We start from the raw sequence: 113,471 nt of genomic DNA on the forward strand, positions 1-113,471 counted from the left end.
GCACACGTTCGACGAGGACCGGCTGGTCTGGCGGTACGACGTGGGCGGCTACGCGTGGGACAACTCGGAGCTGTCGCCGGACCTGTGGCTCTGGTATGCGTTCCTGCGGTCCGGCCGGGCTGACATCTTCCGGTTCGCCGAGGCGATGACGCGACACACTGGTGAGGTCGACGTCTACCACCTCGGGCAATGGGCCGGCCTGGGTACGCGCCACGGCGTACAGCACTGGGCCGACAGCGCCAAGCAGCAGCGGATCAGTACGGCGATCTACCGGCGCTTCTACTACTACCTGACCGCAGACGAGCGTACGGGCGATCTGCTGTCCGAGCTGGTGGACTCCGACCGGACGTTCCTCGTGCTGGACCCACTGCGGAAGATCCGCACCGAGCCGTACACACCGGATCCGCATGCACTCGCTATCGGGCTCGGGACGGACTGGAGTGGTCTGGCTGCCGCGTGGCTCACCGAATGGGAGCGGCAGGGTCCTCAAGCTGCTACCGCGAAGGCCAAGCTGCTGGGGACCATGGAGACCATCGCGGCGATGCCCAACGGCTTCGTGACCGGCGGCGGGCTCTACGACCTCGACACCGGTCGCTTTGCGCCCGTGACGGAGAAGACGGTCAGTGTGTCGCACCTGAGTGCGATGTTCGGCCAGGTGGAGATCTGCGCCGAGCTGATCGACCTGGTCGACATGCCGGCGTTCGAGACCGCCTGGCTGCAGTACTGCCGCCTCTACAACGCCACGCGTGCCGAGCAGACAGCTGAGTGCGGCGCGTACTTCGGCAATCTGATCCTCCGGCAGGGCCATGCCCGGTTGACGGCGTACGCCGCCGTACGCCTCAACCGCAACGACCTGGCCGCCCGAGCCTGGAAGGAGTTCTACACCGGCGACGGGTACGCACCGAACCTGCCGTGGACAGCCGACGACGTTTCATCCACGTTGAACCCGACAAAGGCCGCCAAGTGGGTGTCCACCAACACGACAGCGCTGTACGGCCTGGCCGCCATCCAGACCCTGGCCTTGGTCGGCGACCAGATCGTGAACCCCTAGGCTTTCAGCAGGGTCTCGGCTAGTTCGGCCGGGCGGGTGAAGCAGGCCTCGTGGCTGCCGGGTGCCGGGACGGGCGCGACGCCGAGCCGCTCGGCGAATCGGTTCCAGCCGTATTCGCCGGGCGGCAAGGCGATGTCGTCCTCACCGAGCAGATAGACGACCGGTACGCCGAGGGTGTCCAGGTCGAGAGGTGCGACGGGCTGGGTGAAGTACTGCATCGGCTGGGGTAGAAGCAGGCTGTGCACCGTCCGCTGCACGTCCTCCGGCGCGTCCGGCAGGAAGGCTGCTTGCCATACCTCGAAGGGCATCGCGACCGAGTTGTTGCCGGAGGCAGCGGCCTGTCCGTCGAACAACGCCTGGTACTGCGGCGGCACCTCGTCGTACAGGCTCCTGCCTTCGGCCGGTACGAACGCGCTCCAGAACACCAACTTCCGAAGGCGCGGCGCCAACCGGGGCGCGGCGCCGGCGATGACGTATCCACCCCAGCTGTGCCCGACCAGCGTGACGTCGTGCAGGTCTTCACCTTCGACGAGGTCGACCACCGAGTCGATCACGTCCTCGAGCGTGTATGGCGTCGGGTCGGCACCGTCGCTCAGCCCGGGAAGCGTGGGAGTCAGCACCCGGTTCCCCGCGGCTCGAAGGTGCTCGGCGACAGGCCGCCAGGCCCACCCGCCATGCCACGCACCGGTGATGAGGACGAACGTTCCAGCCATGGCGATCTCCTTCGCGGCCTTGAATGGCTCGAATCGTGCCACTTGCTACGACGCCCGTCAATAATCTGACACACTTATCCTGGAGTGCGCCCCTCGGAAACGCCAAGGGGCCCTGGGGATGACCCCGGGCCCCTTGGTGAAAGCTCAGCCGACCTCGGGGCAGACGGCTGAGTGCGGTGCGTACTCACCCGCGCGAGAGGACGGGCCGGTTGCTACGGAACACGCCGTCGGGATCGGTCCGCCGCTTGACCTCGCGGAGGCGGGCGAGCGCGCCGGGCGAGAAGGCCCGGCCCGGGTCGTCGTCGGCGCCCAGGAAGGTGAACATCGTTCGTCCGGTGGTGTGCCCGCCGAGGGCCGTGCGGACCTCGGCGAAGCATTCCTGGATCGCCGCTTCGACCTCAGGGGCAACGGGCACGCCGAGGCAGAAGAACTGGTACGGCTCGAGCACGGCTCCGGCCGGGCCTTCGGCTGCGCTCGCCCGCGCCAGCGCGCCACCGAGGTGCCGAACCTGCACGACCGCGAGCGGCGCTGTGCTGCCGGCGCCGACGACGGCCAGCAGCCGATCGATCGCCACGTCGTCGAAATCGCGCAGGAGGCCCGAGGTCTCGCTGACGGGCATCGGGTCGACCGGCTCGGCCGCGATCGAGCCGAGCTCGGCCAGCGGGACTGTCCCGAGTGTGTTGAGCCAGCGCGCCGGGAGTTCGAGGCACGGTTCGAGCAGGGCCAGCGCCTCCTCGGCGGACCCGAGGTAGCTGACGTCGATGGAGACGAACGCCCCGCCCCGCAGCGGCTCGGGAATCTCGTCCAGCGCCGGGAACCGGAACAGCTGGGCCCAGAGCGTGAGCGCGTCCGGCGCGGTGGCCGAGACTGCACGGAACGCCTTGAGCACCGGCCGGGCCATTTCGATCGGCCACAACAGCCGGCCGCCGAAGACGTGCGGCGCGGGGTGCAGACGCAGCTCCATCGCGGTCACGATGCCGAAGTCGCCGCCGCCTCCGCACAACGCCCAGAACAGTTCAGGGTCGCTGCTCGCCGTGACGCGGCGGAGCTCGCCGGCGGCGTCGACCAGTTCGACCGCGACGACGCTGTGCGCGGCGAGGCCATACGCACGTCCGAACCAGCTGAGCCCGCCACCGAGGCAGAAACCGACCACCGACGGATCGGGGCTGCTGCCGACCAGCCCGGTCAGGCCGAGTTCCGAAGTGACTGCCAGCAATTCGCCCCACTTCACCCCGGCACCTACCCGGGCGATGCGTTGCTCGGTGTCGATGGTGATCTCGCGCAGCGCCCTGGTCCGAAGCAGGACGGTGTCGTCGAGTGCGGTCGTGGCGCCGTGCCCGACCGGCTGGGCGCTGATCGCGACACCGTGCCGGGCCGCCCACCGGGCCGCTGCGACGACGTCTTCGGTCTCGCCGACGGTGAGCACCGCACGAGGTCGCTGGTCGACCGAGAGGATCCAGCCGCGGCTGTGCTCCTCCCAGCCGGGATCGCCGGGCACGAGCACCTGGCCGGGCAGCATCGCCGTGAGCTCATCCAATGCCTCGTTGTCGACGGCCGGGTAGGTCAGGTCGTGTGTCATCGAAGGTTCCTTTCGTTTCGGGTGGGAGATCAGCAGCTGACGGCGGGGTTCCACGGCGCGAACACGCCCGCCGGGTTGGCGTCGTACAACCAGACGTGCAGGTCGTAGTGGATCGGCATGCCCGGCTCGTGGCCGAGCATCGGGCCGTCGAACGGCTGACCCCACAGCGACGGGCGGTCGTCGTCGGTGCCGAGGTTCTGGTCCGCGTCGGCCTGGAACCACTCGGCTCCGAGCAGTCGGTAGCCGCCGCCGGAGGTCGGCAGGTAGAGCAGGATGGCCGGCTTGGTCGCGTCGAGCGGGGCCATGGCACGGGCCGGGTTGAGGAAGTGCACGCCCATGCCGCCGGCCGGCGACTCGGTGCACTCGGAGACCGGGACGAACCCGTCGGCGAGGGCGAGCCGGACGTCCTCGTACGGCCGCAGGTCTCTGCGCAGGGCGGCGAGCGCCGCACCGGCTCCGTCGCGGGAGTGCAGTTCAGCCGCCGTACGAATGCCGTCATCGTCGTGTGCCGCGGCGGGGCCGGCGCTGCCGGTGACCAGGGCCGCGACGGCGGTCGCGATGAGGGCGGTGGTGCGGCGGGCGCTGCGGGTGCGAAACATCGGAGTCCTCCAGGGGATGTGTGCTGGTTTGCCTGACATGGGAAACAGTGCTGGTTCGTTCTGACCGGCCGCTGATCGCGCCGCGCGCTGCACTTACCGCCCACTTACCGTCGATGTACCGCGGGGCTTCCCGGCGCTGTTAGCCTCATGAGGTGGTGGGGGAGGTTCATGAGGTGGTGGGGGACATTCGTTTCACGGTGCTCGGCCGTGTCGCGCTGTTCGTCGACGGCATCGAGATCCCGGTGCGTGGGCGGCGCGAGCGAGCCGTTCTCGCGATGCTGCTCGCCGCGCGGCGCCGTGTCCTGTCCGTCGATCGGATCAGCGACGGCCTGTGGCGCGGCGACCCTCCAGAGACGGCGACGGGTTCCCTGCAGGTCGCCGTCTCCCGCCTGCGTGCCCTCATCGAGCCCGACCGCACACCGCGCGCTTCGCCTCGTCTCCTCGTGAGCTCTGGCCCCGGCTACGCGCTGGTGGTTCCTCCGGAGACCGTCGATGCCGAACGGTTCGCCGCTCTGGTGGACGAGATCCACGGCGCGCTCGCCGCGGGCGAACCCGAGCAGGCCTGGAGGTTGTGTGAGCAGGCGGACGGCTTGTGGGCCGGTACGCCGTACGCCGACATCGTCGACGCCGAGCTCGTCCGCGCCGAGGTCGCCCGGCTGGAGGATCTGCGGGCGTGCTCGCTGGAGCTGAAGGCTGAGGTGCAGCTGGCCTTGGGGCGGCACGCACTCGTCACCGGCGAACTGGAGGCGCTGGTCTCGACCCACCCTTTTCGCGAGCGCATCTGGGAGCTCTACGCGCTCGCGCTCTACCGGTCGGGGCGGCAGGGTGACGCGCTGGCGGCGCTGCGCCGGGCGCGTGAGGTACTCGTCGAATCGCTTGGCATCGACCCGTCGCCGGCCTTGCAGCAGCTCGAGGCGCAAGTGCTCGCGCAGTCACCGCAACTCGCCGTACGTCCGGCCGCGCGGGTGCCAACCGACCGAGGCGCCGTGACATCGTCCCTGGTCCCGGTTCCGGCAGATCTTGGGACGGATCAGCGCAGGACCACCGAGCTCATCGGGCGCGACGATGTCGTGACGGTTCTCCAAGCCGCGATCCATCGGGTGCGCGCCTCTCGCCACGGCGAGACCCTGCTGGTCAGCGGTGAGGCCGGTATCGGCAAGACCCGGGTCGTTACGGAGTTCGCGGAGTCGTCGGTCGCGGCACATGGCGCCCGCGTCCTCTGGGGTCGCTGCCACGAGGCGGACGTCTCCCCCGCGTATTGGCCTTGGGTCCCCGTCGTCCGCGCCCTCGCCGGCAGCAATCCGCCGCCGGAGGTCGCAGAGCTGCTCGCACCTGGCGCCGCCGGACACGGCTCCAGCGATGCGAGGTCCGCCGCACTGCGCACGTACGACGCCGTGTCGCGTCTGCTCGCCAGTGCGGCCCGGGAGACACCGCTGGTGGTCGTTCTCGAGGACATCCACTGGGCGGACGTGTCGTCGCTGCAACTGCTCGCGTTCGCCGCCGAGGCACTCCAGTCAGCGCCCGTGATGCTGATCGCCTCCCTGCGCTCAGGGGATTCGCTGAGCACACCACTGCAGGCCTGCCTCGCTTCGCTCGGGCGGTTGTCCGCCGTTCGCATCCCGCTGCACGGGCTCGGGGTGGACCACGTGCGCGATCTGGTCGGGTGCATCACCGATGGTTCGGTCGACGAGGAACTCGCCGCTGTCGTCGCGCGGCGCACGGACGGCAACCCATTCTTCGTCATGGAACTCGTCCGCCTCCTCAGCGCCGAGCGGCGGCTCGACGTGGCAGGTGCCCGTCAGGTCGCTGTGCCACACGGCGTACAGGACGTCCTGCGGCTGCGGCTGGCACGGCTCGGGGACGACGTACGCCGGCTGCTCACCATCGCTGCGATCACCGGTCGCGAGTTCGACCTGGATCTCCTCGCCGACGTGTCCGGCGCCGACGTCGAGGATGTGCTCGACCTGCTGGAGGAGGCGGTCGCCGCGCACGCGGTCGAGGACGGCGACATGCCAGGGCGATACCGGTTCACTCATGCTTTGGTGCGCGAGACCCTGTACGGCTCGGTGTCGCTGACCCGCCGCGGCCGGCTTCACGCCGCGACCGCCGTGGCGCTCGAGTCTCGACTCGCCGACGATCCGGACCTCGTCGCCGAGGTCGCTCACCACTTCGCGCTGGGCGCGGCGCTCCGCCCGGAGCTCGCCGAACGGGCCGTTCGTCACGCGATTGCCGCGGCACGCCTCGCGGAGGGACGTGGCGCCCTCGACGAGGCGCTCGCGCACTGGGAGCAGGCTCTCTCTGCGGACGCGCTGGCGCCGGCGGACGATGCCCGCCGCCGCTATGACGTGCTGCTCGGGCTGGGCCGCGCCAGCTACCGCCGCGGCGACATCCGCGGCTCGCGAGCGGCGCTGGACAACGCCGTCGAGGTTGCTCGCGTGCTCGGTGACATGTCCCTGGTTGCCGAGGCTGCGACGAGCTTCCGCGGCGCCGGGGTGTGGCACTGGCGTGAGTTCGGCACCAGTGACCCGGCGATGGTCGCCGTCCTCGAGGACTGCCTGACGACGCTGCGGTCGGGGCCGTTGAACGCCCGGGTTCTGGCCAGCCTGGCGATGGAACTCACGTACGAGTGGCGGTCGGAGGAGGCTGACGCGATCGGGCAACGCGCGGTGGAGGCGGCCCGCGCGGTCGGCGATCCCGACCTGCTCGCGGACGTCGTCTTACTGCGAACGATGGCGCTGTGGGGCAGACCAGGCGCCGCGGAGGAACGCATCGCGCTCGCCGAGGAAGTGCTGACCCTGCCGCTGTCGCACGAGCAAGAGCTCTACACCCGTTTCGGCGCGGCCGCCGCACACCTGCAGCGCGGCGACACGGTCCAAGCCGAACGGCAGGTCACACGGTGCACCGAGCTGGCGCGGCGGCTGCGGCACACCGGCGCCGACGTACCGATCGCTTGGTGGCGATACCACCGCGCATTGTCAGCCGGCGACGAGGCCGCGCGCCGGCTCGGCGAAGAGGCACTCGAACGGCACCGGCGCAGTTCCGTCGTCGCCATCACCGATATGGTGCCGATGGCGGAGCTGCGCCTCGGCGGTCCGGGAACGCCCGTCGACGACAGTCAGCTCGAAACGGCACGCACCCATGCGAACCCGGCGTACCGGGCATTCATCGCTCATGCTCTCGCCGAGTCCGGGCGCGCCGAAGAAGGAGTCGCCATCCTCGGTCCACCGGTGCCCGAGGGCGCTTGGGACTACGCCTCCGTCGTCGGTGACTGCCTGCGCGTCGACACGCTTGCCACGGCCGGACGTACCGACGATCTCCCCGCGGCACTCGCGCGGATCGAACCGTGGGGCCACGAGTTCGCCATCTACGGTTCGACGGACTGCATCGGCTCGATCGCCTACTTCATCGGGCGTGGCCACGAGGCGCTCGGCCATCTGCAGGCAGCCCGGGTTGCGTATTCGCAAGCGGTCGACCGTAACCGGGCCGCCGGCATCAAGCCGTGGCTGCGCCGCGCCGAACAACGCCTGGCAAGCCTCAACACACCCCTGTCCGACCCCTCCTGACCAGGCCCTGACGAAGGCTGCCGCGAGTACTCACAGCTTGATGACCGTTACCTGACCAGCACACAGCCTGACGAGATCATCGGGGTCGCTCGTCAGGGCGGTCACGGGCTTGGGCGCCGCGAGGGCTGTCGCGCACAGCATGGCGTCGATCGCATGCTTGTGACCGTGCAACCCGGCATCGCTCAGCAGCCCTATAGCTGTGCGGGCAATCGACTCGGTGACCGGCTCGACCGCGATTCGTGACAAGGTCCACTCCAGAGCGGGCTTCCTGATCCGTGGATGAACCACCTCGGCAAGCGTTGCCGCGCTGGTGACGACCCGCATGTCTTCATCGCGAGCGAGAGCCAGCCACTCCATCACCTCGCGGTCGCGGAGCACAGCTCTGGCGAGCCCTTCGGAGTCGAGAATCACGCTGCCGCCTGGCGTGGCGGCCGATGGGGTCATGCAGCGCTCGTCCCCGAGCCGTGCTGCTCCTCACGGGCCCGCTGAAGCTGTTCCCGCTTGGCCTGGATCGCTTCCGAGGAGATCGGGCCGTGCTCGGCCTCGCCGGCCGCGATGAGCTCGTTGAGGTTGTCCCGCTCAACCTGGCGCGCGACCGCCGCCGCGACATAGGCGGACAGGCCGGACGGCCCGCTGCGCGCTCGCGCAGCCTCTGCGATCTCTCGTGGCATCGTGATCGAGTACTTACCGGTGTTCTCGCTCATGCTCCAAATCCTACCATCGATCCTCCCCGCCCTAGGCGCTCATGCGAAGAGGCCGGCGCACCCCAGTGGTGGGTGCACCGGCCTCTTTCGGCACAAGCGGACAGTCAGCCGACCTCGGCCGATCAGGCGTTCGCTGCTTCCATGATTTCGTCGGAGACGTCGAAGTTGGCGTAGACGTTCTGGACGTCGTCGCTGTCCTCGAGTGCGTCGATCAGCCGGAAGATCTTGCCCGCGCCGTCCGCGTCGAGCTCGACCGTCATCGACGGCACGAACTGGACATCGGCCGACTCGTAGTCGATGCCGGCGTCCTGCAGCGCGCTCCGGGCCGGGACCAGGTCGGTGGCCTCGGTGACGACCTCCCAGGACTCGCCCAGGTCGTTCACCTCCTCGGCCCCGGCCTCCAGCACCGCCTCCATCACGTCGTCCTCGGACAGCGACTTCCCGTCCTGCTCCTTGGCGACGACGATGACGCCCTTGCGGTTGAACATGTAGGCGACCGAGTTCGGGTCCGCGAGGGAGCCGCCGTTGCGGGACATCGCCGTACGGACGTCGGCGGCCGCGCGGTTGCGGTTGTCGGTCAGGCACTCGACCAGCATCGCGACGCCGTTCGGGCCGTAGCCCTCGTACATGATCGTCTGGTACTCGGCGCCGCCGGCTTCCGCACCGGAGCCGCGCTTGACCGCGCGGTCGATGTTGTCGTTCGGCACCGACGACTTCTTCGCCTTCTGGATGGCGTCGTACAGGGTCGGGTTCCCGCCAGGGTCGCCACCGCCCATCCGGGCGGCCACCTCGATGTTCTTGATCAGCTTCGCGAAGAGCTTGCCGCGCTTCGCGTCGATGACGGCCTTCTTGTGCTTCGTGGTGGCCCACTTGGAGTGGCCTGACATGGCGAACCCAACCCTTCGTGCTCCTGCGACTGACTCAGAGGCTGCGGACCAGCTCGGCGAAATAGCCGTGCAGCCTGGCGTCCCCGGTCATCTCCGGATGGAACGACGTGGCCAGCAGCCGATCGTGGCGAACCGCGACGATCCTACCCGCGGCGGGGCCCGAGCTCACTGTCGACAGTACCTCGACATCCCGGCCGACGCGCTCCACCCACGGTGCCCGGATGAACACGGCGTGGTACGGCGTGTTGAACGCGGCAAACTCAAGGTCCGCCTCGAACGAGTCCACCTGCCGCCCGAACGCGTTCCGCCGTACGGTCACATCCAGGCCGCCGAGCGTCTCCTGACCCTCGATCCCGCCGGTGATCTCGTTCGCCAGCATGATCATCCCGGCACAGGTACCGAACACCGGCATCCCGTCCGCGATCCGCTTCTGCAGCGGCTCGAACAGCTCGAACGCCCGGGCCAGCTTGTCCATCGTGGTCGACTCACCACCCGGCAGCACCAGTGCGTCCACCTGCTCCAGCTCCGAGCGACGCCGTACCGGCCGCGCCTCCACGCCCACTTGACCCAGCATGGCCAGATGCTCGCGCACGTTGCCTTGCAGTGCGAACACACCGATGACGGTCACAGACTCACCTTTCGTTGCCAGTCGAGCGTCACCTCGATGCGGCCTTCGTCGAAGACCGCGGGGAGGTCGTGCAGGTGCAGGAGCGCCAGTACGTCGTCCAGTAGCGGCTCACCGGGGGCGACGTTGGCGGTGTCGGGGTGCCAGACCTTCAGCTCGAGCATGCCGAAGTCGACGGCGTGCCAGACGTCGGTGTCGGTGAAGAACACGAGGCCCTTCGGAGCCGCTGCCGCCTCGAGCGCCTGCCTGGCCGCGTGGTGGTCCGACGTGTAGCGGACCACCACGAAACCCTGGCCTTCGAGCTCGTTGAGTACGGCGTCCAGCCGGTCCGGATCGGTGGTCGCCGGCCAGGCGGTGGCCTCGGCGTTCAGGTCCACAACCGCCTCGCCGATCAGCAGCGGCACCAGCGCGGCCGCATCCATCGTCGGCGCGTCCTCCTGGACGGCCTCGGTCAACGCGACCGTGATGGCGGCGTGGTCGGCGTACCCGGACCGCACCAGGACGCGGGCCAGACCCCGCAGCTCCCGGGCGGTCCGCTCGTCCACGGACTGCAGGCTGTTGGTCACCAGCCGCGCTCGGCGAGCCGGTGCGGCTGCGGGATCTCGTCGACGTTGATACCGACCATCGCCTCGCCCAGGCCGCGGGAGACCTTGGCCAGCACGTCCGGGTCGTCGTAGAAGGTGGTCGCCTTGACGATCGCCTCGGCGCGCTGAGCCGGGTTGCCGGACTTGAAGATGCCGGAGCCGACGAACACACCCTCGGCGCCGAGCTGCATCATCATCGCGGCGTCGGCTGGGGTGGCGATACCGCCGGCGGTGAACAGCACCACCGGGAGCTTGCCGGCCTGCGCGACCTCCTTGACCAGCTCGTACGGCGCCTGCAGCTCCTTGGCGGCAACGTACAACTCATCCGCGGGGAGGCTTTGCAGCTTGCGGATCTCCTGCCGGATCTGGCGCATGTGGGTGGTCGCGTTGGAGACGTCACCGGTGCCGGCCTCGCCCTTGGAGCGGATCATCGCCGCACCCTCGGTGATCCGGCGCAGCGCCTCGCCCAGGTTGGTCGCGCCGCACACGAACGGCACGGTGAACGCCCACTTGTCGATGTGGTTGGCGTAGTCGGCCGGCGTCAGTACCTCCGACTCGTCGATGTAGTCCACGCCGAGGGCCTGCAGCACCTGCGCCTCGACGAAGTGACCGATCCGGGCCTTCGCCATCACCGGGATCGAGACGGCGCTGATGATGCCGTCGATCATGTCCGGGTCGCTCATCCGGGAGACGCCGCCCTGGGCCCGGATGTCAGCCGGGACCCGCTCCAGCGCCATCACCGCAACGGCGCCGGCGTCCTCGGCGATCTTGGCCTGCTCCGGGGTGACCACGTCCATGATCACGCCGCCCTTGAGCATCTCCGCCATGCCGCGCTTGACCTTCGACGTACCGGTCTGCGGGGTCTGGTTGTCCGTCACTGCTGTCCTCCTGGTCGTGGGGCTCGCTTACCAGGGTAGGTCGCCGGCGGCACCTCGTGTCAGTCCACCTTGGATCAAGTGGACTGAGCCAGTGCAGTGCCGAGACGGGCGACCACCAACCGGAGGGTCGCGGGTGGTGCGGTGAAGGGGATCCTGATGTGCCGGCGGTCGGTGCCGTCCGGCGTGAAGAGGTCGCCTGCTCCCAGCAGGAGGCCCTGCTCACGAGCCGCGTCCAGCACTCGCCGCGCCCTGGTCTCGGTCAGCTCCAGCCACAGCGTCATGCCGCCGGTGGGCGTGGACCACGCCACACCGTCGAGCGTCTTCAGCCCAGTCTCCAACGCTTGCAGGTTGGCCCGTAGCCGGGTCCTTCTGCGGCTGATGACCTTATCGAGTCTGTGGACGATCGCCTGCGCCAGGAGGTCGTCCAGTGCGCTCGGCGACGCCACGCTGAGCTGTGCGGCGGTGTTGATGCGTCTCCGGAGTTGCTTGCCGGTCCGGACCCAGCCGACCCGCAGTCCGCCCCACACTGTCTTGCTCAGTGATCCGACACTGACCGTACGCGGGTAGCGACTCAGCGGCTCGGCTTGCTCGCCACTCGCCAACCAGAGTGGTCGCATGGTCTCGTCGCTGATCAGTGCGGCGCCGTACCTGCGCGCGATCTCCACTACGGCCGTACGGCGCTCAGGCGGAAGACTCAGGCCCGTCGGGTTGTGGTTGTCCGCCTGCAGGTAGATGACCTTGGGGCGGTGACGTCTGCAGAGGTGCGTGAGTTGGTCGGTGTCCCAGACACCTGCGGGCCAGCCGGCGACGTCCAGGCGATGCTTTCTCAGTAGGTCGAAGGCGGCCGGGTAGGTGGGCGTTTCGGTGATGGCTACGCCTGGTCCGAGGTCTAGGCCGGCCAGCGCGGCGTTGAGTCCGGCTGCTGCTCCTACGGTCAGGGTTAGCTGGTCTGGCTCGGTTGGCACGCCTTCAGTGGTGAGTCTGGCCGCAAGCGCCGTACGTAGCTCCAGTGAGCCGCCTGGCGGTGGGCCGTCGCCGCCCATGGCGTGCGGGAGGCCTTCCTGGACGATCTGCGCGGCGACCTCGGCTACGTCGTGCGGCGCTGCCGTCGTAGCGAAGCGGAGGTCGAGCAGGGGCTGGTCTCCCGCTGTCACTGTCGACGCCGGCGCAATGGGGTCGAGCAGCCGGTCCAGCGGCCGGACCACGGTCCCGGAGCCGCGTTTGGTCTCCAGTACGCCGTCCGCCCTCAGCTGATCCAACGCGCGTACGACGGTCACGCGACTCACCCCAAGCCGCTCCGCCAACACCCGCTCCGACGGCAACCGCGACCCGATCGACAAATCCCCGCGCTCGATCCGCCGCAACACTAGAGCCTCAACCTGCTCGGTCTTGCTCCCATCCACCGGATCAAGATCCCCCACCCGCCACATAAGTCCAGTCTGACACAGGTGGCCTGATCCTCACCCGGCCAGCCACTGAAGCCACCGTGCCGGTCCACCCCTGCCACTGAAGCCACCGTGTCCCCGTGAGTGAAGCCAGCGTGCGACTGAAGGGAGCTTGTCGCCGGAAAGCGCGGCGGTTCCGGCGACAATCTCCTCACACTCGAAGAGCTTGTCTGCGGCGCCGACAGTCGAGGCAAAGAATGTCGGTGCGGGGTGTGAGGATGCGGGGTATGGACGAGCGGTGGGCGATCGCGCCGGAGGAGGGTGGCGGGGCGGTGCTCGTCGCCCTGCGGCCGGACGGTCGGCCTGCCGGCTCCGTGTTGCACGAGCCCGACCTGGCCGCGGCGGTGGCTTCGCGTCCACAGGTGACGAGATGGGTGTGGCGATCGACGGCTGAGATCTACCCGCGGCTGCTGGCGAACGGCGTACGAGTAGAGCGCTGCTACGACATCGAAAACAGCGAGGGCCTCTTACTCGGGCACGAGGGCCGCTTAGGCGAACCACGCTCGGCAGCAGCCGCGTGGGCGCGTCTGAACGGTCAGCCCGTGCCACCAGACCCGCCGCTGCGTGCCGTCGTACCGGGTGAGCAGTCCTCGTTGTTTGAGATCCAGGCCGAGCCAGTGCCATTTGAGGGTTTGCTTCAGGTGTACGCCGACCAGCTCCAACGGCATGGTGATACGGAGCACCCGGACCGCATGCGGTTGCTCACGGCATCGGAATCGTCGGGGATGCTGATCGCCGCCGAGATGGACCGCGCCGGGTTGCCGTGGAGCGAGTCGACGCATCGCGGGGTGCTGACAGAGCTGCTCGGCGAACGCTTCGGCGGTACCGGCGAGCCGCGACGGCTGACCGAGCTCGCAGACGAGGTCTCCGCTGCCTTCGGCCGACGGGTGCGACCGGACTTGCCGGCCGACGTGTTGAAGGCGTTCAAGCAGGCCGGCTACCAGCTGAAGTCGACGCGCCGGTGGGAGCTCGAGACCATCGACCACCCGGCCGTCGCGCCATTGATCGAGTACAAGAAGCTCTACCGCATCTACACCGCGAACGGCTGGACGTGGCTCCACGACTGGGTCCACGACGGCCGCTTCCGCCCCGGCTTCGTCCCCGGCGGCACGGTCTCGGGCCGCTGGATCACCAACGGCGGTGGCGGTCTCCAGATCCCCAAGGTCATCCGCCGAGCCGTCGTAGCCGACCCCGGCTGGCGCCTGGTCGTTGCCGACGCCTCCCAACTCGAGCCGCGCATCCTCGCCGCCATCTCCCGCGACCCCGCCCTGATGGAAGTCGCCAGCGACCCCGGCGACCTCTACAAAGCCGTGTCAGACAAGGCATTCTCCGGCGACCGAGCCATGGCCAAACTCGCCGTACTAGGAGCCATCTACGGCCAAACCTCCGGCGACGGCCTCAAGAACCTCGCCATGCTCCGTAAACGCTTCCCTCAAGCAGTCCAGTACGTCGACGACGCCGCCCGAGCCGGCGAAGAAGGCCGCCTGGTCCGCACCTGGCTAGGCCGAACCTGCCCACCCGCCGGCACTCCACTGGACGCAGCATTGCTGGAAGGCCCCGGCGCGGATGATCTGCAGGTCGACGCCCGCCACGCCAGAGCCCGAGGCCGCTTCACCCGAAACTTCGTAGTCCAAGGCTCCGCCGCCGACTGGGCCCTCCTCATGCTCGCAGCCCTCCGCCAATCCCTGGCAGGCATGAAAGCAGAACTAGTCTTCTTCCAACACGACGAGGTCATCGTCCACTCCCCCACCGAAGAAACAGACAAGGTAGCCGCCGCCATCCAATCCGCCAGCGACATTGCCGGGCACCTAACCTTCGGCCCCACCCCCACCAACTTCTCCTTCACCACAGCCACGGTGGAGACATACGCCGACGCCAAGTAGCGAATCACCATTCTTCGGCGTTCACCGATTGGCGGCCAGCACTGCCGCGAGGCCCTCTTGGAGATCCTTGACGAAATACTCGGGAACCTCCAGCGACGGGAAATGTCCCCCGGCTTCGGGCAACCTCCATCGGACGATCTGCCGGTACCGCTCCTGCGCCCAGGGGCGCGGACACTTCTCGACGTCGCGGGGATACATAGTGAGTGCTGACGGGACGTCGACCCGAAGTTCGGGATCGAGCGAGTTGTGGCTTTCGTAGTAAATGCGGGCCGCCGATGCGCCGCTCCGCGTCAGCCAGTACAGGGTCACGTCGTCGAGAACGCGGTCTCTGGAAATCCTCTCGAACGGGCTGTCTTCGGTATCTGACCACTCGGCGAACTTGTCGAGGATCCAGGCAAGAAGCCCGACCGGTGAGTCGACGAGCGAGTAGCCGATGGTCTGCGGTCGGGTCGCCTGCTGCTTCGCGTACGCCGCGCGGTGGCGCCAGAAATGGTGGGTTTCCTCGGTCCACTTGCGCTCGACCGCCGTCAGCCCGGCCGTTGTCAACCCCGGCGGTGCCTCCGCGAACGTTGTGTGGATGCCGAGAATGTGCGCCGGGAACCTGCCGGCGAGAACCGTGGTGATATTGCCTCCCCAATCTCCGCCGTGGGCTGCGAACTTGCTGTAGCCGAGCCTTCCCATCAGTTCCACCCAGGCGGCCGCGATCTTTTCGGTTCCCCAGCCGGTGGTGGCCGGCTTGTCGCTGTAACCGAAGCCAGGTAGCGAGGGAACCACGACGTGGAACGCCGGCGCGTCTGCATTTCTCGGATCTGCCAGCTCGTCTACTACATCGATGAATCGAGCAACGCTGTCTGGCCAGCCGTGCGTCAAGAGCAGAGGAGTCGCATCTGCGCGCGGGGATCGGCGGTGCAGGAAGTGGATTCCCAGATCATCAATGGTCGTACGGAACTGGCCGATTCGGTTGAGGCGCTCTTCGAACGACCGCCAGTTGTACCCGGTGCGCCAGTAGTTCACGACCTCGACGAGGTCGGCGAGAGGAACGCCCTGGTCCCATCGGCGAGGGTCGGGCTCGGCGCGATAGACCGTCTCGGCCTCCGGTAGCCGCGCCGCGGCAAGTCGCGCGCGCAGATCGTCGAGTTCAGCGTCGGTTGCGTGGGCTTCAAATGCTTGCACGTCGCTGGTTGGACGGGTCATGAGACCTCCAGGCCATCGCGGAACCGGCTAAGACGGTTCTAGCCTGCCATGGCTTCAGGCCGGCGCGCAACCGGCTAAGGTGGTTCCATGCCTGCTAGGTTTCCTGACTTCCGCCTCGGTAACGTGCTGGCGACCAGCTTCACGGGGACTCTGTCGGAGCGTCATGGCGACGCTGTGGAGCGCATGCCCACGCCGCAGCGACTCGTCGACTGGCTGGCAGTGAGCGGCCTCGCCGTGGACTCCTGCACCACCGCCCAACTCGAACTCGCTCGCGACCTGAGGGAGTCGATTCATGCCGCCGCGACAGCCGCCGCGATCCAGGACGCTCTCCCTGCAGCTGCTGTCCAAGTCATCAACGACCGCAGCGCTCAGGGTCGGGCCGCGGCCATCCTGACGCCCGAGGGCAAGCGGCAATGGCGACTCAGCTCAGCTTCCCGCGTAGAGGACGCCCTCAGCGTGATCGCCGCCGACGCGATCAGCATCATCGCCGGCGAACGCGACGGAAAACTGGCCTTGTGCGCATCCCCCACCTGCCAAGCCGCGTTCTTCGACACCAGCCAAAGCCGCACCCGCAAATGGTGCGACATGAACACCTGCGGAAACCGCCAAAAAAAGGCCCGCTACAACGCCAACCACCCCAAAACCCCCAGCCCAACCAACTGATCGCTACCTCGGCACATCCAATGGCCCCACGTTGGGTGCACCCCAACTGACCCAACTGGCGGCTCCCCGGGAGCATATTGCAAATCCCACAGTCGATCCTCGAACGCAGCCCAGCTCCCCGCGCCGAGCGGAGAGAATCCCAACTTCGGACTCAAAGTCGCGGTCCGCTACAGCAGCCGACTCGGGAGATTGTATGGCGAGAAGTCGGAGGTTTCGTAGGCGGTTATTTCGGCGATCAGCCCCTGTTCTATGCGGAAGATGTCTAGGCCGAAGGGAGTGAAGGTTGTTGCGCCTCGGGGGCGGAGGTAGGTGGCTAAGGTCGGTTGGCGGTTGACGCTGGTGATGAGGAAGCGCCAGGTGCCTCGGTAGGCGTCGCCGGATGGGGTGAGGTTGGCGGTTAGGGAGCGGAGGCAGTCCGCCAGGCCCCGGAACCAGAAGGGGTATGGGGGCATGGTGATGCGGATGTCTTCGTGCATCAAGGCGGCCAGGGCGGCGGGGTCGGCTGCGTCCCAGGCGGCGATGTACTTCTGCAGCAACAAAAGCTCGGCAGCGGAAGAGTCTGTCGCGGACCATTCGGTTCGGTGGGGTGGGAGGTGTTCGCGGAGGATGGGGCGGGCTCGCTGGAGGGCTGAGTTGACGGCGGCGACCGACAGCTCCAGCACCGAGGCCGTTTCCGCAGCAGACCAGCCGAGGACGTCGCGGAAGATGAGGACCGCGCGTTGGCGCGGTGACAGGTGCTGGATCGCGATCAAGAACGCGAGCTCGATGGTTTCCCGCCGGATCACCAAAGAGTCTGGTTCCTCGGCGCGATCCAGGAGTACGTCGGGAAACGGCTGTAGCCAAGGCACATCGTCACGAGGTGGTCGCGCCGAAGACGGATACGATGCGGGCTCCAATGCATAAGGCAGCATGCGACGCTGGCGAGTGGTGTCGATGCAGGCATTCGTGGCGATGCGGTAAAGCCAAGCACGCAAAGACGACCGGCCTTCGAAGGAGTCGCGGCGGCGCCAAGCACGGAGGAAGGTCTCCTGCACCATCTCCTCGGCGTCGTCGTACGAGCCGAGCATCCGGTAGCAATGCACCCGCAACTCGTGCCGATACGTCTCCAGAGACTCAGCCGAGAACGTCACGAACCGTCCTCCAGTTCGATCGTCGCCGGCATCGACGCGTGCCCGGCCAACCGGAACCATCGCACCAGGCGCCGCCGGCGCAGATCGCGCGTCGACACCACGATGTCGTTGTGGAAGCGCCGCGCCAGCTGGACCCGCCGCATCGCAAGCGACAACTCGCCGGCCCAAGGCTCGACAGGGCAACCGGTCGCGTTGATCGCGCGAGTCAACACCGACTCCCGCTGCTCACGTTCGTCCAACGACGCCGTACGCGCGCGATGCGCCGCGTCGAGCAACAACAGCGACGAGGCCGGATCGAGGATCCCAGTCCCCGCGAGCTCCGCGACCAAAGCGGACCGCCGGGCCAACTCGGTCTCCAGCGAGGCGCGCGCGATCTCAACCCGATGGTGCAGGCGATCCAGCCGTCCAGCGGTCCAACTCGCATAGGCGCCCAGCAGAAGCAGTACGCCAACCGCCAGCAGTATCGAGGTGACTTTCACAAGACGGGCGGTAGGTCGATGCGGAAGCTGCAGCCGCCGTCGACGTTGCTAACGGCAATGGTTCCGTCGTGGGATTCGACGACGCCTCGGGTGATGGCGAGTCCCAGACCACCGCCGCCGTCCGATGGGGTGCGTTGGGCGTCGCCGCGCCAGCCGATGTCGAAGACGCGGTCGAGGTCTTCGGCCGGGATGCCACCACAGCCGTCGGTCACCGCGAGCTGGACCCGCCCGTCCGACTCGCGGCCGGCGGTCAGCGTGACCGTTCCACCGGATGACGTGTGCCGGATCGCGTTGCCGACCAGATTCGTCACCGCACGCGTCAGTTCATCCGGATTGCCTTGTACGGCGAGACGATCGTCGTCGGCCGGCGTCGACAACATCAGCCGGACACCCTCCGACCGAGCGTGCTCGGCGTTCTCACCCGCCACGTCCTCCGCCAGCTCGCGCAGACTCACCGCGGACCGCCGCCGCGGCGGTGGCGCCGCCGACAACCGCGACAACTCGAACAAGTCGTCCACGAGCCCGGTCATCCGGTCGACCGTCGCCCGCATCTGCCGCAGCGCACCCGGTACGTCGTCCACCACGCCGTCCTCGAGTCCCTCCGACAATGCCCGCAATCCGGCGAGCGGCGTACGTAGGTCGTGGGACATGAAGGCGACCAACTCGCGACGGCTTGCTTCCAGCGCGCGCTCGCGCGAGTGAGACGCGGCCAGCTTCTTCCGCGTCATCTCCAGCTCGTCGGCCAACGCGGCCAGCTCAGCCGGCACCGAACCGCTCGTCGCGACCGGCGCCTCGTACGACGTACCGAGCTGGCGCAGCTGCCGGCCCACATCACGTGAGCCGGCGGAGAACCAGTGCCCGATCAGCACCGCCATCCCCAACCCGAGCAGGGCCGCGAACGCGAGCGTCCACAGCACCACCCACGAGTCGTGCGACGAGATGAACATCGCCCGCACACTCTGCAGTACGGCGGCCAGCGCGGCAGCCATCGGCGCCAGCGCCGCGACGATCATCGTCGTACGCAAGGACCGGCGCCGGAACTGCCAGATGATCGCACCGCCGATCGCCGCCACCACCAAGGTCCACACGGTGGTCAGCGCGAGGATCGTGGCGGTGTCCCGATTCATCTCAGCTCACGTCGCCGACGAATCTGTAGCCCTTGCGCGGCACCGTCAGTACCAGCTTCGGATCCGACGGGTCGGCCTCGAGCTTCTCCCGCAGCCGCCGGATGTGGACGGTCACGGTCTGGGAGTCGCCGAAGTCCCAGCCCCAGACGCGCTGCATCAGCTCGGCCTTCGAGTACGCCTTGCCGGCGTGCGAGACCAGGTACACCAGCAGGTCGAACTCGCGATGGGTCAGCTTGACCTCGGCGCCGTTGAGGTACGCGATCCGCGCACCGGTGTCGATCACGACCGGTCCCGCGCTCAGCTTGGTCGGCGTCAGGTCCTGCCCGGCCAGCCGCTCCTCGCGGCGCAGCATTGCCGCCACCCGCAGCGTCAGCTCCCGCGGGCTGAACGGCTTGATCACGTAGTCGTCGGCGCCGACCTCCAGCCCGACCACCCGGTCCTCCTCCTCACCCCGCGCGGACAGCATGATCACCGCGGCGCCGTTGTCGGCCGCGCGCATCCGGCGCAGCACCTCCAGCCCGGAGAACCCGGGAAGCATCACATCCAGGATCACGACCGACGGTTTCCACTGCGGCCAGAGCTCGACTGCCGCCGGCCCGTCCGCCACGACGCGAGCGTCGTAGCCGGCCCTGTTCAGGTACGCCGAAACGACGTTGGACACGGTCGGGTCGTCATCCACCACGAGTACACGAGTAGCCACGGCTGAAGCCTAGTGCGCGCCCGAGCCACCCCGGCAGCCGGTCACTCCGACCGTAAGTGATCCGTAGCCGCCGTCTAACTCGCGGCGGATTCCGGGCCCGGCTCATCCAGCGGTCGGCGGGATCAACGATCACTGTCAGGGTCGGCCTCATGACTCAGAAGGTAAGTCGCGTGCCGAACGGTCCGGCCCGCGTCTCACATTACGAGAGTTCATTCACTGACTTACTAGACAATTAGGGTCGGCATCATGCCGACCCTCGAGGACATTCGCCAGGCCGCCGAGCAGCTGCGCGGGCGGATCCACCGCACCCCGATCCTGACCTCGACCGCGCTGAACGAGCGGTTCGGCGGCGAGCTCGTGCTGAAGGCCGAGCTGTTCCAGAAGACCGGCAGCTTCAAGGTCCGCGGCCTGCTCACCAAGCTGCTGCGTCTCAGCGATGAAGAGCGCCAACGCGGCGTCATCACCGTCTCCGCCGGCAACGCTGCCGGCGCACTCGCCTGGGCCGCCCGAGACGCCGGCGTACCGGCCACCGTCGTGATGGCGACCACCGCCGTACCGGCCAAGATCGAGGCAGCTCGCGGGTACGGCGCGACCGTCGAACTCGTCGAGGGCGATTTGATCGCGCAGTACGAGCGGATCCGCGACGAACGGAAGCTCACCGGCGTTCACCCCTTCGACGATGAAGACGTGATCACCGGCCACGGCAGCCTCGGCCTGGAGCTGCTCGAGGACCGACCCGACATCGACACCGTCCTGGTCCCGATGGGCGGTGGTGGACTGATCTCCGGTGTCGCGCTCGCGGTCAAGCTGGTCAAGCCGGAGATCCGCGTCATCGGCATCGAACCCGAGCAGGCGGACGTGATCAGCCGAAGCCTCGATGCCGGTGAGCCTCAGAAGCTCCCGACGGCCCGTTCCATCGCCGACGGCCTGGCCGCGCCTGTCTGCGGCACGCGCAACTTCCCGCTGATCCAGCAGTACGTCGACCACGTCGTACGCGTGAGTGAAGACGCGCTGCTCGAAGCGACCAGGCTGGTGATGTCACGGACCAAGCTGGCGCTCGAACCGGCCGCGGCCGCGCCCTTCGCCGCGCTGCTCGAGGGCAGCATTCAGCTCGACGGCATCACCGCATCGATCGTCAGCGGCGGCAACCTGGACGTGTCGAAGCTCAAGCTCTAGCCGGCAGCAAGGCGTCGGACTTCACACCGTCACTCGGGTCGTCGATCACGTCACCTTGGCGGACCGGGTCGTTCTCCGGCAGCAAGATGTCGCGCGACACCACCAGCATCAGCCACAGCGTCCCAGCCATCCGCAGTACGACGGAGAGCCAGTAGATCCGGTCCGGTAGCTCCGGATTGCCGGGCGCGAGGAACTGGGCCAGATGCATCCAGACGAGCATCCAGTAGAAGCATTCGCAGGCCTGCCAGATCAGCCAGTCCCTCAACCGCGGCCGAGCCAGCGTGACCAGCGGCAGCAACCACAGCACGTACTGCGGTGAGTACACCTTGTTGATCAGCAGGAACGCCGCCACGACGAGGAACGCGAGCTGGGCGAACCGTGGCGGCCGGGGGGCCATCAGCCCGAGGATCGCGATCGACAGACACAACCCGCCGAAGATGACGAGGTTCAGCTGATTGACGTCGGCGACTTCGTGGTTGGCCAGCTTCAGCACGTACCAGATCGAGCCGTAGTCGCTCTCCCGCTGGTCGTTGAACGTCCAGAACGACATCCACTCGTTCTTCGCGAGCAGGTAGATCGGAGCGTTCACCACGCCCCACGCGACGATCGCGGCGACCAGCGCCTGGAACCACGGCCACAGCTTCCGGCCGCGAAGGCAGACGATCAGCAGCGGGCCGAGCAGCAGGAACGGATAGAACTTGGCCGCCGTCCCGAGCCCGAGCAGGACGCCGAACCAGATCGGTCTCCCCCGCGACCAGGCGTACATCGCACCGGCTGTGAGGGCGACCGCGAACAGGTCCCAGTTGATCGTCGAGGTCAACGCCAGCGCCGGTGCGGCAGCGACGTACAAGGCATCCAACGGCTGCCCACGCGCCGCTCCGGGGCGGGACGCGACTCCGCGCGCGGTGGCGACGGTCAGGCCGACGATGACCAGCGCACAGAGGAACAACAGCACGACGTTGACGACGAAGAACACACCGGCGGTGTCGCGTTTCTGCTCGACGGTGATGTCCTTCTTCGGGTCGCCGGTGATCACCCAGGTGATCTGGGCCGCGACCTCCATGAAACCGCCGGTCAGCACCGGGTACTCGAGCACCGGATAGTTGCCGGTGTCCAGGAACGGCCGGTTACCCTCGGCGAATCCGCGCTCCTGGTACAGGAACCCGATGTCGGAGTAGCACAGCGCCTTGAACGGCCGCCAGCTCTGCCGGTCCCAGCCGGCCTCCATACAGGGCGCCTTCTGCAGGACCCCGAGCGCCATGGTGATCGTGCACACGGCGAGCGCGATCCGCAGCGGCGTCCACCACGACGAGCTGAGCCGGGCGAACCGCCCCGACGGCCCACCGAGCCCCACGGTCAGCCCAGCGACGGACGGATCGGCCTCCGACGGCGTCTGCCGGTCCTGCGCGTCCTGGCTACGTGGTCCGGTCACGGTGGACATCGTCTCCTATCCGCTCGCCCAACGACCAGGGAAGGTTACCCACCCTGCCCCAACCGCCAGCGCATCCCCACCCCGCGCGCCGTCAACTGACAGCACGCGGCAGGCTCAGCCCGGCGGGGGCGGGGGTCCTGAGCTTTGCCGGGCCTGCAGCTTCGGTGTCGAGTAGAGGTGGGCAGCCGGTTCGGCGCCCTCCAGCAGCTCGAACAGCCGGGTCGCGACCGCGGCGCCGTACCCGACGACGTCATGGCTCATCGCGGTCAGCGAAGGATGTGTGATCCGGCAGAACGCCGAGTCGTCCCAGGCGATCAGCGTCACGTCCTCCGGACACCGCACACCAAGGTTGCCGAGCGTCGACAGACCGGCGATCGCCATCAGGTCATTGTCGTAGATGATCGCGGTCGGCGGCCGTCCGGACGACATCAACCGACGCGTAGCCTCCGCACCCTGGTCACCGGAGAAGTCGGTGTGGACGACCTCAGCGGACAGCCCGGTACGACGGGTCGCGGCGGCGAAGGCTTGGTCGCGGATCCAGACGTGCCCGTGATACGGCGGGCCGGCCACCCGCGCGACGTGCTTGTGCCCGAGCGCGGCGACGTGATCGACCGCTTCGCCCATCGCCGTCGTACTGTCCGTCCAGACACAGGTCATCCCGTCGGCCAGCGACGGATCGCCGACCAGAACGGTCGGCAGCTCGAGCTCCTTCAGCAGTGGAATGCGCGGGTCGGCCGCCTTGACGTCGACCACGACCACGCCGTCCACCCGCTTTTCCCGGGCCCATTTCCGGTACGCCGCGAGTTCTTCCTCCGTGCCCGGGACGGTCCGCAGCGCAAGCGTGTAGGACCGTTCGCTGAGAACGCCTTCCAGCCCACCCACGAAGGCCATGTAGAACGGCTCCTCGCTGAGCGTCTGGGCGGACCGGGCCAGGATCAGCCCGAACGTCTCACTGCGCGCGACCGACAGCTGCCGGGCCACCGGGTTGGGCACCCAGTTCAGCTCCTCGGCGACCCTGAGCACGCGGGCCCGGGTCTCCTCCGACACGCCAGGCTGGCCGTTCAGCGCGTACGAGACGGCACCCTTCGACACCCCGGCCCGGCGGGCAATCTCGCGGATCGTCACCCGTGCCATCAGCACCTCCCCTCAGGTCACGGTCCAGAAACTTACCCGACTTTCGGTCTTGTCGTTACTGAACCGGTCCAGTACTCTCCCGATCACCGCAACTGAACCGGTCCAGTCAAAAGCTAGTGCATTTCCGCCCGTTCGCCCATCCCCCTTCTTTTTCGACCGGAGGAACGCGTCATGCCCAAGCACCGCGCGCCCCGCTATGCCTTCACTGCCCTGCTCACCGCCGTCGCCCTGGTGACCGCCGGCTGTGGCAGCTCCCCGAACGCCACCAAGCCGGCCGCCGGCGAAAGCCGCATCACCGTGTTCAGCGGCGCCACCGGCACCGTCGCGGAGAACTTCAACCCGTTCTCGAGTACGGCGATCCAGGCGTCGCGCGGGATGATCTACGAGACGCTCTTCTACTACAACCTGATGTCGTCCGACGGCCCGAAGCCGATGCTCGCCACCGCCTACAAGTGGAATGCGAACGGCACCGAGCTGACCGTCACCACCCGCGAAGGGGTGAAGTGGTCGGACGGCCAGCCGTTCAGCGCGGCCGATGTCGCCTTCACCTTCAACATGATCGCGAAGACGCCGAGCATCAACACCACCGGCCTGGCCGCGACCGCGAAGGCGACCGGCCCGAACACCGCGGTGCTCACCTTCAAGCAGACGAGCTTCATCTCCGAGGCGAACGTGCTCGGCAACACCGCGATCGTGCCCGAGCACCTCTGGAAGTCGAAGGACCCGGCGACCGACATCAACCACGACCCCGTCGGCACCGGGCCGTACACGGTCGCCCGCTTCACGCCGGAGAGCTTCGAGATGAAGAAGAACCCGGCGTACTGGAACACCGGCAAACCCAAGATCGACAAGGTCAGCTTCATCACGCTCGCCAGCGCGGACGCGGCGACCAGTGCCCTGGTGAAGGGCGAGGTCGACTGGATGAGCGCCTTCCTGCCGAGCATCGACCAGCTGCTGAAGGGCAACAAGGACCTGTCCTGGGTCAACACCCCGGCGCTCACCACCAGCCTGTTCGCCTGCTCCAACGCCGCGCTCGGCTGCAAGGGCCCGCAGACCGATGTCGCCGTACGGCAGGCGATCTACGCCGCACTGGACCGGGAGCAGCTGAACAAGCTTGCCTTTAGCAACGTTGCGGGTGTCGCCTCGCCGACGCTGCTGGTGCCCGGCCGCGACGACGACTGGATGACGCCGAAGGTCGAGAAGACGGTGCCGCAGCAGCCTGACACCACGAAGGCCGACTCCATCCTCACGCAGGCCGGCTGGGTGAAGGGCTCCGACGGCATCTACGCCAAGGACGGCCAGCGGCTGACCATGACCATCCAGGTGGTGTCCGGCTGGAGCGACTACATCTCGGCGATCGACGCGATGACGCAGCAGCTGCGCAAGGCCGGGATGGAGATCAAGTCGACCCAGATCTCGCCGAACGAGTGGAACACCCGCGAGACCAAGGGCAACTACCAGCTCTCGATGAACTCGCTCGGCCTCGGCCCGTCCACCGACCCGTACTTCACCTACGAGGGTAAGTACTGGTCGAAGAACACCGCGAAGGTCGGCGCATCGGCCGGCGCCAACCCGTCCCGGTACGCGAACCCGGCCGTGGACGCCGCCATCGCGGCCGCCTCCAAGACCAACGACGAGACGGTGAAGAAGCAGCAGTACGCGATCATCCAGGAGAACATCGCGCGCGACCTGCCCTACATCCCGATCGTGCTGAACTCCACCCTGACCGAGTTCAACACCAGCCGGGCCACCGGTTGGCCGACCAAGGACAACCTGTACTCGTTCCCGGCCACCTGGAAGGCGTGGGACAGCGGGATCGTGGTCCAGAACCTCACCCCGGTGAAGTAGATGACGTACTACCTGCGCAAGCTGGGGTTCTACGTCGTGGCGCTGTGGGCCGCCTTGACGCTGAACTTCTTCCTGCCCCGCTGGATGCCCGGCGACCCGGTCGACCTGATGATCGCGAAGCTGGCGGCGAAGGGGCCGGTGTCGCCGGAGATCAGGCACAGCCTGGAACTCCTGCTCGGGACCGACTCCAGCCGCCCGATCTTCCTGCAGTACGTCGACTACCTGAACAACGTCGCCCACGGTGACCTCGGCGTCTCGGTCACCTACTTCCCGCAGACCGTCTCGACCACGCTGGCCGACACGTTGCCGTGGACCATCGCGCTGATGGGGATCGCCACCATCATCTCGTTCGCCATCGGCATCTTGCTCGGCCAGCTGGCCGGCTGGAAGCGCGGCTCCTGGCTGGACAACCTGATCCCGGTGACCACGATGTTCCAGGCGGTGCCGTACTTCTGGCTCGCCCTGGTGCTGTTGTACCTGCTGTCCAGCGTCGCGCAGATCTTCCCGACCGGTGGCGGGTACGACGTCAACACCGTCGTACCCGGGTTCAACCTGCCGTTCCTGCGCAGCGCCGTGTACTACGGAACGCTGCCGGCGCTGACGATCGTGCTGTCGTCGATCGCCGGCTGGATGCTCGGCATGCGGAACATGATGGTGTCGACGCTGTCCGAGGACTACATCGTCACCGCCGAGGCGAAGGGACTGACCCGGCGCCGGATCATGACGACGTACGCCGCCCGGAACGCCGTACTGCCGTCGCTGGCAGGATTCGCGATCACGCTCGGATTCGTGGTGTCCGGGTCGATCATCACCGAGCAGGTGTTCTCCTACCCGGGCATCGGCATGACGCTGATGTCCGCCGTCCAGAACAGCGACTACGCACTGATGCAGGGTGTCTTCCTCGTCATCACCATCTCGGTGCTCGGCGCGAACCTGCTCGTCGACCTGCTGTACGCCGTCATCGACCCGCGCACCCGTGCGCGGGCCTGAGAGGAGTGTCCAGTGGCCGCACTGACTGACCCGGCCGTCGTGGTCGAGTCCGCCGTACGGGAGAAACGCCGCCGCCGGTTGTCGCCCAAACTGGTGGTGGGCCTGGTGATCTGTGGCGGGATCACGCTGTTCGGCATCGTCGGGCCGTTCTTCGTCGGCGATCCGCAGAAGGTCGACAACATCGGGCTGACCCCGCCGGGTTCCGGGCACCTGCTCGGTACGACGCAGACCGGGCAGGACGTGTTCGCGCAGCTGGCCTATGCCACCCGCGGCTCGTTGCTGATCGGGCTGACCGTCGGCCTGGCTGCGCTCGCACTGGCCGCGATCTTCGGGGTGATCGGGGCGTACGCCGGCGGCTGGGTCGACGAGGCGTTCTCGTTGTTCAGCAACGTGATGCTGGTGCTGCCCGGGTTGCCGTTGATGATCGTCATCTCGAGCTACGTGCAGAACAAGGGGGTCTGGCTCGTCGCGGGTGTACTCGCGTTGACCAGCTGGGCCGGTTGTGCGCGCGTACTGAGGGCGGTGACCCTGAGCGTGCGGAACCGTGACTACGTCGCCGCGGCTCGGGTGTCGGGTGAGCGGACCTGGCGGATCCTGTGTGTCGAGATCCTGCCCAACCTGGTGCCGATCCTGGTCTCGTTGTTCGTCTTCTCCGTCATCGGCGCGATCCTCGGCGAGGCAGGCCTGGCCTTCATCGGTCTGGGCGCGAGCAACTCCTGGACCTGGGGAACCATGCTGTTCTGGGCCGGCAACGGTCTCGCGCTGCGGCTCGGCGCACTGTGGTGGTTCGTGCCGCCGGGCGTGCTGATCACCTTGTTCGGCGCGGGTCTGGCCATGATCAACTTCTCCATCGACGAGATCGTCAACCCGAAGCTGCGCGACCAGACCCGCCGGACCCGGCGCGGCTGGAAGGCTTCGAAGGAGCAGATCGCGGTCGCCGAGGAGGCGACGAAATGAGCGACGTACTCACGGTGACCGACTTCAGCGTCGACTACCTCGGCGAGCAGACCGTGCACGCGGTCCGCAACGTCGACCTCACCCTCGGCCGCGGCGAGATCCTCGGCCTGGCCGGCGAGAGCGGCTGCGGCAAGACAACCCTTGCCTACGGCATCAATCGGCTGCTGAAACCGCCCGCGGTGATCACCTCGGGGAAGGCGGTGTTGCACTCCCGCGAAGGGACCGACATCGACCTGGGCTCGCTGACCGGTGAGGAGCTGCGGGCGTTCCGCTGGGACCGCGTCTCGATGGTGTTCCAGGGTGCGATGAACTCGCTCAACCCGGTGATCTCCATCCGGGCCCAGCTCGAGGACATCTTCAGCACGCATCGGCCGGCGATGAGCAAAGCCGATCGCCGTACCCGCTGTGGTGAGTTGCTCGAACGGGTCGGCGTCGACCGGAACCGGCTCAAGTCCTATCCGCACGAGCTGTCCGGCGGGATGCGGCAGCGGGTGATGATCGCGATGGCGATGGCGCTCGAGCCGCAGATCATGATCATGGACGAGCCGACCACCGCGCTGGACGTGGTCGTGCAGCGGGAGATCCTGCTGGAGATCACCCGGCTGCGCGACGAGCTCGGATTCGCGGTGCTGTTCATCACCCACGACCTGCCGCTGCTGCTGGAGATCAGCGACCGGATCGCGGTGATGCGCGCCGGCGAGCTCGTCGAACTCGCGCCGGCCGCGCAGCTCTACAACTCACCACAGCACGCTTACACGAAGCTGTTGCTCGGGTCTTTCCCGAGCCTGACCGGAGAGCGAGCAGCCGGATGAGCAGACTTGAGTTCCGTGAGGTGTCGAAGGTCTACCGGATCAGAGGGCGTGGCGGTCGTCTGACGGCGGTGGACAAAGTCAGCTTCACGCTCGAGGCCGGCAAGACGATCGCGCTGGTCGGTCAGAGCGGCAGCGGGAAGTCGACCATCGCCAAGTTGCTGCTGCAGTTGGAGCGGCCGAGCAGTGGTTCGATCCTGCTGAACGGTGAGCCGGTCCGGCGCCGCGGGTTGCGGGCGTATCGCCGTACGGTGCAGATGGTCTTCCAGGATCCGTTCGCGTCGTTGAACCCGTATCACTCGATCGCGCATCACCTGGAACGGCCTTTGAAACTGCATGGGAAGAGCGCCACCGAGGCGGCCGTGCACGAGTTGCTGGAGCGGGTGCAGCTGACTCCTGCCGCGGCCATTGCCCGGCGGCGTCCGCATGAACTGTCCGGCGGGCAGCGGCAGCGCGTCGCGATCGCGCGGGCGCTCGCTCCCGGGCCGGGCATCCTGATCGCCGACGAACCGGTCTCGATGCTGGACGTGTCGATCCGGCTCGGCGTCCTCAACCTGCTCTCGGACCTGCAACGCGAGGAGAACCTCGGCGTCCTCTACATCACCCACGACCTGGCCACGGCACGCCATTTCTCCGACGAGATCATGGTCATGCGCCACGGCCAGATCGTCGAACGCGGGCCGTCGGACCAGGTGATCCTCGACCCGCAGCACGACTACACGAAGCTGCTCCTCCAGGCCTCACCCAACCCGGAGAAGCACTTCAGCCGTTCGTGAGCTCGATCCGTTCGAGCCAGCTGGTCAGGATCTCTTCCAGTACGGCGGTCTGGTCCGGCGTGAGGTCCTCGAGCAGCCGGCGCTCGTTCGCCATGTGGGCGGCGTACGCCTGGTCGATCAGCCGCAGCCCGGCCGGCGTCAGCCGCACCACCCTGCCGCGGCCATCGGCGTCACTGCGGCGGCGATCGACCAGCCCGGCCTGCTCGAGCCGGTCCACCCGCTTGGTCACGGCGCCGGTCGTGACCATTGTGTGCAGCGCGATCTCCCCCGGTGCACGCTCGTACGGCGAACCGGCCCGGCGCAGGGCGGCGAGTACGTCGAACTCACCTTCGGTCAAGCCGTACTTCGCGTAGAACAGGGTCAGCTCGGCGGTCAGGTGGTTCGCGACCCGATGCAGCCGGCCGATCACGCCCACCGGACTGACGTCGATGTCCGGCCGCTCGGCCCGCCACTCCGCCTGGATCTTCGCCACGTGATCTTCGGACACATCTCGCACTATATCTTCCCGGGAAGATATAGTGTCTTCCATGGAAAGTACCTTCCGCTGGGTCCTCCTCGCCGCGATCGCTCCGGTCGCTTGGGGGACGAACTACTTCGTCACCCACGAGTACCTGCCGGCCGGTTATCCCCTCTCCCCTGGCCATGGCGCTGTTCGCCTGGGCCCCCCTCGCCGAACGGCCGACCGTCTCGGTCCTGATCGGTGCCGCTACCGGCATCACCGGCGTCTGCCTGATGCTCGGCGCCGGCACCTCGGCCGTCGACCTCCGCGGCGTGGTCGCCTCCCTCGCCGCGATGACGATGTCCTCCTGTGGCTACGTCCTCGCCAAGAAGTGGGGCCGCGCCGACGGCCCGCTCGCCACCACCTCCTGGCAACTCATCGCCGGCGGTCTGGTCCTCATCCCCTTCGCCCTCGTCTTCGAGGGCGCACCGCCACCCCTAGACCTCCCAGCCCTGGCCGGCTTCACCTACGTAGGCCTGATCGCCACCGCCCTAGCCTTCACCGCCTGGTTCACCGCCCTCCGCCACCTCCCCGCCGCCACCGTAGGCCTGATAGGCCTCCTCAACCCCGTCACCGGCGTCCTCCTAGGCCTAACCCTCTCCGCCGACACCCTCACCCTCCAGCAACTGGCAGGCCTATCCCTGGTCCTCCTCGGCATCACCCTGAGCCGCCCCCGCCGTACAAGCACATCTCAGTCGACCGTCGATCAGGCCGCACCCGTCGGCAGCAAATCGCTGCCTGCCCGAAGCCCAGCCGTGCCCTGTGGAAACGTCACCGGCGAGAGCCGTGGTGTCCAGCAGTCTTGTCATAGAGAGAGGGAGGTGTTTGCCATGTCGGAGCCGACGTCAGCGCCTGACGCGATCGAGCACGCCGACGCCTCCTTCTGGCGTGGTCGGGACCTCGAAGAGATCGTGGGCAGCACCGGGCCGCTCAGCGAGGACGAGTCGTTCGAGATCCCGGATCTGACCGACGACGAATGGGACCGATTCGTCCGGGCGATCCACGAGTGACGCGCGGCACCGTCCTGCTCGACACCAACGTCTTCACCGCCTGGTTGAAGCCTCGTTCGGCGCTGGTGCCGCTCTACGGCAAGCATGTCTTCGGCCGTCGGGTCGCGATCTCCCAGCAAACCGTGGCCGAGGCCCGATACGGCGCTGTGGTGGCGGGCTGGGGAGACAAGCGGTTGGACACCCTCGAGCGGTTGATCCATCCCAGTGCAACGCTCCCCGGGGACGATGAGACGGCGTGGGCCTACGTCCGGCTGCGCGCCAAGTGCCGTCAGATCGGGCACCCGCTCCACCCGAAGCAGCATCTGGGTGATTTGTGGATTGCCGCAGCGGCTATTCGCTGGCAGCTGCCGCTGGTCGCCCACGACGCCGTGTACGTCGGCTGCCCCGGCATCGAGCTGCTCACCGAGCTCCCGCTGTAGCCACGTATCCGTTCCAGCACCTGTCGGCGCAGCCTCTGCGTTAGGTTCGGGGTATGGGTGGCGACGGGATGTCGGTGGGGGCGGCTCGGCGGGTGGCGTTGGCGGCGCAGGGGTTTGCGGAGGGGCGGCCGGCGGGGCGGGTTGATGTGCGGCATGTCCGGCGGGCCATCGAGCGGGTCGGGGTGTTGCAGGTTGACTCGGTGAATGTGTTGTGCCGGTCGCATTACTTGCCGTTGTTCGCGCGGCTGGGGGCGTACTCGCGTACGACGCTCGATCGGATGTGCTGGGGCCGGGACCGGGAGCTGTTCGAGTACTTCTGGGGACACAAGGCGGCTCTGCTCCCGTTGAAGACCTACCCGCTGTTGCGCTGGCGGATGCGGATCGTCGAGCGTCAGGACTGGAACGGCGAGCTGGATCCGGAACTCTCGACGCCGTGGTCGGTGGTCGAGGGGATGCGCCGGCTGACCAAAGAGCGGCCAGGGCTCGTCGACGACGTACTCGCGAAAGTCACCCAGAGCGGGCCGCTGACCGCCTCCGAGGCAAGCCCCGATGGCGTACGGCGCAAGCGGTCCGACCCGCACCCGGATCCGACCACCGGCTCGATGTGGAACTGGCAGGACGCCAAGATCGCGATCGAGTACCTGTTCAGCTCGGGCCGGGTCACCATCGCGAGCCGGCGCAACTTCGAGCGCTTGTACGACCTCACCGAACGGGTTCTGCCGAACCATCAGACCGAGCGCGACGCCGACGAGGCGCGGCGGGAGCTGGTCCGGATCGCCGCTCGCGGACTCGGCGTCGCCACCGCGCGCGAGCTGTGCGGCGCCGGCGGCGGGACCGGCCACTTTCCGTTGCCCACGGCAACCGCCAAGAAGGTCATCGGCGAACTGGTGGACGCCGGCGACCTCATCCCGGTCCGCGTCGACGGCGTACCACAGCAGAGCTACCTCTGGAAGGACGCCGAGGAGCGACCGGTCGATGCGCGCGCCTTGCTGTCACCGTTCGACACGCTGATCTGGAACCGCGACCGGACTCACCGCCTGTTCGACTTCTTCTACCGCATCAGCATCTACACGCCGGCCGCCCAGCGGGTGCACGGCTACTACGTGCTGCCGTTCCTGCTCGGTGACCGCCTCGTCGCTCGAGTCGACCTGAAGGCCGACCGGCAAAACTCCACGCTGCTCGTGCCGACGGTCACCGCCGAACCCGGCGCACCCGACTTCGTCGAACCGCTCAGGGCCGAACTCGAGCTGATGGCCCGTTGGCTTGAGCTCGACCGAGTGCACGTGACGGCGAAGGGCAAGCTGGGCCGCGCCCTGCAGGTGGGAGCTCCCTGAGGGAACCCCCACCTGTCTACGGTCTCAGGACGAGCTGACCGAGTAGGAGTTGCTGGTGAAGTTCAGGCCGCCGGACGACGACGTGATCTCGAAGCCGAACTGGACTTCGCCGACGGTCGCGTCGCCCATCCAGCCTTGACCGCGGATCCAGTTCAGGACCGCCTTGATGTCCACGGATCCCGAGTTGGTGTTGGAGGTACGGATGAAGGAGAAGACCGCGTTCGAGCCGTTGCTGCCGCGGTAGACGTCCCACGTGTGGCCGCCGACCGTGGCGGTCGTCTGCCTGCTGCCGATCGGCCCGACCGCGCCCTGCTTGTTGGCCCAGAGCATGATCTCGTACGCGTTGTTGTCGGCCCAGATGTCGTACGTCGTCGCGTACGCGCCGCTGCCGGGCCTGGAGACGTTGAAGTTGCTGGTCAGGCTGCCGAGGGCGCTGACCCGCTTGCCGATGTTGCGGGCGGAGTGCGGGTACGACTTCACGCCGCCGGTGTTCGGGTGGTCGGCCCAGACTCCCCAGTTGCTGTAGGAGTTGGCCCAGATCGTCTGCGGCCCGGCACCGCTACCCCAGACGTCGTTGCGAACCGTGTAGCCGCCGTTCGACCAGGTACCCCACTTGTCCGACGACGACCACACCGCCGCCTCAGCGGGAGCCGCGGTCACCAGGGCCGCGGCGAGTACCGTCACCAGTGCAGTTGCTGCCTTCCACCATCTTGTCATTGCCGTTCCTCTCATCCTTGGGCGTTGAGATGACGCAGGGGCTTGACACAGGGGATTCCTCGACTCGACGCTGTTGCCTCCGAGTCGAAGCGCTTCGACTGTTGTAGAACAGGAACATCAACCAGGGACAGGAGCCCACGATGGTCACGATCGCGGACGTCGCCCGGCATGCCGGGGTCGCGGCCAGCACGGTCTCCTACGTGCTCAGCGGGAAGCGGTCCATTTCCTCCGACACCCGCGATCGGGTGCAGCGCAGCGTCCGCGCGCTCGGCTACCGGCCGAACGCCAGCGCCCGCGCTCTCGCCAGCCAGCGCTCCAATGTGCTCGCGCTGGTCATTCCGCTGCGCACCGGCATGCACGTCCCGGTGATGATGCAGTTCGCCGCCGCGGTCGTGACCACGGCCCGCCGGTTCGATCACGACGTATTGCTGCTGACCGCCGACGAAGGGCCGGACGGCTTGGAGCGGGTGGCGCAGAGCTCGCTGGTCGACGCGCTGGTCGTGATGGACGTCGAACTGCACGACAAGCGAGTGCCGGTGCTGCGCGAGCTGCCGATGCCTTCGGTGCTGATCGGCTACCCAGCCGATGCCGACGGGCTGACCTGCATCGACCTGGATTTCGTTGCCGCGGGCGCCCATTGCGTCGACCACCTCGCCGATCTCGGCCACCGCTCGCTCGCCTTGCTCGGTACGCCGTCCGCCGTCTACGAGCGGCAGACCGGCTTCGCCCAGCGCACCTTGACCGGCTTCGCGGAGGCCGCCGAGCGTCGCGGGCTGCTCGGGGTCGAAACGCCTTGCGAGCACACGTTCGACGCGATCCTGCACACCGTCGAGCAGTTGCTGCACGACCACCCCGGCATCACCGGGTTGGTGGTCCAGAACGAGCCGATCATCGGCCCGCTCCTCGACGTACTGCGGCGGCTCGGGCGGCGCGTGCCGGAAGACATGTCGCTGATGGCGATCTGTGCCGACGACGTGGCCGAGCGGCAGGTGCCGCAGCTGTCGTCCGTCACCATCCCGGCAGAGCGGATCGGCCAGCAGGCGGTCGAGTCGCTGATCACCAAACTCGAGGGCGCGGACGTTCCCGAGCTGACTCTTCTGCCGCCCAAGCTCACCGCCCGCGCCAGCACCTGCGAGGCCCCTCACCGCGACCTCACCACCGCATAACCACCGGCCGGCACCGCCACCGAGGCATCCACGGTCGAGCCCGAAATCAGCTCAACCCCATCAGCCGGTACGACGACCTCCGCGTCACCGTGGTTGAGCAGGAAGGTCCACGTGGTGTCGCCGGTACGGCGTCGTACGGTCTCCACCGCCGAGGACGTAAGGCCGAGCACGCGGGCTGCCGTCTCGTCATCCAGCTCCGTCGACACGTACCACGCCCTACCGGCACCAACGGAACGACGGGTGATGGCGGGCTTCCCGTCCAGGACTCCGCCCGCGTACCGATCGACCACCTCGGCCGCGACCGCATGGACGTCCTCGCTCCACAGTCGTCCCCGGCCGCCTGACGTCAACTCGATCGGGTCGTCGAGGGGATGAAACTCGTCCACTCGCACGCCGAGCAGCTCGGTGAAGGCGCCCGGATACCCGCCGAGCCGCACCCGGACGTCGGGATCGACGATCCCACTGAAGTACCCGACGACGAGCTGTCCGCCACCTTCGACGTACGCCGAAAGGGACGCAGCCGCCTCGTCGCTGATCAAATACAACGACGGCACCACAACTGTCTTGTACGACGACAGCTCCGCACCAGGCTGGGCAAAGTCGACGGTCACGCCGGCACGCCAGAAATGCCGATGGGCGGCCTGCGCCGCGGCCAGGTAATCCAGCGACGACGAAGGCAGATGTGTCCCCTGCATCGCCCACCAGGACTCGACATCCCACAGAATGGCGACGTCGGCGACAACCTTGCTGTCGGCAACTTCAGCCAACCGCGGCAGCACCGATCCCAGCTCGGCGACCTCCCGAAATATGCGGGAATCCGCACCGGCATGCGGAACCATCGCCGAGTGGTACATTTCCGCGCCACCCTGCGACGCCCGCCACTGGAAGGACAGCGCTCCGGCCGATCCGCGTGCGATATGTGACAGGCTGTGCCGCGCCATCCGCCCACGCTCCTTGGCGTGCAGGCGACGCCCGTCGTTCAGCGTCCCGGCCGCTTGCTCCATGAGCAACCACGGCTTGCCGCCGGCCCACGACCGGGCGAGATCGGCACCGAAGGCGGTCTGCTCCTCGGCGCCGAGGTCGGCTCGGCTCGGATAGTGGTCGATGGCAACCACATCGACCTCCGCGGCCCATTGGGCATGGTTGACCGGCACCCAGCCGCCGAAGACAAAGTTCGTGGTGATCGGCAACGAACTGTGCTCGCGGAGTTCCGCCTTTTGTTCCAGATAGGCCGCCAGCAATTCGTCCGACCAGAACCGCCGATAGTCCAGGAACTGCGTGGGATTCACCAGGTACTGTGTCTGCCGCGGCGGCTGCACGTCCTCCCAATCCGCATATCCCTGACTCCAGAACGCGGTCGTCCAAGCGTCGTTGAGCCGCTGCAGAGACCCATATCGCTGCTGCAGCCAAACCCGAAATCGCGAAGCTGCCAAAGGGCAGTAACAGGTTGTCCCGTATTCGTTGTGCACATGCCACATCGCCAGCGCCGGATGATCGCCGTACCGCTCAGCCAACGCTCGAGCGATCCCGCGCGCGGCCTCGCGATAGGCAGGCGCACAAGCGCAGTACGTGTCCCTGCTGCCATGAGTCAGACGTACGCCGTCAGCCGTCACCGGCAGCGCCTCCGGGTGCAGCCGGCTGAACCACGGCGGCGGTGAGGCGGTCGGCGTCGCCAAGTCCACGCTCACACCACCGTTATGCAACATCTCCAGGACCTGATCGAGCCAGTCGAACTCATAAACGCCCGGCGATGGTTCGAGACTCGACCACGAGAAGACGCCGACGGTCACCAGGTTGACGCCGGCCTGACGCATCAGGTCGACGTCCTCCTTCCACACCACCGGATCCCACTGCTCCGGGTTGTAGTCACCGCCGTACCAAAGCCGGGTCATGCGGGCTCTCCGTAGGGGATGCCGAAGCCGTTGGTGGAGATGTAGACGCGGCCGTATACGCGCGGGTCGCCAGTGATCGCCTCACCGGTGGACGCGTACTGATGCCGGTCGTCGTTCACCCGCACCCACGATTCACCGCTGTCGTCGGACCGGAAGATCCCGCGCACCCCGCCGACCTTGCCGGACGTGTAGACCGCCATCTCGCTGCAACCCGGCCTCGCCTTGCCGAACCCGACCGTGTACGCCTCCTGGATCGTTGTCACGGGCAAGAACGTTAGCCCGCCGTCCACCGACCGATACAGCCCACCCGCACCGGCCGCCAGCCAGCAGTGCCCGGCTCGATTCAGCACGGTCTCCAGCTTCCCCGCACCTGTCGGCAACCCGGCAGCAGTCGGTGAGAAGGCGACACCACCGTTCGTGCTGGAGTACGCCGTACCGGTCGCCGGATCGAACGCATAGAACAGCCGAGAGTCCGCCCGATCGCCAACGACGGCGGCCGTCGCCGGTAGACCAGTCACAGCGGTCCACGTCGTCCCGCGGTCCCGGGAGTAGTGCGGCACCACATCGCCCGGCGTCCACAGCAGAGTCCGAGCATCCGCGCTTACCGTAATCCGCCCTGTCTGTGCCATCCCGGCCGGCTCACCCAGGAACGGCTGCCACGAGACGCCGGCATCAGTCGAGTAAGCGCCGCGCTCGCCCGCCGCGGCATTGGCCAGCCGTACGACGAAGCCAGACGACAACGCCGCGTAGTCCAGACTCGGCGACGTCCCGCTGACCGGGTTCGACGCCTGCCCATCCGGCGGTACGACGTCCAGCCGCGCGTGCCGGTACACCCCGATGTCGCCCAGCGCACTGATCAACGGCGGTCCCCACGGCGGGCTGATCAGATCGAGTACGGCGGTCTCCTCCAACCCCTGCGCACGGACCGACCAGTGCGTACTGCGACCCGCCTCGGCCTCGGTGACGTCGTCAGTGCCGAAGATCGTCGCACCGGTGACATAGAGGACCTTGTCCGAGTCGAACGGGTCGATGGAGATGTCGCCGATCATCCAGCCCAGCTTGGGCGTGCCATGGAAGTTCAAGTACGGCGCTCCGGAGGTGTCCAGCACGATGCGTTCGCCGATCGAATGCCAGGTCTGGCCACCGTCTGTCGACCGGAAGATGTCGTCCACCGGACCCCAGCGGCTCATCGTCGAAACCATGACGGTGCCCGGGCGGCGTGGGTCGGTCGCGAGGCCGCCGTACCCGAAGCCGGCTTCACCGCCGGTGTTCGGGCGGAGTGGGGTGATGTCGGTCCACGTCCCCGTCGCCGTGTCGAGCTTGTGGACGGCACCGTCGTACATCTCGTACGGTCCGGGGCGGTCGCCGTACGTCACGTAGATGTTGCCGTCGGCTCCTAATTCGCCGTGGTGGGGCAACAATCCGGTCGGTTGCCCGGCGATCGGCGACCAGGTCTCGCCGGCGTCCGTACTGCGGTAGAGCGGAGCAGCCGGGTCGGTCACGCCGGCGTAGATCGTTGCGTTGCGTGGGTCGAAGAAGACGAAACCGACGCCGATGCCTGGGGTGCCGGTTGCTGGGAAGCTGTCGACTCGGCTCCAGGTCTGGCCGCGGTCGGTGCTGCGCCAGAGGCCTTGGTTGCGGGTGCCGAGGAGGAGGACTCGGCCGTCGCGGGGGTTGACGACCAGGCGTTCGCCCATCGAGCGGCCTGGTTCGTTGCCGCCGAGTTTGAACGGGAGGTCGGTGCGCTGGAAGGTGCGGCCCTGGTCGGTGGAGCGCAGGATCGCGCCGTTGATGGGCGACCAGTCGTTGGTATAGGTGCCGACGGCAAGGTACAGCCGGTCGGGATCCGCCGGATCCAGCGCGAGACTCTCCACGCCGGTCCAGTTCCATTCGTCCCAGCCAACCCAATGCAGCAGCTGCACCCACCGCTGAGTCCGGTTGTCGAACCGCGCCGCACCTCCGATGTCCGTGCGCGCGTACACAAGTCCACGCTTGTAAGGGTGGTGGATGATGCCGGTGACGAACCCGCCACCGACGATCTCCACATTTCTCCAGCGATAGCTGGTTGTTGCCGAGGCAGGTCTCGTGGTTGCGGCGGCGAGCGCCGTACCGGTGCCGAGGGCAAGGAATTGACGGCGGCCTAGGTTCATCGTGATCAGCCCTTGACTGCGCCGATGATGACGCCCTTGGTGAAGTGGCGCTGGATGAAGGGGTAGACGAGCAGGACCGGGACGATCGCGATCACCACGATCGCCATCTTGATCGCGAGACCCGGCGCGGCTTGCAGGCCCAGGCCGACGTTGGTCGCGACCCCGCCGGCGCCGGTCGGCAGCGGTTGCTGCTGGACGATGTAGGTCCGAAGCACCATTTGCAGCGGCCACTTGTTGTTGTCGTTGATGTACAGCAGCGCGTTGAAGAACGCGTTCCAGTAGCCGACCGCGTAGAACAGCCCGACGACCGCGACCACGGCCTTGGACAACGGCAGCACGATCCGGCGCAGGATCGCGAACTCGCCCGCGCCGTCGATCCGCGCGCTGTCGATGAGCTCACTCGGGATCCCCATGAAGAACGACCGCATGACGATCAGGTTGAACGCCGATATCGCCGCCGGCAGGATCAGCGACGCGTAGTGGTCGATCAGACCGAGCGAGTTGACCACCAGGTAGCTCGGGATGATGCCCGGCCCGAACAGGAAGGTCAGCAGTACGACGAACAGCAGCGGCCGGTGGAACAGCGACCCTGGCCGGGACAGCCCGTACGCCGCGAGCACGGTGATCCCGAGGCTGAACGCGGTACCGATGGCGGTGATCGCCACGCTGATCATCAACGCCCGGGTCACCACACCACCCGACAGCAACTGCACATACGCCGCCGCTGTCAGCTCCCGCGGTACGACGACCAGCCCGCCGGCCCGAGTCACGGCTTCCGTCGTCGACAGGCTAGTCACGACCACGACGTACAACGGGAACGCGACCGCGAGCGCGATCAGCGCCAGCACCACCGGCTTACCCAGCCGACCGACAGCGGTCGGTTCTTCCTCCCAGACAGCTCGTGCACTCATGACTTGGAATACACCCCCTGCTCGCCCACCATGTGGGCGAATCGGTTGGCCGCCAGGACGAGGACGAGGCCGACGACTCCCTTGAACAGTCCGGCGGCCGCGCCGTACCCGAAGTCGCCGACGAGCAGGCCCTGGTAGTAGACGTAGGTGTCGAGCACCTCCGAGGCGCCGCCGCCGACCGCGCTGCGTTGCAGGATGAACTGCTCGAATCCAACTGTCAGCGCGTCGCCGAGCCGCAGGATCAGCAGCAGGACGATCACCGGCCGCAGGCCTGGCAGCGTGATGTGCCAGAGCCGGCGCCACCGGTTCGCTCCGTCGGCTGCGGCGGCCTCGTAGAGCCCCGGGTTGATGGTCGACAATGCGGCGAGGAACACGATCATTCCCCAGCCGGCGTCCTTCCAGACCGATTGCGCGGTCACCAGCAGAATGAACGTGTCCGGCTTCGTCATCAGGTCGACCGCCTGGTGACCGTGCTGGCGCAGGGTCTGCGAGAGCAGGCCGGCTCCGCCGATCATCTGCTGGAACAGCGACACGACCAGCACCCAGGAGAAGAAGTGCGGCAGGTACACCACACCCTGGATGAGGTTGCGCACCTTCGACGACAGGACGCTGTTCAGCAGCAGGGCCAGCGCGATCGGGATCGGGAAGAAGAACACCAGCTGGACGGCGGTGATCGACAGGGTGTTCGCGACCGCCCTCCAGAACCCCGGCTCGGAGAACATTCGGCTGAAGTTGGCGAACCCGATGAAGTCGCTCCCGCGGATCCCGGCGTACGGCGAATAGTCCTGGAAGGCGATCACGTTTCCCAGCGTCGGGAAGTAGTGGAAGACGCCGAGCAGCACCACCACCGGCAGCACCATCACCAGCAACGGCCAGTCCCGCCGCAACCGATGCCGGAATCCCGCCCCGCCACGCTTTCGCCGCCGGCCGGGCCGAACCGCTTCGGGTGTGCGTTCCGCCTTCACCGGAGGCTTAACGACCGTTGTCACTGAGCACCTTCGCGTAGAAGTCGCGGCCTTCGTTGCCGCCGTTGTCCTGCCACTGCTTGACAGCGGTCTTCAGCTCGCTGACCGGCTTGCGGCCGCGGTAGATGTCCTGCAGAGCGTCATCGAACGGCTGGTTCAGCGCCGCCATCTTCGCCGGCTGCTCGACCCGGATCCCGTCGAACAGGTTCTTCTCCCGGACCTTCGCGGACGCGTTCTGCCAGGCGCTCATCGACTGGACATAGCCCGGGTACTCGCTCTCGGTGATCGCCGTCGGACGGCCACCGAGGAAGATGTACGTCTGCGAGACCTCCTTCTGTCCCAGGGCGGTGAGCTTCGGAGCACCGGACGGCTGCTTCGTGTAGTGCTTGCCCTCGACCCCGTAGTTGTAGAGCACGTACTCCTCGGTCCCGAACGGCGCCGCCGTGTAGTTCATGACGCCGAGCAGCTCTTTCACACGCTCCTCGCCGACCCCCTTCTTCACGAAGGTGAAGATGCCGGCCGGCTCGCCACCCCACGTGATCGGCGTACCGCCGTCGTACGCGAACGGCATTACCGGCTGCGGGTTGAACTTCGGGTTGACCGTCTGCTGCCGCTGCAGCGACTCGTGCCAGCCACCCGGCCCGTTCTGCCGGATCAGGAACTTGCCGCCCTCGAACAGCGCGTTCTCGTCCGCGCCGGCGTTCGCGACCACCTCCGGGTGCACGTACCCCGACTGGAACAGCTTCCGGACGAACGCCACCGCCTCCTCGAACTCCGGCGTCTCGATCTTGTTGACCAGCTTGCCGCTGGGGTCCTTGATCCAGCCGCCCGGCACCCTGAACGCCCGGTGGATCTCGTCGGCGACCGAGCCGAACGCCCACCGGCCCGCCTTCGCGTCGGTCAGTTGCTTGCCCAGTGCCAGCAGGTCGTCGGCGTTCTTCGGCGGCTCCGCGCCGAGCTGGTCGAGGATGTCCTTGCGGTACATCATCATCCAGGGGAAGCCGTCCGACGGGAACGGCACGGCCTTCAGCTGCGAGTTCCAGACGCCGTACGCCCAGGCCCGGGTCGGCAGGTTCGCCAGCATCGGGTACGCCGACACCTTGTCGCCGGCCAGATGCGGCGTGAGGTCCTCGAACAGCTTGTCCGCGGCCTGGCTGAACCGGGTCAGGCTGGAGATGTTCCAGCCCGGGATGCAGAGCAGCTCCGGAATGTTGCCGGCCGCAAGGATCGGTCCGAGCTTGTCCCCGTAGTCGTTGCCGTTCAGGATGTTGAACTTGACCGGCGCGCCGATCCGTTCGTTGTTCGCCTCGAAGTACGAATTGCCGGCCAGCGGCGGGATAGGGCTCCACAGCGGCGTCATCGCCGACACTTCCTTGCCGCTCGGCACCATCTTCTCCGGCACGGCCCGCTTCAGTTCGGCCGGGTAATGCGTGTAACCCGGCGAGGCGCCGTTCTCGCCGGGCAGGTCCGGCTTGACCGACTCGTACGGGGTGTACTTCGGCAGCAGCCCGGACAGCTTGTCCTCGGTCTCGGCCCGGCCGCTGGTCGACGAGCCGGACTTGCCGTCCGAACAACCGGTCAGCGTGACACCGCCGGTGGCCGCGGCGGCGCCCGCGCCGAGCAGGGAGATGAACGTCCGGCGGCTGGTGCCGCCGCCCACTGGTCCAGTCACGATCGATCCCTTACGATTAGTTGGGCTAGTAGCCAAACAAATTAGCTCAGACGATTCCGGACGACAAGGTGTAGAACTGAGCCACAGCCTGAACGAGCCGAACGGGACGGACCTTGATCACACAGACCGCGGACCACACGGACATCCGCGCCACCAACCTGGCCGCCGTGCTGGGTTTCCTGCGTCGTGAGGCGCCGTGCTCGCGGGCCGCGATCGCGTCCGGGACCGGGCTGAACAAGGCGACCGTGACCAGCATCGTGGGGGATCTGCTCGACCGGCGGCTGGTCCGCGAGACCCAGCAGACCCAGAACCACGTCGGCCGCCCCGCGACCCTGCTCGTCCTGGACGGATCGGCGTACGCCGCCATCGGGCTGGAAGTGAGCGCGCGAGGGTTGACCGCCCTCGCCTACGACACCGCAGGTGAGCAGGTACTGCGTTGGCACCGCGCCGGACCGGGTGTCGACGCCGGGCCGGCGAAGACGGTCGCTGCGCTGGCGACTCTGGCGCGGCGAGCCATCACGACGGTGCAGTCGTCAGGCCGCCGGGTGCTGGGCATCACGGTTGGTGTGCCGGGGTTGGTGAACCGGGACGGTTGCGTCGTACTGGCTGCCGGCCTGGGGTGGCGGGACGTGTCGCTGCGGACGGAGCTGACGGCGTCGATCGGCCGGCCGGACATCCCGGTGACGGTCGAGAACGACGCGACGCTGGCAGTGCTGGCGGAGCATCTCTACGGTCCACTGGCCGACTGCGAGAACCTCATCCACCTGACCGGCGACACCGGGGTCGGCGCCGGCATCATCGTCGACGGTCGACCGCTGCGCGGACATCTCGGCTACGTCGGCGAGATCGGCCACCTGCGTCTCGTGCCCGACGGTCCCGTCTGCGGCTGCGGCCAGCGCGGTTGTCTCGAAGCACTGGCGAGTCTGCCCGCCATCCTGTCCCGCGTCGACGGCCTGGACGACTCAGATCCGCAGGTCCAGCTCGAGCACCTCATCCGCCGAGCCGATGCCGGCGAGGCCGCCGTCACCAAGGTCCTGGCGGAAGCCGGTATGCACCTCGGCCACGGCGTCGCGGCCCTGGTCAACATCCTCAACCCGGCGCAGATCGTCCTCGGCGGCTCGTACGCCCTGCTCTCCGTCCACCTCATCCCGAGCATCACCAAGGCCCTCGAAGAAGCCGCCATCGCCCCGGAGGCCGGCGGCTGCACCGTCACCGCGTCAACCTTCCCCAACACCGCCACTCCCCTAGGCGCCACCGCCCAGGCCCTCACCCCCCTCACCCAAGGCCACCTGCCGGTCCTCTGACCGGGCGTTCAAGCCTTTCTTGACCGAGGAAAGCGCGTGCCTGAGGTCTTGACCTGGTCTCGCGGGGATGCAACCCTCTGAACACTCCGTCGTACCAAGGTCACTGGCCGAGACGGATTTTTTCGCCCAGACCGTCGAAGCGCTTCGATCAACAGCCGTTCGGCGCTCGTTCGAAGCGCTTCGACACCAGCCGCAGCGGAGTCGATCGACGATGAGTACTGCAGCACCGAATCCACCGTTCCGCGACCCGGCCCGGCCGCTGGGCGAACGGCTCGACGATCTGCTCGGCCGGCTGACGACCGGCGAGAAGCTGGCCCTGCTGCATCAGCACCAGGCCCCTGTCCCCCGCCTCGGCCTGGACTCCTTCCGCACCGGCACCGAGGCCCTGCACGGCGTCGCCTGGCTCGGCCCGGCGACCGTGTTCCCGCAAGCCATCGGCCTCGCCACCAGCTGGAACCCCGACCTCGTCCGCGCCGTCGGTTCCGCGGTCGGCGACGAAGTCCGGGTGTTCCATCAGAAGGACCCGGCCGGCGTCGGCCTCAACGTCTGGGCGCCGGTCGTCAACCCGCTCCGCGACCCGCGCTGGGGACGCAACGAGGAGGGGTACGCCGAAGACCCCTGGCTGACCGGCGTGATCGCGACCGCCTACGGGCACGGCCTGACCGGCGACCACCCGTACCTGCTGAAGACCGCGCCGACCCTCAAGCATTTCCTTGCCTACAACAACGAAACCGACCGCTGCATCACCTCCAGCAACCTGCCGCCGCGGGTCCTGCACGACTACGAACTGCCCGCCTTCCGCGCGCCGATCGAAGCCGGTGCGGCTGTCGCGGTCATGCCGTCGTACAACCTGGTGAACGGACGGCCTGCCCACCTCAGCCCACTCATCAACGACGCCCTGCGTGCGTGGACCACCGACGACCTGCTCGTGGTCAGTGACGCCTACGCGCCGGCCAATCTGTTCGGCCTGCAGGCCTACTACCCCGACGGCCCCACCGCGTATGCCGCCGCGCTCAAGGCCGGCGTCGACAGCTTCACCCAGGACGGCACCAACACGGGCCCGTCGATCCAGCACCTCAGCGATGCCATCGACCGCGGCCTGCTCACCGGCGACGACATCGACACCGCGGTTCGCCACGTACTCGCGGTCCGCTTCCGTCTCGGCGAGTTCGAGCCAGAGGAGCTCGACCCTTACCGGTCCCTCGAGCCCGACCTGGTCAACTCCCCCGCCCACCGCCAGCTCGCCCAGGACGCGGCCCGTCAGTCCATCGTGCTGCTCAAGAACGAAAACCAGGTCCTTCCGCTCTCTGCGGTCAAGCGCATCGCAGTGGTCGGCCCGCTCGCGAACAACCTCTTCGAGGACTGGTATGCCGGGACGCTCCCCTACCAGCTCACCGCATTCGCCGGCATCGTCGAACGGCTGGGTGACGAACGCGTCGAGTACTGCGAGGGCGTCGACCGCATCCGGCTCCGCGTCGCCGGCTCGACGTCGTACCTCTCCATCGGCGCGGACACCGTGCTGCGGGCAGAGCCGGAAGCCGGCGAGTTCGATCTGCTCGACTGGGGTGGCGACGCTTGGGCGTTGCGCTCGGTTCGTACCGGCCGGCACCTGAACGTCACCGACGAGGGCGAACTCGTCGCTGACCAGCCTGGTCCGAACGGCTGGGAGGTCAAGCAGACCTTCCGCCTGATCGAGACGGCCGGCAAGCTCAACGTGCTGCATCTGCACAGCGGCCGATACGTCCACGTCGATGCGACCGGTGCGGTCACGCTGGCCGAGGAAGCCACCGCCTTCGAACTCGAGGTCGTCGTCGACGGCGCCGCCAGCGCGGCCGAGGTCGCGGCCCGCGCCGACACCGCGATCGTTGTCGTCGGCAATCACCCGCTCGTGAACGGCCGGGAGACCGAGGACCGCGCCGAGCTCGAACTGCCGGACGCCCAGGACCGTCTGATCCGCGCCGTGCACGCGGCGAACGCCCGTACGGTCCTGGTGATCAGCAGCAGCTATCCGTTCGCGATCCGCTGGGCCGAGCAGCACCTGCCCGCGATCCTCTGGTCGGCGCACGGCGGCCAGGAATACGGCCGGGCCCTCGCCGACGTCCTCTTCGGCGACGCCGACCCTGCCGGACGCCTGACCCAGACCTGGTACGAGAGCGCCGCCGATCTCCCCGACCTGCTCGACTACGACATCATCGCGACCGACGCGACGTACCTCTATTACCGCGGTACGCCGCTCTACCCCTTCGGCCACGGCCTCAGCTACACCACCTTCACGTACGGCGATCTCCAGGTCAGCACCGTGGACGACGAGATCCGCGTCGCCTTCACAGTCACGAACGCCGGCACCCGCGCGGGCGTCGAGGTCGCGCAGCTCTACACCCGTCAGCAGCAATCGCGGGTCAAACAGCCGCTACGGCAACTCCGTGGCTTCCAGCGACTGGAGCTCCTTCCCGGTGAGAGTGCCGAAGTCGAGCTCACCATCACCGACTTCAGCTTCTGGGACGTGACGCAAGACCGCCGCGTCGTGGAGAACGCGCGGCACAGCATCATGGTCGGCCGCTCCAGCACCGACATCCACCTCGCCATGACCGTCGACATCGCCGGCGAGCACATCCCGCCGCGGTCTATCGCCGAGCTCACCGCGACCAGCTTCGACGAGTACTGCGGGATCACCTTGATCGATGACGCCGTCGTCTCCCGCGAACCGCAAGCCTGGCTGGCTTTCGACGCCGTCGTGCTGGACGCGCCCACGTCGTACCAGGTCGGTGTCTCGAGCCCGGAGGGGGCGACGGTCGAGTTGCGGCTGGACGATCCGTTGCGGGGTGAGCTGCTCGACACGATTCAGGTCCCGCCAACGGAGCGCCGTACATCGATCACCGGTGAGATCGCGCCGGTCGACGGGACCCACACGCTCTACGTGGTCTTCTCCGCCGCGGGCGTTGTGCTGGACATGTAGGTCGCGTCCGCGCGGACGAGGACCGGGAGACTGTCGAATCCGTGCGTCTGCGTCACCCAACCCGGTCCACTCAACGTCGAGCCGCTGAGCAGGTCGGTCCAGGTGCCGGCGGGGAGGTAGAAGGAGACTGAGCCGTCGACGCTCATCACGGGCGCGACCAGGATGTCCGGGCCGAGCATGTATTGCCGGTCCAGATACGCAGCCGCCGGATCCTCCGGGAACTCCAGGATCATCGGCCGCATCATCGGCACCCCCTCGCGATGCGCCTCCTCCGCGACCTGCACCAGATACGGCATCAACGACAGCTTCAGCTTGGTGAACTTCCGCAGTACGTCGACCGCCTCCTCGTCGAAGGCCCAGGGAACCCGGTACGACGACGAGCCGTGCAGCCGCGAATGCGACGACAGCAGGCCGAACGGCACCCACCGCTTGAAGATCGCCGGGTCCGGCTTCCCCTCGAAGCCGCCGATGTCGTGACTCCAGTAGCCGAAGCCCGATGCGGCCAGCGACAGTCCGCCGCGCAGTGACTCCGCCATCGCCTCGAACGTCGACTCGCAGTCGCCACCCCAGTGCACCGGGAACTGCTGCCCACCGGCCGTCGCCGACCGCGCGTACAGCACTGCCTCGCCCTCGCCACGGTTCTCCTCCAGCAGGCTGAAGACGGCCGCGTTGTACAGCTGCGGGTAGTAGTTGTGCATGCGTTCCGGGTCGGAGCCGTCGTACCAGACGACGTCCTCGGTCGGGATGCGCTCGCCGAAGTCGGTCTTGAAGCAGTCGACACCCAGGTCGATCAGGGCCTGCAGCTTGGAGCGGTACCAGGCCGTCGCGTCGGGGTTGGTGAAGTCGACGATCGCCATCCCGGCCTGCCACATGTCCCACTGCCAGACCGAGCCGTCGGTGCGCTTGAGCAGGTAGCCCAGCTCACGGCCCTCCTCGAAGAGGACCGAGCGCTGGGCGATGTACGGGTTGATCCACAGGCTGATGCGCAGGCCGCGATCCTTCAGGCGCTGCAGCATGCCTGCCGGGTCCGGGAAGGCGACCGGGTCCCAGACGAAGTCGCACCAATGGAACTGCCGCATCCAGAAGCAGTCGAAGTGGAAGACGCTCAGCGGAAGGTCGCGCTCGGCCATCCCATCGACGAACGCGCTGGTCGTCTCCTCGGTGTAGTCGGTGGTGAACGACGTCGACAGCCAGAGGCCCATCGACCACTCCGGGACGCGGGCAGGCCGGCCGGTCAGTCCGGTGTAGCGGCGGAGCACGTCCTTCGGGGCCGGGCCGCCGATGACGTAATACGTCAGCTCCTGACCTTCGACGCTGAACTGGTTGCGCGACGTCACCTCGGAGCCGAGCTCGAACGACACCTTGGCCGGGCTGTCGACGAAGACGCCGTACCCCTTGCTGCTCAGGTAGAACGGCACGTTCTTGTACGCCTGCTCGCTGGAGGTGCCGCCGTCCGCGTTCCAGCTGTCGACGACCTGGCCGTTCTTCACCAGCGGCCCGAAGCGCTCGCCGAGCCCGTAGATCGTCTCGCCGACTCCGAGCGCGAGCTGCTCGTGCACGTAGGTGCGACCGTCCTGGTCGGTGATGAACCCGACGCTCCGGGCGTCCGAGTTCGTCAGCGCCCGCCCGTCCTGTTCGAACCGGACGCTCCAGGGCCCGTCGAGGCTGATGATCGCGGTCAGCTCGCCCGACGTCAGCCGGGCCTCCACCGCATCCACCTCGACCTTCACCGGATGTTCGTCGTACGTGTTCAGCTGGTACGACGGACGCGCGGGAAGGCCACCCAGGTGGTGCGCGATCCGTACGCCGATCACCCCGGGAGCGGGTGACGTGAACCGGATCGTGAACACCGGCTGGTTGAGCGTGTCGCCGCGTCGCTCGATCCGCTTGGCCGGCGCGAACACGGTGAGCTCCCGCTCCCCCGCCTCCACACTCTCGACCTCGGCCGGTCTCAGCCGTGCCAGCCCGGATCGCAGCTGCCAAAACCCGTCACTGAATTTCACCGCAGCTGCCTCTCTACCCAGAGCGTTCCGTCGAAGCGCTTCGACGAGTCTACCCGCGGAGAGCGCGGCTCATGCGTCGGGCACCTCGCGGGGACGCGACGCGCGGCTCTCGGCCGAGGCCTTGATCGTCGCCAGGCTCTCCTCGAGCTCCTTCTCGATGTCCGGGCCACCGGTGTGTTCGGTGTAGAGCCGGACCGTGAGCAACGAGGTGCCGTCGGCAACGAAGTCGACGTCCAGCTCACCGTGGTAGTCGCGGGTCCCACCCGTGCCCCAGCGCAGTTTGTGGCCGTGCTGGACGACCTCGATCCAGGCCTTCCCGTGGATCGGCGGCCCGCCCTCCGGTTGCAGGTCGACCGTGACCTGCTCGACCCCGGTCTCCCCCGGCTCACCGAGCTGGTACGGCTCGCTCGGCGGCGGTCCCTCGTGCAACCGGTGGGCGTGCTCGACCTGCGGCAGGTACTCCGGCAGCCGCTCGACATCGGAGAGGTAGTCGAACAACACGTTCGACGCCACATCCACCGTGCTCGACGCCTCGTAGTAGCCCATCAACCCCACCTCCTGTCGGCAAGCCGGTACCCGCCGCCCACAGTCTGGAATCCGGTGGAGGGTCGTGGGCGCGGCGGTCAGGATGGACGGATGGAGCTCTCGATCGTGCTGGGATTCCTGGTCGCCGTGTTCCTCGTGAGCATCGTGCCCGGGCCGGACATGCTGTTCATCGTGGCGAACGCCGCCGTCGGCGGCCGGCGGGCCGGCGTGGTCGCGGCGGCGGGGATGTCGACCGGGCTGGCGGTGCACACGGTGGCGGCCGCGCTGGGACTAGGTGCGCTGATCCAGGCCGCGCCTCAGGTCCTGAACGGCGTACGCATCGCCGGCGCGGCCTTCCTGCTCTACCTCGCCTACCTCACCTGGCGAGCGAGCCGGCAGGAGGTCGGCTCGGTCGAGCCCGACGTCGAGCTTCCGCGCCGGACGCTGCGGAGGACCTACTTGCTGGCGACGCTGACGAACCTGGCCAATCCGAAGGTGATCCTGTTCTTCCTTGCGTTCGTGCCACAGTTCCTCAGCACCGGAGCCGGGAGCTGGCCGGTGACCGTTCAACTGCTCGTGCTGGGCGCGATCTTCATCGCAGTCGGCTTCCCGGTCGACGCCTCCGCGGGCCTGCTGGCCGGCAGCCTGACCAGCAAGTTCCTCGGCGCGGGCGGCAAGGTCCGCCGACGCCTCGAACGCGTCAGCGCCGGGGTCTTCGCCGCACTTGCCGCCCGCCTGGCGACAGACGTTCGCTAGACAGTCAGGACGAGCTTGCCGCGGTTCGTGCCGGAGCGGAGCCGGTCGAGCGTCACCGGCTCGGCGCCGGACGGATTCTCACATGCTGGACTGCCCGGGCTGGTGCTGCTGGGGGTTGTGGGGTCAAGCTGGGAGGGACCTCGGGTGGCATCTGGGTCGCCACCCTTCCACCGAACGACGGAGGCTGGTCCGATGAAGGCGGCGGCGGGCGACACAGTCATAGTCGAGGGCACCCACGTACAGGCACACCGGCGACAGGGCGAGATCGTCGAGGTCCACGATCCCAACGGCGCTCCGCCGTACCTGGTCCACTGGACCGACACCGACACCGAATCGCTGTTCTTCCCCGGCCCGGACGCGCACATCGTCCATTCCGAGTGAGCCGTCAGAACAGCCAAAAACCCGTCACCGCGGTCGGAGCCACGCCGAGGACCATCCACGGTGAGAGCAGCGAGCGCTGGAAGATCGCCAGGACGCCGGCGACGGTCAGCAGGCCGATGACGCCCGACATGATCCAGAGCCCGACGCCCTTGCCGTGATCGTTCTCGGCGATCCCGAGGCTGTACACCGCCAGCGACACTGCGGGCACAGAGCCCACATGGATCAGGATCACCGAAGCAACCCAGCGCTGAACGGTCTCGATCTTCACAGCTCTCCAGATGCGTCGGTGACTCACGCCTGACGCTACCGGCAAACCAGTTGCCTGGCTGTGGTCCCGGCCACCAAGATGCATGACCATGACTCGTCCAGTTGCACTTGTCACAGGCGTCGGCCGCACGGTCGGCATCGGCGCCGGCATCGCCCGCCAGCTCGCGGCCTCAGGGTGGGACATCGCGTTCACCTACTGGACGGCGTACGACGAACGGATGCGGTGGGGCGTGGAGTCAGGGGCTGCCCAGGAGATCACCGAGGAGCTGCGGGGACTCGGCGCGGCGGCGGTGCCGATCGAGGCCGATCTGGTCGACACCGCGGCGCCCGAGCGGATCTTCGACCAGGCGGAGAGGGCGCTGGGCAACGTCACCGCGCTGGTGATGTGCCACTGCGAGTCCGTCGACTCCAGCATCCTCGACACCACCGTCGAGAGCTTCGACCGGCATTTCGCCGTGAACGCCCGGGCGATCTGGCTGCTGATCCGCGAGTTCGGCCGTCGCTTCACCGGCGAGCCCGGGACCGGCCGGATCATCGCACTCACCAGCGATCACACCGTCCACAACCTCCCGTACGGCGCGAGCAAGGGCGCGCTGGACCGGATCACGCAGGCCGCAGCGCACGAACTCGCCCACCTGGGCATCACTGCCAACGTGATCAACCCAGGCCCGGTCGACACCGGCTGGATGACCGAGGAGATCCGTGCCAGTGGGATCCGTCAGACCCCACTGGGCCGCCTCGGCACCCCGCAGGACACCGCCAACCTGGTCGACTTCCTCTGCTCCCCCAAAGGTCAATGGATCAACGGCCAGCTCCTGATGTCGAACGGCGGCTTTGCCTAGTTCACCAAGACACCGGCAGACAGGCGAGCCGTGGGCCGGCGGCGCCATTCGGGTCCGTCGGCTCCTGGTGGATGACGACCGAGCGGTCACCAGGCAGCGGTATGAACGGTACGGTGGTGCTGGCGTAGCCCGTGCCACCGGGCGTGACTGTGAAGTCGAGCCAGATCTCGGTCGTCGCGTCGACACGCGGCGGCACCTGACCGGCAGCGGTGTCAGAGTTGTAATGCGGTCCGGCAGCCGCGCCGTTGCCCTCGACGCACGGGCCGACGTGCAGGTGGGCCCCGAAGGTACGGCCCGCCGCGTCGCGATCGACGCCGGACACCTGCAAACGGGCCATGCTCTGCCCGTCGCGCGAGACCATCACGAACACCGCCCGGGCGCCGTCGAGCGGCCCTTCGGTTGCGGGTACAAGGTCGCGGAGCTCGCCCTGCGCGGTCACCACCTGTGCAGCTGAGTCGTCTGTGGACTGCGCCATGGCGGGTAGGGCGGCGAGCGCGGAGACCGCAAGGACGGCCGTCGTGGTCAGGATCTTGCCGGCTGAAGCTGTCATCACTCCCCCTCAACGTCCATGCTGGAAGCACGGATCACTACGACAGACGGGACACCGTCGCGGGCGGGTGACAGCGAAAGATACTTTCCTTGCCTCGTCACCAGGTACGGCGTTTCGTCCGTTGGTTGGGGTGATGGGGGCTATGGAGGCGGCTGCGAATCTACCGGTTGACAGTGTGCGACCGGATGCCGACGCGCTGGTGATCACACTGTTCCGGGCCGAAGGAGCGCGGCTGGTGCAGCTTGCCCGCTGTTTCGTGGACGACCGGACCGCTGCCGAGGACCTGGTCCAGGAAGCGTTCCTCCGGCTCGCCCGCAACCATCACCGCATCAACGACCAGGGCCGGGCCGCGGCGTACCTGCGCTCGATCGTGATCAACCTGGCCCGCGACCACAACCGCCGTGGTCTCGTCTCGCTGCGGCACCGCCTTCCGGCCGAGCCGGACGACCGGTCCGCGGAGGACCACGCAGCCGAGGACGAGAGCCGCCGCGAGGTGATCTCGGCCCTGCGCGGACTGCCCCGGCGCCAGCGGGACTGCGTCGTACTGCGGTACTACCTCGAGCTCTCCATCGGTGACATCGCCGGCACCCTCGGCCTGTCGCCGAACTCGGTGAAGACCCACCTTCAACGCGGCCTGCGCTCGCTCAAAGCAGATCTGGAGGTACACGCGCGACGATCGTCAACGGGCTCCAGTTCACCTATGATGGAATCATGAGTAAGACTCGTCAGATCTCGATCACTCTCCCGGAGGACCTGATCGACACGATCAAGTCCGCCGTGGAGCGTGGTGAGGCGCGCTCCGTCTCCTCTTATATCGCGTCCCGCCTGGCACCGGGGGTCGCCATGGACGCTCTTTTCGCAGAGTGGAACGCCGACCGCGGCGCACCGACCGGCGACGACAGAGCGTGGGCAGAACACGAACTCGACCGGGCCTTCGCGGAGCAAGCCGACCATGCCCAAGGCCACAGCGCGGCGTGAACAAAGCAATCGTGCTGGATGCGGGGGCCCTGATCGCCATCGAGCGCCGCTCCGTCCAGATCCAGGAGTTGCTCCTCGCGGCCCGCGCACGCCACGCCTCCGTCGTCGTTCCCACCCCGGTCGTCGCCCAGGTCGTCCGGGAGGGCGGGCGCCAAGCCAACCTTCGCCGCTTCCTGGCTGACTCGTACCTCAGATTCGCCGGCCTCGACTATCCGATCGCCCTCGAGATCGGCGCCCTGCTCGGCCGAAGTGGGACGGCCGATGTGGTGGACGCCTGCGTCGCGATCTGCGCCAGAAACCTTGGCAACTGTCCGGTGGTCACGTCGGACCCCGGCGACCTACGCAAGCTCGATCCCGCGTTGCCGCTCATCGTCGTCTGACGGCAGCTGGCCCGGATGCCGCATCCAGGCCGTCGGTTCGGCGGACCCGGGCCGCGGTTTGGCGGAGGGTGGCGAGTGTGGTGCGGACTGCCTGGCGGGCGGTTCGTTCGGGGCGGTAGAGGGCATCGATGTGACGGCGGGCGTGGACGTTGCGGAGCGGGCGGAGTACGACGGCCGGGTGGCGGCGGGTGGTCCAGCGTGGCATGAGGGCGAGTCCGCCGCCGGCGGCGACCACCTCGGCGACGACGGCGAACTCATTGATGCGGTGGACGAGGTTGAGGCGATGGTTGGCGGCGGCGCCGATCGCGTCGATGGTCGCCATCAGCGGGAAGCCGTCATGGACAGTGATCCAGGGCTCATGGGCGACGTCGCGCGGCGTCACAGCTCGCTTGGCCGCCAGCGGGTGATCGGCCGGCATGGCGACGTCGAGCGGCTCGTGCAGCAGCGGGGTGACCGCGACCGTGCCCGGCCAGGCCGGTGCGTGGTCGAGCCGATGCGCGAGTACGACGTCGTACTCGCGGGTGAGAGGTGGGAAGTCGTCTTGTGGGACATCCTCGTCGTGCAGGGTGACGTTGCTGCCGGCGCGTAGCAGCATCGGATAGAAGATGGCCGCCGCGCTGTGGAAGGCGGCAACCGACACCGCCGCGTCGGGCTGCTCGAGGAAGTCGTCGACAGTGTGCCTCGCACGAGCCAGCGCCGTCTCGACATCCGCGGCGGCGCCGGCCAGGGCCTGACCGGCCGCGGTCAGCACAACCCGCCGGCCGCTGCGTTCAGTCAGCGGGACCGGGATCGATCGCTGCAGCAACCTGAGTTGCTGTGAGATCGCCGACGGCGTCACCAGCAACGCCTCCGCCGCCGCGGTGACGCTGCCCAGCTCCCCGACCTCGCGAAGCACCCGCAGTTGCCGCTCGTCCATCCCAATACTGTAGCTCTGCTACAGCGTTGCTTAAGAAGTTGCTACTTGGCTTCAACGTGCTCAGGGGTCCACCGTTGATGCCGTGCTCGCATCCCGCCGTACTGACGTCGTCTTGTTGCTGGTTGCAGTCGTATGGGGTTCGAGCTATCTCGCGGCCAAGACAGCGACCGGTTCCACGCCGGTCCTGACCGTGCTGTTCCTGCGCTACGGCATCTCCGCCATCGCACTCCTGCTCTTCGTCAGGAGCGTCAGCCGGCGTGAGCTGAAGATCGGCGGGTTGCTCGGCCTCAGCCAGGCGGCGGTGCTCGTGCTCGAGACGTACGGCGTGACGCACACGAGCGCAGCCAATGCCGGGTTGATCATCAGCCTGACGCTCGTACTCACACCTTTGATGGATCGCCGCCGGATGCCGCCTCGGTTCTTCCTCGCGGCCGGCCTCTGCATCGTTGCCGTCGGCCTCCTCATGTCCGGCAACGGCCTCCACACACCTGGTATCGGTGACCTGCTGATGCTCGCCGCCGCCGTCGTCCGCGCTGCCCACGTGGCCCTGGTCGGCCGCCTCGCGACCGACCTCAGGCCGTTGCAGGTGACAACTGTGCAGACTCTTGTCGGTACGGCGCTCTTCGCGGCACCAGCGGCTGGTCACCTGCCCTTCGACGCCGGATTGGCAACCTGGCTGCAGCTCGTCTACCTGGCGCTGTTCTGCAGTGTCTTCGCCTTCCTGGCCCAGACCTGGGCTGTCCAGCGCACCTCGGCCTCCCGTGCCAGCCTCCTGCTCGGCACCGAACCCGTCTGGGCCGTTGCCATCGGCATCCTCCTGGCCGGCGAGCGACTCACCCTGCCCGCCGCGATCGGCGCCGTACTCATGCTCGCCGGCACCACCTGGGGCCAGTCCATCGAGCGGACACACCGCAGCCGGGGTGGCACGCGCGCGGTGGCGGCGGTGGGCTCCTGATCCAGTGAAGGATCGAGCCCCCGTCATCACCGATGGCGGGGGCTCGATACGGGCTACGCGGCTGCGACTGCTCTCAGGTGCCTCACTGCCGTCTCCGCGGGCTTGTCGTTCTCCGGCTCGGCATTGTCGCGGTGATCCAGGGCGAGTAGCCAGAGGCCGAAGCGGGCGTCGCCGGAGGGGCCTCCCGGGATGGCCGGGAGGCTCCTGCTCGGCGGCGTTAGGAGCGCGTCCATTGCTGGTTGGTTGCGCCGTTGCAGAACCAGGTGTCGACCGCCGTACCGTTGCCGGTTCCGGAGCCGGCGGCGTCGAGGCACTGGTCAGGGTAGGCGACGCTGGTGATGGACTGGTCGGCGTTGAGCAGCCACGCCTGGTTGGCCGCACCGGTGCAGTTCTCGATGGTGACCGCAGCACCCGCGCTTGCACCTGCCGTCATGCACTTGTTCTCGTAGACGGTCAGCTGCTTGCCGGCGGTGTAGTTCCACGACTGGTTGCCGCCGTTGTTGCAGTCCCACAGGTCGAGCGCCGTACCCGGTGAGGTCGAGAAGCCGGGTACGTCGACGCACCGGTTGCTGGCAACACCGCGGATCGGCTCACCCGGAGGCGCCGGCGGCAGGTTGTTGGACGGCTCGGTCTTGAGCAGACCCCAGCCCCACTGCAGCTGCGCCAGACCACTCGCGCTGTTGACCTGCAGGTCCGCTGGGCCGACCTGCGTGGTCATCGAGTACGAGTCGCCGTTGCGCAGACCCGGCCAGTAGACGATGCCCATCTTCTGCTCGCGGGCCGTCTGGGTGAGCGCACCGAGGTACGACGTGTAGACGTTGCCCTCGTGGTTGCCGTAGTTCAGCCCGATGGTCATCGGCGAGCCGGCCTCGTCGATGATCGTGCGCCAGCCGTAGGAACCGATCCGGGGCTGCAGGTTCGCGAGCCAGGCCGCTTCGGTCGTGTCGGAGGCCCAGAAGCCGTAGAAGTGCAGCGACAGCAGCGTGCCGTTCAGCTCGGGCGATGCGCCCACGCCGGTCACGTTGTCGTTGTAGCCGGTGCCGGAGATGACCACCCGGCCGCGCGGGACGCTGCTGTACTTGGCCAGCCACGACGAGGTGAGCGACACCCACTCGTTCAGCGAGTAGCCGAACGGCTCGTTCATCGGCTCGAAGTACACCCGCGGGTTCTTGCCGTAGGCCTTGACCACCGTATCCCACATGGCGCCGTACTTGACCGGGTCGTCGACCCGGCCGTCCTTGGCGTTGTCGGCCTCCCAGTAGCTGAGGATGACCTTGAAGCCATTGGCGACGGCGGCGTCGATCGCACCCCGGTAGGAATTCCACCAGGCGGTTCCCACACTCGACGGGTTGATCGGCAGCCGGATCGTGTTGGCCTTCAGCTCGGTGCGGAACTCACCGGTGATGCCGATGGCCTTCTGGTACGTCGTCGCGTACGAGTCCGCCGTACTGAGACCCGACGGGACCACTTCGTCGTCCGCGTAGTTGTCCCGCGGGTCGGCCCAGTTCACGCCCCGGAAGTCACTGGTCCCGGCCGGTCCGGTGGCCGGACTGGTGGCGGACTCCGTGGTCTGTGCCGCCCCGGCGGGCACTGTGACAGCGGCTACGACAGCTGTCGCCGCGAAGGCCGCCGCGGCGATGCGCCGAACTGTTGATCTCACGCGATCTCCGTTCCTCACGAGCGGCGGCCCCGAAACGCCGCGCGAAATTCGTGTCGCCGCGATGTTTACGTAAACACGGCAGCACGTCAACGGCTGATGTTCACGTTAACATCTGACGTGACCCAGGTCACAATGCGCTGAGTCAGCTCACGATCACGAGCTGTAGATCCAGCCACTTGGCCAGGTCTTCGACCTCGTGCTGGACGGCCTTGGCCAGCCGCTTGGTGAACGGTTCGTCCTCATGGATCGCGTCGACCCGGAAGATGCCGGCCTTCCGGTCGGAGGTGGCGTCGACTTTGCCGACAAGGCGGTCGCCGTGCAGGATCGGCAGCGCGAAGTACCCCCAGCGGCGCTTGTCCACCGGCTTGTACATCTCCAGCTGGTAGTCGAATTCGAAGATCTCGGCCATCCGCTTCCGGTCGTAGACCAGCCGATCCAGCGGCGACAGCAACGCCGTACGCCCCTTGAAAGAGCCTTCGAGGTACGCCGGATCGAGCCGCCACGTACCGCGGACGCCGTCGATCACGGCCTCCTCCCCCGCCTCGCCGCCGTCGAGCGGCTCGCCTGGGCAGGCCGGGCCGCGAGCGCGAAGGATGCCCATCGAGTGCAGCCGCTGCTCGTCCCGGATGCGCTCCGCCTCGTCGGCCGGAATGATCGGCTCGTCGGGGTAGATCCGCGACGCAAGATCGAAAAGGCGGTCACGGCCGCTGCGGCCGGCGACAGCTACCTCGCCGCGTTGGATCATGAACTCCAGCAGCTGCGAGACGTTGCGGTTGTTGGTCCAGCCGGACGACTGCCAGGGCTTGTTGCAGGTGTCCGGCAGGTCCTTCATCGTCAGCGGGCCGTCCATCCGGAGCCGGTCGAGGATGTCCAGCCGGCACGCCTCGTTGGCCTTCACCCAGTCCCGCCGGTACTCCTGCCAGTCGAGCAGCTTCCCACTCCCCGGCCACTCCGCCATCTCGGCACGGAACAGCGCCAGGCTCTCGCTCGGCCGGGCGAACCCGCGCAGCTCCACCAGCATCTGCGTCTCGAGCGCCTCGGTGAGCTCACTCGGCGAGTACGACGACCCGAGCCGACTCCACGCCACCAGATCGGCATTCGGTGCAACCGCCGCGGTCTGATCCAGCTGCACGACGCCCAGCCGCCGTACGAGATCGACAACGTCCTCCGGCCGCTGGGCGTCCAGCAACTGCGCTCGTACGGCGATACGACGCGCCTGCTGGCGGGACAGCTCATACATGATTCACAAGCTAGACCACACCTAGGACAGAAAGCATGTCCCTCGCTTCGCTCGGGGTGGGGGTGGGGGCATCCTGGGGAAGGTGAGCAAGGAGGCGGTGCGGGTTGCTCTGCTGCTCGCGGCCGGTCGAGGGATACTGCGCCGCGTCGGCGGCGTCAGCCTGCTGGAACGCGGCGTGCGGGAGCTGAGGAAGGCAGGCATCGAGCGCGTCGTGGTCGTGGCCGATGACGTCATCGCCGTCACCGAGGATCTTCCGGTCGAGGTGGTCGTCGACCCGGACTGGGGCAGCGGCACGGCGTCGTCGGTCCTGACGGGCCTCAGCATGATCGGCGACCGGCGCTGTCTGGTGGTGATGGGCGATGTCGTCTTCGAGGCGGACGACGTACGACGGCTGATCCAGACACCAACCGGCAACGCGCAGGCAGTCGACCGCAACGTCGCGGACCACAGGGCCACCCGGATCCAGCTGGACGGCGACGGGCAGGTGGCGTCCCTCGGGCCTGACCTCGATGAGTACGACGCTGTGGACGCCGGCCTGACCGTGGTCGAGGTCCAGGACGTGCTGATGGTGACGTATCGCGTGCGGGAGTCGTGGCTCGAACTCCGGCAGCAGCTGCTCACCCACGGCTGTCGGATGCAGTCCACCGAAATGCAGGGCTTCTGGGCCAGCGCGGACACACCCGAGCTCGAACAGCTCATGTGGCGTCGCTGTGGCCCCAAGCCGACCGACGGAGTCGTCGCCCGAGTCCTGAACCGCCGCATCTCCGGACCGATCACTCGCCTACTGCTGCGCACTGGCGTCGTACCCGAGGTGGCGACCGTACTGGCGTTCGTCGTCACGCTCGTGGCTGCCGGACTGGTCGCGACGAGCAACACCTGGCTGATGATCGCCGGCGGCCTCGGTATCCTCCTCGGCTCCGCGCTTGGCGGTGTCGACGGCGAACTCGCCCGCATCAGCGGTCGCACGACACGCCTTGGCGCCACCCTTCTTGGCCGGTACGCCGAGCTGGCCGTCGTACTGGCGTTTGTCCTGGCTGCCGGTAGCACCCGGACCGCTTGGATCTGGGGCTTCGCGGCTGCGGCCGGGTGTCTGCTCATCTCCTACATCCACGCCGTCGGCCGCGATACCGACGTACGGCTTCTCTTCCGCCGTGAGTTCCGCCTTCTCATCTTCGCCGTCGCAGCTGTCGCCACGTTCCCCCTCTGGGGTCTGGTCGCCGTGGCCGTAGCCGCCAACCTTGATGCCCTTCGCGGGGTGGTCCTGCTCCTTCGCGAGTAGGGGTCCGCTCCGGGTGCAGTCAGGGTGAATGCGGACTGCCCAGTCGCCCGCGCCGACGGACACTGGATGGAGACAGGTTCACGTTCGGAGGAAACATGATCGGGTTTATCGTTGCCGGGCTCATCATCGGTGCGCTGGCTCGGCTCTTCACGCCGGGCAAGCAGAAGCTCGGGCTGCTCGCCACGCTGCTGCTCGGCCTGGCCGGCTCGGTGATCGGCGGCACCATCGCCAACATCCTCGGCACCGGCGGCATCTTCGAGCTGAACGTGCTCGGGTTCGTCGTCGCCGTCATCGCCTCGGTGCTGCTGGTCGGCACCGCGGAGAGCCTCGCCGCCAAGTCCAACCGCCAAGTTCGGCGTTAGACGAAGTCTCGTTCGTTCTGGGCGAGGGCCGGTCGCGGCTCTCGCCCAGGCGGCTGGGTGGGTCGTGGCAGCAGCGGAATGCGCTTCTTGAGCGCGCGGGTGACCGGGTTGTCGGTGGTGACGGTGATGTCCTCGCCGACGTGCTTGAAGGTGAGGCTGGCGTCCTCGCCGTTGTGCACCGAGTAGGTCACCTCTCCCCCGTTGATGTCCACCTTCAGCCGCACGCCGCGCCAGCGAATCGTGAACACCAGCTGGGACATGCCGTGCGGCAGCGCCGGGTCGAAGCACAGGCAACCGCTCACCTCACGCAGACCGCCGAAACCGGCGACGAAGGCCATCCACGCGCCACCCAGCGATGCCATGTGCAGGCCGTCGCCAGTGTTGTGGTGGAGGTTGCGCATGTCGATCAGCGCCGCTTCGTAGGCGTAGTCGTAGGCCAGATCCAGATGCCCGACCTCGGCCGCGATCACGGCCTGAACGCACGCGGACAAAGAGGAATCGCGGACGGTCAGCCGCTCGTAGTAGTCGAAATTGCGCGCCTTCTGCTCCTCGGTGAACGCGTCGGCGCACCAGTACATCGCGAGCATCAGATCGGCCTGCTTGACGACCTGCTTGCGATACAGCTCGAAGTACGGCGCGTGCAACAGCAGCGGATACTTGTCCTTGTAGGCCTCGAAATCCCACTCCGCATAGCCGGTGAAGCCCTCCGACTGCGGGTGTACGCCGATCTCCTCGTCGTACGGGATGTAGACGGCGGCCGCGGCGTCGCGCCAGGCTGCTTCCTCTTCGCGGTCGACGCCGAACTCGCGCGCCTTGGCCGGATGCCGCATCGCGGTCTCCGCCGCCGCGCGCAGGTTGCGTGCTGCCAGCAGGTTGGTGAAAACGTTGTCGTCGGCAACTGCGCTGTACTCGTCCGGCCCGGTCACCCCGGGCAGGTGCCAGCGGCCGTGGCGATCGTGGTGGCCCAGCGACATCCACAGCCGGGCAGTTTCCACCAGCAGCTCGAGCCCGACCTCCTCGATGAACTGGTCGTCGCCCGTCGCGGTGTGGTATCTCACCACTGCCTGGGCGATGTCCGCGTTGATGTGGAACGCCGCCGTACCGGCCGGCCAATACCCCGAGCACTCCTGTCCCCGGATCGTCCGCCACGGGAACGCAGCACCACGCAGTCCCAGTACGGCGGCCCGCTCTCTGGCCAGATTGAGCGTCGAATGCCGCCAGCGCAGCGCATCAGCGGCCGCGCCCGGCATCGTGTAAGTCAGTACCGGGAGCACGAATCCTTCGGTGTCCCAGAAGGTGTGGCCGTCGTACCCCGCTCCGGTCAGGCCCTTCGACGGGATGGCGCGGCGCTCGGCCCGGGCGCCGGACTGCAGCACGTGGAACAGCGCGAACCGAACCGCCTGCTGCATCTCGGGGTGGCCGTGCACCTCGACATCGGCGCCGTCCCAGAAGTCGTCCAAGAACTCGGCCTGCTGCTTGACCAACCCCTCCCAGCCGGAGAAGCGCGCACTCGCCAAAGCGGCCGCGACCTGATCCCGGATCGCCGTCTCCGAACGAAGGCTGGACCAGCCGTAGGCGAGGTACTTCACCACTCGCAGGCTCTGGCCCGGCTGGAGTTGGCAGATCACGGTGTGGCGCGCCCAGTTCTCCCGGACGTCGAGGTCCATCTCGTAGCGAGCCGGCGCATCCACCTCGTGGGCCATCGCGGCCGCCATCAGCTGGCGACTCTTCGTCGTACAGTGAATCAGGACCACGCCGTTGTCGCCGCCGTCGTGGCTGACCGGCTTCAGCGGATTGTCGAGCACCGCCGCGACCCGTGGATCGTCCGAGAGCTTCGGCTGCGTCTCGTTGGCGACGAGCTCGGACTGGATCACGAACCGCGCCGGCTCGTCGACCGGCTCTACGACGTACTCGATCGCGGCGATGGCTCGCTGGGTGAGCGACACCAGGCGGCGACTGCGTACGCGGATTCGCTTGCCGCCCTGGGAGGTCCAGTCCACGTCGCGTTGCAGGATGCCGGTGCGGAAGTCCAGCGACCGCTCGTGCCGGCTCACGTAGCCGTAGCGGATGTCGAAGGGCGAGTCGTCCACCAGCAGCCGGATCAGCTTGCCGTTGGTGACGTCGACCAGCGTCTGCCCTTCCTCGGGGTAGCCGTAGCCGGCTTCGGCGTACGGGAGTGGGCGCTGCTCGTAGAACGAGTTCAGGTAGGTGCCGGGGATCGCGTACGGCTCGCCCTCGTCGAGGTTGCCGCGCAGCCCGATGTGGCCGTTGGCCAAGGCGAACAGCGACTCCGACTGGGCCAGGTTGTCGAGGGAGAGGCGGGTTTCGCGCAACCGCCACGGCTCGATCGGATGATGGCCGCGGTCGATCACTTGGACTCCCCCGTTCCGAGCAGTTCCGCCAGATCCTGGACGACGACGTCCGCGCCGTGCGCGTGCAGCTCGGTGGCCTGGCCGACGCGATCGACCCCGACCACCAGACCGAAGCCGCCGGCATGCCCGGCCGCCACACCGGCCAGGGCATCCTCGAAGACCACGGCCTCGCTTGGTTCGACCCCGAATCGTCGCGCCGCGGTCAGGAAGGTGTCCGGCGCCGGCTTACCGCGCAACCCCTCGGTCCGAATCGTCACACCGTCGACGATCTCTTCGACGTACTGCGCGAGTCCGGTCACCTCGAGCACTTCGCGGGTGTTCGCGCTGGACGAGACCACGGCGCGCCTGAGACCGGCCTTCTCGGCAGCCTGTAGGTACTGCCTCGAGCCCTCGAAGACATGCACTCCTTCGGTCCGGATCCGGCCCTGGACGGCCTCGTTCTTCCGGTTGCCGAGGCCGTTGACCGTCTCCGCGGTCGGCGGATCGTCCGGCGTACCTTCGGGCAGTGTGATGCCGCGTGCGGCCAGGAAGTCCCGCACGCCGTCCATCCGCGGCTTGCCGTCGACGTAGGCGTCGTACTCGTCCCGGGCGTCGAACGGCTGGAACGGAATGTCGTGCTGCTCCGAATACGTTCGGAGGAACGCGTCGAACATTTCCTTCCACGCCGCGGCATGCACCGCCGCGGTGTCGGTGAGTACGCCGTCCAGGTCGAACAAACAGACCCGGATCTCCACAGGCAGTCCCAGCATCCTGCACCTTCCCAGTCGAGGGCAGCCGATATCACCCAGCGTAGACGGCGTAACGGCTACAAGCTCGGCTTGGGTGCGATGCTGAGGTATGCGGATTGTGATCGCGCTCGGGGGTAATGCGCTGCTTCGCCGCGGGGAGCGGCCGGATGCCGACGTACAGCTGGCGCATCTGGCCGCTGTGGCGCCGGCGCTGGCCCGGATCGCGGCGGACCACGAGGTGGCCATTGTCCACGGCAACGGTCCGCAGGTCGGTTTGCTTGCCCTGGAGAGCGTCTCCGATACGACGCTTTCCCGGCCGTACCCGCTCAGCGACCTGGTCGCCGAGACGCAGGGCGTGATCGGGTACTGGATCCAGCAGGCGCTCAGCAATGCCGGCCTCGGACGCCGCGTCGTCACGCTCGTCACTCAGACTGTGGTCGACGCCGAAGATCCCGGTTTCCAGAAGCCTTCGAAATACGTCGGCACCGGCTATCCCGAGGATGAGGCCCGGCAACTGGCCGATCGGCTCGATTGGACGGTCCGCGAGGACGTCGGTGGTTGGCGGCGAGTGGTCCCGTCACCGTTGCCACGGCGCATCGTCGAGCTGGACGCGGCCGAACTCCTGCTGCAGAACGACCTCACAGTGATCCTCGCCGGCGGTGGCGGCGTACCTGTCACCTCTGGTCCAGCAGGCCTGCGAGGTGTCGAAGCCGTCGTTGACAAGGACTTCAGCGCTGCCATGATCGCGACCGAGCTCCGCGCCGACCGGCTGATGATGCTCACCGACGTACCGGCCGTGTACGTCGACTACGGCACCCCAGCCGAGCGTCCCCTCCGCCACATCACCGCGTCGGACCTGGCCACCCTCACCTTCCCGGCCGGCTCGATGGGCCCCAAAGTCGAAGCCGCCCGCCGCTTCGTCGATACCACCCACGCCCGAGCCTCGATCGGCTCCTTGGACGAAGCCCCCGCCGTACTCGAAGGCAGCGCCGGCACGCAGATCACCGCCTGAGAATCTTGTTGCCGAACGCAAGCAGGCGACTGGATGATGCAGCGGTGCGAATCCTCCCGCCCGGCGCCGGTCGCGATGCAGCTGTCCTGTTGCAGACGCGAGGGATCCGGGCGTTCGGCGACGGGATCGTCAGCGTGGTGCTCGCCGCGTACCTCGCCGCGCTGGGCCTCTCCGAGGCCCGCATCGGCGTCATCGTCGCCGCGACGCTGCTCGGCTCGGCGGCGCTGACGCTTGGCGTCGGGCTTCGCGGCCATCACATCGGCCGGCGCCGCCTGCTGCAGCTCGTGTCGCTGCTGATGATCCTGACCGGGCTCGGCTTCGCCGGAGCAAACGGGTTCTGGGTGCTGCTCTTGGTCGCCTTCGTTGGCACGCTGAACCCGTCGAACGGCGACGTCAGCGTCTTCCTCCCGACCGAACAGGCGCTGCTGCCGGGTACCGCGCCCGACCGCGAGCGGACCGCCCTGTTCGCCCGCTACACGCTGATCGGCTCGCTCGTCGGGGCGTTCGGCGCGCTGTGCGCGGGCGTGCCCGAGTGGATCGCCGCGCATGTCGACGTCAGCGCCGAGACCGCGCTGCGCTGGACGTTTGTCGGATACGCCGTACTTGGAGCGACTGTCCTCGTCCGCTACCGCTCGCTGTCGCCGGCGATCGAGCCGCCGGACGAGGCGCCTGCCGTCGCGCTGGGACCGTCCCGCGGCATCGTGTACCGACTCGCCGCACTCTTCACGCTGGACTCGTTCGCCGGCGGCTTCGTCATCACCGCGCTCGTCGTGCTGTGGTTGCAACGACGCTTCGAGCTGCCGATCGCCGTCAGCGGCGCGGTGTTCTTCTGGGCCGGACTGCTCTCGGCGTTCTCGTCGCTGGTCGCCGTACGCATCGCCCGCCGCATCGGGCTCGTGCGGACGATGGTTTTCACGCACCTCCCGGCGAATATCTTCCTGATCCTGGCCGCGTTCATGCCGAACGCGACCCTGGCAGTCGCCGCATTGCTGGTCCGCGCCGCGCTGTCACAGATGGACGTTCCCGTGCGTACGTCGTACGTGATGGCGGTCGTCTCGCCGGCCGAGCGCCCGGCGGCGGCAAGCATGACGAACGTGCCACGCAGCCTGGCATCCGTGCTGCCGCCCATCCTGGCCGGCTGGTTGCTCGGCCACTCGACTTTCGGCTGGCCGATCGTCATCGGAGGCGTGCTGAAGATCTCCTACGACCTGCTCCTGCTGCGCCAATTCCGCAACGTCCGGCCACCCGAGGAGCAGGCCGCGGCGTAAATCCTCGCGGCGGCCGAGGCGTCGGCGATACGCTGCGCGGCCTGGGGTCGATTCGCGGGTCGCGGTCGGATCGGAGCTGGATTGGCTGGCCGCACTGCAGGCAGACACGGAGCTGAGCGTGCCCACGCCGCTCCGGGCTCACAGTGGAGAGTGGACGACCATCGCTGACGACCGGGTGTGCTCGGTCCTCGGCTGGACGCGCGCAATTCGACGAGATCGCGCGCCGGATGCGTACCGTCATGGCGGATCTTGGGTCGAAGCAGGACGCCTTCGGCCTGATCCATGCCGACCTGCATCTGGACAACGCTCTGTTCGACGGTGATGCGGTGCGGCTGATCCTGGACGACTTCATCGCCACCCGATACGTGGCCTTCGGCCTCTGGTTCGCCGGGATGGCTCAGGTCAATCCAGCCTTCGCGGCCGACCTGCCCAAGGTGATGGCCTGGATCGAACGCTCACTCGACCGACTGCTGTGAACGACCCGAGGCCCGCGCAGAGACCTCAGGCAGGGAGTCAGATCCATCCGGAACGACCTGGCCGCAACGTTGCCTAGAGCAACGTCTTTACCGTTGTCCACAAGGCTACCCGGTTGTGGATAACGCTGGACGTCGAAACTCCTTGGAAATAAGGGGATTCCGGTTTGGAAACTGTCGGTGGGAATGCCTATTGTTGACGGCATGGAACTCCTGGGCGCGCGACCGGTCTCGTCGATGAGTGGCGGCGAGATGCTGACCACTCTCGACGCGGTCGATGGCGCGCTCGCCTGGCTGGAGACGTTCCGTCTGCAACTCATCGGAGGCCTGGAGGACGTCGGCCACGCTGCGGAGATCGGTGCCCACGACACCGCCCGGCTGCTCGAGTTCCGGTACCGGCTGAACAGTGCTGATGCGCGCCGGTCCGTCCGCCTCGCCTGTGCCCTGCCGAAGTATCACGCCGTCGACGAGGCCCTGGCCGCTCACGAGGACTCTGTCGTCGGTGACGACACCGACCTGGACGTCGATGGTGACGACGTGATGACCAGGAGCACCGGTTGGGTGTTGCGTCCGGCCCAGGCCGAGGCGATCGTCTCCACGCTCGAACGCCACGCCAAACGCATCGCCGTCGAGGACCGCGACGTCATCGAACAACAACTGGTTGCCCTCGCCGCCCACCTGACTCCCGACGAACTCCGCACCAGCGCCAAAGAACTCTGCAACCTCGTCGACTCCGACGGACCCGAACCCGACGAGAACACGGCCTACGACCGCGAATCCCTGCGCCTGTCGACCGCCGAGAACGGGGTGAAGTTCAACGGCTACCTCGCCAACGAGAACGCCGAACTGTTCCGCGCCTGGATCACCACCGGCGCCAAGCCCCACAAGACCGTCACCGGCGACCTCGACCCCCGCCTCCGCGAAAAGCGCCAAGCCGACGCGCTGTCGACCGCCTTGTCCATCGCCGCCGCAGCCACCGACACCGGCTTCCCCACCCGCCCCGGCGCCACCACACCCACCGGCACCACCGCGCCCGACAATGCGTCAACCGAACCCGTCTCAGACGCGAGTACATCCGCCGATGCTGGCTCCAGCGAGGCCACGCTGTTCGACGACGCCCCCACTGGGGCGAAAACGCCGGCTCAATCCGACTCGTCGGCCTCGAACACCACCACCAGCGTCACGACCACCGGCTGCAGGGCTCCGAGGAACACCACAGGCGACCCGGCTGCGGCAGGCGGCCGCGGGAGTGGATGGGTGCCTGGGTTCGGCGCGAAGGCGAACATCACCGTCACCATCGACTTCAACGACCTCAAAGCCGCCACCGCGAACGCGACCGGACAACTGGTCTACGGCGACAACCTCTCCGCTGCGGCCATCCGCCGCCTCGCCTGCGACGCCAACATCATCCCCCTCGTCCTCGGCTCCAACTCCGAACCACTCGACGTCGGCCGCTCCGAACGCCTGGTCAACCGGGCGATCCGCCGCGCGCTCAACGCCCGCGACAAAGGCTGCGTCGTGTGCGGCGCCCCGCCCATCTACTGCGACGCCCACCACATCATCCACTGGATCGACGGCGGACCCACTGCCGTCTCCAACATGGTCTTGCTATGCCGTCGGCACCACATTGACCTCCACCACGGCCACTGGACCATCCAAATCATCGACGGAGCCGTCCACGTCACCCGCCCCACCTGGGCCGACCCCACACCCCGCCACAAACTCAGGCTCGGCTCGTACCGACGCCGCCTGCCCACGCATGCCCGGCAGAACAACCCAGCCTTTGAGCCCGAAACCGTCCAGCCATCACCCCCTGCCCAGACCCCGCGCACCGGCGCGACAGCGACATCCACCGCGAGCATCCACGAGGCAGCTGCGCGGAGCATCCGCGAGGCCGTCGAACTGAGCCTTGGCAAGGCCGTTCGTGTTGACCCCTGGGGAGAGGCCCAGAATCCGGGGGAAGACAAGCAGCCTCTCCGTAACGCAGAGGATCCGCGATCCCGGTGGCGCGCTGACGGCGAGGCGCTCCAAGAAGCGGCGAGATTCGCTGTCTGGGGCGACACCTCGACGACCGGAGCGCCTGCCTAGACACAGCCCGGTGGCGGCCAGCACCACGGCGCCGTCGTACGGACCTGTCGGCCCCGCGGGCTCTGTTGCCGCGGGCTACTTCTCGGCGACTTGCTGGAGGTGGGCGTAGATGAGTTGGAGGAAGTCTGCGCCGGAGATCGCGGTCAGGGCTGAGGCGATCGTTCGGGTGAGGCGCGGGGCGAAGAGCAGGCCCAGGGTGAGCCCGGTGCCGACCCAGACGGCGAGGCAGAACGGGCAGGTGATCAGTTCGCCGACCGCATGCCGCACTGACCCGTCACGCCGTACGTCTTCCATCACCTCGGACGGCCCACCGGTGTCTTTGTAACGCGCGAACGGCACCCGCAGCGGACTCGTCACAGCATCCTTGGTCAGCAACCGCGCAAGCTTCTGAGTACCGACCGTCACCAACACCAGGTCGTACGGCGAAATCCGCCGACTCCGCGTCCCCACCAGCGCTGCCACAACCCCCGCGACCCCGACCAGCCCCGAGAACGCCGTCATCAACAGCACATAACCCTTCAGCGGCCGCTCGGCTCCCTGCGCGTACTCCTTCGCCTCAGCCTCAACCGTCTCCTTGACCATGCCCCGCCGGTACCCACCGCCACGCGCACTACTGCGGCTTCGGCGACGCAGTCAGCCGCAAGAAGATCAGCAGCATGGTGAGCAGTGGGAGTACGACGGTCCAGGCGGTCGCCACCGAAGCGGCGAAGGCGCCGACGACGAGCAGCACAGCCGACAAGCGTGGGCGGCAGATGCCGAGCCGGCGGGCGAGGACCTGACGGCGTGTGCTCATCCCGCTTAGAGGACCTCGCCTTTGACGAGTTGGATGCCTAGGCCGAAGATGCCGCCGAGGGCTGCCCAGCCGAGGACGAAGGGCAGGAAGGTCAGGCCCCAGACCTCCAGGCAGGTGTCCGAACCGGCGAGGACGCAGCCTGGGGCTGCGGTGGCTGCTTGGTTGAAGATGAACCACCCGAGCGCGGCCCCGACCAGCGAGCCGATGCCTGATGTCGCGAAGTACCCCTGAAGCGCTCCCATGATGCTCCCCCTCGTACCTGTGATGGCACGTCCCAATGGCTACATCGTGCGAACCGGGGTCGGCCGTTACAGAGAGTTGTGAGCCAGCCAGCCTGAGGGGTTCTGGCGGACGTCCTCGATCACCGTGAGAGCGGCGCCGATGACGGCGGCGTCAGGGCCGAGCATGGCGGGGCGTACGGCGACTGTGGACCAGCGGGAGCTGAGGACGCGGCGGCTCAGTTCGGCCTGGATGTTGTCGACGAGCCAGGACGACAGCAACGAGTAGCTGCCGCCGAGCAGGATGGTGTCCATGTCGAGGAGGTTGACCAGGTCCGACAGCGCGATCCCGAGCGCAGTACCGGCGGCGTCGAGCGCGGCGAGGGTCCGCTTGGAGCCCGCGTCGGCGCGGGTGACGATCGTGGCTGGCCCGTCCACGCTGCCTGGACCGAAGATGGCCTCCACGCTGGCGTAGGTCTGAAGGCAGCCGTTCGCACCGCACGGGCAGGCGCGCCCGTTGGGAAAGACCGTTACGTGGCCCAGCTCGCCGCTCCACCCCCGGGCGCCCCGCAGCAGCTGACCGTTGAGCACCAGCCCGGCGCCCAGGTCGAGCTCGCCGGACACGTACGCGAAGTTCCGCAGGTCCTCGTCGCTGGCGTAGAGCTCACCCAACGCCGCCAGGTTCGCCTCGTTGTCCACGGCAATCGGCAGGTCGTCCAGCGCCGTCCGCAGCAGCGTGCCGGCGTCCACGTCGCGCCAGCCTTGCTGCGGCGCGAATTTCACCACGCTGCGCTCGGCAACAGGCCCAGGCACCGACACCATGCCGCCGACAACGGTCAGGCCTTCGTCAGCCACGGCAGCGGTCGCCTCGCGCGCCATTGTGGCCAGCTCGGTCAGGATGGTCTTCGGACGTCGGCCCGGGCGGATCGGCGGGGAGAAACTGAGATGCCGCACAGTTCCGGTCAAGTCGACCACGCACGCGGCGAGGTGGTCCCCGCGGATGTCCAGCCCCAGCCCGGCCGGCCCCTGTCGCGACAACGTCAGACCGACCCGCGGACGGCCCGCGCCGCCACCGTGCACCGGCGCAGCCTCGGCGATCAGCTGCCCCAACACGAGATCGTCGACGATGCGCGACACCGTCGGCTTGGTCAGGCCGGTCAGCTCGACCAGCTCGGTGCGCGAGATCGGCCGGTCACCCGCGGAGAGGATGTGGCGGAAGACCAGTCCGAGATTGAGATGGCGCAGTCCCTCCTGGCGCACCGGGGCATCCCCTGGCGGCAGGGTTCGGGCCCGCGTCACCGCGCGGTCCTCGTTAGGTCGACCAACTCCGCGGCCTCGTCGTCGGACAGTTCCCCGTCCGCGACGACCGTGGCGATCGAGCGGACCGCCGTACCGCCGGGTGGCAAGGTCAACGGGACGTCCCAGCTGAGAGCCGATCCGACGCCGGTGTAGTCGCGCGTACGGACGAACCACGGATCGGCTCGGGTGACGTCGTCGGCTGCGGTGAACACCAGCGTCCAGGCCGCCCCGGTGACCGCGATCCAGTCACACGTCTGCCCGTGTACGGCGTCCAGCCCGACACCGGCCGGGCCGAAGACGCGGTTCGACCCTGGTGCGCGCCAGAAGAAGCCGCCGTACCCAGCGCCGGTGCGGCCCGCAGCGGCCGGGCTGCGGATCTCGAGCGGACGGTCGGTCGCGTTGGTCAACGCGAAGCTCAAGCCCAGCACCCAAGCGGTGTCCGTTGCACCGCGCGCGGTCAGCACCCGCTCCTCGGTCAGGAGAGTCTCGCCCGCGGGAGACGACCAACGCACGGCATGTGCCAACTGCGAAGGCCGTTGCTCCAGCCAGCGCTCGTGCCGCTGGATGCCTTGGTTGTCGAGCCAGGCCGGACCGTGTCCGGCGATGTACGTGCGACCGCCCCAGAAGTTCGCGCCGTCGACGTCAGGCACCGCGATACTCACGCCGGCGTGGTGCCGATGCGAGGCCGGCATCAGCTCGGTGACGACCGTCCCCGCGGGAGTCGTCACCGGATGCAGGTACGGGCGCGGCGCATAGGCCAGCGGGAGATCCGGCTCCCACACGTAGCGCGCGAGCGTCCGGCCCTCCACGACGAGATCCGCGGCTGATTCGGTCATCGGGCCTGATCATACGGCCGCCTCCAGCCGGATTGGGACAACTCGCGAAACTTATTCGAGATGATTAGGTAAAGCCATTGACACTAATTGCTGACCGCTCGTAAGGTCCCGGTCACACTCGCCTTCGCAGAGAAGGGTCAGCAGATGTATCTCTCCGCCCTCCTAGCCCCAGTGATCACGGTCAGCTCGCTCCTGACCGCCGTACCGGCTCACGTCCAAGCCGACAAGCTCACCGTCGCCGCCGACGGGTCCGGGCAGTACCGGACCGTCCAGGCCGCGATCGACGCGGTCCCCGCCAACAGCCCCACCCAGATCGTCATCGAGATCAAGCCCGGCACCTACCGCGGCGTCATCAGCATCCCGTCCAGCAAGCCGAACATCCGGCTGGCCGGCCTCGGCAGCGATCCCTCGAAGGTCATCATCGTCGAGAACCACTTCGCCGGCGGCCTCAAGCCCGACGGTACGGCGTACGGCACCTCCGGGAGCGCCACCGCCACCATCAGTGGGGCCGGCTTCAGCGCCCACAACCTGACGATCTCCAACGACTTCGACGAAGCCGCCAACACCGACAAGCCCGGTCACCAGGCCGTCGCACTCAACCTGGCCTCGGATCGCGCGGTACTCACCAATGTGCGCCTGCTCGGCAACCAGGACACGTTCCTGCTCAAGGACTCGGCCCGCGCATACATCAAGACCTCGTACATCGCGGGTGACGTCGACTTCATCTTCGGCGGGGGCATCGCGGTGTTCGACCGCAGCGAGATCCACACCGAGGCGCGCGGTGGTTCCGTCACCGCCGCGAGTACGCCGGTCGACCGCGCGTACGGCTTCCTCTTTGTTCAGTCCCGCTTCACGAGCAGTGCACCAGCAGCCTCGACCAGCCTCGGCCGTCCCTGGCGAGCGGCCGGCCAGGTCGTCGTACGCGACTCCGTCCTCGGCGCGCACATCAACACGACGCAGCCCTGGACCGACATGTCCGGGAACACCTGGCAGGCCGCACGATTCGCGGAGTACAAGAACACCGGACCCGGCTCGGGCGTCAACGCGAACCGGCCGCAGCTCACCGATCCGCAAGCCGCCGGCTACACCGCGGCGAAGTACCTGGCCGGCACCGACGGCTGGAATCCCCTGCAGGGCCACGCGGCTCCCACCTGGTCGGACACCGCGGACGGGTTCGCCTCACTCGCCGGCGGTACGACGGGAGGCCGCGGCGGCCAGACCGTCACCGTGACCAACCAGGCCGACCTGGTCCGGTACGCCGCCGCGACCGAGCCCTACGTGATCCGGGTCGCCACCACCATCCCGATCATTCCGCGCGGCACGATGATCCGGGTCGCGTCGAACAAGACGATCGTCGGCGTCGGCACCAGCGGCCAGCTCGCGTACGGCGGTTTCTACGTCACCACCGGCATGCGCAACGTCATCATCCGCAACCTGACCATCCGCGACACCCTGATGCCCGACGACGATCCGGACGACAAGGTCTACGACTACGACGCGATCCGGCTCGACACCGCCGACCACATCTGGATCGACCACAACCACCTGACCCGGATGAACGACGGCCTGCTCGACAGCCGCAAGGACACGACGTACCTGACCGTGTCGTGGAACGTCCTGTCCGACAACAACAAGTCGTTCGGGATCGGCTGGACCGCCAACCTGACGGCGCAGATGACGATTCACCACAACTGGATCTACAACTCCACGCAGCGCAACCCCAGCATCGACAACGTCGCCCGGGCCCACCTGTACAACAACTACCTGCAGAACGTGAGTGCCTACGGCAACTTTGTCCGCGGCCTCACCAAAGCGGTGATCGAGAACAGCTACTTCGACACCGTCCACAACCCGTACTACGTCGAGGCCGGCGAGCTGGTCCAGCGCGGCAACCGGACCGTGAACTGCACCTGGTCCGACGGGCTCGTCACCGAGAAGGGCACCGCGTTCACCCCGAGCGCCTTCTACAACTACACCCTCGACCCGGTCGAGAACGTCCCGGCGCTGCTCCGCACCCAGTCCGGGCCGCAGGCAACCATCGGCCTCTGAAAGGCAGACTTCCATGTCACAATCCACACCAAGCCGCCGGAACCTGCTGAAGGCTGTCGGTGTCTCCGCCCTGGGCCTCGGCCTCACCGCCTGCGGCCGGGGGTTCGGGGGCGGCGGCGACTCCTCGGAGTCCGGCACCGTCCAGCTCAACATGGTCTGGTGGGGCGACGCCACCCGGGCGCAGAAGACCCAGGCCGCGCTCGACATCTTCCTCCAGGAAAACCCCGGCATCACGACCAAAACGGAGTACCAGGACAGCGGCCCGTACAAAGACAAACTGGCCACCCGGTTCGCCGCCGGCAACGCGCCGGATCTGGTCGCGATGCGGACCGACTCCCTGCGCGAGTACGCCGATCGCGGGTCGCTGCTCGACCTGAACAAGCACACCGACCAGCTCAACCTGACCGCGCTACCGCCCAACATCCGCAACATCGGGGCCGTCGGCGAGCAGCTGTACGGCGTACCGTCCGGGCTCAACACCATCGGCTTCGTCGTCAACAAGACCATCACCGACAAGTACGGCGTACCGATCCCGGACGGAGACACCTGGGCCTGGAAGGACCTGGCCGCGTTCGCCAAGGAGATCTCGGCCAAGAGCGGCAAGAAGGTGTACGGCACCGGCTTCGAGGCCGGCACACTGGCCAACATGGTCGTCTTCACCCGGCAGCGCGGTGAGGACTTCTTCACCGACGACGGCCGGCTGGGTGTCAGCGAGGCCACCGTCACCGCCTGGTTCGAGATGATCGAGAAGATGCGGGCCGAGGGCGGCTTCCCACCGGCCGGCTTCTTCGACAACATCGGCAGCTCGTCCTCGGAATCACCACTGGCCAAAGGAACGCTGGCCTGCCAGATCATTCCCACCAACAACTTCCTGTCCTACAACAAGGATGCCGGCGGCAACCTTGCGCTGCTCCGGATCCCTGGTGAGAGCACGGAGCGCCGGCGCGGGCAGACCATCGACACCCCGCATCTGTGGTCGGTCTCGGCGAAGTCCAAGCACCCGGCCGAGACGTTGAAGCTGCTCGACTTCCTGGTGAACGACGCCCGGGCCTCGAAGGCGACCGGCACCACGCGCGGGGTCCCGGTGAACCCGAACGTGACCAAAGAGATCGCGTCCACGCTCGCCCTCGACGACCAGGTCGCGACCGACTACCTCACCAAGCTCCAGACCGAGAAACTGCTCCGGTCCTCCAGCAACCCGCCCGGAGCCAGCGCCATCGCCGCGAGCCTCAAGACGATCGCGACCGAGGTCGAGTTCAAGCGGCAGACCCCGGCCGCCGGAGCGAAGGCCTTCGTCGCGGCCGGCCAGAAGGCCCTGGCCAGATGACAGCTCTGCTCGAGCGGACCACCCGCGCCCGCCCGGCCGCTCCCGCGCGCAAACCAGCACCGCGGAAGCGCCGCCGGGACCGGGCCGGGTACGTCTTCCTACTGCCCTGGTTCGTCGGCATGCTGTTCACGATCGTGCCGTTCTTCGCCTCGCTGTACCTCGCGTTCACCGACTACAACCTGCTGAACGCGCCGCGCTGGATCGGGTTCGCGAACTTCCGCGAGATGCTCGCCGACCCGCTCCTGCGGCAGTCGATGAAGGTCACCTTCCTGTACACCTTCATCTCGGTCCCGGCATCGCTCGCGGTGGCGCTGCTGGTCGCGATGGTGCTGAACAAGGGAATCCGCGGCCTGGCGGTCTACCGCGCCGTCTTCTACCTGCCGTCGCTCCTGGGCGGCAGCGTCGCGATCGTGATCCTGTGGCGGCACATCTTCGGTGCCAACGGCATCGTCAACGACCTGCTCGGCTGGTTCGGCATCCACGGACCGGGCTGGACCTCCGACCCGGACTTCTCCCTAAGCACGCTGATCCTGCTGCACGTGTGGACCTTCGGCTCGCCGATGGTCATCTTCCTGGCCGGCCTGCGCCAGATCCCGGTCATGTACTACGAGGCCTCCGCGATCGACGGCGCGTCGAAATGGCAGCAGTTCCGCTCGATCACCCTGCCGCTGCTGAGCCCGATCATCTTCTTCAACCTGATCCAGTCGCTGATCTCGTCGTTCCAGACCTTCACCCAGGGTTTCGTGATGAGCGGCGGCACCGGCGGCCCGGCCGACTCCACCCTCTTCTACAACCTGTACCTGTACCAGCAGGGGTTCTCGCAGTTCCACATGGGCTACGCGTCCGCGATGGCCTGGATGCTGCTGGTCATCATCGCCGCGTTCACCGCGATCAACTTCCTGGCCGCGAAGTACTGGGTCTTCTACGAGCAATGAGGCCGACATGTCGATTGTCCTGAAAGCACGACCCGCTGAGGACTCGTACTTCGAGAATCTCGGCAACACCCGGTTCGTCCGCTTCCGGCGGCACCTGATCCTGTGTGCCATCGGGATTGTGATGATGTATCCGCTGGCCTGGCTGATCTCCAGCTCGGTCAAACCGAACACACTCATCTTCAAGGACCTGTCCTTGTGGCCGGCTCAGTTCCAGCTGTCGAACTACACCGACGGCTGGAACGCGTTGCAGCAGCCGTTCAGCATCTACCTGATGAACTCGCTCGTCATCGTCGTACTGAGCATCATCGGAAACCTGCTGTCCTGCTCGCTGGCGGCGTACGGGTTCGCCCGTTTGGACTTCGGTGGGCGGAAGCTGTTCTTCGCGTTGATGCTCGGGACGATGATGTTGCCGGGTCACGTGCTGCTGGTGCCGCAGTACATCATGTTCTCCAAGCTGGACTGGCTGAACACGTACTACCCGCTGCTGGTGCCGAACTTCCTTGCCACCAACGCGTTCTACATCTTCCTGATGGTGCAGTTCATGCGGGCGTTGCCACGTGAGCTCGACGACGCGGCGCGGATCGACGGCTGCGGGCCGTTCCGGACGTTCTACCGGATCATCCTGCCGCTCTGCCTGCCGGCGCTGGCCACGACCGCCGTCTTCACTTTCATCTCGGTCTGGAACGAATTCTTCGGCCCACTGCTCTACCTGACCGACCCCGAGCTGTACACGGTGCCGCTGGCGCTGCGGCAGTTCATGGATTCCGAGGGCCAGAGTCAGTGGGGGCAGATGTTCGCCATGTCGTTCGTCTCGGTGGCACCGGTCATCGGGTTCTTCATCGCCGGCCAGAAGTACCTGGTCAAGGGCATCGCGACGACGGGCCTCAAGTGACGAGCTGGCAGCTGGCCTCAGATGGCGCCCTGTTGGAAGGGCTGGCGCGGTATGTGACGACGTCATCCATGCCGCTCGTCCACAGCCCTCGGCCTTACTTGCATCCGCTGCGATCCCTCGCCGGGCATCAACTCACCGAGGTCAACCCTGACGACCACCCACACCACTACGGTCTTTCGCTGGCTGTTGCCGATGTCAACGGTACGTCGTACTGGGGCGGCCGCACCTTCGTCCGCGACCAGGGCTCGATCATGCTGGCCAATCACGGCCGCCAAGTCAGCACCGGACTCTCAGCCGACGGTCCGGTTTTGACCGACAGCGTGACGTGGCTGGACCACCACGACCGCCCACAACTCTTCGAGCAACGTTCATTGACCGCCGCGCCCTTGGCCGAGGGCTGGGCGCTCAGCTGGCGGAGTGAGTTGACCTCGCCGTACGGCGTGACGATCGCCAGCCCGGCCACCAACGGCCGCCCGGGCGCCGGCTACGGCGGGATCTTCTGGCGCCATCCCCCGGGCGAGGTGCTCACGCCGTACGGCAACACCGAATCTGCCGCCCACGGCTCAACCTCGCCTTGGATCGCCCTGACCACCGCGTCGACCACGGTTGTCCTGATCCAGGACGATCCGCTCCCCTGGTTCGTCCGACGTACCGGCTACACCGGCGCCGGGCCCGCTCTGGCCTGGGACACTCCGCTCAAAATCGCGCCGGGCTGCCCGTTGACGGTCTCGCTCCGCGCAGTGATCCTCGACCGCCGCCTGACCGCTGACGAGGCAGCGGATCTCGCTAAAGTGGCGCGGTGAAGATTTCGCATGTCGTGTGGGACTGGAACGGGACGCTGCTGAACGACAACGACATCGTGCTGGCCGCGGTCAACGAGGTCTGCGCCGAGTTCGGCCGGGCGAATCTCAGCTGGCTCGAGTGGCAGGCGGCGTACGCGCGCCCGATGCGGATCTCGTACGAGCAGGTCCTGGGCCGTGCGCTCGACGACGAGGACTGGGCCCGCGTCGACAAGCTCTACCACGACCGGTACGACGCACTCCTGCACACGTGCGGCCTCGCGGCGGAGGTTCCGGACGCACTGCGGCGGTTGATGGAGAGCGGGCGCACCCAGTCGCTGCTGTCGATGTGGTTCCACAGCCGGCTCACCCCGACCGTCGAACTCTTCGGCCTCACGGAGTACTTCACCCGCGTCGACGGCCTGCCGGGCGAAGTAGGCGGCGGCTCGAAGGCCGACAGCCTGGTCCGTCACCTCGAGGCCCAGCGTCTCAACCCGTCCGAGGTCGTCCTGATCGGTGACGTCGTCGACGACGCACAGGCCGCTCAGGCTGCCGGCAGCCACTGCATCCTCGTCACCACCGGCGCGATGACCCGTACCGCGTTGGAGTCCACCGGCGCCCCGGTGACCAACTCCATCACCGAGGCACTCGACCTACTGGCGGCTTGAGAACCTTTCGCCGGGCAGGATAGGAGCCCTTCGACGACGGAAGGGACCACTCCACGATGCGGCTCAAGGTGGTGTCCGCCGTACTGGCTGTGGCCGGCGGCGTCTGGATGCTGTACCTGTTCCTCAGTTTCTCGCAGGTGCAGTACTCCGCGTTTCCTATCACCGAGCCGTTCTACGTCAAGTGCAATCCGCTCGGCCGGCCCGGCATCACGCCGCCCGACCTGGACGACTCCCTGACGCCTGCCCAGCGTCAGGCCGTGGACACGTACGTGTCGAGGGTCCACGAGGAGAACGCCTCAGAAAACGAGGGGGCTGGTGCGAGCCAGGGCCGAGCAGTCGATCCTCACCTACTGCGATCAGGCCAGGCAGAACCGCCTGGCCCTCCTGCTCCTCGCAGCCTCGGCCACCACGGCCCTCGCCACCACCAGCCTCACCCGCCGGCGCTCTACCCCTGCTCCTACCCCTGCCCCTGTGCCTGTCCCCGCCCCGCAGTACACCCCGCCGGCTGCCTACTGAGCAGCTGACGCGTTACCTGCGAGTTGTTCAGCTTCCGTTTCCCGTGCCGCCGTGCACCGCGGGCAGGATCGTTTCGCTCCGACGTCCACTGCGGCGCCCGGTCACGGCGCCCCGCCCTCAGTGCCGCTCCGAGCGGAAATCGAGAAGACTGGACCCGGCTTTCACCGAAAGCAAAGGTCCGCCCACCTCAGGTTCAAGGAGCATCCCCATGGCTGTTGCTCGTCGTTCCGTCCTCCGTGGTGCCGCCGTCGGCGCCGCGGGCGTCGGTTTCACCACCGTCGGCGCCGTACCCTCGCTCGCCGAATCCACCCCTGGTCCAGAGCGTGCGCCGTACCCGGTCCACAAGCCGTTCCCGCCGCTGATGGACGACCCCAAGGGTCTCCTCGCGTTGCCGCCCGGCTTCAAGTACACGGTCGTCACCCGCGCCGGCGAGACGAAGCTCGCGACCGGCCAGCCGACGCCGGGCGCGCATGACGGTACGGCGGTCTTCGGGACCGGCCGGAACAACTACCTGCTGATCCAGAACCACGAGATCGGCAGCAACAACGCGCTCGGTGTCCCGCAGATCGAAGGCACCGTGTACGACACCGGCGTCGGATCCGCGGGCGGTTGCACCGTCATCTCCGTCGATCGTGACGGCACCAACCTCGGCGAGTGGGTCGGCATCTCCGGCACCCTCACCAACTGTGCCGGCGGCCCGACGCCGTGGGGCACGTGGCTCACCTGCGAGGAGACCGAGAACAAGGCGAACGGCACCACGCGGCTCAAGGACCACGGCTACGTCTTCGAGGTCTGGGGCGACGGGGAGACCGCGCACCCGGTCCCGCTCAAGGCCCTCGGCCGCTACGCTCACGAGGCCCTCGCGGTCGACAAGGACCGCAGGCACGTCTACCTGTCCGAGGACGCCTCCGGCCCCAACGGTCTCTTCTACCGCTGGACCGCGCCGGCCGGCTACAAGCTCGGCCCGAGCAGCTGGCAGGACCTCGCCGACGCCGGCTTCGGCACCCTCGAGGCGATGGCGATCCTCGGTGACGACGGCAAGCCGATTCCGGACGTCGCGTACCTGACGTCGGCCCAGCTGCTCCGCCCGTTCCGGGTCGCGTGGGTGCCGGTGCCCGACCGGGACGCGGTCACGGTTTCCTGCCGCAAGCAGTTCACCGACGGCCAGGTCACCCGGGGCAAGAAGTTCGAGGGCGTCTTCGGCACCGACGCCGGCGTGTACGTCGTCAACTCGTACGCGGAGGCCGGCACCGCGGACCTCTCGGCCGACGCCATCCCGCACGACGGCATGGTCTGGTTCTACAACTACCAGGCGAACACCATCCAGCTGGTCACGTACTTCCCGAGCAACACCGCCGCGGACAAGGGCCCCGAGGCGAAGTACGACGACTACAACTTCGACGGCCCGGACAACGTCACTGTCACGCCGTGGGGCTCGCTGATCCTGGCCGAGGACGGCAATGCCAGCAGTCACGTGCTGAGCTCGACGCCGGGTGGACCGACGTACGCGATCGCCCGCAACATGCTGAACGACTCCGAGTTCACCGGCCCCGCCTTCTCCGCCGATGGCAAGGTCCTCTTCGTCAACATGCAGACGCCGGGCATCACCTTCGCCATCACCGGCCCGTGGCAGACCTATCTCGGCTGATCAGGCCTGGTGAGGTCATCCCCGCCCCCCGTGCGGGGATGACCCTCAGCCCTTGAAGGCGCCGTCCATGATGCCGCTGACGAGGCGGCGGCCGACGAAGGCGAACAGGATGAGCATCGGAATGGTGGCCAGGAACGAGCCCGCCATGGCGAGACCGAGATCCACGACGTAGCTGTTCTGCAGCGCCTTGATGGCGATCTGCGCCGTGTACATCTCCGGCGACTTGAGGATGATGAACGGCCAGAGGAAGTCGTTCCAAGCCGTGACAAACCCGAGCAGACCTAGCACGAACGCGGCTGGCCGGACCAGCGGGAAGGCGATCTGCCAGAAGATCTGCCACGAGTTCGCCCCGTCGATCCGGGCCGCCTGCAGCAACTCGTCGGACACGGTCGACGCGATGTGCTGACGCATCCAGAAGATGCCGAACGCACTCGCCAGCCCGGGCACGATCAGCGCCTGCAACGTGTCCACCCACCCGAGCTTCGACATGATCATGTACTGCGGAATGACGGCCAGCTGCGTCGGCACGGTCATCGTGAGTACGACGATCAGGAACAGCGTGTTCCGGCCGGGAAAACGCAACTTGGCGAACGCGAATCCGGCCAGCGCGCAGAGCACACCGTGGCCGACGCCGATCGCCACCGCGACGACGGCGCTGTTGATCAGCGATCGTACGAACGGAACCGTGCTGAACACGAGCTCGGTGAGGTGGAGGAGGTTTCCGCCGGGGACGATCCGCGGCGGCATCTTGTAGGCGGTCGCGGAGTCGTTCGACGCCACGACGAACATCCAGTACAGCGGGAAAACGGCGATCACCACGGCGAGGGTCAGCAGAACGTAGACCCACCACGGCACCCGGTCGATCCGGCCCCCGCGCCGGAGGCGCAAAATCAACCCAGTCATGGCTTCTCCCGGCGGATTCGCGTGGACAGGAGGAAGTTCAGTAGTGCGAAGGCGACGACGAGGATGAACAGCGAGACGCCGATCGCCGCGCCGTACCCGAACTTGAACTGGCCGAAGCCCTGCTCGAACAGGAACAGCGTGAGGGTCTGGCATTGCCGGACCGGTCCACAGGTCAGCGGCGCGCTGCGCGACACGAGCAGCGGCTCGGTGAAGATCTGCAACCCGCCGATGGTCGAGGTCACGATGGTGAACACGATCACCGGACGTAGCGACGGGATGGTGATGTACCGGAACTGCTTCCAGTTGCCGGCGCCGTCGACCGACGCGGCCTCGTAGATGTCGCGCGAGATCGCTTGCAGCGACGCGAGATAGAGCAAGGTCGTGTACCCGGTCCACCGCCAGATCACCATGGTCGCGATCATCAACTGGCTCCCCCAGGTGGACTGGGCGAAATTGACCGGGCCGACGCCGATGAGGTGTAGGACCCAGTTCAACAGGCCGTAGTCGCGATCGAAGAGCTGGGCGAACACGACCGTCGTCGCCGCGACCGACGTGATGTACGGGACGAGCATCGACATCCGGAACAGCGTCGCGAACCGCAGCCGCGTGTGGTTGAGCAGATGCGCGATGCCGAGCGCGATCAGCAACTGCGGCACCGTCGATAGGAACCAGATGCCGATGGTGTTCCGCATCGCGTTCCAGAACCGCGGGTCGTCGAACAGGCGGGCGAAATTGTCCAGGCCGACGAAGGTGTGCTCCCCCACCGGGTTCCAGTCGAACAGAGCGACGTAGAACGTGAACAGCAGGGGGAACAGGCCGAAGACGGCGAAGATCAGGAAGAACGGCGCGATATAGGCGTACGGCGCGATCCGCTCGCCGATGCTGTCGCGCACCCGGCGCCTCGACGCCGCTGGTGGCGCGGTCGAGGCGCGGGGCGCGGTGAGAGTACTGGTCACTTGCCGATAGCCGTCTTGATGTTCTTCAACGCGGTGTCCCACGCCGTGCCCGGATCACCCTTGCCCTGCTCGACGTTGGTGAGCACGTTCTGGAACTCCTGGCCGATCGCCGAGCTGTCCGGTCCGATGTAGAACGGCTTCAGGCCCAGCAGGGACTCGGTGTAGATCTTCCCGGTCGGTGCGTTCGAGAAGAACGGGTCCTTGTGCGAGGTCAGCTGCGCATCCTTGTACACCGCCGGAGTCGACGGAAGTGAACCCGAGCCGACGTAGTGCGCGAGCTGCGACTGCGGCGACTGCATCTCCTTGATGTAGTTCCAGGCCGCCTGCTGGTTCTTGGCGTTCTTGGGGATCGCGAGGTAGCTGCCACCCCAGTTGCCGGCGCCGCCCGGGATGGTGGCGATATCCCACTTCCCCTTGGTGGCCGGCGCGTTGGAGCGGATCCCGCCCAGCATCCAGGACGGCGCCGCGAGTACGGCGAAGTCGCCCTTGGCCATGCCCGCGGACCAGCCCTCCGAGAACGAGCTGAGTTTCGCCGTGATGCCTGCCTGCGCGGCCGTCAGCGCGTAGTCGAACGCCTCCTTGACCTGCGGGCTGTGGTCGTAGGCCAGGTTGCGATCGGCGTCGTAGAACTTCATGTCCCCCTGGTTCACGGCCTGGTAGAACACGCTGGTCGACGCGTTGTCGACGAACGGCTTGCCGGTCGCCGCCTTGTACTGCTTGCCCACCTCGATGAACTTGTCCCAGGTCGGCCAGAGTTTGCTGACCGCGTCCCGGTCGGTCGGCAGCTTGGCCGCCGCGAAAAGATCCGTCCGGTACGCGATCGCCAGACCGCCCACGTCGGTGGGAACGCCGAGCACCTCACCATCCTTGGCGACGCTCTGCGACCACACCCAATCCAGGTAGTCCTTCTTGACGTCATCCGCGCCGAGGCTGCGCAGGTCGACGAAGTTCTGCGGCTGTTCGACGAACTTCGGCAGGTCGTCGCCCTGGATCAGCACCAGGTCCGGCACCTTGCCGCCGGCCAGCGCCGTCGTCAGCGCCTGCGCCGTCTCCACCGACGAGCCGACCTCGGTCAGCTTGATGTGGATGTCGGGATGCTTCTGCTGGTACTCGTCGACTGCGGCCTTCTGATTGATCCCGGAGAACGACCAGAACTCGAACGACTTCTGGTCGCCCCCGTCGTTCCCGGAGCCGCCACCGGAACATCCGGCGGCGGCGAGCGTCACGGCGGCGGCTATGGCGACGGCGATACGACTTCTCACGGCAAACCTCCTGCAGTGCCTGCATCCCAGGCCAGGCCCGAAAGTTTCGAAGCTGAGTTCGAAATGATTGCGGGAACTGTAAGACGGGTCACAGGCGACGTCAACGGTTCGTTCCGGAAGTAGCTCCGAAACATTCGGCTCGGGGTTACACTCGCCGCCATGACGGGTCGCACCGAACCGATGACGGTCACCCAGATCGCCGAACTGGCCGGCGTCTCGGTCCCGACGGTGTCGCGGGTCATCAACGGCCGGTCCGACGTCTCGCCGCGGACTCGCGCCCTGGTCGAGGAGGTCATTCGCGAACACGGGTTCCGGCGACTGAAGAAGCCCGGCGCCAAGGCCGCGTTGCTCGAGCTCGTCTTCCACGAGCTCGAGGGCGCGTACGCGATGGAGATGATCAAGGGGGTCGAACGCGTCGCCGATGAGAACGGGCTGGCCGTCGTACTCTCCGAGATGCACGGGCACACGCCCGGCATGAGCTGGATCGAGGGCGTCCTGGCCCGCAGGCCGATCGGCGTCATCGCGGTCTTCTCCGGTCTCACCCCGGAACAACGCGACCAGATCCGCAGCCGGGACATCCCGTTCGTCCTGGTCGATCCCACCGGTGACCCCGGACACGAGTTCCCGTCGGTCGTGGCCAGCAACTGGAGCGGCGGCTTCTCGGCCACCCGGCACCTACTCGACCTGGGACACCAGCGAATCGCCACGATCACCGGACCGAGCCGGATGCTCTCCAGCCGTGCCCGCCTCGACGGCTACCGGGCAGCCATGGACGACGCGCGTACGCCGATCACACCCGACCTGATCTACGAAGGCACCTTCCTGCCCGAGGACGGCCTGATCCACGGCCGCACACTCCTCGCCCTACCGGACCGCCCCACCGCGGTTGTCACCCACAACGACCTCCAAGCCCTAGGCCTCTACCAGGCGGCAGCCGAAGCCGGCCTACGCATCCCGGACGACCTCAGCGTCATCGGCTTCGACAACCTCCCCATCACCGCCTGGGTCACCCCACCCCTCACCACCATCCACCAACCCCTCACCGAAATGGCCGCCGCAGCCGCCACCCTCGCCATCGCCCTAGGCCGCGGCGAAACCCCCACCCACCACCGCCTCGAACTAGCCACCGAACTAATAACCCGAGCCAGCACCGCCCCACCTACTTGAGCTCATGAACCACCCCGGGTTTGATGCGCACCTCCTTCGCTCAGGCGGCATCGGCCGTTTACAGGGATGCGCCGGCAGACCTGGCACGTGACCGTCCGTGCACCCGAGTGAGTCGGATGGACGGACGGTCACATTGACTGGGTAGCCCTGGATCGGGTGCGGGCTATCCCGTCATGGCAACAGGTCTGGACCGGGGCAGCCGTACGTCGCGTCGCACGACGGCTTCTGGGTTGCGAAGTAGGCGGTCAGCCAGGGCTTGGCGCTCTGATTGCCCTGGACCGTCGAGATGTAGGTCTCCGCACGAGAGTCATGCCAGACGCCTGAGTACCAAGCGCCGGCGCAGCCCCACAAGTCCCCGGCCCTGTAGCTACTGCCCAGTCCCCAACGCCAGCCTTCGTAGCAGCCACGGATCTGCGAGGCCATGTAGTCCAGCGCCATCGCGGTGGAGTCTCTGGTGAACGGGAATGTCCCGTTCTGGTTTCCCGCCCAGTTGAAGCCCCAGGATGGGTTCCACCAGGACATGATTCCGACTATGGAGAAGGTCTTCGGGCACAAGCCGTCGCCGTAATCCTTCTGATAGTCATAGCCGCCGCTGCTCGCGAGCCCGGAGCAGTAGGTCTTGCGGGCGGCGTAGGGCTCGGAACTGAACCAGTCTCCACAGCCGTACTGATCGGCACACCGGCCGGAGGAGTAGGTCTCGTACTGGAACCATGTCGACTCGGTGTAAGCCTCGGCGCGCAGGTAGTTGTCCGGCAGCCCCCATTTGCATGCGGCCCATTGAATGATCTCGTCGGTTGTGCCGCTGAATTGACCATCGACCCTCGGCAGCAGCCAGGAGTCCCAGCGCGGGTCGTATGTGCCCAAACCCGATCTGGGTCGCGAGGCGAACGAATTGTGGACCGCAGCGGCGTCGACCAGGTGGTGATTGCGCTTGTAGTTGTCCGGCCGCGGTTCCCACGTCGAGCGGTGCACGGCGGCGGCACAGGTACTGCCGCTCGGTAGCGAGCCTACGTTGCCCGGCGAGACAAGAGTCGTGAAGTAACCGCTCGTCGGTGGCGGCGCAGACGATGTGGTCGGCGAGGTGCTGCTCGTCGGAGTCGGGCTGGGCGACGTCGATGTAGTCGACGATGGCGCCGGCGACGTCGCAGTGGCTGTCGGGGAGGACGTGGCACTGACCGTCGGTGAAGACGTGGCAGTGGCCGTCGGGGAGGACGTGGCGCTGGCTGTCGGGGAGGACGTAGCGCTGGCCGTCGGTGAAGACGTGGCACTGGCCGTCGGAGCTGCAGTCGGTGATCCGGAGTCGCTGATCGCGTAGTCATCCGTCGTGAGTGAGCCCGCCGACTGCAACTCGAAACCGAAGCTGATCGCGGTTGCATCCGCCGGAAGCTCAGGTGTGACGTACTCGGCCTGTGTCCAACTGCTTGCCACCGGCAGCGTCGAGCCGCTGGTCCAGCGTACCCAGGTTCCCGATGTGTCCCGGTAGGACGCGGTGAGGTGGGCCTGTCCACCGGTGTGATACCACCCGCTGAGCGTGTACTGGTGTCCGGGGATCACCGCTGGACCGCATCCACTGGAGCCCATCTGGACGAACAATCCGCGCATCCCGGACCGGTAGCCGGTGATGGTCACCTGCTCTGCCCGGCTACCGCTGTGTGCAGCTGTGGTCCACGTGAAGCTGTACCGGTTCTTTCCGTAACCCTGCGGCTGCCAGCAGTCCGGGACGCGATCATTGTTCGCGTCGGATTCCAGCGACGGATTCGTCATCGAGATGGTTGTCGCATCGGCGGATCCGATGTTGCCTAGCGATGTCAGCATCACAACCAGCGCCGCCAGCGCGGTTACGCCCGCGACACCCGAGAGCCAGCGATCGCGGCGGCGGAGATGGCGGAGGCGTGCGACCGGCGAGGGCCGGTCCGTTCGGGTCTGCCGGTGCCGGCTCACGACCTCACCCCCCGAACGGACGAGCTCCTCAGCGGGTCGTTGACTGCGCCACGTTTCAGCGTGGCAGGGTGCGAGACGATGCGTTGAACAGGACGATTGACGGCCGTACGTGGGCACGCACGAACGCCGTGACGGTATCGGGGCAAGGCAAAACCTCCGCCACGCCTACGGGGTCAGCTGTCGGGTTCGGGCGCGGTGGTGCCCGGCCTAGCCGTCGATGCGACGCGGCTTCACCCCAAGGCCGTGCAAGGCACGACCGGTGGACCTGGAGGGCCCGGGTGGGTCCCCCGCTCCCGCCATCTGGATCGCAGGGGGCGCCTGGATCGTGGCGGGACTAGGCGTACCGACCAGACGCTGGTATTTGAACGGCCGAGGGGGCGTCGGCCCGCCGAACGATACACGATCGTTACCTTGCAGGCTATGCCCGTGTTTGGGTCATCTTGCCAACCACTCGCCGGTCTCGACACTGACCAGGTCGTTGCGCACCGCCGCGGTGACCGCCTCGAGCTGGGAGTGAACGCCGAGCTTGGTGAGCACGCTTTGGATGTGAGTGCGGGTCGTCGTGGCGCTGACGCCCATGGACCGGGCGCAGACGATGGCGCTCTCACCGCGGACCAGGTGGGACAGCACCTCGCGTTCCCGCGGAGTCAGATAGCGCGCCAGCCGCTGCACATCGGAGCGCTCGATGTGTCGACGACTCGCATGGCCGTCTCCGGAAGGTTGGTAGATCACCTCGCCCGCGTGCACGCGGGCGATCAGTGTCACCAGATCCTCGATCCGCTGCCGCTTGTCGACGAATCCGTCCACGCCGGCCGCCGTGCCGGCGGCCACCACGCCCGGCTGGATCACCGCAGTGAGAAGAACGAGTTTGGCATCCGGTGCGGCTGCCCGCACATTCAGGAGTACGTCGAGGAAGCTGCCGGACGGGTGGTCAATGTGCAGCAGACACATATCGACCGGTTCGGTCCTCAGTACCGCGAGCGCCCGGTCGGGCGAGTCGGTCACGGCCACCACTGTGTTTCCGGCCTCCTCGAGAAGCAGCGCGAGTGCTTCGGCCAACACGGCATGGTCGTCGCAGATCAGCAGTCGCACCGAAGTCCGCCTTTCGCACCGCACGGACAACCCACGGCGAGCCACACAGGCCGTGAGGTCCTTGGATGCGTGCCCGACCCGGCGACGTGCACGCGACCCGGAGAGGATCGCCCCCCATCGGACTCTGGCCCGACCTGGCCCCCAAACCCGGCCGGCACAGCCCATACGCTCACCGCCTCATAATTGAGGCTAAAACCAAGTCAGCACCGTCGATTGGCGAATGTCAAGCGAGAGCATTGCCTTGATCGGACGCCTCCCAGGAGAAGTACGGGACGCGCCGGAAATATGACCAAGAGTAGAGATTTGGGTGGTTGAGCCCACCACGGTGCCGCAGAAATTGAGCGCGTTGCGCTGCGTCAACGGCCAGACGGGCGCATACCGGCGCGAAGGGCCGTCGCGGATGCCTCGAGTGCGGAGTGCAGAGCCAGCTTGGTGAGCAGGCGCCGGATGTGGGTGCGCACAGTGTTCGTGGACACCCCGAGACGCATCGCTGTCTCGGCGCGGCCGAGACCGTCGACCATGCATTGCAGGACCTCCCGCTCTCGCAGGGAAAGTTCGACGAGCGGGTCGGGTATTCCGTCGGCGTCCCGGCCGGTGACGAGGCGTCGCAGCACGTCTGCGAGCAGTGCAGGCGGGAACCAGGCCTCACCTCGGGCGACGAGGCTGATGACCCTCACGATCAGGTCGCCATCGGCTGTCTTCGGGACCCACGCCAATGCGCCGTGCCGGACGGCGTCCACGACCGGATCGACGCCGGCAGCCGCACTGAGAACCAGCGGTCGTGTAGACGGATGCCACATATGCATGTGATCGAGAACGTCGATGCCTGTCGCGTCACCGAGAGCCAGGTCGAGCACGGCGACGTCCGGATGGCCTGTCGCGAGGATGGCGTACGCCTGCCGCGCGCTCTGTGCGGGGGGCAGCAACTCGAGACCGACCTCCCTGGCCAGCCGGCCGACGAGCGCATCAGTGAACAGCGTGTCGTCGTCCACAATCATGACCCGGACATGCGCCACGTCGCGATTCTTGCTGTCGTCGACGCTCTCCGCTTCCTCTAAATTGATGAGGCCGTGAAATTTGTTCTTTATGAGGGTCTGTTCTCGAATGCGTAGTGCGCACGTCCGGTTCCAATTTGGCGTCTCCGCGACCCCTGCCACTACCCGAAAGAATTGCTCCGCGTCGCTATTCCGCGGTGTATCGTGAGCCCATCGGCGGCGTAGAACGAAAAGCGGCCCGAAGGCCGCCGGGGTCGAGGAGCCTGGTGACGTTGTCCAGATCCCTCTCGAGGAAGCTGCTCTTCGCTTTGGGTATCGTCGTGCTCGCCGCCTGTATCGAGACGCCCGCCGTGGTGCCGCCCCCCGCCAGCGTCCGCCCGTCCGGAACTGGCCCGGCTACTGTGGGGATCTGGTTGACGGCGGCAGTGCGGGCGGATGGCGCGATGGACATCATCGAGACTGTCAAGCTGCGCAGTGCCGTCGACCACGTCTCGCTGAACTTGCCTCCGGTCCGGAGCGCCCTACGAGCACCGCCTCCAAGCGAGCCCTCCGCAATCTCTCTTCGCGGCGTAGCGGACGGTCGCCCCCTGGTCCTGGCGCCCAGCGAAGTTCGCGGGGCGATCGACCTGCCGATGTACGGGCTGGTCACCCGCCTGGAGTTGCGGTACCGGCTGACGGGTGCCACGGTCCGGAGCAAACCGTCCAGAGGACGGCGCGCGCTAGCGGTCGTCGCGCCGCTGACCGCTTCGGCAGACCCCACGCTCCCCACCACGATCCGGGTGACCGGAGCAGTTCTGCTGAATGCCTTCTGCCCGCGACTCGCCGAACAACTGTGCGCCGTCGGTGACCCGCCGCGGCTGTCCGTCCGCTCCCGGATCTCGGCTCAGAAGGCAGTAGTCGTACTGCAACTCGACCTCCCGGCACCGCCACGATAGCCGTCGGAGATCATCGGTGGCCGCTGTCGGCCGGCGTGACCGGGATCCCGCCGTCTCCCGGTCCGGGTCCGGTCGCTTCTCCCGGCCTCGACCGCTGGTTGCCCGGGACCCCGATGAAAAGGCCTCTGGGCGGCGTCACCCAGCGGAGCGGCATCCGCTGGTCGGCGATGAGTACCGACCCGATCAACCGACCGCCCGCCTGTTCGATCTCCACGCTGGCGGTCCGGACAGCGCTGCGCGACGAGTGGCGAGTGTGAGCGACCAGCAGTGTCATGTCGGTGAACGCGACAATGGCCGCGGTGTCGGCTGAGGACAGCACCGGTGGCGCGTCGACCAGGACAAGATCCGCGTCGCGGCACAGCGTCGGAAGGATCGCGCGCATCGTGTCGGCGAGTACGTAGCCCGGAGGCGCTGCCAGTCCAGGAGGAACCGCCTGAAGCCTATCGATTCCAGTGCCGAGCAGCGCCCTGTCGAGCGGTGCATGCCAGCTCGCGACGTCCACGAGACCGATGCTGTTGTCCACGCTCAAGAGTCGGGCGAGTTCCCTCTGGTGTGAGTCGGCACAGACCAGGATGACCCGCTTTCCGGAGAGCGCCAGAGCCGCCGCCAGGTTCGCGGCACAGACAGCTCGGCCGTGGTGTCCGACGGCGCTGGTGAGCACGAGAGTCTGAGCATCGCGTGTCGACGCGACGTGTAGAACCTTCGTTCGGAGGTAGCGGAAGGCCTCGGACGTTGCGGACTGCGGAGCCCGCAGGATCGCCAGTGGGGCACTGGGGCCGGACGGCAGTCTCCAGGTCGAGGGTACGGACGCGAGAGTGGGGGCACGAGTCTGCAGCTCGAGGTCGCGCGCACCGCGGAGCCGGTCGTCGAAACGATCGCGGACGACGGCGGTCACGACGCCGAGCACAAGGCCGACCAGAAGGGCGACACCCAGGTTCAGCGGGTAGTTCGGCCCGGACGGCGTGTCCGGCAGGCTCGCAGGGGTGATCACCGTCGCTTTAGGGCTGCTCTCGTCGGGCTTTGCCTGTCCGGACCGGTACTTGATGTACGCGTTGGCGAACGCACTGGCACGCCACCTCGCCTCCTGTGGGTTCGAGGAGGTGTACGCGAACCGGAGCACGTGCGTGTCGACCGGCACCTTGACCGACAGGCCCTGCGTGAGGTCGGCCAGCGGCGCACGGAGCGCCTTGGCGGCCAGCGCCGCGACGCTTCCCGACGTCGCGATCTCCCGCTCGGTCCCCATGTCGGGCGCCTGCGGCGCGGCGCCTTTCGGAACCGCGCGCGGCTCGACGACGACGGTCTCGACGGACGTGTACTCCGGCGGTTGGGTGCGCGTGATCCCGTACGCCGTGCCGACGGCCGCCAGAGTGAACGCGAGAACGAGGAGCGCATACCTCCGGAGCACGGTCGCGTACGCAGCCGGAGCTCGTCCACCACTCCGCTCCGGTGGCGTGGTACTCATCCCAGCTCCCCGCCGCCTCGAGTGCACGCGGATGCCCGCGTCGTCGCCAATGGCAGGGACTCGCCGTCCCCACTCCCTTCGAAGGTCTCACCTCGGTGACAGCGCGTCAACGCGAGCAGAGCGAAGAGCAGGTCAGCCGATCCCCGGTACGTGACATGCGGATCGAAGATCATCAGCACGGCACAGACCGCGACGGCGACGACAGACACGGCACCGGCGATGCTGCCGGCCCCCTGCCCGAACCGTGCTGCCCGCCAGCCTTGGCGCAGGCTCGCGCGGACGAAGAACAGATAGGCGGCGAGCAATGGGATCCCGCCGCCCCAGAGCAGCCAGATGTATCCGCTCTCGATCCAGACATATCCGGTCGCCTGAATGGCCACCGGAACCCTTGCCCCCGGCCGCACCCCGAGCAGGAAGTTCCAGTCGGAGAAGAGTTCTGGCAGGAAGTAGCTGCTCAGGTTGCGCAGCCGGCCGATCCAGCTCGCTGGAAGACCATGCACGGACTGGAAGCCGCTGAGCCGCTCGGCGACCACCGGCCACAGCACGAGGAACCCGGCAATGCCCGCCGGTGCAGACATCAGCGGGATATTCCACGACCGGCCGACGATGGCGACCGCGACGACAGCGACCAGCAAACCGAAGAAACTCGAGAACTCTCCGGACGCGAGACAGCCGAAGATGAGCAGGACCGCGGCGGGCGCAAGCAGTGCGCGCCGACGGCCCTGCATCCAGAAGCAGGCCACGATCGCGAGGTTGAACATCATCAGATCTGCGGCTGCGGCTGGGAGTGCCAATGTCGAGCCACCGCGAGGCTTGGACAGGGCGCCGACGTACCCGAACGGCGCGTAGTACATCGCTAGCAGGCTACGCACGCCCAGCAGGTCGAGTGCCTGCAGGATGCCGATGACCGCGACGACGCCCGCCGTGCAGACCGAGATCCACAAGCAGCGTCTTATCTGCCGATCCGTGGTGACGCTCGCTCGCACGATGGCGTAAACCGCCACGAACTTCCACAGCACGAGGGCGTACAGGTAGTCGTCCTGGCTCGGTGTGCGATGCCGCAGGAGCATCCAGAGCAACGGTATGACCGAGTTGGCAACGGACATCAGCAGCAACGCCCACGCGACGGCCGTCAGCCGGACCCTCAGCTCATGCCCAGTGCGCATCAGGACTATCGCTCGCGTTACCAGGGTGGCGGCAAGGACGAAGTACAGCGCTTCGTTCGGCCTGAGCACCGGGATCGCGGTGCCACGGTCGATGCCGGCGACCAGCGGGGTGACGCCGACGACGAGGTATGCGGCGAGTGCCGGTCGGGCCCAGACACAGGCAGCCAGAAGCAGCACGGCCGTGCCACCGAGCGCGATTGCCGGTGATTCGGCCGCCAGCCAGCCGCCTCCGCCCGCGACCACCAGACCGCCAAGGACGACAGCACGCGGGGGCAGCCCGTCGTGTCGCCGGGGCAGGGCGGGCCGATCCATCCGACCGCCGAGCTCGGTCATCGCCATCGGCGGCTCCTCAACCAGAACCGGCCAGCTTGCCGCGGAGTCGGGCGAGACCGCGGATGCCGGACGAAAGCTCCGGCGCGCGCCACATCGCTTGCACCGCAAGGTAGGTCGCGCCACCCACGACCGCCGCCGCGACCACCGCCAGTCCGGCGGTCGGGATCACCCGGGCAGTGAGCCAGGCGGGGCCCGCCATCAATGCCGCGCCCGCGCAGATCCGCAGCAACGACGGGACGAGCCGCTCGGTTCCGCGTCGACCCCACCGCTCGGCAGACCGGCTGAGTAGGCCGGCTGCGACCGCGACTGCGGTCGAGAACGCCAGACCGATCATGAACAGGACCGCCGTACCGCCCACCGACCCCGCCAATCCCAGCAGGGCGAAGCAGGTGACGGCCTGCACCAGCATGGCCACCAGCGGGGACCGGGTGTTCTCGCGGGCATAGCACGCGTACGACGAGATCGTGAAGGCGGTCTGACCGATCACGGCGGGCGCGAGAGCAGCGAGGGCGACGGCGACCATCGCGGGGCCAGTGGCCGAGTCCATGCGGCCGAAGGAGAGCAACTCCGCGAGGGGCTTGGCCAAGGTGAGGTAGCCGACCGCGGCGGGAATGGTCAAGAACAGTGCGAACGCGTACCCGCGTAGCAGTGTGTCCCGGTAGAGCATGGCTTGGCCGGCGTTGTACATCCGAGCCAACCGGGGCAGCACCGCGAGCGCCGTCGGGGTGACTCCGAGTGCTATGGCCAGATAGTAGAAATTGAGTGCGACACCGAATGCGATGACGCCGCCGGGCACCCGGTTCGCAAGCGCGAGCATCGTCAGTACCTGCATGGCCATCAGAACCGCCTGCCCGAGCGACGAGAGCGCTCTGCGCAGGAGCGCCCGCACCTCGGGGTCGTTCCAACCGCTCCGCGGCAGCAGTGTGACCCCAGCACGCCTGGCACCCCACCACTGAACGCCGGCATGCAGTACCACCGCCCCGGTGGTGCCGAGGCCGAGCAAGAGCAGCTCGCCTCGCGGAAGATCGTCCAGGGTCGCGCCGGTGCCGTATGTGACCGCGGCCAGAGCCAGCACGGCGATCATGCCGACATTCTCGAGCGCGGGCGCCGCCGCCGCGAGGGCGAATCGGCGCCGCGCGTGCATGATCGCGCTCGCCGTGCCGATGACGGCGTAACAGAAGACCTGGGGCATGAACATCACGATCAGCCATCGGCCCACCCGCTCCTGATCGGCACCCACCTCGCCAGTGCCGCCGGGTGACGCCACGCGCAACAGGAGCGGCGCCAGCCAGATCACAAGCGGCGTCGCGACCGCGAGTCCGAGCACCGTGAGGCCGAAGAAACCGCCGGCGACCCGCTCCGACGCCGCGCGGTCGTCGGCATCGATGTGCCTGACGAGCGCCGGGACGAGCAGCGAGGTGAACAGGGAGCCCGCAAGCAGTCCGTAGTACACGAGGTTGGGCAGGGCGTTGGTGAACTGGAACGTGTTGCCGAGGAAGGTTGGCCCAAGTACGGCGCCGATCGCCATGATCTTGACGACGCCGGTGACCCGGCTCAGTACGGTCCATGCGGCGACCGTGATCGAATCGCCGACTGCGTCGGCGGCCGAACTATGCTCCCGGACGCCGGCCACCGTCGTCACAGGCCGTTTCTCGCCAGGACGGCTGGCACGGTTCGGAGCAGGATCAGCAGGTCGAACATCAAACTCTGCCGTTCGACGTACTCCAGATCGAGCTCGAGCGTCTGGCGCATGGTGAGCCGGTTGCGGCCGCTGGTCTGTGCAAGCCCGGTCAGGCCCGGTACGGCGAGAAAGCGGTCACGGCACGGCGGACCACAGAGGTCGGCCTCCCACGGCAGCATCGGGCGCGGCCCGACGAGGGACATCTCACCCCTCAGCACGTTAACTAGCTGGGGCAGCTCGTCAAGGCTGGTCCGGCGTAGGAACCGGCCGACCCGGGTGATCCGCGGGTCGGCTTCCAGCTTGTAGAGGCCGGACTCGCCACCGACCTCTGGGTTGTCCGACAGCAGCCGCTGCATGTAGTGCCGATGGATGTCGTCCGGACAGTGGTCATACATGGTCCGGAACTTGTACATCAGGAACGGCCGGTGGTCGCGCCCTAGGCGAATTTGCCGGAACAGCGCCGGGCCCGGTGTGGTCGCCCGGACGATCGTGGCGATCACCAGCATCGCCGGTCCCGCAAGCGTGAGGCACGCGACGGCCACAACCAGGTCGAGAACCCGCTTCGCGACCCTGCGACCCACGACCGGGCGGGTCCGGACGCGCGCGCTCGGCCGGGCGATGCCCGTCATGGCGATTCCCGCTCGGTTCGCACCGATCCGGCCGCCCTGCGGTGTGCCATTCGGAGCCGGTGCCCGTCGCCAGGCACAGCCTCGACGCGCCGGCTGATCTCGACGAGGTCCTCGATCCGGCCGTGCACCATGGCGGGGTTGCCGTAGGCAACGCAGCCGTCCGGCACATCCCTGGTGACGACGGCTCCGGCGCCGACCAGCGCCTCCGCCCCGATCCGGACGTAGGGCAGCAACGTCACGTTGACACCGATCCGGGCACCGGGTCCGATCGACGGTCCGGACATCAGCCGGGCGGACGCCGGATCACCGGGATAGAGGTCGTTGGCCACGGTGACGCCTGGCGCGAGGAATGCGCCGGCGCTGATCTCCGTGAACTGAGCTAGGTAACAGTTGGCATGGATCTTCACTCCGTCCCCGATGCGGCAGCCGTAGTCGACGACCGAGTTGCTCCAAACGCACACGTCATCACCGATGACGCATTCCTCGCGGATGACGACGTTGTGCCCGGTCTCGAAGCGAGCTCCGATGTGTGAGCCCCCGTAGATGACCGTGCCGCTGCGCAGGTGGGCGCCTGGCGCCAGCACCAGCCGCTCGGTACTGTCCTTGATAGGCCGGCCGGGCTGGTATCCGACGATGACGCCTGCATCGGCATGGAGCGGCTCGATCAACGGCGCGTCACTGGCCATAGGCGGCTCTCCTGGATTTCCGATTCCTATGCACAGCCGGCCGTCGGACAAGCTCCAGATCCGCTGACGACCGACCACCTGGGACGAGTTCGCACAGCGCAGCGGAGACGCGGGCGACCTGGCGTGTCTGCAGCTGTGGAAACAGCGGCAGAGACAGCACTTCGTTGGCGGCCTGCTCGACGACAGGCAGCGGTGCGGTGGCGAAATGCTCGTACGGCGGCTGCCGGTGGCAAGGGATCGGATAGTGGATTCCGGTCCTGATCCCAAGCTCGTCGAGGCAGGCACGTACTGCATCTCGTCGTGGAACCCGGGCGACCGCGAGGTGGTAGACGTGGCCGGCCTCTTCTCTGGCCCCCACCAGACGCACCCCGGAGTCCGCCAGCTGCCGCTGGTACTCCGCGACCAGTGCGCGGCGCGACTCTGTCCACCTGTCGAGGTGCGGAAGCTTCGCCGAAAGGACCGCGGCCTGCAGGGCGTCGAGTCGGCTGTTCGTGCCGACCTCGACATGCTGGTGGTGAGACCAGCTCGCCCTGCCGTGATCACGCAAGCACTCGAGCCGCCGCGTGAGTTCGGAGTCATTGGTCACCACCGCGCCGGCGTCGCCGAAGGCGCCGAGATTCTTGGCGGGATAGAAGCTGAAACACCCGGCGCTGCCGAACGATCCCGCTCGGCCATCACGCCAGGTCGCACCATGCGCCTGGGCGGCGTCCTCGACGACGGCGATGCCCGCCCGGTTCGCCACCTTGCCGAGTGCGTCCATGTCCGCCATCTGCCCGTAGAGCTGAACGACGATGACCGCCGCCGTCCGGCCCGTGATCGCCGCCTCGAGGTCGTCCGCGCCGATCAGCAACGTCTCCGGGCTGACGTCGGCGAAGCGCGGGACGGCGCCGGCCAGCACGACAGCCTCCACGGTTGCCACGAACGTGTTCGCCGGCACGACGACATCGTCACCGTGGCCGATGCCCAGCGCCTGCAGCGTCAGTCGCAGCGCATCGGTGCCGTTGGCAACGCTGACGGAGTGCTTCGTGTGGCAGTATGCGGCCCACTCCTGCTCGAAGCGCTCGACGGCGGCGCCGCCGATGAACTCGTTCCGGTCCAGGAGGCCGGACCAGGCCGCCTCAACGTCGTCACGGACCTCGCCGGTCATTGCCCCTAGGTCGGTGAAGGGGATGACGTCGGTCATCGCGGCACGGGCTCGAGCGTCGGCTCGCGGTCCGGCTGGCCGGCATTGCCGTGCTTAGTGCCGGAGGTGTCCTTCACCTTGCCGTTGCGGATCTCATCGACGCTGACGGGACGCCCGAGGAGCAGCGACAGCTGTGCGCACTCGAGCACCTCGACGACGGCAAGGCCGTTCGTCCCGTCCGTGAGTGGACGCTCACCCTTGAGGATGCACTCGACGAAGTGGCCGTCCTCGACCGCGAGTGGCTCGTCGGACGCCAGGAACGGCGACACGATGTCGCCGTAGCGATACGACATCGGTGGCAGTGTGAGGCTCTCGTCACCCGAACTGCCGTATTCGGCCGGGAACAGAACGCCCTTGTCATGAATCCGGATTCGTTCCTCCGACGCCAGGTCGTCGTACACCGCCATCTTCCGACTGCCGACCGCGGTGACCCGGCGGACCTTGCACGGATCAAGCCAGCTGACGTGGATGTTCGACGACATGGTGGAGTCGGCGTAGATCAGCCGCAGGTAGGCCACGTCCTCGAACCGCGCGTCGACGTGCCTCCAGCCCCAGGCCTGCACGGCCACGGGAGTCCGACCGAGAACGTTGTTGATGATCGAGACGTCGTGCGGCGCGAGATCGAAGATCACGTTCACGTCGCCTTGGTACAAGCCGAGGTTGAGCCGCTGTGTGTTGATGTAGTAGACGTCGCCCAACACGCCGGTCTGAATCAGCTCCCGCAGCTTCCAGACTGCCGGGCTGTATTCGAAGGTGTGGCCGACCATCAGCGTCACCCCTGCCGCATCGGCCGTGGCGATGAGGTGGCGCGCGTCGGCGGACCTGGTGGTCAGCGGTTTCTCCACGAGAACGTGTTTGCCGGCCTCGAGCGCGAGCGTCGCCAGTGGTGCGTGCGTGGTCGGCGGAGTGGCGAGGATGACCGCGTCGACATGGGTCAGCGCCTGCTCCAGCGTGGTGAAACAGGCGCTTGCCGGGAAAGTGTGTCCTACGCTGTGCAGCCGGCCCTCGCGACCGTCGACCAGGACGACCCGGTCCACTGCATCGATCGAGTGCAACACTCGAACATGTTTGGACCCCCAGTAGCCGCAGCCGACCACTCCGACCCGCAGGCCGGCGCCCAGTCCCATCACAGACCCCCTGCCTCGATTCCCCCGCCCCCAAGCCGCGTGAGCGACCGCTTGTCCGGCTCGTCAGGCCTGGACTCGCTTCTTTACCGTCTGTTACGGAGGTCGGCATCCGGCACCCGCATATGGACGACACTGTGTACGCCGAATACCGGATTTCCGGCCCGTCTCCCACCAAATACGCTCGGCTGCAGTGGAGGGGGTTCACGGTGCGTCGATCAAAGGTGTCGGCACCTGTCGGCCGGGCTGCTCGGGTATCACTCGAGCACAGAGGCAACTCGTTGCTGCGCGCTTTCCTGGGGACGATCCTCGTTGCTCTCGCGCTCCAGGCGTGGCCTCAGGCGGCGCCCGAGGCGGACGCGGCCGACCCCGCGACCGTCGTCTCGCTGACGTTCAACGACGCGCACGTGAGCGCATACACCTATGCGCGCCCGATCCTGCAAGCTCACGCCATGAACGCCACGTTCTACTTGGCCAGCGGCTGGATCGACAAGTCGTTCGCGTGCTGCATGCCGTGGTGGCAGGTGGACGACCTGTACCGCGACGGCAACGAGATCGGTGGAATGGGTACCGATCACAAGGATCTGACCCAGACGTACTTCACCGACTGGACCCAGGACTACGCCTACAAGCGGCAACAGGTCTGTGGCGACTGGCAACGGCTCTCCGACAGTGGCTATGACCCGCAGACCTTCGCCTACCCGGCGGGGGCGTATCGCTATACCTACCCCGACGCGAGCACGGCTCAGAGCATTGTGAAGAGCTGTGGTTATCGATCCGCGCGGGCTGCAGGCGGGCTGTCCCCCACCGGCCCGGTCTATAGCGAGACGCTTCCGCCCAAAGACGCTTACGCCGTACGGACGCCGAACAACTCGTCGACGGCACCTCTGCAGCTGTCGACGCTGCAGAGCTGGGTAACGGGTGCCGCAACCCATGGCGGTGGCTGGGTGCCGCTGGTGTTCAACCAGGTCTGCCACAACGGCGCCTCGACCTATTCGTCGTGCATGTCGTCGTCGAAACCGATTGACGACAGCGTGTTCGGCGCGCTGCTCGACTGGCTCGCGAACGCCGGCCAGCCCGGTGGTGCGCCCGCGGGCACGACCGTCCAAACCGTCCGCCAGGCGATAGGCGCGCCTGCGCAGCCGACACTGCCGCCGCGGCCGACGGTCGTCTCACTGACCTTCGACGACGGCGACGCCAGCCAGTACGAGACGCTGCCGATGCTGACGGCTCACGGCATGCGCGGCACCTTCTATATCTCGTCGAGCAACAAGACCATCACGTGGCCGCAGGTCAGCGACCTCTACGCCGCCGGAAACGAGATCGGCGGTCACACCGCGAACCATGTCGACCTGACCAGCTCCAACCTCACGAACGACCAGAAGGTCCGCGAGGTGTGCGACGACCGGCAAACGTTGATCCAGCGTGGCTACAACCCGGTCAGCTTCGCCTATCCGTTCGGCTCCTACGACCAGAACGCGCAGAACATAGTGCAGTCGTGCGGGTACCAGTCCGGTCGGCGGGCCGGTGGTGCGACTCAGACCGGACCGACCTACTCCGAGACGATCCCGCCCGCCAACGCGTACACGATCCGGACGGCGTATCGGGCCGCTACCAACGAGCTGCAGCTCGCGGACCTGACGGCGCCCGTCACCGCTGCCGCAAGTCACGGGGGCGGCTGGGTGGTCCTGGTCTTCCACGAGATCTGCGTCCAGGGCCAGAGCAACTTCAACTCCTGCATGGCGTCTTACAAGCCGGTTCGGAACACCACCTTCAATGTATTCCTTGACTGGCTCCGCGACAGCCCACCGCCGGACACAAGTGTGCGGACGGTCGGTCAGGTGATGAACGTTGCATGAGCTGCCAAGCGGAGGGTCCTTATGACCATGAGCTACCCGACGCAACTACTGAGGCCGAGCGCCATCACTGAGCGGGCGCTCGGTGTTTGCAGGCTGTACGTCGTACGGCACGGCACGACCACCATGAACGTCGAAAACCGCTATCGCGGACGACGTGACATCCCACTGGACGCACAGGGGTATCAGGACGCGGTCGACGCCGCCCGCTTGCTGTCGAAGGTCGGCCTGACCGCCGTCTACACCGGGCCGCTGCGGCGCACGATTGCCACTGCGCAGATCATCGCGGACGAGGCACGGGTGCCGGACCTGCGCATCCTGCACGGGCTCAACAACGTCGACTACGGGGCCTGGGAGGGCATGACCGCCGACGAGGCGATGATGTACGACCCGGTGGCATTCGGCCTGTACCGGACCTCGCCCAGCCGCGCGGCCTGTCCGCTCGGCGAACGGCTGAGCGACGCCCAGGACCGCATGATCGGTGCCCTGCAGCTGATCGGCTCCCGGCACCTCGGCGAGACAGTCGCCGCGGTCACGCACGCGGTCATGATCCGCCTCGCCGTCGCCCGTCTCAATGGCGTGGACGCGGAGTCCTGGCGGATCCCTGTCGGGCGCGGATCGTTGTGCGGCTTCGAGATCGACGCCGCCGGAACCCGGCTGACGGACCTGCCTGCCGGCAGCGACGTCGACTGACATGGGCCACCTGCACCGCCGGAACGGCTCAGCGCCGTACGACGCCGTACCCCGCATCCTCTTTCTCGTCGAAAACGTGGCCCTCGCGCGTGACCACCGGCTGCGGAAGCAGGCGGAAGCCCTCGTGGCGGAGGGATTCGCAGTCTCGGTGATCTGTCGCCGCGACCCCGGCAACCACGGGCTGGCGGGCGTGCGGCTGTACGAGTACGCCGCGCCGGCAGACGCCGCCTCGAAGCTCGGCTTCGTCCGTGAGTACGGCTACTCGTGGTTGATGGCGGCCGGACTGACCCTGCGAGTGTTGCTCACGGAGGGCTTCGACGCCGTCCAGGCATGCGGCAATCCCGACATCTACTTCACGATCGGAGCGCCGCTCAAGCTGTTGGGCAAGCCATTGGTGTTCGACCAGCGTGACCTCGCGCCTGAGCTCTACGCGGCCAGGTACGGGCGGGACGGCGGAGCTGTTCACCGCACGCTGCGCTGGTTGGAACGGGTCAGCTACCGCAGCGCGGACCACGTGATCACGGTCAACGACTCGCTGCGCGACGTCGCATACCGGCGTGGGGAACTGCCACCTGGCACGGTCACCGTGGTCGGGAACGGTCCCGCACTGGCCCGCACAGGCCGGCGGCAGCCTCGCCCGGAGCTGAGACACGGCCGCCGGCATCTCGTCTGCTGGCTCGGTCTGATGGGGCCGCAGGATCGCGTCGACCATGCGCTGCGTGCCATTCACGAACTTGTCCACGGGGCCGGCAGGAACGACACGCACTTCGCGTTCGTAGGCGAGGGTGAGGCTCGCGAACCGAGCGAGATGCTCGCGGCCGAGCTGGGGCTTCGCGACTGGGTGAGCTTCCCCGGCTGGGTGGACGAGGAGGAGGCATTCACCTACCTGTGCACCGCGGACGTCGGCCTCGAGCCGAACCTGGAGGAGATCGTCTCGCCGGTGAAGGGGATGGAGTACATGGCCTTCGCGCTTCCTTTCGTGGCCTTCGACCTGAAAGAGACGAGAGCACTCGCAGGACCCGCCGCCTGTTACGCGCGCCCGGGGGATGACGCGGAGTTCGCACGGCTTATCGCTGAGCTGCTCGACAATCCAGAACGCCGCGCGGCGATGGGCCAGGCCGGCCGGCTCCGAGTGGAGCAAGCGATCGCGTGGGACCACCAGCAGCCGGCGTACGTCGACGTGTACCGGCGGCTGCTCGACCGGGAAGTGGTGTAGGTGACGGGATCGGCGCTCGGGCGCCTGAGGTATGTCCTACGGAGCAGGATCGCCGAATATCCGGCGCTGTACTTGCCGCTCGCACGGAGGAAGTACCCGGGACCGAGCCCCGAGGTCGTCGGCTGTGAGACCGAACTGGTCATCGACGGCTACACCAGATGTGCGAGCACGTTCGCCGTGTACGCATTCCAGATTGCCCAGCCGCGGCCGGTGCGCGTCGCTCACCATCTGCATGCACCAGCCCAGCTGATCGCCGCCGCCAAAGCACGGACGCCGGCTCTTGCCCTGATCCGCGAGCCGAAGGGGGCGATCCTCTCGCAGCTGGTTCGCGAACCATGGGTGGCCCTCGCCGACGCCCTCGTGGGGTACGCCAGGTACTACGAACGCGTCATGCCGTACACGCCGTACCTGGTGGTTGCAGACTTCGACGATGTTACCCGGGACTTCGGTGCGGTGGTCCGGCGGCTCAACGCACGATTCGGTACGACGTTCGTGCCCTTCGAGCCGACGGAGGTGAACGTACGGACCTGCCTGGAGTTGATCCGTGAGCGGCCGAGCCTGTCGCCGGCGCTGCTCGGGTTCGAGTCCGGAACCGTTTCGATCTCCGAATGGAGAGCAAGCCACAAGGGGGATCCAGAGGCAGCGACAGACCCGCGCCGGGATGTGTGGGTGCCATCCGCTGACCGGGAGCGATCCAAGGCGGCATTGCATCAGGAGTGGTTGCGTCCCGAGCTCGCGTCCCGCCGCGCGCGTGCATGGCGGGCGTACGAGGAGTTTCGCGCCGATGCAAACGGGGGATGCGATGACTGAGGTAGTCGGTGCCGAGCCGCACGGTGGCGTCTTGGCCAACCTGCTGGTCGACGCCGACCGGGGCGAGGAACTGAGAGCTCGAGCCACAGCGTGGCCGAGCTGGCGACTCACCGCGCGCCAGCTCTGTGACCTGGAACTGCTGTCCGGTGGTGGTTTCTCGCCATTGCGGACGTTTCTCGGCAGGACGGACTACCTGGCGGTGTGCACGTCGATGCGACTCGCCGACGGCACGCTCTGGCCGGTGCCGGTGACTTTGGACGTACCGGCGAAGATTCCGGCGACGCTCGGTCCGGACGGGGTACTGGCATTGCGGGATCGCGACGGAGCCCTTTTGGGTGTCCTCCAAGTGACGGAGGTGTACAGGCCGGATCTGCGGGATGAGGCGGCCTGGGTGTTCGGCACCCTCGACCCTGCGCACCCGGGCGTGGATCACCTGCTGCGTCACACTCATCCGGTGTACGTCACCGGCCGCCTGGAGCTCCTGCGAGCGCCGGTCCACGACGACTTCCAGCAGCTCAGGCATTCCCCGCGAGACCTGCGGGTCGAGTTCGAGCGGCGCGGGTGGACGAGCGTGGTCGCGTTCAACACACGCAATCCCATGCACCGTGCGCACCAAGAGGTGACTCTACGCGCGCTTGACGAGACCGGCGCCAATCTGCTGATCCACCCCATCGTGGGCATCACGCGTCCGGGCGACATCGACGCGGCCACAAGGGTGCGCTGCTACCAGTCGGTCCTTCCGAGCTACCCACACGGGCGGGTGATGCTGTCATTGTTGCCTCTGGCAATGCGCATGGCCGGACCGCGTGAAGCCCTGTGGCACGCGATCATCCGCAAGAACTACGGAATCACGCACTTCATCGTCGGTCGCGATCACGCAGGTCCCACCGACGTCACCGGCCGGCCCTTCTACGGCCTGTACGACGCACAGGAGCTCGTTCGTAGCCACGCGGCCGAACTCGGCGTGGGTGTGGTAGCGGTTCCGCAACTGGTGTACGTGCACGATCTCGGAAAGTACCTGCCCGAGGACGAGGTTCCTGCCGGCGCCCGAACTGTGATCGTGTCGGGCACGGAGATACGCCGCCGGCTCAAGGACGGAGATGAACTGCCCGAGTGGTTCACCCCGGCGGCGGTGGGAGCAATTCTGCGGCGTTCGGTGTTCTAAGCGCTCGCCGCGGGTATCCAGCCGCCGGCCTCGAGATGGCGAACGACCAACGCCAGGCAGGCCGCTTCGTCGAGTGTTGACGTGTCGATCCGCAGAGCGGCGTCGGGTGGCTCGTCGTACCTGTCACTGATGCCGGTGAACTGCGGTAGCAAACCTGCTCGGGCACGCCGATAGAGTCCCTTCACATCCCGGCGCTCGCATTCCGCAAGAGGTGTGGACACGTGCACCAGCACCAGGTCGCCGACGGCCTCGACCATCGACCGGACGGCCGCACGGCTCTCGAGATACGGCGCGATCGGAGCGCACACCGCGATCCCGCCGTGCCGCGCGACTTCGGCGGCGACGAAGCCGATCCGTCGTACATTGAGGTCGCGCCCGGCGTGGTCGAAACCCAGTCCCGCGGACAGCATCCGGCGTACGCCGTCACCATCGAGCAAGGTCACCGTCCGCGTCGTCTGCTCGTGCAGGTGCTGCACCAGGCCGCGGGCGAGGGTCGACTTGCCTGACCCGGAGAGGCCGGTGAAGAAGACCACCAGGCCGCGGCGGGCTCGTGGCGGTCGCCACGAGCTGAGCACGGGCGCCGCAGCGGCAAGCGCGGGCTCGTCAAGGCTCCCATCCGTTGCTGAAAGCAACGAGTCGAGAGCGCGCTGCCAGGTTGCGTCGTCGGCGCCGTTGAGCAGCTCGATACCTTCGAGTGTGTCCTGGGTCAGCTGATGCCGAGCGGCCGCCGCGAACCAAAGATGGGTACCGTTCGACCAGCGGGCCAGGGCAGCTGCGAGCTCGCGATCGGTTGAAGCATCCGCCCGCAGCGCCAGCGACACGTCGACCAGCGCGAACCGCTCTGGAAGCATCTCCGCCAGACACCGTCGCAGCAGGCGCGCGGGGAGCCCGTCCGGGGTCGCGCCCGCCATCGGCGCGAGCACGACCACGTCCGCGTGCATACCGTTTGCCGCGATCTCGATTCCCCGGATATCGGCCGTGGTCAACGGACGCGCCGGGACGACGACGATCCTGGACCGCTGGATGCGGGGTTGTGCCTCCTCGACCTCGTATCCGAGAGACTGAACGTATCCCTCGACGACTCCCTCGTCCGCCGATGCGGCGAAATTGTAGGTCAGGTCGTCGAGAACGGCGATCGGACGCGACTCCTCGTCGACGATGACAAGCTCGCCGTTTGCCGCCGCCTTGGCACGATCGATTTCACCGAGCCGGACGCGCGCACGCCCCGTCGGTGGTACCGACCTTCCGGTGGTCGCATCGCCCAGCACGTTGAGCGGCAACGCGACACCCGACAGTTCCAGTCGTAGGTCGGCCAGCGCGCGATCGTCCAACATCACCGCCGGCGCAGATTGCGCCGCGGACTGCGCGCGGATGGCACTCTCGGTCCGGTCGTTCAGCACGACGACCAGCGCTCCCATTTCGACATCAACCTGGATGGCATGTCGCCACGCGGCCAGTGTGCATGAAGGATGACGCCCGGGCCAGCGCGGAGGCGCACGTACGTCATTTTGAGGATCCCCGACGGCGAAGCATCCATGACGATGGGTGGGGCGTGGGTGGTGGTCCGGCCGCATGCGGTCGGGCGCGTGGCCGGGACGATGCGTTGAGGCCAGGGGAGGATGTATGCCGACCGAGACGTTGACTCCTCTAGTCCTCGGGTTGCTACTCCTCATCGGGGGCGCGAGCCTCCTGGGACAGGTCGCTGCCCGCCTGCGGCAGCCCAAAGTAGTCGGCGAGATACTGGCCGGTGTACTCCTGGGGCCATCTCTGCTAGGCCTGTTGGCCCCCGGCGTGACCGCGGACCTCTTTGGTGACGGTGACCAGGATCCAGCGACAGCCGTTCTGGGGTTCCTTTATCACCTGGGGCTCCTCATGCTGATGTTCGTCGCGGGCGCGAGTGTGCGCAATGTATTGGCGAAGGAGAACCGGAGGCCGACGGCCTGGCTTCTCGGGCTGGGCACCCCGCTCCCGTTCTTTCTCGCGCTTGGCATCGCTGCGGTCCTTCCGTTGGACGCTGTCATCGGCGAGGCAGGCAGCAGACCCGCAGTCATGCTGGTGATTGCCATTGCGGCTGCCGTCACCTCGATTCCCGTGATCAGCAAGATCTTCTACGACCTCGGTATTCTGCACACCAGATTCGCGAGCCTGATGCTCGGTAGGGCCGTTCTCGAAGACATTGTGCTTTGGGGGGTGCTCGCCCTTGCGACGGCCATCGCGTCCGCCACGGTTGCCTCGGCTGGCGGGGCCCTGGCCGAGGCGGTTTCTATCCATGTTGCTACAAACATCGTGTATATCGTTCTTGCGATGACGGCGGCGCCGGCCGTCCTGCGACGTCTCGGCCGAGCCCGATGGAATGTCGTAGCGAGCCAGGCGCCCATCGCCTGGATAATGGTTGTCCTCCTCGGCTACGTCGCTACGGCGGCATACCTTGACGTCACCCTTGCATTCGCCGCGTTTCTAGCCGGTTTCGGGATCGTGGGCGGCATGAGCCGCACCGAACACCACCGCCTGCGAGCGCCTTTGGACTCTACAATCCAGGTCTCATCTGCTGTCTTCATCCCGCTGTACTTCGCGATCGTCGGATTCCGCCTCGACTTCACTCGTGGGTTCTCGGGGCCAATGCTGGTCACCTTCCTCGTCGGGTCGTCCGTGGTCGTCCTGCTGTCGATTGGACTGGCGGCCAGACTGGCCGGCTTCCGTGGCCTCGATATCGCCAATCTCGCCATCACGTGCAATGCGCGCGGCGGACCGGGCATAGTGCTCGGCAGCGTCGCCTTCGACGCCGGTATCATCAATGCCCCCTTCTTCACGACGCTCGTCTGTACCGCCGTCCTGACCTCCCAGGCGTGCGGTCTCTGGCTTGACTTCGTCTTGCGCAAAGGGTGGCCATTGCTCTCAAGTGAAGGCCCTGCGGACCTTCACAGCTCATCACCCAACGCGCCGTCGACAAACGCCGCCGCTCGATCCAAAACCTAGCCGAGCCAGCCACCACGATACTGGTCCTGGCCTGCTCTAAAAGCACTGCTGCGGTGGCAGGATCCCTTAGAAACAAGGATCTGAAGGTGCCGCGCAAGACACGGGAATCCCTTACAGACAAGACTACTTCAGCTCGGCTGAGGTCTTCCCGAGGAGTCGCCTGGCGACGATGAGTTGCTGGATTTGCTGGGTGCCTTCGAAGATGTCCAGGATCTTCCCGGTACAACCGAGGGCAGATCGGCCACCAACCCCGATCTGCCCTCTGACCAGCGGTTTTGTTCTCATCGATTCGTGACGTCCGTCGGCGTCTGTCAACGTCCCACGGAGCAGCGACGGAGCAGACGCAACGGGAGTGCACACGTGAATTGCGGAAACGGATTTGAGGGCCTCGCGTTCCTCAGACATTCGCGCACCGCTCCGTCAGATCCAGTGCCGTGTCAGCGGAGCGCGCCCGGCTGCCGCGTCGATCTGCGTCTGGAATTCGCCGCACTGGGTGAAGTCGTCGTGATCACAGGTCAGCGCGCAGTCGATCATCGTGCGGGAGGCCTGCAGTTGGGCGATGCGTTGGTCCAGATCACAGCGGCGGCGCCGCAAGATGCTGCGCCGGGTGGCTGGATTCGTCGCGGCCAGCATCTCCCCGATGTCATCCAGGCTGAAGCTGGCCTGTTTGGCGCGCAGAATGACCGCCACCCGGTACCGGTCGCCGTCGCCGTACACGCGCCGATTGCCCTCGACCCTGGCGGGCCGAAGTAGGCCCATCGCCTCCCAGTGCGGCAGGACGTTCGGCGCGAGGCCGAAACTGCTCGCCAGATCCCCAATGCGCAGCGTCTCGCCGTTTGACTTCATGTCGACATGAAGTCAGATCGTGGGCCACATGTCCAATATCCACCAAGCCGGCGATACCTCACCCTCCCTGATCGAGCTCTTGGATCGTGCGGATCGCCTGCCCGGTGCAACCGCCCTGCGGGCGCGCTCGTACGAGCTGCTCCAGCTGGCACCCGGCTCGGCGGTTGTCGACGTGGGCTGCGGAGCCGGCCGTGCCGCCGGTGAATTCCAGTGCATGGGCCACGACGCCCTCGGCATCGACAGCAGCCAAGGCATGATCACCACCGCGATGAACCGATGGCCGCAGGCACGATTCCGCCGCGGCGACGCCTGCCGGCTTCCCCTCGGCGACTCCGAGGTTGCCGGGTACCGCGCGGACAAGGTCTTCCACGAGCTGGCCGACCCCGCGCGGGCCCTGCAGGAGGCGCGGCGAGTTCTCGCGCCGGGCGGCCGGATCGTGCTCATCGGCCAAGATTGGGACACGATCGCCGTCGAGTCAGACAACCCGTTCGTGACCCGGGCGATCGTGCACGCGCAGGCCGACGCCCAACCCAGCCCGTTCGCCGCCCGCCGGTTCAGGGCGTCACTCCTGGACGCAGGTTTCACCGACGTGCACCTCGAAATCCACACCGCAGCCCTCACCGACCCAGCGACGTTGCCAATGGTGCTGAGCTTCGCCGGCCACGCCCGGGGTCCTTTGTTCCTCACGTTGTTCAGGGCTGACCTGGTCGAGCCGATTACCGCCGAGACTGAGCCCGAGGGCTGAGCACTCGGCCGGCGGAGCCGCCGGTGGCGAGGCGGGGTAGTGCGCTCAGTGCCGCTGTTGGCCCACTCATGTGCCCGGCCGCAGGCCCTCTGCCCAGCGAAATCTCGGTGGAGCTGAGGAGACTCGAACCCCTGACCCTCTGCATGCCATGCCTGATTCTCACGACGATGTTCCTGCAGGTCAGACCGCGTTTGAGCTCTCTCTGACCTGCCTGTCGGAGTGGCCCGCTCGGTGTCTGTCATAGTCCATTGGGATCCATAGCTCTCGGTTACTCTGGGCACGTCCAAGGCACGCGCGAACCGATTCTTTACGATGCAACCTCGCCGCGGACGGATCGAGTGCGAGCGTGGGTCGCCGAGCGGAGAGTCACGCCACGGATCGCTCAGTGGATCACGCTCTGTCGATGTGCCGGTTCGGCATCGGCTCCGCGAGTGCTGTCCGCCATGTAGGTGCTCGGAACGAGTCCGCGAAGTACTGCGTCTCGTGCACCACCTTCTCGTGAGCAAACTCCATGATGGAGATCGAGTAGGTTGGCGCGTCGTCGTACGTGATCATGCACTCGCTCACCCACAGATCTTCACTGCCAACGATCCGCAGCACCGTGAAGTGCCGATCAGCGGGATGGCCGCCACGTTGCGCCGCAATCGTCGTGCGGCCTCGGAAACGTTCACCTGATTGGGGGTAGTCGAGGATCGCGTCCTCGGCGTAGATAGCGTGTTCGGCTTCGGTATTACCGCTTTCCGATGCCTGCCAGTGTTTCTCGACTACTGTCCTTGGCGAACCCATTGCGTTCTCCGTTCTGTATGCGGGGAGAGCGGCTGGCTACCTCTTCGAGTGCCTCGCTGCTGTCGACAGCAGGCCAGCCGCCCGACGCCGCCGGCTCGACGCGTGTCGTCCCAAGCGACACTGTGGTCGATCGCTGGTCCAAGGCGGCCTCTTCCGATGTCATCCTGATCTCCTCGGCGGTTGTCGATCAGCCTCGCGTGTGGGGCGCCCGGTCGCGCCCGGGCAAGACCCTGGGCAACACCCCGGTCCGTGCCGCCGGCGCCCGACCACCCCTTCTTCCTTCACGCCATCGACGCGAGTGCCGAGGACATATTGCTCATCGCGCTCGTCGGTCCCAGTCGGACGAACCCGGCCCTGACGCGAAGCCAGTGCAATGCACGGGGTGGTCGCCGGAGGAGGTCCAGCGGGCCTGCGCGCTGGGTGGAGGTGCCGGACAGCAGGTTCCCGCCTGACCCTGCTCAATGCCGGTGCTAAGCCATGGGCCGACCGACCTCTCGTAAACTCGGCTGCGCCGCTCTACGATGGGCAACTGCAACGCGATCCGTGGAATCGCCCTGTTGTCGGCAGTTTCGTCGCCCCGGTTCACCGCGTGGGACGGAGGGCGGATGCCGGTCGGGCCGGTCGGGAGCAGCCCCGGGAAGAATCTGCACGGGCGGGCGACGGAGTGCGCGCAGCTCGGCCAGATGCTGGTCGCGGCCCGCTCGGGTGAGAGCCGGGTACTGGTGTTGCGAGGCGACGCCGGGGTCGGGAAGTCTGCGCTCCTCGACTTCGCGGTGACCTCGGCTGACGGCATGCGCACGTTGCGGGCACTTGGCGTCGAGTCCGAGATGGAACTGGCTTTCGCTGCGCTGCATCAGCTCTGTGCACCGTTGCTCGATCGGCTAACGGACGTTCCTGCCCCGCAGCGCGTTGCCCTCGAGACGGCTTTCGGGGTTCGGGCTGGCGCGCCTCCGGATCGTTTCCTGGTCGCGCTCGCGGTGTTGAGCCTGCTGTCGAACGTGTCGGAGGAGCGTCCGCTGCTCTGCGTGGTCGACGACGCGCATTGGTTGGACCGGGCGTCGGCTCAGGTCTTGGGGTTCGTCGCGCGTCGGCTGCTGGCGGAGTCGATCCTGCTCGTCTTCGGTGCCCGTCAGCCGGTTCAGGAGCTGCTCGGACTACCCGAGCTTGAAGTTTCAGGGCTGCGCGAGGTGGATGCCCGCGCCCTGTTGGACTCGGTCACTCATACGCGGCTCGATCGACGCATCCGTGACCGGATCGTCGCCGAGACCAAAGGCAATCCGCTGGCCTTGCTCGAGCTTCCTCGCGGGAGGAGCATGACCCAGATGGCGGGCGGCTTCGGCCTGCTGCACGCCAGCGCGCTGCCGGACCGGATCGAGCAGAGCTTCCTGAACCGGATCGAGGAGCTGTCCGAGGAATCTCAGCTGCTGCTGCTGGTCGCGGCCGCGGAGCCCGTCGGCGACCCGGCCTTGATGTGGCAGGCCGCTGAACGGCTCGGTGTGATGCCGGATGCCGCCGTCGCGAGCGGGACCGACGGCCTGCTGTCGATCGACGAACGCGTCACGTTCCGTCACCCGCTGGTGCGGTCGGCCGTGTACCGGGCAGCGACTGCGGAAGATCGCCGGGCGGCGCACCTGGCGTTGGCAGAGGTCACCGACGAGCGCCTCGACCCGGATCGCCGGGCTTGGCACCTGGCCTCGGCCGCGGATGGGCCGGACGAGGCGGTCGCCGTCGAACTGGAGCGGTCCGCCGAGCGCGCCCAGGCAACCGGGGGCCTGGCCGCCGCTGCTGCGTTCCTTCAGCGGTCCTTGATTCTCACGGCCGACGCCTCGCGGCGGGCTGATCGCGCCCTGGCTGCCGCTGGCGCGAGCCTCCAGGCCGGTGACTTCGATGCCGCGCGACGGTTCGCGGAGGTTGCCGAACGGGACGAACAGGACGAATTTCAGGGCGCGCGAGCCCTTCTCCTGCGCGGTCAGATCGCGTTCTCCTCGGGCCTCGGCGGCGATGCTGCGCCGCTGCTGTTGATGGCAGCCACCCGCCTGGAACCGTTTGATATGAAGCTCGCCCGAGAGACGTACCTGATGGCCTGGGGCGCGGCGATCTTCGCCGGTCAAGGTGAGGTCATCGTGCAGATCTGTGATGCTGTCCGGGCCTTGCCGCCGGCGGAGGTTCCACGTCCCATCGACCTGGTTCTCGACGGCTATGCCCGGCTGACCGCCAGCGGACGCGCCGCTGCCACTCCGACGCTGCAGCGCGCCGCCACGGCGGTCGCCCAGCTACCGGTGGAGGACGTGCTGCGGTGGGGCTGGGTGGCTGCGGGAGCAGGCGCCGCCGTGTGGGATCACGAAGCGATGCTCGCGACCTACACGAGGCAGGTCCAGATCGTCCGGGATGCCGGCGCTCTGGGACAGCTGCCTATCCACATCACGACGTTGGCCGTGACGCTCCTGGGGATGGGCGACTTCGCGGGTGCCGCCGCGCTGATCGCCGAGGCCGACGCGGCGGCAGCGGCCACTAGCAGTCCCATCGCGCCCTACCCTGCTTTGTGGCTCGAAGCTCTACGGGGTCGGGAAGCCGAAGGCGCCGCGCTGATCGTGAGCACGATCGACCAAGCCGGTGCTGCAGGGCAAAGGCATGGGGTCACCACTGCGCTGTGGGCGGCCGCGGTGCTTTACAACGGCTTGGCCAGGTACGAGGAGGCTGCTTCGGCGGCTCGGGAGGCCACCGCCAACACCTACGAGCCGTGGGTCTCGGCGTGGGCTCTCCCGGAGCTGATCGAAGCCGCCGAGCGGGGCGGAGATTCGGCGCTCGCGCGAGAAGCTCTTGAGCGGCTCACCGCGATTACAGCTCCTGCTGGCACCGATTGGGCACTGGGAATCGAGGCCCGGTCACGCGCCCTGGTCAGTAGCGGAACCGAGACCGACGGCCTGTATTGCGACGCGATCGAGCTGCTCGGGAGGACGCAGATGCGGCCCGAGTTGGCCCGCGCCCATCTGCTCTACGGCGAGTGGTTGCGACGGCAAGGTCGGCGCGTCGAGGCGCGAGCGCAACTTCGCAGTGCGTACGACATGTTCGTCTCCATCGGCATGGAGGCCTTCGCGGAGCGTGCGCGCCGTGAGCTCATGGCGACGGGGGAAACGGTGCGCAAGCGGACCGCCGGGGCGTCGGCGAGTGATGAGTTGACGCCGCAGGAGCTGCAGATCGCGCTGTTGGTGCGCGACGGCCTGTCGAACCCAGAGGTCGGTGCACGCCTCTTCCTCAGTCCGCGCACGGTCGAGTGGCATCTGCGCAAGGTCTTCGCCAAGCTCTCGATCACCTCGCGCAGGCATCTGCGCGATGCGCTGGAGGGCTCCGATCGGGCACCCACGCCGGGGTGATGCCGTCGAACTGTCGCGACCGGAACAAGGCAGTCCTAAGCATGGGTCTAGGTCGTCGCTGCTCGACCGGAGCCAGTGAGGCAAGGCACGCGACGCCGACGAGCCCAGACGCGAGCACCGAGGCGTCGTCCCACCCGTTCGCGGGACCTTTGGTCAGGGCGTAGATGAGGCCGCCGAGACCGAGGACGGCAGGAGGCCGCCGACGACGTCGAGCGACAGCGGCCGCGGCGACCGGATCTCGGGCACACGGAGCAGTACCAGGGAGGCCGCGACGACGAGAGGGAGGTTGAGCTCCTTATTGGCGCGATGGGCCGTGCGGACGGTCCTTGATGGCATGGCTAATGATTCGGTCGCGTAGGCCTCGTTCGCGGCCGAGGCGTGTCCCTGGTGCCGCGATGCCAGTGACTGTCCCTGGCTCGACTGGGCGGCAGACGCGCCAGCGTGGTCGTGTGGCATCAGCACGAGCGCAAGGAGCGCACATCATGGACATGAAGCTCGAGGTCGTCGTGGTTCCCGTCTCGAACGACCCGGCGTGGCCGACTTTGCGGATGCGCAGGACGATCCAGGTCAGCGTGGTACGCGGAATGCATGGTGCGCGAACAGGCCGGTACTGAGCTGCCACCGTGAGCGACGACGACTCGTCGAGCGAGCGAACATGACGGGCAACGCATTGACCGGTGCGGTGGCACTCGTGACGGGGGCGAGCAGCGGAATCGGTGCGGCGACAGCACTCCGGCTCGCCCAAGAAGGGGCGGCGGTCGGCGTGGTCGGCCGCCGGCGCCAGCGCCTGGACGGACTCGCTGACGACGTCGCCGCGGCGGGCGGGACCGCACTTGTCATCGAGGCCGACATTACTGATCCCGACCGCGCGGCCGAGGCGATCCAGGTGACCCTGGACCGATTCGGCCGGCTGGACGTCCTGGTCAACAACGCCGGCATCATGGTCCTCGGCACCGCGCTGCACGCCACGCTCGAGGACTGGGATCGGATGATCGCCCTCAACGTCGATGCGCTCCTCCATGTCACGCATGCGGCCGTGCCGTACTTGATCGATGCTGCCGCGACCTCGCCACGTGGCGTGTCCGACATCGTCAACGTGGGCTCTACCGCCGGCCGGGTGGCCCGGCCGGCCAGCAGCGTCTTTACCCTGACGAAGTTCGGTCTGAATGGGTTCACCGAAGCGCTGCGTCAGGAGTTGCTGGTGGAGCGGGTGCGAGTGAGCGTGGTCGAGCCTGGCACGGTGAGCACTGAACTCGTCAACCAGCTCGGGGACGCCGCGCGGGACACTGTGCTTCAGCTGGTGAATGGCATCGAGCCACTGCGGCCGGAGGACATCGCGGACGCGATCGCCTATGTCGTCACGCGAGAGCGGCGGGTGGCCGTCAACGGGATCCTCGTCCGCGCCGTTGACCAGACCTGGTAGCGGTCGGATGACCCCCACAGCCACCAGCCGAGATCCGGGCTGACGGCGCCGGCGCCACGACGCCGTCGTGGGACGAGAGGGGCAACGCCGCAGGAGCGGCAGATCGCGCTGCTGGTGCGTGACGGCTTGTCGAACCCAGAGGTACCCGGCGCTGTTCTCGAGCCCGCGCACGGTCGAGTGGCACCTCCGCAAGGTCTTCGACAACTTTCGATCAGCTCGCGCGGGCAGCTCTGGGACGCCTTGCCAGGTGCGGCTCACGAATCCGTCTCGGATTAGCAGCCCGCCGCCTATCCAGGGATGAGTTGTTGCCCGCCGTCGACGTCATACGTCGCGCCAGTCACGGCAGTGTTGACCATCAGGTGAATGGCGAGCGCTGCAATGTCGGCGGGACCGACCACGCGCCGGATGGGCAGCGTGGCGCGGAGCTCCTCGCGGCGATTGTCGAGCTCATCGCCGAGGATGCGCGCCGACAGCGGTGTGTCGACGAATCCGGCTGCGATCGCGTTGGCCCGGATCGGCGCAAGTTCGACGGCGACGTTCGCGGTGATGACGGGCAGCGCCGCAGCAGCGATGGCGGCGATGCTGAGCCCGACACCAGGACGACGCGCGTGCGTGCCGGTGATGAAGGTCAGCGAACCACCGGGACGAACGCGCGTGGCGCACGCGCGCGCGATGCGCAGCGAGCCGAGCAGATGTTCGTCGAGCACTCGGAGCGCCCGGTCGAAGTCCAGGTCGGCGATCGGCGAGTAGAACGGGCCGCCGCCGCTCACCAGTACATGGTCGACCTGCGCCGGCAGGTTGGTGAAGAACTGCTCGAGTCCGGCCGGGTCGCTCAGGTCCAGCATGGCCGCACTCAGCACGGCGATTTGCTCGGCGGCCCGATCGAGCCGTTCGCGGTTGCGACCGGTGATGATGAGCCGCGCACCAGCCGAGCGAGCTTGCCGGGCCGTTTCCAGCCCAATACCGGAGCTTCCGCCGATGACGACGACAGCTTGACCGGCAAGGCTCTCTTCGGACTGCTGTGAGGTGAGGACAGTTGCCTCGGGCATGGTGTTTCCCTTCTTCTGCGGCGAGGGCCATGGACGCGTGGTCCTATGAATGACTGCGGAGCGGCTCGAGTTGGAGACCGCTGGATGATTCGGTGACCACA

General features: G+C 67.5%; 107 protein-coding genes and 1 riboswitch (1 of these 108 only partly in view). Of the genes, 50 read left to right on the forward strand and 57 right to left on the reverse strand.

Going from position 1 to position 113,471, the window contains the following annotated elements:
• On the forward strand, positions 1 to 1,051 hold the final stretch of the coding sequence (locus EV646_RS33015; protein ID WP_241996486.1) for an exo-rhamnogalacturonan lyase family protein. 1,661 nt of this gene lie to the left of the window's left edge; only the last 1,051 of its 2,712 coding nucleotides appear in the window; its start codon lies off the left edge, out of view; it ends in the stop codon at positions 1,049 to 1,051.
• Here EV646_RS33015 and EV646_RS33020 read toward each other — a convergent pair.
• The 3 genes from EV646_RS33020 to EV646_RS33030 form a co-directional block, all read right to left on the reverse strand.
• Positions 1,048 to 1,764 carry an alpha/beta fold hydrolase gene (locus EV646_RS33020; protein ID WP_132155665.1) on the reverse strand — a complete coding sequence of 239 codons (717 nt, stop codon included), beginning with the start codon at positions 1,762 to 1,764 and terminating at the stop codon, positions 1,048 to 1,050. The genes EV646_RS33015 and EV646_RS33020 overlap by 4 nt on opposite strands.
• 184 nt (positions 1,765 to 1,948) lie before the next feature.
• Positions 1,949 to 3,343 (reverse strand): FAD-binding oxidoreductase, encoded by a 1,395-nt coding sequence (locus tag EV646_RS33025; RefSeq protein WP_132155667.1) that lies wholly within the window; start codon positions 3,341 to 3,343, stop codon positions 1,949 to 1,951.
• A 29-nt stretch (positions 3,344 to 3,372) separates the two neighbouring features.
• Positions 3,373 to 3,942 carry a hypothetical protein gene (locus tag EV646_RS33030; RefSeq protein WP_199237339.1) on the reverse strand — a complete coding sequence of 190 codons (570 nt, stop codon included), beginning with the start codon at positions 3,940 to 3,942 and terminating at the stop codon, positions 3,373 to 3,375.
• 176 nt (positions 3,943 to 4,118) lie between these two features.
• Here EV646_RS33030 and EV646_RS33035 point away from each other — a divergent pair, with 176 nt between their 5' ends.
• Entirely contained in the window at positions 4,119 to 7,505 is a 3,387-nt protein-coding gene (locus tag EV646_RS33035) for an ATP-binding protein (RefSeq protein ID WP_132155671.1), read from the forward strand.
• A 30-nt stretch (positions 7,506 to 7,535) separates the two neighbouring features.
• Here the strand turns inward: EV646_RS33035 and EV646_RS33040 are convergent, their stop codons facing one another.
• From EV646_RS33040 to EV646_RS33070, 7 genes are all read right to left on the reverse strand, one after another.
• Positions 7,536 to 7,949: a type II toxin-antitoxin system VapC family toxin gene (locus EV646_RS33040; RefSeq protein WP_132155673.1), complete on the reverse strand. Its 414-nt coding sequence runs from the start codon at positions 7,947 to 7,949 to the stop codon at positions 7,536 to 7,538.
• A complete protein-coding gene (locus EV646_RS33045; RefSeq protein WP_132155675.1) occupies positions 7,946 to 8,209 on the reverse strand; it encodes a CopG family transcriptional regulator in 264 nt (87 codons plus the stop codon). Before EV646_RS33045 ends, EV646_RS33040 begins: the two co-directional genes overlap by 4 nt.
• Positions 8,210 to 8,331: 122 nt before the next feature.
• Entirely contained in the window at positions 8,332 to 9,096 is a 765-nt protein-coding gene (locus EV646_RS33050) for a YebC/PmpR family DNA-binding transcriptional regulator (RefSeq protein ID WP_132155677.1), read from the reverse strand.
• Between the two features lie 34 nt (positions 9,097 to 9,130).
• Positions 9,131 to 9,724, reverse strand: coding sequence for a pyridoxal 5'-phosphate synthase glutaminase subunit PdxT (gene pdxT / locus EV646_RS33055; protein WP_132155679.1), 594 nt, complete (start codon positions 9,722 to 9,724; stop codon positions 9,131 to 9,133).
• Entirely contained in the window at positions 9,721 to 10,266 is a 546-nt protein-coding gene (locus EV646_RS33060; RefSeq protein ID WP_241996487.1) for a DUF6891 domain-containing protein, read from the reverse strand. The genes pdxT and EV646_RS33060 overlap by 4 nt, the downstream gene beginning before the upstream one ends.
• 17 nt (positions 10,267 to 10,283) lie before the next feature.
• Entirely contained in the window at positions 10,284 to 11,183 is a 900-nt protein-coding gene (gene pdxS, locus EV646_RS33065) for a pyridoxal 5'-phosphate synthase lyase subunit PdxS (RefSeq protein WP_132155681.1), read from the reverse strand.
• A 74-nt stretch (positions 11,184 to 11,257) separates the two neighbouring features.
• Entirely contained in the window at positions 11,258 to 12,613 is a 1,356-nt protein-coding gene (locus EV646_RS33070) for an aminotransferase-like domain-containing protein (protein ID WP_132155683.1), read from the reverse strand.
• A gap of 242 nt (positions 12,614 to 12,855) precedes the next feature.
• Here EV646_RS33070 and EV646_RS33075 point away from each other — a divergent pair, with 242 nt between their 5' ends.
• Positions 12,856 to 14,511 carry a bifunctional 3'-5' exonuclease/DNA polymerase gene (locus EV646_RS33075; RefSeq protein WP_132155684.1) on the forward strand — a complete coding sequence of 552 codons (1,656 nt, stop codon included), beginning with the start codon at positions 12,856 to 12,858 and terminating at the stop codon, positions 14,509 to 14,511.
• Between the two features lie 21 nt (positions 14,512 to 14,532).
• Here the strand turns inward: EV646_RS33075 and EV646_RS33080 are convergent, their stop codons facing one another.
• On the reverse strand, positions 14,533 to 15,705 hold the full coding sequence (locus EV646_RS33080; protein WP_132155686.1) for an epoxide hydrolase family protein: 1,173 nt from the start codon (positions 15,703 to 15,705) through the stop codon (positions 14,533 to 14,535).
• A 123-nt stretch (positions 15,706 to 15,828) separates the two neighbouring features.
• On the opposite strand from EV646_RS33080, the gene EV646_RS33085 reads away from it, so the two are divergent.
• Positions 15,829 to 16,368, forward strand: coding sequence for a CGNR zinc finger domain-containing protein (locus tag EV646_RS33085; protein WP_241996488.1), 540 nt, complete (start codon positions 15,829 to 15,831; stop codon positions 16,366 to 16,368).
• Between the two features lie 167 nt (positions 16,369 to 16,535).
• Here EV646_RS33085 and EV646_RS33090 read toward each other — a convergent pair whose 3' ends face one another.
• The 4 genes from EV646_RS33090 to EV646_RS33105 are packed head-to-tail and all read right to left on the reverse strand — an operon-like array spanning position 16,536 to position 19,804.
• Complete coding sequence (locus EV646_RS33090; protein WP_241996489.1) at positions 16,536 to 17,498, reverse strand: RNA polymerase subunit sigma-70; 963 nt, start codon at positions 17,496 to 17,498, stop codon at positions 16,536 to 16,538.
• Positions 17,495 to 17,977: a hypothetical protein gene (locus tag EV646_RS33095; RefSeq protein WP_132155691.1), complete on the reverse strand. Its 483-nt coding sequence runs from the start codon at positions 17,975 to 17,977 to the stop codon at positions 17,495 to 17,497. Before EV646_RS33095 ends, EV646_RS33090 begins: the two co-directional genes overlap by 4 nt.
• Entirely contained in the window at positions 17,974 to 19,104 is a 1,131-nt protein-coding gene (locus tag EV646_RS33100; RefSeq protein WP_132155693.1) for a sensor histidine kinase, read from the reverse strand. Before EV646_RS33100 ends, EV646_RS33095 begins: the two co-directional genes overlap by 4 nt.
• Position 19,105: 1 nt before the next feature.
• Entirely contained in the window at positions 19,106 to 19,804 is a 699-nt protein-coding gene (locus tag EV646_RS33105; RefSeq protein WP_132155695.1) for a response regulator transcription factor, read from the reverse strand.
• A 246-nt stretch (positions 19,805 to 20,050) separates the two neighbouring features.
• On the opposite strand from EV646_RS33105, the gene EV646_RS33110 reads away from it, so the two are divergent.
• Positions 20,051 to 20,980, forward strand: a complete 930-nt coding sequence (locus EV646_RS33110) for a threonine ammonia-lyase (protein ID WP_132155696.1) — start codon at positions 20,051 to 20,053, stop codon at positions 20,978 to 20,980.
• Here the strand turns inward: EV646_RS33110 and EV646_RS33115 are convergent.
• Positions 20,970 to 22,421, reverse strand: a complete 1,452-nt coding sequence (locus tag EV646_RS33115) for a glycosyltransferase family 87 protein (RefSeq protein WP_132155698.1) — start codon at positions 22,419 to 22,421, stop codon at positions 20,970 to 20,972. The genes EV646_RS33110 and EV646_RS33115 overlap by 11 nt on opposite strands.
• A 105-nt stretch (positions 22,422 to 22,526) precedes the next feature.
• Entirely contained in the window at positions 22,527 to 23,546 is a 1,020-nt protein-coding gene (locus tag EV646_RS33120; protein ID WP_132155700.1) for a LacI family DNA-binding transcriptional regulator, read from the reverse strand.
• 171 nt (positions 23,547 to 23,717) lie between these two features.
• On the opposite strand from EV646_RS33120, the gene EV646_RS33125 reads away from it, so the two are divergent.
• Genes EV646_RS33125 through EV646_RS33145 form a run of 5 tightly spaced genes read left to right on the forward strand, consistent with a single transcriptional unit; the run spans position 23,718 to position 28,926 of the window.
• Positions 23,718 to 25,394, forward strand: coding sequence for an ABC transporter substrate-binding protein (locus EV646_RS33125; RefSeq protein ID WP_241996490.1), 1,677 nt, complete (start codon positions 23,718 to 23,720; stop codon positions 25,392 to 25,394).
• Entirely contained in the window at positions 25,395 to 26,384 is a 990-nt protein-coding gene (locus EV646_RS33130) for an ABC transporter permease (RefSeq protein WP_132155702.1), read from the forward strand. It begins immediately after the preceding gene.
• 12 nt (positions 26,385 to 26,396) lie between these two features.
• Complete coding sequence (locus EV646_RS33135; protein ID WP_158291082.1) at positions 26,397 to 27,341, forward strand: ABC transporter permease; 945 nt, start codon at positions 26,397 to 26,399, stop codon at positions 27,339 to 27,341.
• Positions 27,338 to 28,153, forward strand: coding sequence for an ABC transporter ATP-binding protein (locus tag EV646_RS33140; RefSeq protein WP_132155704.1), 816 nt, complete (start codon positions 27,338 to 27,340; stop codon positions 28,151 to 28,153). Before EV646_RS33135 ends, EV646_RS33140 begins: the two co-directional genes overlap by 4 nt.
• Positions 28,150 to 28,926, forward strand: coding sequence for an ABC transporter ATP-binding protein (locus EV646_RS33145; RefSeq protein ID WP_132155706.1), 777 nt, complete (start codon positions 28,150 to 28,152; stop codon positions 28,924 to 28,926). The genes EV646_RS33140 and EV646_RS33145 overlap by 4 nt, the downstream gene beginning before the upstream one ends.
• Here the strand turns inward: EV646_RS33145 and EV646_RS33150 are convergent.
• Complete coding sequence (locus EV646_RS33150) at positions 28,913 to 29,413, reverse strand: MarR family winged helix-turn-helix transcriptional regulator (protein WP_199237340.1); 501 nt, start codon at positions 29,411 to 29,413, stop codon at positions 28,913 to 28,915. The two genes, EV646_RS33145 and EV646_RS33150, sit on opposite strands and share 14 nt — an antisense overlap.
• Before the next feature lie 155 nt (positions 29,414 to 29,568).
• Here EV646_RS33150 and EV646_RS33155 point away from each other — a divergent pair, with 155 nt between their 5' ends.
• The 3 genes from EV646_RS33155 to EV646_RS33165 are packed head-to-tail and all read left to right on the forward strand — an operon-like array spanning position 29,569 to position 32,188.
• Positions 29,569 to 30,435 (forward strand): DMT family transporter, encoded by an 867-nt coding sequence (locus tag EV646_RS33155; RefSeq protein ID WP_199237341.1) that lies wholly within the window; start codon positions 29,569 to 29,571, stop codon positions 30,433 to 30,435.
• Complete coding sequence (locus EV646_RS33160) at positions 30,432 to 30,854, forward strand: PIN domain-containing protein (protein WP_158291083.1); 423 nt, start codon at positions 30,432 to 30,434, stop codon at positions 30,852 to 30,854. Before EV646_RS33155 ends, EV646_RS33160 begins: the two co-directional genes overlap by 4 nt.
• A gap of 53 nt (positions 30,855 to 30,907) precedes the next feature.
• A complete protein-coding gene (locus EV646_RS33165; protein WP_132155712.1) occupies positions 30,908 to 32,188 on the forward strand; it encodes a winged helix-turn-helix domain-containing protein in 1,281 nt (426 codons plus the stop codon).
• A gap of 24 nt (positions 32,189 to 32,212) precedes the next feature.
• Here EV646_RS33165 and EV646_RS33170 read toward each other — a convergent pair whose 3' ends face one another.
• Positions 32,213 to 32,905, reverse strand: a complete 693-nt coding sequence (locus EV646_RS33170; RefSeq protein WP_132155714.1) for a glycoside hydrolase family 12 protein — start codon at positions 32,903 to 32,905, stop codon at positions 32,213 to 32,215.
• Positions 32,906 to 33,045: 140 nt separating this feature from the next.
• Here EV646_RS33170 and EV646_RS33175 point away from each other — a divergent pair, with 140 nt between their 5' ends.
• Positions 33,046 to 34,071, forward strand: a complete 1,026-nt coding sequence (locus tag EV646_RS33175; RefSeq protein WP_132155716.1) for a LacI family DNA-binding transcriptional regulator — start codon at positions 33,046 to 33,048, stop codon at positions 34,069 to 34,071.
• Here EV646_RS33175 and EV646_RS33180 read toward each other — a convergent pair.
• From EV646_RS33180 to EV646_RS33200, 5 genes are read right to left on the reverse strand one after another with little or no spacing between them, the layout of a single operon-like run.
• On the reverse strand, positions 34,047 to 35,963 hold the full coding sequence (locus EV646_RS33180; protein ID WP_132155718.1) for a beta-galactosidase: 1,917 nt from the start codon (positions 35,961 to 35,963) through the stop codon (positions 34,047 to 34,049). The genes EV646_RS33175 and EV646_RS33180 overlap by 25 nt on opposite strands.
• Positions 35,960 to 38,113 carry a sialidase family protein gene (locus EV646_RS33185; protein WP_132155720.1) on the reverse strand — a complete coding sequence of 718 codons (2,154 nt, stop codon included), beginning with the start codon at positions 38,111 to 38,113 and terminating at the stop codon, positions 35,960 to 35,962. The genes EV646_RS33180 and EV646_RS33185 overlap by 4 nt, the downstream gene beginning before the upstream one ends.
• A gap of 5 nt (positions 38,114 to 38,118) precedes the next feature.
• On the reverse strand, positions 38,119 to 39,024 hold the full coding sequence (locus EV646_RS33190; protein WP_132155722.1) for a carbohydrate ABC transporter permease: 906 nt from the start codon (positions 39,022 to 39,024) through the stop codon (positions 38,119 to 38,121).
• On the reverse strand, positions 39,021 to 40,013 hold the full coding sequence (locus tag EV646_RS33195; protein WP_241996491.1) for an ABC transporter permease: 993 nt from the start codon (positions 40,011 to 40,013) through the stop codon (positions 39,021 to 39,023). Before EV646_RS33195 ends, EV646_RS33190 begins: the two co-directional genes overlap by 4 nt.
• Positions 39,997 to 41,661 carry a type 2 periplasmic-binding domain-containing protein gene (locus tag EV646_RS33200; RefSeq protein ID WP_132155724.1) on the reverse strand — a complete coding sequence of 555 codons (1,665 nt, stop codon included), beginning with the start codon at positions 41,659 to 41,661 and terminating at the stop codon, positions 39,997 to 39,999. The genes EV646_RS33195 and EV646_RS33200 overlap by 17 nt, the downstream gene beginning before the upstream one ends.
• 113 nt (positions 41,662 to 41,774) lie before the next feature.
• On the opposite strand from EV646_RS33200, the gene EV646_RS33205 reads away from it, so the two are divergent.
• Both EV646_RS33205 and EV646_RS33210 read left to right on the forward strand, forming a co-directional pair.
• Positions 41,775 to 42,965, forward strand: a complete 1,191-nt coding sequence (locus EV646_RS33205) for an ROK family transcriptional regulator (RefSeq protein ID WP_132155726.1) — start codon at positions 41,775 to 41,777, stop codon at positions 42,963 to 42,965.
• Between the two features lie 211 nt (positions 42,966 to 43,176).
• Positions 43,177 to 45,921, forward strand: coding sequence for a glycoside hydrolase family 3 protein (locus EV646_RS33210; protein WP_132155728.1), 2,745 nt, complete (start codon positions 43,177 to 43,179; stop codon positions 45,919 to 45,921).
• On the opposite strand, the gene yicI is transcribed toward EV646_RS33210, so the two are convergent.
• On the reverse strand, positions 45,879 to 47,924 hold the full coding sequence (gene yicI, locus EV646_RS33215) for an alpha-xylosidase (protein WP_132155730.1): 2,046 nt from the start codon (positions 47,922 to 47,924) through the stop codon (positions 45,879 to 45,881). The two genes, EV646_RS33210 and yicI, sit on opposite strands and share 43 nt — an antisense overlap.
• 69 nt (positions 47,925 to 47,993) lie before the next feature.
• Complete coding sequence (locus tag EV646_RS33220) at positions 47,994 to 48,470, reverse strand: SRPBCC family protein (protein WP_132155732.1); 477 nt, start codon at positions 48,468 to 48,470, stop codon at positions 47,994 to 47,996.
• A gap of 90 nt (positions 48,471 to 48,560) precedes the next feature.
• Here EV646_RS33220 and EV646_RS33225 point away from each other — a divergent pair, with 90 nt between their 5' ends.
• Entirely contained in the window at positions 48,561 to 49,205 is a 645-nt protein-coding gene (locus EV646_RS33225) for a LysE family translocator (protein ID WP_132155734.1), read from the forward strand.
• Positions 49,206 to 49,397: 192 nt separating this feature from the next.
• Positions 49,398 to 49,586, forward strand: a complete 189-nt coding sequence (locus EV646_RS33230; RefSeq protein WP_132155736.1) for a DUF1918 domain-containing protein — start codon at positions 49,398 to 49,400, stop codon at positions 49,584 to 49,586.
• Between the two features lie 4 nt (positions 49,587 to 49,590).
• Here the strand turns inward: EV646_RS33230 and EV646_RS33235 are convergent, their stop codons facing one another.
• Positions 49,591 to 49,854: a transcriptional regulator gene (locus tag EV646_RS33235; RefSeq protein ID WP_132155737.1), complete on the reverse strand. Its 264-nt coding sequence runs from the start codon at positions 49,852 to 49,854 to the stop codon at positions 49,591 to 49,593.
• An 88-nt stretch (positions 49,855 to 49,942) separates the two neighbouring features.
• Here EV646_RS33235 and EV646_RS33240 point away from each other — a divergent pair, with 88 nt between their 5' ends.
• Positions 49,943 to 50,695, forward strand: a complete 753-nt coding sequence (locus EV646_RS33240; RefSeq protein ID WP_199237342.1) for an SDR family oxidoreductase — start codon at positions 49,943 to 49,945, stop codon at positions 50,693 to 50,695.
• Position 50,696: 1 nt separating this feature from the next.
• Here EV646_RS33240 and EV646_RS33245 read toward each other — a convergent pair whose 3' ends face one another.
• On the reverse strand, positions 50,697 to 51,245 hold the full coding sequence (locus EV646_RS33245; RefSeq protein WP_132155741.1) for a superoxide dismutase family protein: 549 nt from the start codon (positions 51,243 to 51,245) through the stop codon (positions 50,697 to 50,699).
• A 175-nt stretch (positions 51,246 to 51,420) separates the two neighbouring features.
• On the opposite strand from EV646_RS33245, the gene EV646_RS33250 reads away from it, so the two are divergent.
• The 3 genes from EV646_RS33250 to EV646_RS33260 are packed head-to-tail and all read left to right on the forward strand — an operon-like array spanning position 51,421 to position 52,603.
• Positions 51,421 to 51,960, forward strand: coding sequence for an RNA polymerase sigma factor (locus EV646_RS33250; protein WP_241996492.1), 540 nt, complete (start codon positions 51,421 to 51,423; stop codon positions 51,958 to 51,960).
• On the forward strand, positions 51,957 to 52,223 hold the full coding sequence (locus EV646_RS33255) for a ribbon-helix-helix domain-containing protein (protein WP_132155742.1): 267 nt from the start codon (positions 51,957 to 51,959) through the stop codon (positions 52,221 to 52,223). Before EV646_RS33250 ends, EV646_RS33255 begins: the two co-directional genes overlap by 4 nt.
• Positions 52,220 to 52,603 carry a PIN domain-containing protein gene (locus tag EV646_RS33260; protein WP_132155744.1) on the forward strand — a complete coding sequence of 128 codons (384 nt, stop codon included), beginning with the start codon at positions 52,220 to 52,222 and terminating at the stop codon, positions 52,601 to 52,603. The genes EV646_RS33255 and EV646_RS33260 overlap by 4 nt, the downstream gene beginning before the upstream one ends.
• On the opposite strand, the gene EV646_RS33265 is transcribed toward EV646_RS33260, so the two are convergent.
• On the reverse strand, positions 52,590 to 53,519 hold the full coding sequence (locus tag EV646_RS33265; protein ID WP_132155746.1) for a LysR family transcriptional regulator: 930 nt from the start codon (positions 53,517 to 53,519) through the stop codon (positions 52,590 to 52,592). The genes EV646_RS33260 and EV646_RS33265 overlap by 14 nt on opposite strands.
• A gap of 82 nt (positions 53,520 to 53,601) precedes the next feature.
• Between EV646_RS33265 and EV646_RS33270 the strand changes: the two genes are divergently transcribed.
• Complete coding sequence (locus tag EV646_RS33270) at positions 53,602 to 54,474, forward strand: DMT family transporter (RefSeq protein ID WP_132155748.1); 873 nt, start codon at positions 53,602 to 53,604, stop codon at positions 54,472 to 54,474.
• A gap of 217 nt (positions 54,475 to 54,691) precedes the next feature.
• On the opposite strand, the gene EV646_RS33275 is transcribed toward EV646_RS33270, so the two are convergent.
• Entirely contained in the window at positions 54,692 to 56,134 is a 1,443-nt protein-coding gene (locus tag EV646_RS33275; protein WP_132155750.1) for a ricin-type beta-trefoil lectin domain protein, read from the reverse strand.
• A gap of 142 nt (positions 56,135 to 56,276) precedes the next feature.
• Entirely contained in the window at positions 56,277 to 57,374 is a 1,098-nt protein-coding gene (locus EV646_RS33280) for a DNA glycosylase AlkZ-like family protein (protein WP_132155752.1), read from the reverse strand.
• 82 nt (positions 57,375 to 57,456) lie between these two features.
• Here EV646_RS33280 and EV646_RS33285 point away from each other — a divergent pair, with 82 nt between their 5' ends.
• Both EV646_RS33285 and EV646_RS33290 read left to right on the forward strand, forming a co-directional pair.
• Complete coding sequence (locus EV646_RS33285; RefSeq protein WP_158291084.1) at positions 57,457 to 58,653, forward strand: NTP transferase domain-containing protein; 1,197 nt, start codon at positions 57,457 to 57,459, stop codon at positions 58,651 to 58,653.
• Between the two features lie 95 nt (positions 58,654 to 58,748).
• Complete coding sequence (locus EV646_RS33290; protein ID WP_132155756.1) at positions 58,749 to 59,015, forward strand: GlsB/YeaQ/YmgE family stress response membrane protein; 267 nt, start codon at positions 58,749 to 58,751, stop codon at positions 59,013 to 59,015.
• Here the strand turns inward: EV646_RS33290 and EV646_RS33295 are convergent.
• Together EV646_RS33295 and EV646_RS33300 are read right to left on the reverse strand one after the other, a co-directional pair.
• A complete protein-coding gene (locus tag EV646_RS33295) occupies positions 59,012 to 61,387 on the reverse strand; it encodes a glycoside hydrolase family 65 protein (RefSeq protein ID WP_241996493.1) in 2,376 nt (791 codons plus the stop codon). The two genes, EV646_RS33290 and EV646_RS33295, sit on opposite strands and share 4 nt — an antisense overlap.
• Positions 61,384 to 62,136: a beta-phosphoglucomutase family hydrolase gene (locus EV646_RS33300; RefSeq protein WP_132155758.1), complete on the reverse strand. Its 753-nt coding sequence runs from the start codon at positions 62,134 to 62,136 to the stop codon at positions 61,384 to 61,386. The genes EV646_RS33295 and EV646_RS33300 overlap by 4 nt, the downstream gene beginning before the upstream one ends.
• Before the next feature lie 88 nt (positions 62,137 to 62,224).
• On the opposite strand from EV646_RS33300, the gene EV646_RS33305 reads away from it, so the two are divergent.
• From EV646_RS33305 to EV646_RS33320, 4 genes are all read left to right on the forward strand, one after another.
• Positions 62,225 to 63,127, forward strand: coding sequence for a carbamate kinase (locus tag EV646_RS33305; RefSeq protein WP_132155760.1), 903 nt, complete (start codon positions 62,225 to 62,227; stop codon positions 63,125 to 63,127).
• Positions 63,128 to 63,171: 44 nt separating this feature from the next.
• Positions 63,172 to 64,395, forward strand: a complete 1,224-nt coding sequence (locus EV646_RS33310) for an MFS transporter (RefSeq protein ID WP_132155762.1) — start codon at positions 63,172 to 63,174, stop codon at positions 64,393 to 64,395.
• Between the two features lie 143 nt (positions 64,396 to 64,538).
• The gene (locus EV646_RS33315; RefSeq protein WP_132155764.1) at positions 64,539 to 64,871 is read left to right on the forward strand and encodes a phosphotransferase; all 333 of its coding nucleotides are present in this window, start codon (positions 64,539 to 64,541) and stop codon (positions 64,869 to 64,871) included.
• A gap of 201 nt (positions 64,872 to 65,072) precedes the next feature.
• A complete protein-coding gene (locus tag EV646_RS33320) occupies positions 65,073 to 66,956 on the forward strand; it encodes an HNH endonuclease signature motif containing protein (protein WP_158291085.1) in 1,884 nt (627 codons plus the stop codon).
• A gap of 75 nt (positions 66,957 to 67,031) precedes the next feature.
• Here the strand turns inward: EV646_RS33320 and EV646_RS33325 are convergent, their stop codons facing one another.
• From EV646_RS33325 to EV646_RS33345, 5 genes are all read right to left on the reverse strand, one after another.
• Positions 67,032 to 67,538 carry a DUF1360 domain-containing protein gene (locus EV646_RS33325; RefSeq protein ID WP_132155768.1) on the reverse strand — a complete coding sequence of 169 codons (507 nt, stop codon included), beginning with the start codon at positions 67,536 to 67,538 and terminating at the stop codon, positions 67,032 to 67,034.
• Between the two features lie 28 nt (positions 67,539 to 67,566).
• Complete coding sequence (locus tag EV646_RS33330; protein WP_132155770.1) at positions 67,567 to 67,749, reverse strand: hypothetical protein; 183 nt, start codon at positions 67,747 to 67,749, stop codon at positions 67,567 to 67,569.
• A 5-nt stretch (positions 67,750 to 67,754) separates the two neighbouring features.
• Entirely contained in the window at positions 67,755 to 67,991 is a 237-nt protein-coding gene (locus EV646_RS33335; protein WP_132155772.1) for a hypothetical protein, read from the reverse strand.
• Between the two features lie 66 nt (positions 67,992 to 68,057).
• Entirely contained in the window at positions 68,058 to 69,227 is a 1,170-nt protein-coding gene (locus EV646_RS33340; RefSeq protein WP_199237343.1) for an ROK family transcriptional regulator, read from the reverse strand.
• Between the two features lie 35 nt (positions 69,228 to 69,262).
• Complete coding sequence (locus EV646_RS33345) at positions 69,263 to 70,102, reverse strand: DUF6807 domain-containing protein (RefSeq protein ID WP_132155774.1); 840 nt, start codon at positions 70,100 to 70,102, stop codon at positions 69,263 to 69,265.
• A 144-nt stretch (positions 70,103 to 70,246) separates the two neighbouring features.
• Here EV646_RS33345 and EV646_RS33350 point away from each other — a divergent pair, with 144 nt between their 5' ends.
• The 8 genes from EV646_RS33350 (at position 70,247) to EV646_RS33385 (ending at position 78,916) form a co-directional block, all read left to right on the forward strand.
• Complete coding sequence (locus tag EV646_RS33350) at positions 70,247 to 72,151, forward strand: pectinesterase family protein (protein ID WP_132155776.1); 1,905 nt, start codon at positions 70,247 to 70,249, stop codon at positions 72,149 to 72,151.
• Positions 72,152 to 72,164: 13 nt separating this feature from the next.
• Entirely contained in the window at positions 72,165 to 73,478 is a 1,314-nt protein-coding gene (locus EV646_RS33355; protein ID WP_132155778.1) for an ABC transporter substrate-binding protein, read from the forward strand.
• Entirely contained in the window at positions 73,475 to 74,413 is a 939-nt protein-coding gene (locus tag EV646_RS33360) for a carbohydrate ABC transporter permease (protein WP_132155780.1), read from the forward strand. The genes EV646_RS33355 and EV646_RS33360 overlap by 4 nt, the downstream gene beginning before the upstream one ends.
• A gap of 7 nt (positions 74,414 to 74,420) precedes the next feature.
• Positions 74,421 to 75,305 (forward strand): carbohydrate ABC transporter permease, encoded by an 885-nt coding sequence (locus tag EV646_RS33365; RefSeq protein ID WP_132155782.1) that lies wholly within the window; start codon positions 74,421 to 74,423, stop codon positions 75,303 to 75,305.
• Entirely contained in the window at positions 75,302 to 76,108 is an 807-nt protein-coding gene (locus EV646_RS33370) for a DUF6807 domain-containing protein (protein WP_132155784.1), read from the forward strand. The genes EV646_RS33365 and EV646_RS33370 overlap by 4 nt, the downstream gene beginning before the upstream one ends.
• Positions 76,105 to 76,752 (forward strand): HAD family hydrolase, encoded by a 648-nt coding sequence (locus EV646_RS33375; protein WP_199237344.1) that lies wholly within the window; start codon positions 76,105 to 76,107, stop codon positions 76,750 to 76,752. Before EV646_RS33370 ends, EV646_RS33375 begins: the two co-directional genes overlap by 4 nt.
• A 56-nt stretch (positions 76,753 to 76,808) precedes the next feature.
• On the forward strand, positions 76,809 to 77,276 hold the full coding sequence (locus EV646_RS33380; RefSeq protein WP_132155786.1) for a hypothetical protein: 468 nt from the start codon (positions 76,809 to 76,811) through the stop codon (positions 77,274 to 77,276).
• A 200-nt stretch (positions 77,277 to 77,476) separates the two neighbouring features.
• Positions 77,477 to 78,916: an alkaline phosphatase PhoX gene (locus EV646_RS33385; protein ID WP_132155788.1), complete on the forward strand. Its 1,440-nt coding sequence runs from the start codon at positions 77,477 to 77,479 to the stop codon at positions 78,914 to 78,916.
• 45 nt (positions 78,917 to 78,961) lie between these two features.
• Here EV646_RS33385 and EV646_RS33390 read toward each other — a convergent pair whose 3' ends face one another.
• From EV646_RS33390 to EV646_RS33400, 3 genes are read right to left on the reverse strand one after another with little or no spacing between them, the layout of a single operon-like run.
• Entirely contained in the window at positions 78,962 to 79,819 is an 858-nt protein-coding gene (locus EV646_RS33390; RefSeq protein WP_132155790.1) for a carbohydrate ABC transporter permease, read from the reverse strand.
• Positions 79,816 to 80,775, reverse strand: coding sequence for a carbohydrate ABC transporter permease (locus EV646_RS33395; protein WP_132155792.1), 960 nt, complete (start codon positions 80,773 to 80,775; stop codon positions 79,816 to 79,818). Before EV646_RS33395 ends, EV646_RS33390 begins: the two co-directional genes overlap by 4 nt.
• Complete coding sequence (locus EV646_RS33400) at positions 80,772 to 82,037, reverse strand: ABC transporter substrate-binding protein (protein ID WP_132155794.1); 1,266 nt, start codon at positions 82,035 to 82,037, stop codon at positions 80,772 to 80,774. Before EV646_RS33400 ends, EV646_RS33395 begins: the two co-directional genes overlap by 4 nt.
• A gap of 159 nt (positions 82,038 to 82,196) precedes the next feature.
• Here EV646_RS33400 and EV646_RS33405 point away from each other — a divergent pair, with 159 nt between their 5' ends.
• Positions 82,197 to 83,204 (forward strand): LacI family DNA-binding transcriptional regulator, encoded by a 1,008-nt coding sequence (locus tag EV646_RS33405; RefSeq protein WP_132155796.1) that lies wholly within the window; start codon positions 82,197 to 82,199, stop codon positions 83,202 to 83,204.
• Between the two features lie 171 nt (positions 83,205 to 83,375).
• On the opposite strand, the gene EV646_RS33410 is transcribed toward EV646_RS33405, so the two are convergent.
• Positions 83,376 to 84,176: a hypothetical protein gene (locus EV646_RS33410; protein WP_132155798.1), complete on the reverse strand. Its 801-nt coding sequence runs from the start codon at positions 84,174 to 84,176 to the stop codon at positions 83,376 to 83,378.
• A 97-nt stretch (positions 84,177 to 84,273) separates the two neighbouring features.
• Between EV646_RS33410 and EV646_RS39085 the strand changes: the two genes are divergently transcribed.
• Positions 84,274 to 84,519: a hypothetical protein gene (locus EV646_RS39085; protein WP_206752054.1), complete on the forward strand. Its 246-nt coding sequence runs from the start codon at positions 84,274 to 84,276 to the stop codon at positions 84,517 to 84,519.
• A 775-nt stretch (positions 84,520 to 85,294) separates the two neighbouring features.
• Positions 85,295 to 85,472, reverse strand: a riboswitch (cyclic di-AMP (ydaO/yuaA leader).
• 108 nt (positions 85,473 to 85,580) lie between these two features.
• Here EV646_RS39085 and EV646_RS33415 read toward each other — a convergent pair.
• Positions 85,581 to 86,237, reverse strand: coding sequence for a response regulator transcription factor (locus EV646_RS33415; protein WP_158291087.1), 657 nt, complete (start codon positions 86,235 to 86,237; stop codon positions 85,581 to 85,583).
• 356 nt (positions 86,238 to 86,593) lie between these two features.
• Positions 86,594 to 87,253: a LuxR C-terminal-related transcriptional regulator gene (locus EV646_RS33420; RefSeq protein ID WP_132155802.1), complete on the reverse strand. Its 660-nt coding sequence runs from the start codon at positions 87,251 to 87,253 to the stop codon at positions 86,594 to 86,596.
• A 245-nt stretch (positions 87,254 to 87,498) separates the two neighbouring features.
• On the opposite strand from EV646_RS33420, the gene EV646_RS33425 reads away from it, so the two are divergent.
• On the forward strand, positions 87,499 to 88,167 hold the full coding sequence (locus tag EV646_RS33425) for a hypothetical protein (RefSeq protein WP_132155804.1): 669 nt from the start codon (positions 87,499 to 87,501) through the stop codon (positions 88,165 to 88,167).
• 10 nt (positions 88,168 to 88,177) lie between these two features.
• Here the strand turns inward: EV646_RS33425 and EV646_RS33430 are convergent, their stop codons facing one another.
• From EV646_RS33430 to EV646_RS33460, 7 genes are read right to left on the reverse strand one after another with little or no spacing between them, the layout of a single operon-like run.
• Positions 88,178 to 89,629, reverse strand: coding sequence for a hypothetical protein (locus EV646_RS33430; protein ID WP_132155806.1), 1,452 nt, complete (start codon positions 89,627 to 89,629; stop codon positions 88,178 to 88,180).
• On the reverse strand, positions 89,626 to 91,134 hold the full coding sequence (locus EV646_RS33435) for a hypothetical protein (protein WP_132155808.1): 1,509 nt from the start codon (positions 91,132 to 91,134) through the stop codon (positions 89,626 to 89,628). Before EV646_RS33435 ends, EV646_RS33430 begins: the two co-directional genes overlap by 4 nt.
• 10 nt (positions 91,135 to 91,144) lie before the next feature.
• A complete protein-coding gene (gene murJ, locus EV646_RS33440) occupies positions 91,145 to 92,770 on the reverse strand; it encodes a murein biosynthesis integral membrane protein MurJ (RefSeq protein WP_132155810.1) in 1,626 nt (541 codons plus the stop codon).
• A complete protein-coding gene (locus EV646_RS33445; RefSeq protein ID WP_132155812.1) occupies positions 92,767 to 93,438 on the reverse strand; it encodes a sugar transferase in 672 nt (223 codons plus the stop codon). The genes murJ and EV646_RS33445 overlap by 4 nt, the downstream gene beginning before the upstream one ends.
• Positions 93,435 to 94,124 (reverse strand): acyltransferase, encoded by a 690-nt coding sequence (locus EV646_RS40770; protein ID WP_132155814.1) that lies wholly within the window; start codon positions 94,122 to 94,124, stop codon positions 93,435 to 93,437. The genes EV646_RS33445 and EV646_RS40770 overlap by 4 nt, the downstream gene beginning before the upstream one ends.
• Positions 94,114 to 95,307: a DegT/DnrJ/EryC1/StrS family aminotransferase gene (locus EV646_RS33455; protein WP_132155816.1), complete on the reverse strand. Its 1,194-nt coding sequence runs from the start codon at positions 95,305 to 95,307 to the stop codon at positions 94,114 to 94,116. The genes EV646_RS40770 and EV646_RS33455 overlap by 11 nt, the downstream gene beginning before the upstream one ends.
• On the reverse strand, positions 95,304 to 96,434 hold the full coding sequence (locus tag EV646_RS33460; RefSeq protein ID WP_132155818.1) for a Gfo/Idh/MocA family protein: 1,131 nt from the start codon (positions 96,432 to 96,434) through the stop codon (positions 95,304 to 95,306). Before EV646_RS33460 ends, EV646_RS33455 begins: the two co-directional genes overlap by 4 nt.
• 206 nt (positions 96,435 to 96,640) lie before the next feature.
• Between EV646_RS33460 and EV646_RS33465 the strand changes: the two genes are divergently transcribed.
• From EV646_RS33465 to sat, 5 genes are read left to right on the forward strand one after another with little or no spacing between them, the layout of a single operon-like run.
• A complete protein-coding gene (locus tag EV646_RS33465; RefSeq protein ID WP_158291088.1) occupies positions 96,641 to 98,290 on the forward strand; it encodes a polysaccharide deacetylase family protein in 1,650 nt (549 codons plus the stop codon).
• Positions 98,291 to 98,311: 21 nt separating this feature from the next.
• On the forward strand, positions 98,312 to 98,980 hold the full coding sequence (locus EV646_RS33470) for a histidine phosphatase family protein (protein ID WP_132155822.1): 669 nt from the start codon (positions 98,312 to 98,314) through the stop codon (positions 98,978 to 98,980).
• Between the two features lies 1 nt (position 98,981).
• Complete coding sequence (locus tag EV646_RS33475; protein WP_132155824.1) at positions 98,982 to 100,196, forward strand: glycosyltransferase family 4 protein; 1,215 nt, start codon at positions 98,982 to 98,984, stop codon at positions 100,194 to 100,196.
• A complete protein-coding gene (locus EV646_RS39090; protein WP_158291089.1) occupies positions 100,197 to 101,006 on the forward strand; it encodes a hypothetical protein in 810 nt (269 codons plus the stop codon).
• Entirely contained in the window at positions 100,999 to 102,171 is a 1,173-nt protein-coding gene (gene sat, locus EV646_RS33480) for a sulfate adenylyltransferase (protein ID WP_158291090.1), read from the forward strand. Before EV646_RS39090 ends, sat begins: the two co-directional genes overlap by 8 nt.
• Here the strand turns inward: sat and cysC are convergent.
• Positions 102,168 to 103,589, reverse strand: a complete 1,422-nt coding sequence (gene cysC / locus EV646_RS33485) for an adenylyl-sulfate kinase (protein WP_132155828.1) — start codon at positions 103,587 to 103,589, stop codon at positions 102,168 to 102,170. The genes sat and cysC overlap by 4 nt on opposite strands.
• A 205-nt stretch (positions 103,590 to 103,794) precedes the next feature.
• Between cysC and EV646_RS33490 the strand changes: the two genes are divergently transcribed.
• Positions 103,795 to 105,147 (forward strand): cation:proton antiporter, encoded by a 1,353-nt coding sequence (locus EV646_RS33490; RefSeq protein WP_132155830.1) that lies wholly within the window; start codon positions 103,795 to 103,797, stop codon positions 105,145 to 105,147.
• Positions 105,148 to 105,270: 123 nt separating this feature from the next.
• Here the strand turns inward: EV646_RS33490 and EV646_RS39095 are convergent, their stop codons facing one another.
• Together EV646_RS39095 and EV646_RS33495 are read right to left on the reverse strand one after the other, a co-directional pair.
• Entirely contained in the window at positions 105,271 to 105,432 is a 162-nt protein-coding gene (locus EV646_RS39095; protein WP_158291091.1) for a hypothetical protein, read from the reverse strand.
• 135 nt (positions 105,433 to 105,567) lie between these two features.
• The gene (locus tag EV646_RS33495; protein ID WP_132155832.1) at positions 105,568 to 105,993 is read right to left on the reverse strand and encodes a helix-turn-helix domain-containing protein; all 426 of its coding nucleotides are present in this window, start codon (positions 105,991 to 105,993) and stop codon (positions 105,568 to 105,570) included.
• A 28-nt stretch (positions 105,994 to 106,021) separates the two neighbouring features.
• On the opposite strand from EV646_RS33495, the gene EV646_RS33500 reads away from it, so the two are divergent.
• Entirely contained in the window at positions 106,022 to 106,738 is a 717-nt protein-coding gene (locus EV646_RS33500; RefSeq protein WP_132155834.1) for a methyltransferase domain-containing protein, read from the forward strand.
• 390 nt (positions 106,739 to 107,128) lie between these two features.
• On the opposite strand, the gene EV646_RS33505 is transcribed toward EV646_RS33500, so the two are convergent.
• Complete coding sequence (locus EV646_RS33505; RefSeq protein WP_132155836.1) at positions 107,129 to 107,524, reverse strand: nuclear transport factor 2 family protein; 396 nt, start codon at positions 107,522 to 107,524, stop codon at positions 107,129 to 107,131.
• Between the two features lie 605 nt (positions 107,525 to 108,129).
• On the opposite strand from EV646_RS33505, the gene EV646_RS33510 reads away from it, so the two are divergent.
• On the forward strand, positions 108,130 to 110,898 hold the full coding sequence (locus EV646_RS33510; protein ID WP_132155838.1) for an AAA family ATPase: 2,769 nt from the start codon (positions 108,130 to 108,132) through the stop codon (positions 110,896 to 110,898).
• 153 nt (positions 110,899 to 111,051) lie between these two features.
• Here EV646_RS33510 and EV646_RS33515 read toward each other — a convergent pair whose 3' ends face one another.
• A complete protein-coding gene (locus EV646_RS33515) occupies positions 111,052 to 111,234 on the reverse strand; it encodes a hypothetical protein (protein WP_132155840.1) in 183 nt (60 codons plus the stop codon).
• A gap of 146 nt (positions 111,235 to 111,380) precedes the next feature.
• Here EV646_RS33515 and EV646_RS40775 point away from each other — a divergent pair, with 146 nt between their 5' ends.
• Together EV646_RS40775 and EV646_RS33520 are read left to right on the forward strand one after the other, a co-directional pair.
• The gene (locus EV646_RS40775) at positions 111,381 to 111,512 is read left to right on the forward strand and encodes a hypothetical protein (RefSeq protein ID WP_277875151.1); all 132 of its coding nucleotides are present in this window, start codon (positions 111,381 to 111,383) and stop codon (positions 111,510 to 111,512) included.
• Between the two features lie 41 nt (positions 111,513 to 111,553).
• Entirely contained in the window at positions 111,554 to 112,321 is a 768-nt protein-coding gene (locus tag EV646_RS33520; RefSeq protein WP_132155842.1) for an SDR family NAD(P)-dependent oxidoreductase, read from the forward strand.
• Positions 112,322 to 112,608: 287 nt separating this feature from the next.
• Here the strand turns inward: EV646_RS33520 and EV646_RS33525 are convergent, their stop codons facing one another.
• Positions 112,609 to 113,370: an SDR family oxidoreductase gene (locus EV646_RS33525; RefSeq protein WP_132155844.1), complete on the reverse strand. Its 762-nt coding sequence runs from the start codon at positions 113,368 to 113,370 to the stop codon at positions 112,609 to 112,611.
• Between the last annotated feature and the right edge of the window lie 101 nt (positions 113,371 to 113,471).

The organism is Kribbella antiqua, assembly GCF_004345665.1.
Classification (GTDB): Bacteria; Actinomycetota; Actinomycetes; order Propionibacteriales; family Kribbellaceae; genus Kribbella; species Kribbella antiqua.

What these genes read in the sequence shown, in the direction of transcription:
- EV646_RS33030 (WP_199237339.1), bottom strand. Translation starts at nt 3,942, where the DNA reads ATGTTTCGCACCCGCAGCGCCCGCCGCACCACCGCCCTCATCGCGACC.
- EV646_RS33435 (WP_132155808.1), bottom strand. Translation starts at nt 91,134, where the DNA reads ATGGCGATGACCGAGCTCGGCGGTCGGATGGATCGGCCCGCCCTGCCC.
- EV646_RS33130 (WP_132155702.1), top strand. Translation starts at nt 25,395, where the DNA reads ATGACGTACTACCTGCGCAAGCTGGGGTTCTACGTCGTGGCGCTGTGG.
- EV646_RS33355 (WP_132155778.1), top strand. Translation starts at nt 72,165, where the DNA reads ATGTCACAATCCACACCAAGCCGCCGGAACCTGCTGAAGGCTGTCGGT.
- EV646_RS33120 (WP_132155700.1), bottom strand. Translation starts at nt 23,546, where the DNA reads ATGGCACGGGTGACGATCCGCGAGATTGCCCGCCGGGCCGGGGTGTCG.
- EV646_RS40775 (WP_277875151.1), top strand. Translation starts at nt 111,381, where the DNA reads ATGGACATGAAGCTCGAGGTCGTCGTGGTTCCCGTCTCGAACGACCCG.
- EV646_RS33220 (WP_132155732.1), bottom strand. Translation starts at nt 48,470, where the DNA reads ATGGGCTACTACGAGGCGTCGAGCACGGTGGATGTGGCGTCGAACGTG.
- EV646_RS33515 (WP_132155840.1), bottom strand. Translation starts at nt 111,234, where the DNA reads ATGCCATCAAGGACCGTCCGCACGGCCCATCGCGCCAATAAGGAGCTC.
- EV646_RS33110 (WP_132155696.1), top strand. Translation starts at nt 20,051, where the DNA reads ATGCCGACCCTCGAGGACATTCGCCAGGCCGCCGAGCAGCTGCGCGGG.
- EV646_RS33280 (WP_132155752.1), bottom strand. Translation starts at nt 57,374, where the DNA reads ATGTATGAGCTGTCCCGCCAGCAGGCGCGTCGTATCGCCGTACGAGCG.
- EV646_RS33505 (WP_132155836.1), bottom strand. Translation starts at nt 107,524, where the DNA reads ATGGGTTCGCCAAGGACAGTAGTCGAGAAACACTGGCAGGCATCGGAA.
- EV646_RS33510 (WP_132155838.1), top strand. Translation starts at nt 108,130, where the DNA reads ATGCCGGTCGGGCCGGTCGGGAGCAGCCCCGGGAAGAATCTGCACGGG.
- EV646_RS33320 (WP_158291085.1), top strand. Translation starts at nt 65,073, where the DNA reads ATGGAACTCCTGGGCGCGCGACCGGTCTCGTCGATGAGTGGCGGCGAG.
- EV646_RS33365 (WP_132155782.1), top strand. Translation starts at nt 74,421, where the DNA reads ATGTCGATTGTCCTGAAAGCACGACCCGCTGAGGACTCGTACTTCGAG.
- EV646_RS33500 (WP_132155834.1), top strand. Translation starts at nt 106,022, where the DNA reads ATGTCCAATATCCACCAAGCCGGCGATACCTCACCCTCCCTGATCGAG.
- EV646_RS33255 (WP_132155742.1), top strand. Translation starts at nt 51,957, where the DNA reads ATGAGTAAGACTCGTCAGATCTCGATCACTCTCCCGGAGGACCTGATC.
- EV646_RS33230 (WP_132155736.1), top strand. Translation starts at nt 49,398, where the DNA reads ATGAAGGCGGCGGCGGGCGACACAGTCATAGTCGAGGGCACCCACGTA.
- EV646_RS33100 (WP_132155693.1), bottom strand. Translation starts at nt 19,104, where the DNA reads ATGAATCGGGACACCGCCACGATCCTCGCGCTGACCACCGTGTGGACC.
- EV646_RS33190 (WP_132155722.1), bottom strand. Translation starts at nt 39,024, where the DNA reads ATGAGTGCACGAGCTGTCTGGGAGGAAGAACCGACCGCTGTCGGTCGG.
- cysC (WP_132155828.1), bottom strand. Translation starts at nt 103,589, where the DNA reads ATGGGAGCGCTGGTCGTCGTGCTGAACGACCGGACCGAGAGTGCCATC.
- EV646_RS33300 (WP_132155758.1), bottom strand. Translation starts at nt 62,136, where the DNA reads ATGCTGGGACTGCCTGTGGAGATCCGGGTCTGTTTGTTCGACCTGGAC.
- EV646_RS33125 (WP_241996490.1), top strand. Translation starts at nt 23,718, where the DNA reads ATGCCCAAGCACCGCGCGCCCCGCTATGCCTTCACTGCCCTGCTCACC.
- sat (WP_158291090.1), top strand. Translation starts at nt 100,999, where the DNA reads ATGACTGAGGTAGTCGGTGCCGAGCCGCACGGTGGCGTCTTGGCCAAC.
- EV646_RS33040 (WP_132155673.1), bottom strand. Translation starts at nt 7,949, where the DNA reads ATGACCCCATCGGCCGCCACGCCAGGCGGCAGCGTGATTCTCGACTCC.
- EV646_RS33325 (WP_132155768.1), bottom strand. Translation starts at nt 67,538, where the DNA reads ATGGTCAAGGAGACGGTTGAGGCTGAGGCGAAGGAGTACGCGCAGGGA.
- EV646_RS33265 (WP_132155746.1), bottom strand. Translation starts at nt 53,519, where the DNA reads ATGGACGAGCGGCAACTGCGGGTGCTTCGCGAGGTCGGGGAGCTGGGC.
- EV646_RS33115 (WP_132155698.1), bottom strand. Translation starts at nt 22,421, where the DNA reads ATGTCCACCGTGACCGGACCACGTAGCCAGGACGCGCAGGACCGGCAG.
- EV646_RS33185 (WP_132155720.1), bottom strand. Translation starts at nt 38,113, where the DNA reads ATGAACCTAGGCCGCCGTCAATTCCTTGCCCTCGGCACCGGTACGGCG.
- EV646_RS33495 (WP_132155832.1), bottom strand. Translation starts at nt 105,993, where the DNA reads ATGAAGTCAAACGGCGAGACGCTGCGCATTGGGGATCTGGCGAGCAGT.
- EV646_RS33075 (WP_132155684.1), top strand. Translation starts at nt 12,856, where the DNA reads ATGGACGAGCGGTGGGCGATCGCGCCGGAGGAGGGTGGCGGGGCGGTG.
- EV646_RS33170 (WP_132155714.1), bottom strand. Translation starts at nt 32,905, where the DNA reads ATGACAAGATGGTGGAAGGCAGCAACTGCACTGGTGACGGTACTCGCC.
- EV646_RS33405 (WP_132155796.1), top strand. Translation starts at nt 82,197, where the DNA reads ATGACGGGTCGCACCGAACCGATGACGGTCACCCAGATCGCCGAACTG.
- EV646_RS33525 (WP_132155844.1), bottom strand. Translation starts at nt 113,370, where the DNA reads ATGCCCGAGGCAACTGTCCTCACCTCACAGCAGTCCGAAGAGAGCCTT.
- EV646_RS33245 (WP_132155741.1), bottom strand. Translation starts at nt 51,245, where the DNA reads ATGACAGCTTCAGCCGGCAAGATCCTGACCACGACGGCCGTCCTTGCG.
- EV646_RS33390 (WP_132155790.1), bottom strand. Translation starts at nt 79,819, where the DNA reads ATGACTGGGTTGATTTTGCGCCTCCGGCGCGGGGGCCGGATCGACCGG.
- EV646_RS33380 (WP_132155786.1), top strand. Translation starts at nt 76,809, where the DNA reads ATGCGGCTCAAGGTGGTGTCCGCCGTACTGGCTGTGGCCGGCGGCGTC.
- EV646_RS33050 (WP_132155677.1), bottom strand. Translation starts at nt 9,096, where the DNA reads ATGTCAGGCCACTCCAAGTGGGCCACCACGAAGCACAAGAAGGCCGTC.
- EV646_RS33020 (WP_132155665.1), bottom strand. Translation starts at nt 1,764, where the DNA reads ATGGCTGGAACGTTCGTCCTCATCACCGGTGCGTGGCATGGCGGGTGG.
- EV646_RS33330 (WP_132155770.1), bottom strand. Translation starts at nt 67,749, where the DNA reads ATGAGCACACGCCGTCAGGTCCTCGCCCGCCGGCTCGGCATCTGCCGC.
- EV646_RS33180 (WP_132155718.1), bottom strand. Translation starts at nt 35,963, where the DNA reads ATGACCCGGCTTTGGTACGGCGGTGACTACAACCCGGAGCAGTGGGAT.
- EV646_RS33385 (WP_132155788.1), top strand. Translation starts at nt 77,477, where the DNA reads ATGGCTGTTGCTCGTCGTTCCGTCCTCCGTGGTGCCGCCGTCGGCGCC.
- EV646_RS33490 (WP_132155830.1), top strand. Translation starts at nt 103,795, where the DNA reads ATGCCGACCGAGACGTTGACTCCTCTAGTCCTCGGGTTGCTACTCCTC.
- EV646_RS33460 (WP_132155818.1), bottom strand. Translation starts at nt 96,434, where the DNA reads ATGGGACTGGGCGCCGGCCTGCGGGTCGGAGTGGTCGGCTGCGGCTAC.
- EV646_RS33335 (WP_132155772.1), bottom strand. Translation starts at nt 67,991, where the DNA reads ATGGGAGCGCTTCAGGGGTACTTCGCGACATCAGGCATCGGCTCGCTG.
- EV646_RS33475 (WP_132155824.1), top strand. Translation starts at nt 98,982, where the DNA reads ATGGGCCACCTGCACCGCCGGAACGGCTCAGCGCCGTACGACGCCGTA.
- EV646_RS33080 (WP_132155686.1), bottom strand. Translation starts at nt 15,705, where the DNA reads ATGACCCGTCCAACCAGCGACGTGCAAGCATTTGAAGCCCACGCAACC.
- EV646_RS33290 (WP_132155756.1), top strand. Translation starts at nt 58,749, where the DNA reads ATGATCGGGTTTATCGTTGCCGGGCTCATCATCGGTGCGCTGGCTCGG.
- EV646_RS33225 (WP_132155734.1), top strand. Translation starts at nt 48,561, where the DNA reads ATGGAGCTCTCGATCGTGCTGGGATTCCTGGTCGCCGTGTTCCTCGTG.
- EV646_RS33140 (WP_132155704.1), top strand. Translation starts at nt 27,338, where the DNA reads ATGAGCGACGTACTCACGGTGACCGACTTCAGCGTCGACTACCTCGGC.
- EV646_RS33145 (WP_132155706.1), top strand. Translation starts at nt 28,150, where the DNA reads ATGAGCAGACTTGAGTTCCGTGAGGTGTCGAAGGTCTACCGGATCAGA.
- EV646_RS33155 (WP_199237341.1), top strand. Translation starts at nt 29,569, where the DNA reads ATGGCGCTGTTCGCCTGGGCCCCCCTCGCCGAACGGCCGACCGTCTCG.
- EV646_RS33210 (WP_132155728.1), top strand. Translation starts at nt 43,177, where the DNA reads ATGAGTACTGCAGCACCGAATCCACCGTTCCGCGACCCGGCCCGGCCG.
- EV646_RS33165 (WP_132155712.1), top strand. Translation starts at nt 30,908, where the DNA reads ATGGGTGGCGACGGGATGTCGGTGGGGGCGGCTCGGCGGGTGGCGTTG.
- EV646_RS33045 (WP_132155675.1), bottom strand. Translation starts at nt 8,209, where the DNA reads ATGAGCGAGAACACCGGTAAGTACTCGATCACGATGCCACGAGAGATC.
- EV646_RS33175 (WP_132155716.1), top strand. Translation starts at nt 33,046, where the DNA reads ATGGTCACGATCGCGGACGTCGCCCGGCATGCCGGGGTCGCGGCCAGC.
- EV646_RS33430 (WP_132155806.1), bottom strand. Translation starts at nt 89,629, where the DNA reads ATGAGTACCACGCCACCGGAGCGGAGTGGTGGACGAGCTCCGGCTGCG.
- EV646_RS33070 (WP_132155683.1), bottom strand. Translation starts at nt 12,613, where the DNA reads ATGTGGCGGGTGGGGGATCTTGATCCGGTGGATGGGAGCAAGACCGAG.
- EV646_RS40770 (WP_132155814.1), bottom strand. Translation starts at nt 94,124, where the DNA reads ATGGCCAGTGACGCGCCGTTGATCGAGCCGCTCCATGCCGATGCAGGC.
- EV646_RS33470 (WP_132155822.1), top strand. Translation starts at nt 98,312, where the DNA reads ATGACCATGAGCTACCCGACGCAACTACTGAGGCCGAGCGCCATCACT.
- EV646_RS33305 (WP_132155760.1), top strand. Translation starts at nt 62,225, where the DNA reads ATGCGGATTGTGATCGCGCTCGGGGGTAATGCGCTGCTTCGCCGCGGG.
- EV646_RS33025 (WP_132155667.1), bottom strand. Translation starts at nt 3,343, where the DNA reads ATGACACACGACCTGACCTACCCGGCCGTCGACAACGAGGCATTGGAT.
- EV646_RS33360 (WP_132155780.1), top strand. Translation starts at nt 73,475, where the DNA reads ATGACAGCTCTGCTCGAGCGGACCACCCGCGCCCGCCCGGCCGCTCCC.
- EV646_RS33445 (WP_132155812.1), bottom strand. Translation starts at nt 93,438, where the DNA reads ATGACGGGCATCGCCCGGCCGAGCGCGCGCGTCCGGACCCGCCCGGTC.
- EV646_RS33345 (WP_132155774.1), bottom strand. Translation starts at nt 70,102, where the DNA reads ATGACCGAATCAGCCGCGGATCTCGTCGTGGAGGGCCGGACGCTCGCG.
- EV646_RS33240 (WP_199237342.1), top strand. Translation starts at nt 49,943, where the DNA reads ATGACTCGTCCAGTTGCACTTGTCACAGGCGTCGGCCGCACGGTCGGC.
- EV646_RS33350 (WP_132155776.1), top strand. Translation starts at nt 70,247, where the DNA reads ATGTATCTCTCCGCCCTCCTAGCCCCAGTGATCACGGTCAGCTCGCTC.
- EV646_RS33455 (WP_132155816.1), bottom strand. Translation starts at nt 95,307, where the DNA reads ATGACCGACGTCATCCCCTTCACCGACCTAGGGGCAATGACCGGCGAG.
- EV646_RS39095 (WP_158291091.1), bottom strand. Translation starts at nt 105,432, where the DNA reads ATGAGAACAAAACCGCTGGTCAGAGGGCAGATCGGGGTTGGTGGCCGA.
- EV646_RS33520 (WP_132155842.1), top strand. Translation starts at nt 111,554, where the DNA reads ATGACGGGCAACGCATTGACCGGTGCGGTGGCACTCGTGACGGGGGCG.